General features: G+C 63.9%; 101 protein-coding genes, 4 tRNA genes and 3 pseudogenes. 55 read left to right on the forward strand and 53 right to left on the reverse strand.

The features are described from left to right. Position 1 precedes the first annotated feature (1 nt). The 3 genes from FLM21_RS08500 to FLM21_RS08510 form a co-directional block, all read right to left on the reverse strand. On the reverse strand, positions 2-229 hold the full coding sequence (locus FLM21_RS08500) for a hypothetical protein (RefSeq protein ID WP_148715164.1): 228 nt from the start codon (positions 227-229) through the stop codon (positions 2-4). 10 nt (positions 230-239) lie between these two features. Continuing rightward, positions 240-2,948: a DUF8508 domain-containing protein gene (locus FLM21_RS08505; protein WP_187360148.1), complete on the reverse strand. Its 2,709-nt coding sequence runs from the start codon at positions 2,946-2,948 to the stop codon at positions 240-242. 118 nt (positions 2,949-3,066) lie between these two features. Continuing rightward, a complete protein-coding gene (locus FLM21_RS08510; protein ID WP_148715166.1) occupies positions 3,067-4,008 on the reverse strand; it encodes a DMT family transporter in 942 nt (313 codons plus the stop codon). 185 nt (positions 4,009-4,193) lie between these two features. On the opposite strand from FLM21_RS08510, the gene FLM21_RS08515 reads away from it, so the two are divergent. Beyond that, positions 4,194-4,910, forward strand: a complete 717-nt coding sequence (locus FLM21_RS08515) for a phosphatase PAP2 family protein (RefSeq protein WP_187360149.1) — start codon at positions 4,194-4,196, stop codon at positions 4,908-4,910. Beyond that, positions 4,886-5,602: a transporter substrate-binding domain-containing protein gene (locus FLM21_RS08520; protein ID WP_148715168.1), complete on the forward strand. Its 717-nt coding sequence runs from the start codon at positions 4,886-4,888 to the stop codon at positions 5,600-5,602. The genes FLM21_RS08515 and FLM21_RS08520 overlap by 25 nt, the downstream gene beginning before the upstream one ends. 29 nt (positions 5,603-5,631) lie before the next feature. Here FLM21_RS08520 and FLM21_RS08525 read toward each other — a convergent pair whose 3' ends face one another. The 3 genes from FLM21_RS08525 to FLM21_RS08535 form a co-directional block, all read right to left on the reverse strand. Beyond that, a complete protein-coding gene (locus FLM21_RS08525) occupies positions 5,632-5,955 on the reverse strand; it encodes a hypothetical protein (RefSeq protein WP_148715169.1) in 324 nt (107 codons plus the stop codon). Between the two features lie 11 nt (positions 5,956-5,966). Further along, a complete protein-coding gene (locus FLM21_RS08530) occupies positions 5,967-7,481 on the reverse strand; it encodes a helicase HerA-like domain-containing protein (RefSeq protein ID WP_148715170.1) in 1,515 nt (504 codons plus the stop codon). Positions 7,482-7,553: 72 nt separating this feature from the next. Then, positions 7,554-8,162 (reverse strand): LysE/ArgO family amino acid transporter, encoded by a 609-nt coding sequence (locus FLM21_RS08535; RefSeq protein WP_148715171.1) that lies wholly within the window; start codon positions 8,160-8,162, stop codon positions 7,554-7,556. Positions 8,163-8,264: 102 nt separating this feature from the next. Between FLM21_RS08535 and FLM21_RS08540 the strand changes: the two genes are divergently transcribed. The 3 genes from FLM21_RS08540 (at position 8,265) to FLM21_RS08550 (ending at position 10,520) form a co-directional block, all read left to right on the forward strand. Continuing rightward, on the forward strand, positions 8,265-9,173 hold the full coding sequence (locus tag FLM21_RS08540; RefSeq protein ID WP_148715172.1) for a LysR family transcriptional regulator ArgP: 909 nt from the start codon (positions 8,265-8,267) through the stop codon (positions 9,171-9,173). A gap of 118 nt (positions 9,174-9,291) precedes the next feature. After that, complete coding sequence (locus FLM21_RS08545) at positions 9,292-9,870, forward strand: hypothetical protein (protein ID WP_148715173.1); 579 nt, start codon at positions 9,292-9,294, stop codon at positions 9,868-9,870. Positions 9,871-10,079: 209 nt separating this feature from the next. Beyond that, positions 10,080-10,520, forward strand: a complete 441-nt coding sequence (locus FLM21_RS08550; protein WP_148715174.1) for an Rrf2 family transcriptional regulator — start codon at positions 10,080-10,082, stop codon at positions 10,518-10,520. A gap of 16 nt (positions 10,521-10,536) precedes the next feature. Here FLM21_RS08550 and FLM21_RS08555 read toward each other — a convergent pair whose 3' ends face one another. The 3 genes from FLM21_RS08555 to FLM21_RS08565 form a co-directional block, all read right to left on the reverse strand. Beyond that, positions 10,537-11,430, reverse strand: coding sequence for an NAD(P)/FAD-dependent oxidoreductase (locus tag FLM21_RS08555; protein ID WP_148715175.1), 894 nt, complete (start codon positions 11,428-11,430; stop codon positions 10,537-10,539). A 422-nt stretch (positions 11,431-11,852) separates the two neighbouring features. After that, positions 11,853-12,218, reverse strand: coding sequence for an MAPEG family protein (locus FLM21_RS08560; RefSeq protein ID WP_148717486.1), 366 nt, complete (start codon positions 12,216-12,218; stop codon positions 11,853-11,855). A gap of 159 nt (positions 12,219-12,377) precedes the next feature. Beyond that, the gene (locus tag FLM21_RS08565) at positions 12,378-13,277 is read right to left on the reverse strand and encodes a polysaccharide deacetylase family protein (protein WP_148715176.1); all 900 of its coding nucleotides are present in this window, start codon (positions 13,275-13,277) and stop codon (positions 12,378-12,380) included. A gap of 211 nt (positions 13,278-13,488) precedes the next feature. Between FLM21_RS08565 and FLM21_RS08570 the strand changes: the two genes are divergently transcribed. From FLM21_RS08570 to FLM21_RS08590, 5 genes are all read left to right on the forward strand, one after another. Further along, positions 13,489-14,376 carry a carbohydrate ABC transporter permease gene (locus FLM21_RS08570; protein ID WP_148715177.1) on the forward strand — a complete coding sequence of 296 codons (888 nt, stop codon included), beginning with the start codon at positions 13,489-13,491 and terminating at the stop codon, positions 14,374-14,376. Continuing rightward, positions 14,373-14,825, forward strand: a complete 453-nt coding sequence (locus FLM21_RS08575) for a GNAT family N-acetyltransferase (protein WP_148715178.1) — start codon at positions 14,373-14,375, stop codon at positions 14,823-14,825. The genes FLM21_RS08570 and FLM21_RS08575 overlap by 4 nt, the downstream gene beginning before the upstream one ends. Next, the gene (locus FLM21_RS08580) at positions 14,822-15,649 is read left to right on the forward strand and encodes a carbohydrate ABC transporter permease (protein ID WP_148715179.1); all 828 of its coding nucleotides are present in this window, start codon (positions 14,822-14,824) and stop codon (positions 15,647-15,649) included. The genes FLM21_RS08575 and FLM21_RS08580 overlap by 4 nt, the downstream gene beginning before the upstream one ends. A 76-nt stretch (positions 15,650-15,725) precedes the next feature. Continuing rightward, entirely contained in the window at positions 15,726-15,941 is a 216-nt protein-coding gene (locus FLM21_RS08585) for a hypothetical protein (RefSeq protein ID WP_148715180.1), read from the forward strand. 134 nt (positions 15,942-16,075) lie between these two features. Next, positions 16,076-16,990 (forward strand): Tim44 domain-containing protein, encoded by a 915-nt coding sequence (locus tag FLM21_RS08590; RefSeq protein ID WP_148715181.1) that lies wholly within the window; start codon positions 16,076-16,078, stop codon positions 16,988-16,990. Between the two features lie 67 nt (positions 16,991-17,057). Here FLM21_RS08590 and FLM21_RS08595 read toward each other — a convergent pair whose 3' ends face one another. The 11 genes from FLM21_RS08595 to FLM21_RS08650 all read right to left on the reverse strand — a co-directional run bounded on the left by FLM21_RS08595 (position 17,058) and on the right by FLM21_RS08650 (position 24,834). Further along, positions 17,058-17,747, reverse strand: a complete 690-nt coding sequence (locus FLM21_RS08595; RefSeq protein ID WP_246120851.1) for a peptidoglycan DD-metalloendopeptidase family protein — start codon at positions 17,745-17,747, stop codon at positions 17,058-17,060. A 125-nt stretch (positions 17,748-17,872) separates the two neighbouring features. Further along, positions 17,873-19,489 (reverse strand): carbohydrate-binding protein, encoded by a 1,617-nt coding sequence (locus FLM21_RS08600; protein ID WP_246120852.1) that lies wholly within the window; start codon positions 19,487-19,489, stop codon positions 17,873-17,875. A gap of 213 nt (positions 19,490-19,702) precedes the next feature. Continuing rightward, positions 19,703-20,113 carry a low affinity iron permease family protein gene (locus tag FLM21_RS08610; protein WP_148715182.1) on the reverse strand — a complete coding sequence of 137 codons (411 nt, stop codon included), beginning with the start codon at positions 20,111-20,113 and terminating at the stop codon, positions 19,703-19,705. A 271-nt stretch (positions 20,114-20,384) separates the two neighbouring features. Further along, positions 20,385-20,828: a DUF1801 domain-containing protein gene (locus tag FLM21_RS08615; protein ID WP_148715183.1), complete on the reverse strand. Its 444-nt coding sequence runs from the start codon at positions 20,826-20,828 to the stop codon at positions 20,385-20,387. Between the two features lie 14 nt (positions 20,829-20,842). Beyond that, positions 20,843-21,214, reverse strand: a complete 372-nt coding sequence (locus tag FLM21_RS08620) for a hypothetical protein (protein ID WP_148715184.1) — start codon at positions 21,212-21,214, stop codon at positions 20,843-20,845. A 70-nt stretch (positions 21,215-21,284) separates the two neighbouring features. Then, positions 21,285-21,839 (reverse strand): VOC family protein, encoded by a 555-nt coding sequence (locus FLM21_RS08625; RefSeq protein ID WP_222846799.1) that lies wholly within the window; start codon positions 21,837-21,839, stop codon positions 21,285-21,287. A gap of 28 nt (positions 21,840-21,867) precedes the next feature. Beyond that, positions 21,868-22,080 carry a hypothetical protein gene (locus FLM21_RS08630; RefSeq protein WP_148715185.1) on the reverse strand — a complete coding sequence of 71 codons (213 nt, stop codon included), beginning with the start codon at positions 22,078-22,080 and terminating at the stop codon, positions 21,868-21,870. A 421-nt stretch (positions 22,081-22,501) separates the two neighbouring features. After that, complete coding sequence (locus FLM21_RS08635; protein WP_148715186.1) at positions 22,502-22,759, reverse strand: hypothetical protein; 258 nt, start codon at positions 22,757-22,759, stop codon at positions 22,502-22,504. A gap of 23 nt (positions 22,760-22,782) precedes the next feature. Next, a complete protein-coding gene (locus FLM21_RS08640) occupies positions 22,783-23,010 on the reverse strand; it encodes a hypothetical protein (RefSeq protein ID WP_148715187.1) in 228 nt (75 codons plus the stop codon). A 17-nt stretch (positions 23,011-23,027) separates the two neighbouring features. Then, positions 23,028-23,288 carry a hypothetical protein gene (locus FLM21_RS08645; protein ID WP_148715188.1) on the reverse strand — a complete coding sequence of 87 codons (261 nt, stop codon included), beginning with the start codon at positions 23,286-23,288 and terminating at the stop codon, positions 23,028-23,030. 562 nt (positions 23,289-23,850) lie between these two features. Continuing rightward, the gene (locus tag FLM21_RS08650; protein WP_148715189.1) at positions 23,851-24,834 is read right to left on the reverse strand and encodes an alpha/beta hydrolase; all 984 of its coding nucleotides are present in this window, start codon (positions 24,832-24,834) and stop codon (positions 23,851-23,853) included. A 519-nt stretch (positions 24,835-25,353) separates the two neighbouring features. Between FLM21_RS08650 and FLM21_RS08655 the strand changes: the two genes are divergently transcribed. Together FLM21_RS08655 and pyk are read left to right on the forward strand one after the other, a co-directional pair. Then, positions 25,354-25,428, forward strand: a tRNA-Arg gene (locus FLM21_RS08655). A gap of 166 nt (positions 25,429-25,594) precedes the next feature. Next, the gene (pyk, locus tag FLM21_RS08660) at positions 25,595-27,031 is read left to right on the forward strand and encodes a pyruvate kinase (RefSeq protein WP_148715190.1); all 1,437 of its coding nucleotides are present in this window, start codon (positions 25,595-25,597) and stop codon (positions 27,029-27,031) included. Between the two features lie 25 nt (positions 27,032-27,056). Here the strand turns inward: pyk and FLM21_RS08665 are convergent, their stop codons facing one another. Genes FLM21_RS08665 through FLM21_RS08680 form a run of 4 tightly spaced genes read right to left on the reverse strand, consistent with a single transcriptional unit; the run spans position 27,057 to position 29,935 of the window. Continuing rightward, complete coding sequence (locus FLM21_RS08665) at positions 27,057-28,751, reverse strand: SulP family inorganic anion transporter (RefSeq protein WP_187360150.1); 1,695 nt, start codon at positions 28,749-28,751, stop codon at positions 27,057-27,059. After that, entirely contained in the window at positions 28,744-29,163 is a 420-nt protein-coding gene (locus tag FLM21_RS08670) for a DUF6691 family protein (protein WP_148715192.1), read from the reverse strand. The genes FLM21_RS08665 and FLM21_RS08670 overlap by 8 nt, the downstream gene beginning before the upstream one ends. A gap of 8 nt (positions 29,164-29,171) precedes the next feature. Continuing rightward, complete coding sequence (locus FLM21_RS08675; protein WP_148715193.1) at positions 29,172-29,600, reverse strand: YeeE/YedE family protein; 429 nt, start codon at positions 29,598-29,600, stop codon at positions 29,172-29,174. Beyond that, on the reverse strand, positions 29,597-29,935 hold the full coding sequence (locus tag FLM21_RS08680) for an ArsR/SmtB family transcription factor (protein ID WP_148715194.1): 339 nt from the start codon (positions 29,933-29,935) through the stop codon (positions 29,597-29,599). Before FLM21_RS08680 ends, FLM21_RS08675 begins: the two co-directional genes overlap by 4 nt. Before the next feature lie 91 nt (positions 29,936-30,026). Here FLM21_RS08680 and FLM21_RS08685 point away from each other — a divergent pair, with 91 nt between their 5' ends. The 3 genes from FLM21_RS08685 to FLM21_RS08695 are packed head-to-tail and all read left to right on the forward strand — an operon-like array spanning position 30,027 to position 31,722. Beyond that, positions 30,027-30,908: an MBL fold metallo-hydrolase gene (locus tag FLM21_RS08685; RefSeq protein ID WP_148715195.1), complete on the forward strand. Its 882-nt coding sequence runs from the start codon at positions 30,027-30,029 to the stop codon at positions 30,906-30,908. Further along, on the forward strand, positions 30,905-31,324 hold the full coding sequence (trxC, locus tag FLM21_RS08690; protein WP_148715196.1) for a thioredoxin TrxC: 420 nt from the start codon (positions 30,905-30,907) through the stop codon (positions 31,322-31,324). Before FLM21_RS08685 ends, trxC begins: the two co-directional genes overlap by 4 nt. Next, positions 31,324-31,722, forward strand: coding sequence for a YbaN family protein (locus tag FLM21_RS08695; RefSeq protein WP_148715197.1), 399 nt, complete (start codon positions 31,324-31,326; stop codon positions 31,720-31,722). The genes trxC and FLM21_RS08695 overlap by 1 nt, the downstream gene beginning before the upstream one ends. A gap of 35 nt (positions 31,723-31,757) precedes the next feature. Here FLM21_RS08695 and pbpG read toward each other — a convergent pair whose 3' ends face one another. Continuing rightward, positions 31,758-32,747, reverse strand: coding sequence for a D-alanyl-D-alanine endopeptidase (gene pbpG / locus FLM21_RS08700; protein ID WP_148715198.1), 990 nt, complete (start codon positions 32,745-32,747; stop codon positions 31,758-31,760). A gap of 273 nt (positions 32,748-33,020) precedes the next feature. Between pbpG and FLM21_RS08705 the strand changes: the two genes are divergently transcribed. The 3 genes from FLM21_RS08705 (at position 33,021) to FLM21_RS08715 (ending at position 36,969) form a co-directional block, all read left to right on the forward strand. Next, positions 33,021-34,736, forward strand: coding sequence for a PHA/PHB synthase family protein (locus FLM21_RS08705; protein ID WP_246120853.1), 1,716 nt, complete (start codon positions 33,021-33,023; stop codon positions 34,734-34,736). A gap of 114 nt (positions 34,737-34,850) precedes the next feature. Next, a complete protein-coding gene (locus tag FLM21_RS08710) occupies positions 34,851-36,029 on the forward strand; it encodes an acetyl-CoA C-acetyltransferase (RefSeq protein WP_148715199.1) in 1,179 nt (392 codons plus the stop codon). A gap of 109 nt (positions 36,030-36,138) precedes the next feature. Next, a complete protein-coding gene (locus tag FLM21_RS08715) occupies positions 36,139-36,969 on the forward strand; it encodes a sulfurtransferase (protein WP_148715200.1) in 831 nt (276 codons plus the stop codon). Positions 36,970-37,052: 83 nt separating this feature from the next. Here the strand turns inward: FLM21_RS08715 and FLM21_RS21665 are convergent. The 5 genes and pseudogenes from FLM21_RS21665 to FLM21_RS08740 all read right to left on the reverse strand — a co-directional run. After that, positions 37,053-37,139, reverse strand: a pseudogene (locus FLM21_RS21665) (PEP-CTERM sorting domain-containing protein); the annotation flags it as partial. A gap of 720 nt (positions 37,140-37,859) precedes the next feature. Next, the gene (hrpA, locus tag FLM21_RS08725; protein ID WP_148715202.1) at positions 37,860-41,750 is read right to left on the reverse strand and encodes an ATP-dependent RNA helicase HrpA; all 3,891 of its coding nucleotides are present in this window, start codon (positions 41,748-41,750) and stop codon (positions 37,860-37,862) included. 68 nt (positions 41,751-41,818) lie between these two features. Continuing rightward, a complete protein-coding gene (locus FLM21_RS08730; protein WP_148715203.1) occupies positions 41,819-43,081 on the reverse strand; it encodes a PAS domain-containing protein in 1,263 nt (420 codons plus the stop codon). 218 nt (positions 43,082-43,299) lie between these two features. Continuing rightward, positions 43,300-43,376 (reverse strand) — tRNA-Asp (locus tag FLM21_RS08735). Between the two features lie 37 nt (positions 43,377-43,413). Then, positions 43,414-43,489 (reverse strand) — tRNA-Val (locus FLM21_RS08740). A 170-nt stretch (positions 43,490-43,659) separates the two neighbouring features. Between FLM21_RS08740 and FLM21_RS08745 the strand changes: the two genes are divergently transcribed. The 4 genes from FLM21_RS08745 to FLM21_RS08760 all read left to right on the forward strand — a co-directional run bounded on the left by FLM21_RS08745 (position 43,660) and on the right by FLM21_RS08760 (position 48,548). Further along, positions 43,660-44,544, forward strand: coding sequence for a type II secretion system protein N (locus FLM21_RS08745; protein WP_187360151.1), 885 nt, complete (start codon positions 43,660-43,662; stop codon positions 44,542-44,544). Positions 44,545-44,555: 11 nt separating this feature from the next. Beyond that, positions 44,556-46,694: a type II secretion system secretin GspD gene (gene gspD / locus FLM21_RS08750; protein ID WP_148715205.1), complete on the forward strand. Its 2,139-nt coding sequence runs from the start codon at positions 44,556-44,558 to the stop codon at positions 46,692-46,694. Continuing rightward, positions 46,691-48,151 carry a type II secretion system ATPase GspE gene (gene gspE / locus FLM21_RS08755; RefSeq protein ID WP_148715206.1) on the forward strand — a complete coding sequence of 487 codons (1,461 nt, stop codon included), beginning with the start codon at positions 46,691-46,693 and terminating at the stop codon, positions 48,149-48,151. The genes gspD and gspE overlap by 4 nt, the downstream gene beginning before the upstream one ends. Positions 48,152-48,248: 97 nt before the next feature. Then, the gene (locus tag FLM21_RS08760) at positions 48,249-48,548 is read left to right on the forward strand and encodes a PilZ domain-containing protein (RefSeq protein ID WP_148715207.1); all 300 of its coding nucleotides are present in this window, start codon (positions 48,249-48,251) and stop codon (positions 48,546-48,548) included. A 54-nt stretch (positions 48,549-48,602) separates the two neighbouring features. Here FLM21_RS08760 and FLM21_RS08765 read toward each other — a convergent pair whose 3' ends face one another. The 6 genes from FLM21_RS08765 to FLM21_RS21505 form a co-directional block, all read right to left on the reverse strand. After that, complete coding sequence (locus tag FLM21_RS08765; RefSeq protein ID WP_148715208.1) at positions 48,603-49,544, reverse strand: SPFH domain-containing protein; 942 nt, start codon at positions 49,542-49,544, stop codon at positions 48,603-48,605. A gap of 24 nt (positions 49,545-49,568) precedes the next feature. After that, positions 49,569-49,994, reverse strand: a complete 426-nt coding sequence (locus tag FLM21_RS08770) for an NfeD family protein (RefSeq protein WP_148715209.1) — start codon at positions 49,992-49,994, stop codon at positions 49,569-49,571. Positions 49,995-50,094: 100 nt separating this feature from the next. Then, on the reverse strand, positions 50,095-51,381 hold the full coding sequence (gene serS, locus FLM21_RS08775) for a serine--tRNA ligase (protein WP_148715210.1): 1,287 nt from the start codon (positions 51,379-51,381) through the stop codon (positions 50,095-50,097). Positions 51,382-51,452: 71 nt separating this feature from the next. Further along, positions 51,453-52,784, reverse strand: a complete 1,332-nt coding sequence (locus FLM21_RS08780; RefSeq protein ID WP_148715211.1) for a replication-associated recombination protein A — start codon at positions 52,782-52,784, stop codon at positions 51,453-51,455. Beyond that, positions 52,768-53,385 (reverse strand): outer membrane lipoprotein periplasmic chaperone LolA, encoded by a 618-nt coding sequence (gene lolA / locus FLM21_RS08785; RefSeq protein ID WP_148715212.1) that lies wholly within the window; start codon positions 53,383-53,385, stop codon positions 52,768-52,770. Before lolA ends, FLM21_RS08780 begins: the two co-directional genes overlap by 17 nt. A 110-nt stretch (positions 53,386-53,495) precedes the next feature. Then, positions 53,496-54,194 (reverse strand): OmpA family protein, encoded by a 699-nt coding sequence (locus tag FLM21_RS21505; protein ID WP_148715213.1) that lies wholly within the window; start codon positions 54,192-54,194, stop codon positions 53,496-53,498. A 326-nt stretch (positions 54,195-54,520) separates the two neighbouring features. Between FLM21_RS21505 and gyrA the strand changes: the two genes are divergently transcribed. From gyrA to FLM21_RS08850, 12 genes are all read left to right on the forward strand, one after another. Continuing rightward, on the forward strand, positions 54,521-57,226 hold the full coding sequence (gyrA, locus tag FLM21_RS08795; RefSeq protein WP_148715214.1) for a DNA gyrase subunit A: 2,706 nt from the start codon (positions 54,521-54,523) through the stop codon (positions 57,224-57,226). A gap of 10 nt (positions 57,227-57,236) precedes the next feature. Next, positions 57,237-57,671, forward strand: a complete 435-nt coding sequence (locus FLM21_RS08800) for a PaaI family thioesterase (RefSeq protein WP_148715215.1) — start codon at positions 57,237-57,239, stop codon at positions 57,669-57,671. Beyond that, positions 57,668-58,108 carry a PaaI family thioesterase gene (locus tag FLM21_RS08805; protein ID WP_148715216.1) on the forward strand — a complete coding sequence of 147 codons (441 nt, stop codon included), beginning with the start codon at positions 57,668-57,670 and terminating at the stop codon, positions 58,106-58,108. Before FLM21_RS08800 ends, FLM21_RS08805 begins: the two co-directional genes overlap by 4 nt. Before the next feature lie 15 nt (positions 58,109-58,123). Beyond that, positions 58,124-58,675, forward strand: a complete 552-nt coding sequence (locus FLM21_RS08810) for a DUF2059 domain-containing protein (RefSeq protein ID WP_187360152.1) — start codon at positions 58,124-58,126, stop codon at positions 58,673-58,675. Between the two features lie 23 nt (positions 58,676-58,698). Continuing rightward, positions 58,699-59,781 (forward strand): 3-phosphoserine/phosphohydroxythreonine transaminase, encoded by a 1,083-nt coding sequence (gene serC / locus FLM21_RS08815; protein WP_148715218.1) that lies wholly within the window; start codon positions 58,699-58,701, stop codon positions 59,779-59,781. 8 nt (positions 59,782-59,789) lie between these two features. Further along, complete coding sequence (locus FLM21_RS08820; RefSeq protein ID WP_148715219.1) at positions 59,790-59,999, forward strand: DUF6677 family protein; 210 nt, start codon at positions 59,790-59,792, stop codon at positions 59,997-59,999. 35 nt (positions 60,000-60,034) lie between these two features. Next, positions 60,035-61,105 (forward strand): prephenate dehydratase, encoded by a 1,071-nt coding sequence (gene pheA, locus FLM21_RS08825; protein WP_148715220.1) that lies wholly within the window; start codon positions 60,035-60,037, stop codon positions 61,103-61,105. A 70-nt stretch (positions 61,106-61,175) separates the two neighbouring features. Further along, a complete protein-coding gene (locus tag FLM21_RS08830) occupies positions 61,176-61,763 on the forward strand; it encodes an LOG family protein (protein ID WP_148715221.1) in 588 nt (195 codons plus the stop codon). Positions 61,764-61,841: 78 nt separating this feature from the next. Continuing rightward, positions 61,842-62,942, forward strand: coding sequence for a histidinol-phosphate transaminase (gene hisC, locus FLM21_RS08835; protein WP_148715222.1), 1,101 nt, complete (start codon positions 61,842-61,844; stop codon positions 62,940-62,942). Between the two features lie 85 nt (positions 62,943-63,027). Next, positions 63,028-64,764 (forward strand): autotransporter assembly complex protein TamA, encoded by a 1,737-nt coding sequence (locus FLM21_RS08840; protein ID WP_187360153.1) that lies wholly within the window; start codon positions 63,028-63,030, stop codon positions 64,762-64,764. Then, positions 64,761-68,603 (forward strand): translocation/assembly module TamB domain-containing protein, encoded by a 3,843-nt coding sequence (locus tag FLM21_RS08845; protein ID WP_187360154.1) that lies wholly within the window; start codon positions 64,761-64,763, stop codon positions 68,601-68,603. Before FLM21_RS08840 ends, FLM21_RS08845 begins: the two co-directional genes overlap by 4 nt. A gap of 142 nt (positions 68,604-68,745) precedes the next feature. Then, positions 68,746-69,849, forward strand: coding sequence for an SGNH/GDSL hydrolase family protein (locus FLM21_RS08850; protein ID WP_187360155.1), 1,104 nt, complete (start codon positions 68,746-68,748; stop codon positions 69,847-69,849). A gap of 62 nt (positions 69,850-69,911) precedes the next feature. Here FLM21_RS08850 and FLM21_RS08855 read toward each other — a convergent pair whose 3' ends face one another. Continuing rightward, positions 69,912-70,655: a substrate-binding periplasmic protein gene (locus tag FLM21_RS08855; RefSeq protein WP_187360156.1), complete on the reverse strand. Its 744-nt coding sequence runs from the start codon at positions 70,653-70,655 to the stop codon at positions 69,912-69,914. Continuing rightward, complete coding sequence (locus FLM21_RS08860) at positions 70,652-71,350, reverse strand: ComFC family protein (RefSeq protein ID WP_187360157.1); 699 nt, start codon at positions 71,348-71,350, stop codon at positions 70,652-70,654. The genes FLM21_RS08855 and FLM21_RS08860 overlap by 4 nt, the downstream gene beginning before the upstream one ends. A gap of 64 nt (positions 71,351-71,414) precedes the next feature. Between FLM21_RS08860 and bioB the strand changes: the two genes are divergently transcribed. Both bioB and FLM21_RS08870 read left to right on the forward strand, forming a co-directional pair. Continuing rightward, positions 71,415-72,404 carry a biotin synthase BioB gene (bioB, locus tag FLM21_RS08865; RefSeq protein ID WP_148715228.1) on the forward strand — a complete coding sequence of 330 codons (990 nt, stop codon included), beginning with the start codon at positions 71,415-71,417 and terminating at the stop codon, positions 72,402-72,404. A 46-nt stretch (positions 72,405-72,450) separates the two neighbouring features. Then, positions 72,451-72,524 (forward strand) — tRNA-Gly (locus FLM21_RS08870). A gap of 154 nt (positions 72,525-72,678) precedes the next feature. Here FLM21_RS08870 and FLM21_RS08875 read toward each other — a convergent pair. Continuing rightward, positions 72,679-73,434 carry a nucleoside/nucleotide kinase family protein gene (locus FLM21_RS08875; RefSeq protein ID WP_148715229.1) on the reverse strand — a complete coding sequence of 252 codons (756 nt, stop codon included), beginning with the start codon at positions 73,432-73,434 and terminating at the stop codon, positions 72,679-72,681. A gap of 303 nt (positions 73,435-73,737) precedes the next feature. Here FLM21_RS08875 and FLM21_RS21760 point away from each other — a divergent pair. Both FLM21_RS21760 and FLM21_RS08885 read left to right on the forward strand, forming a co-directional pair. Further along, a pseudogene (locus FLM21_RS21760) lies at positions 73,738-74,087 on the forward strand (DUF3147 family protein). Between the two features lie 230 nt (positions 74,088-74,317). Beyond that, positions 74,318-74,836, forward strand: a complete 519-nt coding sequence (locus FLM21_RS08885; protein WP_148715230.1) for a hypothetical protein — start codon at positions 74,318-74,320, stop codon at positions 74,834-74,836. Between the two features lie 86 nt (positions 74,837-74,922). Here the strand turns inward: FLM21_RS08885 and FLM21_RS08890 are convergent, their stop codons facing one another. Continuing rightward, positions 74,923-75,162, reverse strand: coding sequence for a hypothetical protein (locus FLM21_RS08890; RefSeq protein ID WP_148715231.1), 240 nt, complete (start codon positions 75,160-75,162; stop codon positions 74,923-74,925). A gap of 536 nt (positions 75,163-75,698) precedes the next feature. On the opposite strand from FLM21_RS08890, the gene FLM21_RS08895 reads away from it, so the two are divergent. Then, complete coding sequence (locus FLM21_RS08895) at positions 75,699-77,774, forward strand: S8 family serine peptidase (RefSeq protein ID WP_148715232.1); 2,076 nt, start codon at positions 75,699-75,701, stop codon at positions 77,772-77,774. A gap of 202 nt (positions 77,775-77,976) precedes the next feature. Further along, positions 77,977-79,635: a hypothetical protein gene (locus FLM21_RS08900; RefSeq protein ID WP_148715233.1), complete on the forward strand. Its 1,659-nt coding sequence runs from the start codon at positions 77,977-77,979 to the stop codon at positions 79,633-79,635. A 696-nt stretch (positions 79,636-80,331) separates the two neighbouring features. On the opposite strand, the gene FLM21_RS08905 is transcribed toward FLM21_RS08900, so the two are convergent. From FLM21_RS08905 to FLM21_RS08915, 4 genes and pseudogenes are all read right to left on the reverse strand, one after another. Then, complete coding sequence (locus FLM21_RS08905; protein ID WP_246120704.1) at positions 80,332-81,363, reverse strand: IS3 family transposase; 1,032 nt, start codon at positions 81,361-81,363, stop codon at positions 80,332-80,334. Then, positions 81,291-81,440 (reverse strand): annotated as a pseudogene (locus FLM21_RS21285) (transposase); the annotation flags it as partial. The pseudogene FLM21_RS21285 and the gene FLM21_RS08905, both read right to left, overlap by 73 nt. Positions 81,441-81,747: 307 nt before the next feature. Beyond that, positions 81,748-83,337, reverse strand: coding sequence for a serine/threonine-protein kinase (locus FLM21_RS08910; protein WP_187360158.1), 1,590 nt, complete (start codon positions 83,335-83,337; stop codon positions 81,748-81,750). A gap of 111 nt (positions 83,338-83,448) precedes the next feature. After that, positions 83,449-84,036 (reverse strand): LexA family protein, encoded by a 588-nt coding sequence (locus tag FLM21_RS08915; protein ID WP_148715235.1) that lies wholly within the window; start codon positions 84,034-84,036, stop codon positions 83,449-83,451. 114 nt (positions 84,037-84,150) lie between these two features. Between FLM21_RS08915 and FLM21_RS08920 the strand changes: the two genes are divergently transcribed. Next, positions 84,151-85,101, forward strand: a complete 951-nt coding sequence (locus tag FLM21_RS08920; protein WP_246120855.1) for a tRNA dihydrouridine synthase — start codon at positions 84,151-84,153, stop codon at positions 85,099-85,101. Positions 85,102-85,158: 57 nt separating this feature from the next. On the opposite strand, the gene FLM21_RS08925 is transcribed toward FLM21_RS08920, so the two are convergent. Next, on the reverse strand, positions 85,159-87,045 hold the full coding sequence (locus tag FLM21_RS08925; RefSeq protein WP_148715236.1) for a methyl-accepting chemotaxis protein: 1,887 nt from the start codon (positions 87,043-87,045) through the stop codon (positions 85,159-85,161). Positions 87,046-87,184: 139 nt separating this feature from the next. Beyond that, a complete protein-coding gene (locus tag FLM21_RS08930) occupies positions 87,185-89,386 on the reverse strand; it encodes a RelA/SpoT family protein (protein WP_148715237.1) in 2,202 nt (733 codons plus the stop codon). A 154-nt stretch (positions 89,387-89,540) separates the two neighbouring features. Between FLM21_RS08930 and FLM21_RS08935 the strand changes: the two genes are divergently transcribed. After that, entirely contained in the window at positions 89,541-90,095 is a 555-nt protein-coding gene (locus FLM21_RS08935; RefSeq protein ID WP_148715238.1) for a DUF2062 domain-containing protein, read from the forward strand. Here the strand turns inward: FLM21_RS08935 and FLM21_RS08940 are convergent, their stop codons facing one another. Continuing rightward, positions 90,096-90,998: a LysR family transcriptional regulator gene (locus FLM21_RS08940; protein WP_148715239.1), complete on the reverse strand. Its 903-nt coding sequence runs from the start codon at positions 90,996-90,998 to the stop codon at positions 90,096-90,098. A 255-nt stretch (positions 90,999-91,253) separates the two neighbouring features. Between FLM21_RS08940 and FLM21_RS08945 the strand changes: the two genes are divergently transcribed. Beyond that, a complete protein-coding gene (locus tag FLM21_RS08945; RefSeq protein ID WP_148715240.1) occupies positions 91,254-92,180 on the forward strand; it encodes a DMT family transporter in 927 nt (308 codons plus the stop codon). Here FLM21_RS08945 and rsgA read toward each other — a convergent pair. The 4 genes from rsgA to FLM21_RS08965 all read right to left on the reverse strand — a co-directional run bounded on the left by rsgA (position 92,174) and on the right by FLM21_RS08965 (position 95,764). Then, positions 92,174-93,052 (reverse strand): ribosome small subunit-dependent GTPase A, encoded by an 879-nt coding sequence (rsgA, locus tag FLM21_RS08950; protein WP_187360159.1) that lies wholly within the window; start codon positions 93,050-93,052, stop codon positions 92,174-92,176. The two genes, FLM21_RS08945 and rsgA, sit on opposite strands and share 7 nt — an antisense overlap. Positions 93,053-93,059: 7 nt before the next feature. Then, on the reverse strand, positions 93,060-93,374 hold the full coding sequence (locus tag FLM21_RS08955) for a 4a-hydroxytetrahydrobiopterin dehydratase (protein ID WP_148715241.1): 315 nt from the start codon (positions 93,372-93,374) through the stop codon (positions 93,060-93,062). A gap of 30 nt (positions 93,375-93,404) precedes the next feature. Next, a complete protein-coding gene (locus FLM21_RS08960) occupies positions 93,405-94,652 on the reverse strand; it encodes a M48 family metallopeptidase (protein ID WP_148715242.1) in 1,248 nt (415 codons plus the stop codon). Between the two features lie 68 nt (positions 94,653-94,720). Then, positions 94,721-95,764: a hypothetical protein gene (locus FLM21_RS08965; RefSeq protein ID WP_148715243.1), complete on the reverse strand. Its 1,044-nt coding sequence runs from the start codon at positions 95,762-95,764 to the stop codon at positions 94,721-94,723. A gap of 191 nt (positions 95,765-95,955) precedes the next feature. On the opposite strand from FLM21_RS08965, the gene orn reads away from it, so the two are divergent. From orn to FLM21_RS08995, 6 genes are all read left to right on the forward strand, one after another. Continuing rightward, positions 95,956-96,525: an oligoribonuclease gene (gene orn / locus FLM21_RS08970; protein ID WP_148715244.1), complete on the forward strand. Its 570-nt coding sequence runs from the start codon at positions 95,956-95,958 to the stop codon at positions 96,523-96,525. Next, positions 96,525-97,013: a CinA family protein gene (locus FLM21_RS08975; protein WP_148715245.1), complete on the forward strand. Its 489-nt coding sequence runs from the start codon at positions 96,525-96,527 to the stop codon at positions 97,011-97,013. Before orn ends, FLM21_RS08975 begins: the two co-directional genes overlap by 1 nt. Continuing rightward, positions 97,010-97,591: an Ntn hydrolase family protein gene (locus tag FLM21_RS08980; RefSeq protein WP_148715246.1), complete on the forward strand. Its 582-nt coding sequence runs from the start codon at positions 97,010-97,012 to the stop codon at positions 97,589-97,591. Before FLM21_RS08975 ends, FLM21_RS08980 begins: the two co-directional genes overlap by 4 nt. Continuing rightward, positions 97,588-98,070 (forward strand): NanQ anomerase/TabA/YiaL family protein, encoded by a 483-nt coding sequence (locus FLM21_RS08985; protein WP_148715247.1) that lies wholly within the window; start codon positions 97,588-97,590, stop codon positions 98,068-98,070. The genes FLM21_RS08980 and FLM21_RS08985 overlap by 4 nt, the downstream gene beginning before the upstream one ends. Positions 98,071-98,083: 13 nt before the next feature. Then, positions 98,084-98,941 carry an Hsp33 family molecular chaperone HslO gene (gene hslO, locus FLM21_RS08990; RefSeq protein ID WP_308418780.1) on the forward strand — a complete coding sequence of 286 codons (858 nt, stop codon included), beginning with the start codon at positions 98,084-98,086 and terminating at the stop codon, positions 98,939-98,941. 180 nt (positions 98,942-99,121) lie between these two features. Continuing rightward, positions 99,122-100,318 carry an MFS transporter gene (locus FLM21_RS08995; protein WP_148715249.1) on the forward strand — a complete coding sequence of 399 codons (1,197 nt, stop codon included), beginning with the start codon at positions 99,122-99,124 and terminating at the stop codon, positions 100,316-100,318. A gap of 35 nt (positions 100,319-100,353) precedes the next feature. Here the strand turns inward: FLM21_RS08995 and FLM21_RS09000 are convergent, their stop codons facing one another. Beyond that, a complete protein-coding gene (locus tag FLM21_RS09000) occupies positions 100,354-101,919 on the reverse strand; it encodes a carbohydrate-binding protein (RefSeq protein ID WP_148715250.1) in 1,566 nt (521 codons plus the stop codon). Between the two features lie 28 nt (positions 101,920-101,947). Here FLM21_RS09000 and FLM21_RS09005 point away from each other — a divergent pair, with 28 nt between their 5' ends. Both FLM21_RS09005 and FLM21_RS09010 read left to right on the forward strand, forming a co-directional pair. Further along, positions 101,948-102,184 carry a hypothetical protein gene (locus FLM21_RS09005; RefSeq protein ID WP_148715251.1) on the forward strand — a complete coding sequence of 79 codons (237 nt, stop codon included), beginning with the start codon at positions 101,948-101,950 and terminating at the stop codon, positions 102,182-102,184. 60 nt (positions 102,185-102,244) lie between these two features. After that, positions 102,245-103,939 (forward strand): flagellinolysin, encoded by a 1,695-nt coding sequence (locus tag FLM21_RS09010; RefSeq protein WP_148715252.1) that lies wholly within the window; start codon positions 102,245-102,247, stop codon positions 103,937-103,939. Positions 103,940-103,971: 32 nt separating this feature from the next. Here the strand turns inward: FLM21_RS09010 and FLM21_RS09015 are convergent, their stop codons facing one another. After that, on the reverse strand, positions 103,972-104,928 hold the full coding sequence (locus FLM21_RS09015; protein WP_148715253.1) for an META domain-containing protein: 957 nt from the start codon (positions 104,926-104,928) through the stop codon (positions 103,972-103,974). A 214-nt stretch (positions 104,929-105,142) separates the two neighbouring features. Here FLM21_RS09015 and FLM21_RS09020 point away from each other — a divergent pair, with 214 nt between their 5' ends. The 4 genes from FLM21_RS09020 (at position 105,143) to FLM21_RS09035 (ending at position 114,551) form a co-directional block, all read left to right on the forward strand. Continuing rightward, positions 105,143-105,361 carry a hypothetical protein gene (locus tag FLM21_RS09020; RefSeq protein WP_148715254.1) on the forward strand — a complete coding sequence of 73 codons (219 nt, stop codon included), beginning with the start codon at positions 105,143-105,145 and terminating at the stop codon, positions 105,359-105,361. A 113-nt stretch (positions 105,362-105,474) separates the two neighbouring features. Then, entirely contained in the window at positions 105,475-110,604 is a 5,130-nt protein-coding gene (locus tag FLM21_RS09025; protein WP_187360160.1) for an alpha-2-macroglobulin family protein, read from the forward strand. Between the two features lie 63 nt (positions 110,605-110,667). Beyond that, on the forward strand, positions 110,668-111,651 hold the full coding sequence (locus FLM21_RS09030) for a TraB/GumN family protein (protein WP_187360161.1): 984 nt from the start codon (positions 110,668-110,670) through the stop codon (positions 111,649-111,651). Positions 111,652-111,761: 110 nt separating this feature from the next. Beyond that, a complete protein-coding gene (locus FLM21_RS09035) occupies positions 111,762-114,551 on the forward strand; it encodes an EAL domain-containing protein (protein WP_246120856.1) in 2,790 nt (929 codons plus the stop codon). Positions 114,552-114,579 lie beyond the last annotated feature (28 nt).

Raw genomic sequence — 114,579 nt, forward strand, 5'->3', positions numbered from 1 at the left:
CTTAGCGCAAGTGATGATTGCCGTGCATGGCCGAACAGGTGGTCACCCGGGCGACGCCAGCAGTCTTGTGAATCGGAAACTGCGCATGATATGGGGCTTTGCCGGGGTAAATAAAGCCTTCTTCCGGCAAAAAAGCCTGTGTAGTCAGATATTTTTTGCTACATGCGTTGTCACGTGCGGCGGTGCGGCAAAAAGCCGGCTGTCGGGCCGGCTTTTTGCTGCGGTGCAAGGTGAATTGCTTATTCCGCGCGCCATAGCGCGATGCTGACATCCGGTCGCCACGCCGGCTGCGACGTGTGTGCCACCGTGCACAGCCAGGTGCGTCCGGCAAAGCTGACCCGATCGCCCAGTGCATAGCTGCCATCGGCTCGCCACGGCGTGATGGTGGGCGAGGGCCGGACTTCCGGCACGGCATCGGCGTTCACCACATGGCTGCAGGCACCCAGCGCCCGCCAAGCGTCCCACTCGCCGGAGCGGGTGGGGTTTTCGCCCTGTGTCCACCACTTGGCCTCGAAGTTGGTGCTGGCGACGCTCACGCGCTGGCCGGCAGTGTAGGCCGTGCCGGTGCTCCAGGCCGCGTAGCAGCCGGGCACCGTGGGGCCGATGGCGAAGCGTGCCACTTCCGGATCGTGATCGCTGGTCTGTTCGTGGAATTCGGCGTTGACGTGCACCACGTCGTATTCCGCGCGTGCTGCAAGGTTGGCGCTGGCCAGGATGTGGTCGAGCGCCTGGCTGTTGCCGTCGTACACATAGGTGTAGCGCTCGTTCTCCGGCAGCAGCTCCACCAGGTCGACGAGACCGGCCGCCTTCAGCGCACCCACCGGGTTCGAGAACGGGAAGTCATTCAGGTCGCCCAGCACGATGACCTTGGCGTTCGCATCGCGGGTGGTGAGTTCGCGCACGAAGCCGGCAACCAGCCCGGCCTGCTGCTGCCGTTGGGTTTCCGAGACCAGCAGTGGCGGCTGGTTGCGGCCAAACAGCGGCTCATCGCCGCCCTTGGAATTCCAGTGGTTGGCGATCACGAACAGCGTTTCGCCGGCGAAGCGGAACTCGGCCACCAGCGGCTTGCGGCTATTGGCGAAGGCCGCATCGTTCGGTGCGATACGCCCAGGGCTGTGCGTGAGGCAGACGCGATTGCCGCAATCGGTGACGCCGACGGCGATGCTGGCGCCGCCGCCCGGTTTGTCGCCGAATTCGATGCGGTTCGGGTTGTAGAGGAAGGCGACGCGGATATTGCCGCCGGGCTGGCCGCCATCGGCATCATCCACCGGGTCGATCGCCCGCCAGGCGTAGGCCGGGCCGCCCGCCGCGCCGATGGCGGCGACGAGGCGATTCAGCGTTTCGCTCGCCGAGACCACGGCGTCGTTGTCCGGGCCGTTGTTGTCCTGCACTTCCATCAGGCCGATCAGATCCGGCGCCTGCAGATGGGTGACGATCTGCACCGCAAGGCGCTGGAACTTGGCGGCGTCGTCGCGGGGCGAGAGGTTCTCGACGTTGAACGAGGCGACCGACAGCTCGCCCAGCCGGACGGGGCGCGTGGTTTCGGGCAGAAGGCCGCCGCTGATGACGGTGCCGAGCTCGGTGGCGAGCAGCTTGTAGTTGCCGAAGCTGTAGTCGAGCACGCCGATCGCGCGGCTGAGGCTGTCGCCGACATTGAGCTTGGGCGGCGTGACGCTGCCGGCGTCGAGAATCACCCGCTCGGGATTGAAGTCACCGGCGCGCACGATGATGCCGCCGCGCGGCGTGCGCAGACCGGCGCCCTGGCCGGCGTTTGCCAGCAGCGAGACCTCGTCGTAGCTGTTGGTCGGGCCGGTGGCGACGGCGTTGTCCAGCTGGATGCGCATGCCTTCCAGCGCTTCAAAGTAATCGATGCCATTGGCCAGATCGAGCACCGCACTGGTTTCGATGTCGCCGGGCGGGCCTTGCCAGATGCGCTCGGCCGGCAGGTTGGCGAGCACGGCCGGTGTGGGCAGCGGCTGGCTGCTGGCGAGCTTGGCAACTTGCGGGCTGGTGAGCTCGGTGATGGTCAGGTTGGTGCTGCCGCCGCTGCCGCCCGGGCGGAATTCGGTGACGCGGCCGGAAACCAGCACGCTGTCGCCAACCGCCACGGTCGGCGCACTGCTGGTGAATACGAACAGGCCTTCGGACGTGCGCGGATCGGCATCGGGCTGCGGATCCTGGAAATAGAAACCGTTGGCGACCACCAGCGTGACGATGCCGGGCACGCCGGACACGGCCTGGCCGGTGAGGGGAGAGCGATGCGCCGTGCCCTGGATATCACGGATGCGGGTGTCACCAGGCGTTGGGGTCGGGCCTGGCGTGGGGGTCGGCGTCGGTGTGGGCGTGTTGCTGCAGGGCGGGGTGATGGTGGCGCCGTTGCGCGGCTGCGGGGCGCCGACATCGAAATCCGCGGCGTTGTTGCCGCTGTCGCTGCAACCACCGGCACGGCGCAGTGCAGCGCTGGTGTTGTTGAGTGCGGCGGTCGGCGCTGCCTCGGCATCATTGGCGCCGCCGAAGCCGACAAAATCGGCCACGTTGGCATCCTGCGCGCAGGTGGCACTGCAGGCCAGCGTGGTGGTGGACTTCACCAGCGCCACCTTGCCGGCGCTGCTGCTCATGGGAATGGTCCCGACGGCATCGGGCGTGGGCAGTGGCGTCGCGCCGGTATTGGCGCCGGCTGCCTGCTGCACCAGATAGTACTGGCCCGGCTGCACGGTGCCAGCCAGAGCGGTGCGCTGCCAGCTGGTACCCGAGCTGCTTGCGTATTGCACGCTCCAGCCATCAAGCACCGCCACTTCGCTGCCGGCATTGTGGAGCTCGACGAAATCGTGGGTATACGGTGCGCCGCTGTTGCCACCGCCGCCGTAGACTTGGCTGATCACGACCCCGGCGTGGCCGGGCAGCGAGAGCGCCAGCGCGCAGGCCAGCACGATCGGTTTCACAGTCATGGCATCCATCCTTGCGTTGTCGATGGGCCGCAAGGCTAGAGGCTGCGCGTGACGACAGCGGGAAGGATTTGTTGCGACGAGGTCACCGTCTCGTGACACGCTGATGCGCGCGCGGCGGCTAATGCACTGGCTCGGTTTGCGCGTGGGCACGACCGAAGGCGCGGATGCCGAGCATCACGCCGGCCACAAAGAGGCTGATGGCGGCGAGCTCCAGTGCGCTGGGCCAGCGCCAGCCCAGCACGAAGCCATAAATCAGCGCGAACACCGTTTCGGCCACGATGAGCTGGCCGACAAGGCCGACCGGCAGGCGCTGGCTGGCGTAGTTCCATAACCAGCTGCCCACCCAGGAACTGGCGATACCCAGCAGCAGGCTCCAGCCGATCAGCCCTGCGGTGAGCGTGAATGGCACGCCGCCCACGAAACCGGCGAACGGCAGCAGTGGCAGAAAGCCCAGTGCCGAGCCGATGCCGAGCAGATTGGTCCAGTTGCTGTTGCCCAAGCCCGCCGGCAGGCTGCGTACCACGCGGGCATTGAACACCGCGAAGGCGGTCCAGCTGGCGGCGGCCACCACCGCCAGCAACACGCCGACGAGGAAGCCGTGCGGTGCCCGCAGCTGGCTGAGGCCGGCCCAGTTGATCAGCACCAGACCGGTGGCGACCAGCGACAAGGGCAACAGCAGCGCCAGCATCAATGCGCGGCGCTGGCTGGTGGTGCGTGGGGTGTGGGCCAGATCGATCAGCGCCAGCCACAGCGGGATGGTGCCGATGATCAGGCTAACCACGGCGCTGTTGGCGTAGCGCACCGCCAGCGTCAGTAGGCAGTAGTAGAAGGCGTTGCCGACGAGGCCGAGCGCGATGGCATCGCGCAGCAGGCGGCCGCTCAGCAGCGGGCGCACGCGGCGCCATTCGCGTGCCAGCAGCAACACGCACAACAGGGCGTACACCAGGTAGCGGCCGATGGCGACGGCCAGCGGCGACTGGTCGGGCAGGGCAACGGGCGCGACGAAGGCGAAGCCCCAGCAGGCGCCGGCGGCCAGGCCGGCTGCAATTCCGCTCCACATGATGTCTCTCCTTTCGGGGCGCCATTGTCGCGTGCGGCCGGGGTGGGCTGGATACGGGTTTTCCCATGTGACTATGGCAGGATGCCGTTCACGGTCCGGACATGAACCTTGCGCAAGCTCGCGGGTCTGCGCTGGGCGGGCCGGGATGGCGCGCTGTTTCTATCAATTGTGCTGGAGAGCTTTGCATGTCCCCTTGGGTTGCGGTGTCGCTGTCGGGCCACGCCTTGTTGATGTTGCCGCTGGCGGCGGCGCTTGGCGCTGCCATGTGGTTTGGTGGCGCGCGGCGCGAGGCCGGATGGTGGTTCGGATTGCTGGCGGCGGCGCTCGGCGTCACCGTCGTCACCAAGGTGGCGTTCTTCGGCTGGGGTATCGGCGTGGCCGCGCTCGATTTTGCCGGCTTCAGCGGCCATGCCACCAATGCGGCGGCCATCTACCCGGTACTGGCCGCAATCCTGCAGCAGCGCCGGCCGGCCTGGGCACGCCGGGCGGCGATCGTGGCGGCGGTGGGCTGGTCGATGATGGTGGCCATGTCGCGACTGCGGCTGGAACAGCACACGGTGTCCGAGGTGGTGGCCGGTCTGGTGCTGGGCTGGCTGGTCTCCTCCGCCTTTTTGCATCTCGCGCGCCGGCCACTGCCGCTGTCCTGGCGCCAGCCCGCGTGGATTGCCGCCAGCTGCGCCGGCCTGCTGCTGGCTGCCAAGCTTGCCGGGCTACCGCTGCGCCCGCACTACCTCGTGATCGATACGGCATTGGCGTTGTCCGGCAATGCACGTCCGTACAGCCGCGAACGCGCTTGGCGCGAATGCCTGCCTGCCGCGCATACGCCGGCCTCAGCGCCTATAGTGCGTGAGCGTGCACGGGACGACGGGGCAGGGGGATGCGGGTCTGGCTGGGGCTGTTGACGTGGTGGTGGGTAGGCGCAGCGGCAGCGGTTCCATTCGTGTGCGGCATTGCCGACGGTTATCCGCCTTACCAGTATCGCGATGGGCGGGGCCAACCGGCAGGGTTGGACGTGGAAGTGGCGCGGCTGGTGCTGGAGCAGGCCGGGCGCGCGGCCCAGTTCGCACAGGGGAATTTCGACGAGCTGCTCAGCCGCATGGCCTTCGGCGTGGGCCAGCTCGATGGCCTGTGCGGCGCCGAGCTCAGCGTGGAGCGGGCACGGCGCTTTGCCTTGACCCAGCCTTATTTCGCCCGCCGCAGCGTGATCTTCGTGCCCGATCGCGCCTCCATGCATACGCTGGCCGACCTTGCCGGCAAGGTGGTGACGGGGGATAGGCAATCGTTCGCCGAAGAGGCGATCAAGTCGCAACGCCTGCCGGTGCGCATCATGCAGACGGCGAGCAAGGCGGCATCGTTCGATCTGCTGGCCGCCGGCAAGGTGGCCGCGGTGATCGCGCCGGAGGAGGTGGGTAGCTATCTCGCGCGGCAGCGCGGTCTGGCGGTGCGCATCATCGATGCCGGCGATCCGGGCACCCCCGTGAGCATCCTGCTGCATCGGGGCGACGCAGCTACCTTGCGGCTGCTGAACCAGGCGATCAAGATCCTGGGCCAGGAAGGCCGCATCGGCGAGGTGATCCTGCGCTACCAGCGCTGAAGAAGCTGGGCGGACTGATTAGATTCGGTTCAATCCGGCAGCGCCTGCCACGCGCCTTCAGGCTGGTCGCGCTGCCAACTGGGCCAGCCGTGCCGGTATGCGTGCTGGAGATAGGGGCCGCGCAGCACCCGCGCTTCCCGATCGCTGCCGGTGTCGATGCCAAGCTGGTAGATCGCCTGGGCCCATCCTGCAACATGCACGTTGCCCAGCCGGGCCAGCACCGGGTCCGCCAGCGTAGCAGCCTGCTCGGGCGTAGCGGCCCGCACCAGCAGGCAGGTGTCGTCGCCATTGGGGCCGCCGCGATAAGGGTCGCAGCCGTCATTGCCCCAGCGGATCACCTCGTAGAGATTCATCCGGGCTCCGGCTAGCGCTTGCGCCCGCCCGAGATCGAGCCGAGCACGCCGCGCAGGATCTGCCGGCCCAGCTCGTTGCCGACCTGGCGGGCCATGCTCTTGGCGGCCGACTGCACCATGCCATCGGTCTTGCCGCCGCGTGGCCCGGTCTTGCCGAACAGCACTTCCCCGATCATGCCGAATAAGCCGCCACCCGCTTCCTCTTGCTGTTGCGGTGCTGGCGTGCCGACCGGGGCGGGCACATCGCCCTGGATTTCCACCTTCACCCGCAGTCGCTCGTAGGCCGATTCGCGATCGACCGCCTTTTCGTAATGGCCGTACAGTGTGGAGCCCTGGATGCTGGCAATGCGCTCGGCGTCGGTGAGCGGCCCGATGCGGCAACCGGGGGCAATGACGAAGGCGCGCTCGACGATGCCGGGCGTACCCTTGGCATCCAGCAGCGAGATCAGCGCTTCGCCCACGCCCAGCTCGGTGATGGCCGCTTCCACATCGAGCTTGGGATTGGCGCGCATGGTCTCGGCGGCGGTCTTCACCGCTTTCTGGTCACGCGGGGTGAAGGCGCGCAGCGCGTGCTGCATGCGGTTGCCGAGCTGGCCCAGCACCGTTTCCGGCACGTCGAGTGGGTTCTGCGTGACGAAATACACGCCCACGCCCTTGGAGCGGATCAGCCGCACCACCTGCTCCACCTTCTCGACCAGCGCCTTGGGCGCGTCGCTGAACAGCAGATGGGCCTCGTCGAAGAAGAACACCAGCTTCGGCTTGTCGAGATCGCCCACCTCGGGCAACTGCTCGAACAGCTCGGCCAGCAGCCACAGCAGGAATGTCGAGTAGAGCTGCGGCGACTGGTAGAGCTTGCTCGCTGCCAGCACATTGATCACGCCGTGGCCGTTGTCGGTCTGCATCAGGTCGGCGATGTCGAGCATCGGCTCGCCGAAGAAACGGTCGCCCCCCTGCGCTTCCAGCGCCAACAGGCCGCGCTGGATGGCGCCGATGGAGGCCGCCGAGACATTGCCGTATTCGGTGGTGAACTGCTTGGCGTTGTCGCCCACGTGCTGGACCATGGCGCGCAGATCCTTCAGATCCAGCAGCAGCAGGCCCTGGTCATCGGCGATCTTGAACACCAGCTGCAGCACGCCCTGCTGGGTGTCGTTGAGATTGAGCAGGCGCGCCAGCAGCAGGGGGCCCATGTCGCTGACCGTGGCGCGCACCGGGTGGCCCTGTTCGCCGAACACATCCCAGAACACGGTAGGGCAGGCGGCGTAGGCCAGCGTCACGCCGAGTTCGTCGAGCCGTGCCTTGAGCTTGGGCGATTCGGCACCCGCCGCGCCGACGCCGGAGAGATCGCCCTTCACGTCGGCCAGGAACACCGGCACGCCGATGCGGGAAAACGATTCGGCGAGCTTTTGCAGCGTCACCGTCTTGCCGGTGCCGGTGGCGCCGGCAATCAGGCCGTGGCGGTTGGCAAGGGCGGGCAGCAGGGCGAGTTCCAGGTCGCCATGCTTGGCGATCACGAGCGGTTCGGCCATCGGGCACTCCAGCGTGGGCAGCAATGCCACGCAGTGTAGCCATGGATGGCGACCGGCGGCCAGTCGCCGCGGCTAGGGCGCGGGCAGCACTAGCTTGCCGGCGAGCAGCAGCATGATCGCGGCAGTGGCGAGATCGACCGCCTGCCACACCCAGCGTCGCTGCAGCCACGGCGACAGCGCATGTGCCGACAGCGCCAGCGAGAAGAACCACGCCAACGATGCGGTGATGGCGCCGGCGCCGAACCACCAGCGTGCGGTGCCCGCATGCTGTGCGCCAACGCTGCCGAGCAGCAGCACCGTATCGAGATAGACATGCGGATTGAGCAGGCTGAAGCCGAGTGCCGCGAGCAGTGCCTGGCGCGCATCGAGCGTGGTATGCCCCTGCGCCGCCAGCGTGCCGGGCTGCAGCGCGGCGCGCAGTGCCCGCCAGGCGAACCAGACGAGATAGGCGGCGCCGCCCCAGCGCGCCACCGCCATCAGTGCCGGGCTATGCGCGAACAGTGCTCCCAGCCCCAAGAGACCGGCTGCGATCAAGAATGCATCGCACAACGCGCAGACGCTGGCGGTGAGCAGCGCATGCTGGCGCGCCAGCCCCATGCGCAACACGTGCGCGTTCTGCGCGCCGATGGCCACGATCAGCCCCGCGCTCAACACCAGTCCCTGCCAGTACGCCGCCTGCATGGCCTTCCATCCCTTGGTTCGATGGCATGAAGCTTGAGGGGCATGGCAGCCTGTGGCGATTTTTATTAATCTATTTCAAGTTACATAAGTTTTGTGAATGCAATGTTCGATGCCCGGGCCGTTGTGGCCTTTGTCACCGTGGCGCGTGAAGGCAGCTTCGAGCGTGCTGCCAGCGTGCTGGCGCTCACCCAATCCGCGGTGTCGCAGCGGGTGCGCGCGCTGGAAACCCAACTCGGCCAGACCTTGCTGACCCGCGGTCGGCCCTGCGTGGCCACTGCGGCCGGGCAGACGCTGCTGCGCTACCTGGAGCGCATCCGCCTGCTGGAAGAGGAAGCGCAGCGCGCGCTGGCGGGCGAGGCATCCGGCCCGTCGCGGCTGCCGATCGCGGTGAATGCCGACAGCCTGCACAGCTGGGTGCCGCCGGTGCTGGCACAGGCTGTGGCCGGCACCCCGTTCCTGATCGACATGCAGGTGGACAACGAGGACTACACGCACGAAATGCTGGCGCGTGGCGAGGTGCTGGCGTGCGTATCCGCCCGCGCCAGCGCCATGCGCGGCTGCATGGCCGAGCCGCTGGGGCTGCTGCGCTACCTGTGCGTGGCCACGCCACGATTTCGCGATCGCCATTTCGCCACAGGCGTCACCCGCGAAGCGATGCTGGATGCGCCGGCGCTGCTGTACAACCGCAAGGACGCGATGTCCGGCGATTACCTGCGGCTGCACTTCGGCATCCAGGAAGGCCACTTCCCCTGCCACCTGATGCCGTCGTCGCAAGCCTTCGTCGATTTCGCGCTGCTCGATTTCGGCTACGTGCTGGTGCCGGAGCTTGCGGTGCTGGGGCAGATGGCGCGCGGCGAGCTGATCGACCTGCTGCCCGGTCGGCCGCACGATGTGCCGCTCTACTGGCACGCCTGGCAGATCCAGCCGCCGCAAGTGGATGCGTTGTTCAGGCGGATCGTGGCAGGGGCGAGGGGAGTGTTGCCGGGGATGGGGGCGGTTGAGCTGGATTAGTAGGCCGAACGTGCTGCACGTGGCTGGCTGAGCGTTCCGACCGCTAAGTTGAGCCCGTGAACAGCGCTATGTGCATGCTAGAGTGGTGCGCTCAAGCCATCCTGTTCCTGTTCGTCCCATGTCACGACTTTCTGCGCTTGCCCTGATTGCGCTTGCTTTCATGTCCAATGCGCAGGCGGTCAATCCCGATGCCGATCTGAATGCCACACCCGAGGCGTTGGGCTTTGCCATCGTGCAAAAAGGCAAGCCGATTCGTCCCAGCCTCGCGGACGGTTACTGGACTTATCAGCTCAAGAGCGCGCCTTTCGTGATGGCCAGCCGGCACGCTGAAATGGTGACGTGCACCGCTGAAGCTGATCATGGCTTCGTTCGCGGTGACGCGGAAATACCGGTGCCATGCGTGAGTGGCTCGCACACTGGTGCGACCGGTCGCGACTCGTCGTGGCTGTTTGTTGCCGATGCCACCGAACGCGATGGCTCGAACAACCTGCTTGCTTCCGAGACAGGGGCGAAGGTCGATAAAAACGGTCTGCGCTACACGGTGAACACCTTGCTGATGCAGCGCAGCGGTTGGGACATTCCGCTCTCGCAGTATCGCGGCACGCTTTACGTCTATTTCTGGATTGACCTCGACGGCAGCAGGAGTGCAGACGACAGCGAGATTGGCGAGGTCGTGCTGCAGATCGGCAAGAACTGATTGCGCCACCCCGAAAATCGAAGGTAAGCAATAAGCGCGTGGGTGCGGCGGAACGTGTATCAAGCACTGCGCCGCAGGCGCAAAGTAAATGCCGCACTGGTGCAGTAACGACGCGGCGGCGGTCATCAAAACACGTGTGGCTGCCGTGCTAACATCGGCCATCCCCAAATTCGCCGCACCGCAACGCATGAACCGACCAGGACGCCGCCGTGCGCACCGATAGCCGCCTGTCGCGCATGCTGCATGTGCTGCTGCATATGGCGCGGCACGATCAGCCTTTCACTTCTGATCAGATCGCCAAGATGCTTGGCACCAATCCCGTGGTCGTCCGCCGTACCATGGCGGGCCTGCGCCAAGCCGGCTACGTGAGTGCTGGCAAAGGCGTGGGTGGTGGCTGGCGCATTGTTTGCGATCTGCAGCGCGTCACGTTGCTCGACATTCATCGCGCCGTGGGCGGGCCCAAGCTGTTTGCCATCGGCATCGAGCGCGATCACCCCGATTGCCTGGTGGAGCAGGTGGTGAATGCGGCGATGCAGGATGCGCTGCAGCAGGCGGAAGCCATCCTGCTGCAGCGGCTGGCCAGCGTGACGCTGGGCGATCTTGCCGCTGAATTCGATGCCAACTATCCCGCCGACGCTCACCTGGATTGAATCGGCGGCGATTCCGTCATAGCGTTTCGAACATCAGCGAGCGATGTGCCGCGGTGCCGGCGATGGCGCCGTCGCCGACCGCCAATGGCACCGATCCGGCACCACGTGCGGCATCACCGCAGGCGAAGACGCCGGGCGCGCTGGTCTGTTGCATGGCATCCACCTTGAGGAAGGCGCCGAGCGGCCCCTGTTCGAGCACGCATCCGAGCTGCGCCGGCAGTGGGCTGGCAATGCGGGTACGGCTCTGGATGAACAATCCCGCGAGCGCATGGCGGCGGCCATCCGCCAATTGCACCTCGGCCCGTTCGCCGCCAATGGCCGCAATCTGCCCCTCGATTACGGTCACACCGCGCCGCTGCAACGCTTGCCGTTGCTGCGCATCGGGCGTGAACACGTCGTTGAGGAACAGCGTGGTCGGCCCCCAGTCCGGCAACATCAGCGCCTGATGCATGGCGAGCTCGGACGTGGCGAGCACGCCGACCGGCTGCTGGTTGAGTTCGTAGCCGTGGCAGTAGGGGCAGTGGAATACCTGCCGGCCCCAGCGCTCGGCAAGGCCGGGCACGGCTGGTAGCTCGTCGACCACGCCCAGCGCCAGGATCAGGCGGCTGGCGGTGACGTCTTCGCCGGCCGATGTGCTGAGCCGGAAACCTTCCGCTACACGCGTCACCGCCGTGGCCTCGGCCTGCAGCCAGGTCACTGTGGGGTAGTTCAGCAGTTCGGCTTTGCCTTGGGCCGCGATGTCGCCAGGGGCCTTGCCGTCATTGGTCAACAAGCCGTGCGAAGCCTCGGCATAGCGGTTGCGCCGCTCGCCGGCATCCACGACCAGTACCCGCCGGCGGGCCCTGGCCAGTGGCAGGCCAGCCGATAGGCCGGCATAGCTCCCACCGATGATGATCACGTCGTACTGCATTGCTGTGCTCCTGCTGTGGTCAACTTATTTGTAACTTTATAAGTTACCAATTGATGCAGTCAACGTTGAATCCCCGGTCAAGCGACGACGGAATTTCATTGGCGGGGAGAAACTGGGGGGGCTGAATGACCACGGGCGGTGCATCACCCAGCAAATACCGGCGCGTGGTTTTCCTTCCCTTTGCCAGGCGCCGAGGGAGCGAGACTTTAGGCTCGCGACCGACGGAGGGAAGCCGGGAAGGCCGTAAGGCAGGGGCCGCCTGCTTATTGGATACCGTTCTTGGCGAAGCAAGAGAAGCATCCCGTTCGCCGGGCGGAACCGGCATTCAATCACTGCGCCGCAGGCGCCAGCTGCTCCTTCTCCTGCCGCGATCACGCCCAGCGGAAATGACAGGCCACCGCGCTGTGCGTTGCCAGCCTGCGCTAGCGCATAAAAAACATCGCAATGCAGCAGCCCATGCCTGCCAGCCACAACAACGATCGCAATGCAGCCTTGTCGGTGAGATAGGCCGTGATATAGCCAAGCCGGGTGGCGATGAAGGCGATGGCGAGCCCATCGATGGTGGCTTGCGCATGCAGCGCCCGCTCGGCCACCAGCACGCCGGCAATGAAAATGGGCAGCACTTCAAAACTGTTCAGCTGTGCTGCATGGGCGCGTGCCTGCCATCCAGAAAGCCCCGCCTGCCATTGCCGCGGGTTGTGGTTGTCAAAACCCCTGGATTTGGCGATCCAGGCGCAGGCGATCGGCAGCAGGCAGGCAACGAGGATGCAGTATTCGGCAACAGTCAGCACGGGAACTCCGGTTCGTGGGAACGATGGATTTGCGAGTCAAGCAGCGGGCACGGGCGTTTTTAGCACAGCTTTGTTGGGGCATCACCCAGCCGCAGCACGAATCTCCAGCCAGCCCGCGCTGGAGGCAAGCCCCGTGCCGGACCGCCGCTTAGTCAATCAGCCCGCAAATTCATCGACCGGCAGCACCGGCAACGGCCGCGGCTGGGCCGATCCGGTGAACGGCCGGGTATCGATCAGCTGGTCGATGGTGGCGAACTCGTAGCCTGCGGCGCGCAGCCAGGGGATCAGCCGATCAACTGCGGCCACGGTGTCTTCGCGCGGGCCGCCGCCGTCGTGCATCAGCACGATAGCCTCGGGGTGGATGTAATCCTGCACATCGCGCTCGATCAAATGACTGCCGAAGGCCATGCGCGCGCGGTTCCAGTCCTGTGGATCGACCGACCACTGGATCACCCGTAGGCCCTGCCGGCGCATGAAGTCCACTTGCCAGTCGGCGATGCGGCCGTAGGGTGGGCGCATCAGGTGCGGCGTGGTGCCGAGGATCTGCTTGAACACCGCCTGCGTCATGCCAACCTGTTCCTCCCACAGCGTCGTCTCATCGAGCCCGCTGATGTCCGGGTGATCCCAGGTGTGGTTGCCCAGCAGGTGGCCCTCGCGCGCGGCGCGGCGCACGGCATCCGGAAAACGCTGCATCTCCCGGCCCAGCCAGAAGAAAGTGGCCTTCACCTTGTGCCGTGCCAGCACATCCAACAGGCGCGGCGTGTTGTAGGTGGGGCCATCGTCGAAAGTGAGGGCGATCAGCTTGCGATGGGTCGGCCCTTCCAGCCACAACTGGCCGGGGAAGCGCTTGGCCTGGCGCTCGAATTCAGCGAGCGGTACCTGGTCCCAATGCGGAGTGAACGGGGTACGCACATATTGCCGCGGCTTGGGTGTGTGCTCGGGCACGCTGGAAGGCGTGGGCGACGCCGGCACGTAGCCATAGCGCCACCACCCGGCTGCGGCGAGCGCCAGCACGAGGAAGGTCACGAGGGTGATCACTGCGGTTTGCCAGCGCATGGCGCCTCCGTGTTTTCGCTGCAGTATGCCGAGTCTGCGATTCCAACACGTGCAATCCCGGTACGCGCGCCAGGCATGGCATCAACACAATTCTGGCAAAAACCGGGCGAGCACTTCGCGCTATCGTTGGCGCCATGGCAGGGGAAAACATGATGAATCGCGCCGGCAGGGCTGGCCATGCGCACCCGACGATGCAGCGGAGGGGCAGCTGATGGCCAAGCCCGGCGTGCGTCCACTCACCGGTTGGCTGTTCGTTGCGCCGTGCGCGCTGGTGTTCGCCGTGTTCACGTTGTGGCCCATGCTGTTCAACGGCTGGCTGGCCTTCCAGGATTATTTCATCGCCGAGCGCGTGGCGGCCTGGAACGATTTCGCCAATTTCGTCACGCTGTACAAGTCCGCCACCTTCCGGCTCTCCATCACCAATTCGCTGCTGATGCTGCTGACGGTGCCCATCATTCAGGCCGGTGCGCTGGGCTTGGCGCTGTTGGTGCACCGCAAGCTGCCCGGCATTGCCTTTTTCCGGGCCACCTTCTATCTGCCCGTGGTGATCACGGTTTCCATCGCCGCCATCGTCTGGCGCTATGTGTTCCACTACGACGGCATGCTCAACTGGCTGCTCACCGCCATCGGCGTGTTCGAGCCGGGCCACGGCCCGCAATGGCTGGACCAGCACGTGCCGGCGCTGATCGCGGTGATGCTGTTCGCATTCTGGAAGAACGTCGGCTACTACATGGTGCTTTATCTGGTGGGCCTTGCCGCCATCCCGCGCGAGCTGACCGAGGCCGCAGTGCTCGATGGGGCCGGCCCACGCGCGCGCTTCATCCATATCACGCTGCCGATGCTGGCACCGGTGATTGTGCTGTGCACGTTGCTGTCGACCATTGCCGCGCTCAAGACCTTCCAGGAAGTGCTGACGTTGACGGGGGGCTCGGGCGAGACCGTGACTGCGCTCTATTTCGTCTACAACATGGCGTTTTCCGGTTTCAACTTCGGCGCGGCCGGTGCTGCAGCCCTGCTGTTCACCTTGGTCTGCCTTGCCGTGGCACTGGTGCAAGTGCGGGTGATGGGGCGCCACAACCCGTTCCGGAGGCCGGCATGAGTGCGGTGACCCTGCAGCCGGTAACGCGCGGCAACTGGCAGGGCTGCGCGGCGTTGCAGGTCAGCGCCGAGCAGCGGCGGCTGTTTCCGTTCTCGGTGCTGGAATGGATCGCCGAGTCGCGGTTCGAGCCCAGCTTCGAGCTGTGGGCCATCGAGGTGGATGCCATCCCGGTGGGCTTTGCCGTGCTGGGCGAGGATGAGGAAACGGCTGAGCACTGGGTCATCGCGCTGATGATCGATGCGCGCTTCCAGCGCCTTGGCTACGGCCGCGCGGCGATGCAGCTGCTGATCGCCAAACTGGCGGCCCGCCCTGGTTGCCGCCGGGTGTTGCTGGGGCATAGGCCGAACAACGCCGCGGCCGCGGCGCTGTACACGGCGCTTGGTTTTGTCGAGATAGACCGGGACGATCACGAGATCGTGCGGGCACTGGCGCTGGCGGAGGCGACATGAGACGACAGATCGCAGCCTGGGCCGGCCGCTACGGCGCGATGAGCCTGTTCGCGCTGTTCACGTTGTTTCCCTTTCTCTGGGCCTTGTCGGTCGGGCTATCGACCGATCCATCTGGCATCTGGCATTTCCCGGCGTCGTTCGTGCCGCATGAGCCCGGCACTGCATGGTTCCGCCGCGTGTTCGCGGAGATGCCGTTCTTCACCTATGTGCTCAATTCCTTCCTGCTGTCCGCCGCCACCGTGGCTGGCGTGCTGGCGCTGACCATCCCCTGTGGCTACGCGCTGGCGCAGCTGGATTTCCTCGGCCGGCGCGCGCTGTTCGCGGTGATGCTGCTGACGCTGACGCTGCCGTCCGAAGTGGCCATCGTGCCGAACTTCGTCACCATCTCGCGGCTGGGGCTGGTCGATAGCTATCTCGGCGCCATCCTGCCCAATCTCGCCAGCGCCTTCGGCGTATTCCTGATGAAGCAGAGCTTCGAGCAACTGCCCGAGGAAGTGATCGATGCGGCGCGGGTCGACGGCGCCAGCGAATGGCGGCTGCTGTGGCGCGTGGCGGTGCCGCTCAACCTGCCTGCCATTGGCACGCTGGCCATCTTCACGCTGGTCACCGCGTGGAACGACTACCTGTGGCCGGCGGTGGTGCTGTACACGCGTGCCAAGCTGCCAATCTCGGTAGGGGTGTTCAACGACCTGACCGGGCCGTTTGCGGTGTCGACCAGCCTGGTGATGGCCGCGGTGGTGATGGCGGTGGTGCCGGTGATCGTACTGTTCGCGGCCACGCAACGGCTGTTCCTTCAGCCGCAGGCGTTGCCGCTGCGGGGCTGACCCCTCGTCGGTTTGCGCTGAACGTAGCTCGCCGCGGCGCGGTCCCACGGAGGTTGGCCCCTTGGAGGATCGTGTCATGAGCCTGGCTACCGCACTCCGGCATCCGGAAACCTTCCGCGGCGTATTTCCGCAACACGCCGACCTGCACCCACATCCATCGCCACGTGGTGTGATCAGCGAATTGCCTGCCGCCTTGCCCGGGGTGCATCGTGTTGACGTGACGCTGCAAAAACCGTTCGATCACGATACCGGCACGCTGTACGACCCGGACAACCATCGCCGCGCCGACTGAGCCGTGCGGTTGAAATTAGTGGCTTGGCATCCATCTGAATGATTGCTGCGTGAAACTATTTCCGCACGCGCCGGTCTGCCCAGCGCGCGCTGGGAAAAAACCGCGCCGCAACTCATAAACACTCGGGGGTATTGATGAAACGTTTCCTGGTTGCCGTCTTCGCCGTATTCATCGGCTTTGGCGTGATGGCCAACGATGCCGAGGCCAAGCGCTTCGGCGGCGGCAAGTCATCCGGCATGCAGCGCTCGGTGGATCGTAACGCCGCGCCGCAGCGCAGCGTCGATCAGGCGCCGGCCAAGCAGCAGCCGATGCAGGGTGCCGCGCCGCGCAAGAACAGCTGGCTTGGCCCCATCGCCGGCCTGGCTGCCGGTCTTGGTCTGGCCGCGTTGTTCTCGCATCTGGGCATGGGCGAGGGCATGGCCAATTTCGTGATGATCGCGCTGCTGGCCCTGGTCGCTTTCATTGCCATCCGCTTCATCATGAACCGCATGCGACCCAAAGCACCTGCCACGGCCTATGCCGGTGCAGGGCATGGCACGCCATCGTGGCAACAGCAGCCGGCGCCGCAACCGCAATCGTTCGAGCCGGTCGCCCGCGCCAACGAGCCGGTGACGCCGGGCGCTGCGCGTGATTCGGTGTGGCAGTCGGCTGCGCAGCCGGTGACTGTAGCCAGCCTGCCGCCGGGCTTCGACAAGGCCGGTTTCGAGCGCGAAGCCAAGCTCAACTTCATCCGCCTGCAAGCGGCGTTCGATGCCGGCAATCTCGATGATCTGCGCGAGTTCACCTCGCCAGAGATGTATGCCGAGGTGAAGCTGCAACTGGCTGAGCGTGGCAGCGTTGCGCAAACCACCGAGGTGGTCAGCATCGATGCCCAAGTGCTCGATGCATCGCAGGAAGCCAGCCGCTACGTGACCAGCGTGCGCTTCACCGGCTTGGTGCGCGAGGAAGCAGGCGCGGCGCCGGTCGCAGTCGACGAGACCTGGCACCTGACCAAGCCGCTTGATGGCCGCACTGGCTGGGTGGTGGCAGGGATCCAGCAGAACGGCTGATCATCGCGATCACAGCATCTGCAAAAACCGGGAGGCACAGGGCCTCCCGGTTTTTTTATGTCTGCGTTCAGGGCAGGTAGGGGCGAGGGTCGATGGCTCGGCCCTGGTAGCGCAGCTCGAAATGCAATTGCACCCGGCTGGCCCCGGTATCGCCCATCGTGGCGATCTGTTGGCCCTGGCGCACCACGGCATCCTCGCCGACCAGCAGGTTGGCGTTATGGGCGTAGGCGGTGAGGTAGTCATTGTCGTGCTTGATGATCAGCAGCTTGCCATAGCTGCGTATGCCCTCGCCGGCATACACCACCCGGCCGGCCGCAGCGGCGACGATGGCGCTGCCGCGCTTACCGGCGATCTGGATGCCCTTGCTGCGCTGGCCGTCGAAGCTGCCGGCAAGCTCGCCCTGTGCCGGCATCACCAACCGGATGCTGGCGGCAGGCCGGGGCATGGGGGTGGGATTGGCCGGTGCGCCGGGACGAGGTGTCGGCTTGACGCCGGCGGGGCGGCTGCCAGTGGGCGGGGCGACGCGCAGGACTTGCCCCACCCGGATGTCGGTGGGGTCGGCCAGACCGTTCCAGCGCGCCAGTTCTGCAACGCTGCGACCATGGGTTTTAGCGATCCGGTAGAGCGTATCGCCTGCTTTCACGCGGTAAGTGGCGGCGCCGGTGCTGATCGGCGCGGGCGGCGCGCTGCCGCAGCCGGCCAGCCAGAGCATGGCGGCCAGCAGCAGGCAGAGCGAGGGGCGAAGGCGGCGGGTCACCGGCCGATTCTAGCCGTTGATGGGGAAAAACCGGCCGTTAATCTTGCGACTGCTTGCTCGCGTGGCGACAAAAAACGGACCTCGCAAGGCGAGGTCCGTTCAAGGTTGCCAGAGGCAACGGGATGTCAGGGGTTGACCAGCGGTGGCATGCGCGTGGCGTAGGGCCAGCCCTGGGTTTCATCGGTGCCGATCTGCCAATTGAAGGTACCGCGGATCGCCGGATGGCTGGCCTTGATCTGGTTCCACGCGGTGGTGGCCTGGTCGATACTCATGTAGTTGGTCTGGTTCCACACACCGAAACCGACCACCACGTGCTCTGCGCCCAGCAAGGCGACCCACTCGTTGACGTTGTTCACCACGTAGCTGACTTCGGCCAGATTGGGGCCGTCGTAGTACTGCGGCGCGCAGTAGTCGAGCACACCGGCCACCAGCATGTCGCGGCAGAAGGTCTTGTCGCGGGCGTTCCACGGTGCGGGCGGCGCCGAGATCAGGAAGCCCGGATAGCGTGCCTTCAACTGCTGGCTGATCCACACCATCTCCGAGGTGTCCGGCGTCTGGTCGGCCTCGAAGGTGTTCCAGTCGAGGCCATCGAAACCGCCGAGCTGGTTGTAGATGCCGATCACGCTGTCGACGAAGGCCTGCGACTTGGCGCGGTTCGGGAAGCTCATGCCGTTGCCGGCACCGCCGACGGACAGGATGATCTTGCGGCCTTGCGTACTACGGGCGTACTGGATGTCCGCCTTCAAGTTGGTCGCGGCGCCGCGGCCGTCACCCGGTGCATTCCACTGCACGGCACCAGTGGTGCCCGGTGCACCGCCAACCGGCGTGGCCGAGAACAGATAGATCAGGTTATAGCCGGTAGGTACATCGCGGATGCGGATCTGCGAGGTCGGCCAGTACGGCCAGTAGCCGCCGACGATCTTCCTGGCGGTGCCCGGGGTCGGCGTCGGGCCTGCCGGTGTCGGGGTCGGCGTGGCTGTGCCGGAGCAGGTGGTCGGCTCCCAGTAATAGGTGCTGATGGTCGGGATGGTGGCGTCGCTGCCATTGGCGCCAACCGCCTTCACCCGGTAGTAGCTGCCCTGGTACTGCACCACGGTGCCGAGCGGGTAGTTCACGCCGCTTTGCCAGACGACATAGCTGCATTGGCCAACCGGGGTCGGCGTGGCCGGACGCGGCGTTGGCGTAGCTGTGGGCAATGGGGTTGCGGTCGGGCGTGGCGTCGGGGTGGCAGTGCCGGAGCAGGTGGTCGGCTCCCAGTACCAGGTGCTGATGGTCGGCGTAGTGGCGTCGCTGCCGTTGGTACCGACCGCCTTCAACCGATAGTAGTTACCTTGGTACAGCACCACGGTGCCTAGCGTGTAGTTCACGCCGGCTTGCCACACCACGTAGCTGCACTGGCCGACTGGTGTTGGCGTGGCGGGGCGTGGGGTGGCGGTCGGTAGCGGCGTGGCGGTGGGCCGTGGCGTCGGGGTTGCCACCGGTGTGGGTTGCGGCGTCGGGTTGCCGCTCGATGGCCCCAGATCGCGCCACAGCGTGTTGGTCACGGCGGGGTTCCAGCCGGCGCCGACGTAGGCGGTGTGGGTGATCAGGGCCTGGTAATCACGACCGTTGTAGCTGACGTAGGTGCCAGCCACATAGGTATTGCCCTCGGCCCAGGCCGGGTAGGCGGCGTGGGCCCAGGCTGATGCGGTCATCATGATGGCCGCGTGCAGTGCAAGCGCGCCGATGCGTCTGTTTGTCATTGTGCTCATCCTCTTGTCGTTCTCGGTGTCAGCCCTGGAATGTCTCCGCGCATGCCAAGGGACTGAGCCGACAGCGTAATCAAGAGCCCGGGCATGCTCCAATGTTCGAATCGGATGCCGGGTTTTGTCCGAATCGCGCTTTGCAGCAAAAGCGTGCTTGCCGTGCTTGCTGGGGTGCTGATCGGTGGGTTTGGCCGGTTGGTTGGTTGTCTTTCAGGCTTCCGGTATGCCGGTATCGAGATCGCCTTGTTGCCTTTGCGCACGGGCCAGTTTGGCCAGCGCTTCATAGCGAGCGTGAAAGGCGTCCAGATCGGCTTCCTGCAGCTCTTCCAGATCGAGCAGGGCATTGTGTGCGCCCCGCGTCACCCGGATCAGTTCGTCGAGCTTGATCTGGATCGCTTCGGTATCACGGTTCTGGGTGTTCTGGATCAGGAACACCATCAGGAAGGTGACGATGGTGGTGGAGGTGTTGATCACCAGCTGCCAAGTATCGCTGTAATCGAACAACGGACCAGTGACGACCCACAGCACGATCATCGCCGCAGCCAGCGCAAACACCCAAGGCCGGCCACTGATGCGTGCGGCGGCCTTGGCAAAGCGGGTGTACCAGTTCGGATCTTGCATGGCGCGCTCCTCGGGAAGGGATGCTGTCGTTCTAGCGCGTGGCAGGCCATGCCAGGAAGCGGCTTTGTACCAAGGCACGAAGAAGCCTCGTACTTGTAATACGTTTGAAATCAAGTGCGCGCTAATATACGAGCCAGACTATTGGTCTCCTCTGATCGTCTCGACTCCAGCCCTGCATTGCGCGGGGCTTTTTTTTCTTCAAGATTCGGGGTACGCCGGCTGACGCAGTGCGAGCCTTGGTTTCAGCTGTGGATGAAGGTGGATTGGCCGTTCAGAAGCAGCGCTCGCCCGGCTGCGATGCGGCCTGCCTGATCCAGCTGGTGAGCAATGCTTCGTCGAGCTGGTCACCCTCGTGGATATGGCAGTAGCGGGTGGCTTCATGCTTGGAGGCGACGGGAGGCATGGGCTGCAGCGATGTGCCATTCAAGAACGCGACTTTCACGTATTTGCTGAGACAGTGGTAGGCCAGAAACCAGCCCTCACCGGCGATGCCGTAGAACGGCGTGTTCCAGCGTACCGCTTTTTGCACATCCGGCACCGTGCGTTCGATCAGCGCGTCGAGTAGGCGGCCGACATCGTGCTTCCAGCCCGGCATTGCGGCAATGTAGGCCTGTACCGGCGCATTCCCATCGGCCTTGGCGATTTGCGGATTGCCGCCCGATAGCAGGACGGGGCTACCGGATGTACTTGCGGGTGCGGGCGATTTGCCGGCCATGGTGTTGCTCCTGGTTATCGCGGAGATGGGCGATGGGTGCGCAGGTGGCACCACCCCCAGGCGATGACTGCGCCGATCGGACCGATCAGCAAAAGGTTCCAGAGCGGCATCACCAGCAATCCAATTGCGGCAGTGGAGGACTGGGGTCGGATGAATACCGAGTAATGCATATACAGATCGCCTGCCAACGCCGCCATGGCATAGCCAATGCCGATTGTGAAAGGCAAGCGCAGCTTGGGCAGCAAGGCGGCAACCGCATAGGGCAGGCAGGACCATGCCAATAGTGCTGCGAGAAACAGGTTCGGGCCGCCTGAGGCGAGAAACAGCAAGGAATAAAAGTGCAGCAGCACGCCGCTGAGCACCGGCAGAAGCAACGATACAGGCATTGCGGCATTCCCGAACGCGGATGATGAAAGCCAGCCTAGCAGCCGGAATGCGCGGCTTGCCTGTGGAGGATTACCCGATTCGCGTGGCAATCCACCACGTGGTGCCGCCTATGTCCTTCACCCCGCCGCGCTTGTCTTCATCGGCCTTCTGCACCGGTTCCTGGACTGAAGCTGCGCCCGCCGCCAAGGCACGCTGGTAGCTGGCATCCACGTCCGGCACGTAGATGTGGACATGGGCCAGCACTGCTGGCCAATCCGGATGCGCATCCGCCAGCATGATCACGGTGTCGTCGAGCCGCACTTCGGCATGCATGATCCGCCCGGCTTCGCCCGGATACTGGCGCAGCAACGCGCCATCGAACGCCTGCTGCAAGAATTGGATCGTCGCTGCAGTGTCGGAGACGATCAGGTAGGGCGAAACGCTGTTGTACTGCTCGGGCTTGAAAGCGGGCATGGCGAGGCATCCAGAATCAAAAGGAATGAAGCCAGTATCGGATAGAAAACCGGAAACGCACGTGACAGCCAACACGGCCTGAGCCAGTGGAAAGCCGAGCCGCATGATGACCATGCCGCGGCCTGTCGTTTCGGCTGCTCGCGGAATTTGAATGTGAAGCGACGCCAGCATCCAGGCGCCGCTCCAAGCGAACTCTTGGTCAGTCGCCACGCGTCCGGTTGGTCCGATCCGGCTCGCTGGCGGTGCGGGCATCCGGGGTGGGGGTGACGCTGCGGGTCCAGCCGCTGTTGGTGTCGACGGCGCTACCCGATCCGGTATCACCGGCCGAGCCGCTGCTGGCGGCGGAGAGGCTGAGGGAGGCGGCTAGTGCCGAAGCGCCGAATAGCGCGGTGATATGGCGAACGCTGATCATGATGCTTTCTCCTTGGTTGCAAGACACGCAGGCAGTCGTGGGCCTGCAACAGGAGTGGGGCAAGCGGTATGCCCGATCAGTAATTTGCAGCCGCGCTTTTCAATGGAAGAGCTGGGGATTGCATTGCGTTGTCAAATCTCGGCTTAGGTGGAGCGGGGAGGCGACGCTGTCGACGCTCTTCCTGCGGCGGCCGCGTCGACTGCGGCAACGGCGGCGCTTTTTTTCGCGGCGGAAACGGGCGATCTAAGCCAATACGCGGATATTCAGGCGGGGGCCGTCCACATCGGCCCAAGGAAAACCGAGCGGGACCTTGCGGTTACCCGTTGCCCCCAGGCGCAGCTCCAGCAAACGGCGTGCCGGGTAGGCGGTGCGCTCGAAGCCCGAGCTGGTCGTGAAGACTGTCGTATTGGGGCTCAACCTGTCAGAACCGGCCCAGCTTGATCTTGGCCTGGGCAAAGCGCAGCGCGGATTCGATGCCGTCATCCCAGTTACGGTTGATCGCGACGAGGCCGCGGTAATGGTGCTTGGCGGAGGCCTGGAAGCCTGCACTGATTTCCCACAGGCCGTCGCGGCGTTCGTCCCCCTGGATGCGGATGAGGATCAGCTGCTTCGGATTGCGCGGCGAAGGATGCTCCGCCATGTGGACTTCGGTGCGGCCGGTGAACGGGGAAGGGGGCATCGGGTGGATTCTCTTGGTGGCGGTCAGCGGGTCGTGGTGTCGATGGCGTCGTGCACTGATTCGATACCGGTGGCGATGGCTTCGCTGGGGTTGGCAAGGCGGGCATCCCGGTCCGACAGGTGCACCCGCTCGCTGCCGTCGTCCTGGATCAGCGTCCAGGTGTAGATCCAGCCATCGCCATCCTGCAATGCCTGTACTTCGTAGGTTTGATGCTTGTAGTTGCCGGAATAGCTGAGTTCGTTTTCTGCCATGGGATGCTCCCGCCGGTTTATCGGCCTAGGTCGATTTCATATCTGGCAAAGCGCAGCGCGGCGGCCTTGCCTTGCTCCCAGCCCTGGAATACGCCGACCACGCTGTCGAAAAAGGCGTTGTCCGATGTGGGAAAGCTCGCCGAGATCTGCCAAGTGCCGTCCTCGCGTTCCGCACCCTGCACGCAGATTTGCAGCATGCGCCCGGGCAGGCGCGGCGAGGCGTAGACATTGGCATAACGTTCGGTCTGGCCGGTCAGGCGGGCCTCCGCGCGGATCATGGGCAGCTCCTCGATGACTTCAACGTGCATAGTTGATGGTGTTTTGTAGAACATTCGTTCTATTTTCAAGGCATGCATTCCAGCTTGTCCAGCGCCGTGTGTCCCACGTGTGCGGCGCGCTATAGCGCCACGGTCGAGTGATCGTCCAGCAAGCCGCATGCCATTGTTGCCGTGGTAGCGCACGGTTCGACTGTGAAAAATATGCATCGCGCCGCAGGCCGAAACACATGATTCGTAATCACCAAGATGTAAAGCCGGTAGGCCCTATGGATATGGAGCCGTCGGCGCGTTGGTGGGACTTTGAGAATGCGGGGGAAAAGCGCTGAATTCGCAGCAAAGCTGTAGCAGGAGCTTGGGCTTAAGCCGCCAGCGGTGAAGTATTGCTAGGTATTGCAAGATCGATTGAGCAGGGAGTCCGAACGCGCTGCTTGGCACGCTGCTGAAAGCGGACGGGTTGCCTCGGTGATCAGACGAGTCTGGATCGCGTGGCGAGCGGCGGCCGGTTCAATCATCGGCCGCCTTGACCAAGTACCTGAAAACCCCGGTGCGCCGAATACCGGTCTCAGCTGAACGCTTCCTCGTGGAGGATGCTCAACCGGCGATCCGGATTTTCTATCGGCACCCGGCCGGATTGCAGGCACTGGAAGATGTGCTCGAACACCTTGCCCGGCTGCATTGCATCGTTTTTGGCGCGGAAGTAGGAATGGCCCTTGGGTGGGTCGTAGTCGTTGTTCACGTCGTCGCAATCCACGCAATATACATTCTGTGGCGTCAGCTCGAAATTTTCCGGGCCGGTATGGCCCAGCCGCCGCGATGCGATCTTGTTTTTCAGATTCGCGGCCTTGCTGGCCCGCAGGGCCAGATCGTCCGCCGCGAAGTAGACAACGACATTGCGCGATGCATCCGAAATCAGTTTGCCTTTCTGATCCCGGTGGATGGATTCGTTCTCGATATCCGCAGCCACCAGGAAGGCGTTGCGGAACATCAGTGGCACGCCGCTTGTGAGGTCGTACCGATCCCAGGCGCAGAGCGTTTCCCGCAGCACCCGGTTTCCCATCGAGTGGGCCAGTACGTTGATCCGCTTGAGGCAGGGATCGCTCGGGTCGTTCTTGCTCGATTCGCGCCACTCCAGGAAGCGGCACAGTGCGCGGGCGAGGGAGGGGGCGCTGAAATCCGCGGATTTCTGGTCGTCCCAGTAGTCCTGAACGATGCCCAGGTCGTTGTCGCAGGGCCAGATGACGGGCACCACCACCACTTCCTTGTCATCCTTCTGATCGCACAGCAACTGGAATTCACTGGCTGCTGCAAATACGGTTTCAGGCAGATTGGAAAAACCGTGGATATAGAGCAGCACCTGTCGGACTGGACAGCCCTTCAGCTTGGTCAGGAAATTCATGCCGCCCAGCTCGACCATGCTGCCATCCGCATTTCGCTCGCAAAAGAAGATGGAATTGCTCGGTGCGTTGTTTTTGAGATCGAACGCAAAGGGCCTGCCCACTCGGCTTTGAATGGAGCCTTTGGGAAAACGATTTGTGATGAACAGCATGGCGAGTCTCCTGATCGTGCACGGATTCCCTGAATTTATTTGTCATTTTTATGTTATTTGGGTGTAGGTCGTGTGAGGTGGCGAAACAAGCGGCATGATCATCGAAGGTAGGCACGCTTGTCGGAAAGCGATGTACTCGCTCTGCAACGATTCGTGCCCATTGCTGCATCGGTGGGATGGAAGCGATTTAGGGGGCAGGAGTGCCGTTGGCGCTGCAATGCAGTTCCTGCCTGCGGCGATATCCGGCGGAGACTGCGTCGCGATCTGCTCAAGATCAGTTTTCCTGCTCTTTCACCCGCACGGCCGCCCGCCAGCGGCCGTTGATCGGTATAATGCGGGCCTTATTCGGTGCTGCTGGTACTGCTGCGACGAGATCGAGTCGCATGCTGGCCGTGCTGAATGACCACAACGGCGTCAAACCCGTGCCAACCGAAGGATGCAACCTACGCGGTGCATCTTTGGGTGATGCCGGCAAGTCGTTGAAGATCAAACAAATCAAGCCGCGTGGCTTGGGTTGTGGCCCCTGTAGTTAAATGGATATAACGAGCCCCTCCTAAGGGCTAGTTACAGGTTCGATTCCTGTCGGGGGTGCCAAACCGGCGCACGCGCCAACTCATGACGACATACACCGGATCTATCCGCCGTGTTCTCTCTCGCACCGTGTCTGCCACGGTGTGTCCCCTGCGCACCCCGGGCGGTGTGTCTCGTCTCTGCCGTATAAAAACATAACCAACAGCATTCCAAGACAGGAGCAGTCCCTATGTTACGCAGCACCAAGATCGTCGCCACGCTGGGCCCCGCATCCAGCGATGCCGCTACGCTGGAGCGCCTGCTCGCCGCCGGCGTGAACATGGTCCGTCTCAATTTCTCGCATGGCACGGCACAGGATCACATCGATCGCGCCGCACTGGTACGTGAGTTGGCGGCCAAGGCCTCGCGCCCGCTGGCGGTGCTGGTCGACCTGCAAGGCCCCAAGATCCGCGTCGGCAAGTTCGAAAAGAACAAGATCGAACTGAAGAATGGCGACAAGTTCATCCTTGATGCCAACTGCACACTGGGCAACCAGGAGCGCGTCGGCCTCGACTACAAGGAGCTGCCGAACGATGTCGACCAGGGCGCGATCCTGCTGCTGGACGATGGCCGCCTGGTGTTCGAAGTGACCGAAGTGCTGGGTAGCGAAATCCACGTGGTGGTGAAGGTGGGTGGCATCCTGTCCAACAACAAGGGCATCAATCGCCAGGGGGGCGGCCTGACCGCACCGGCGCTGACCGCCAAGGACATGGAAGACATCAAGACGGCGGCCAAGCTGCATGCCGACTATGTTGCCGTCTCGTTCCCCAAGTCCGGTGCCGACATGTACATGGCCCGTACGCTGCTGCGTGCCGCCGGCAGCAAGGCGCTGCTGATCGCCAAGATCGAGCGTACCGAGGCCGTGGCCAACCTCGACGAAATCCTTGATGCCTCCGATGGCATCATGGTCGCCCGTGGCGACCTCGCTGTTGAAGTGGGTGATGCCGCGGTGCCAGCGTTGCAAAAGAAGATGATCAAGGCGGCCCGCCGCAAGAACAAGCTCACCATCACGGCCACGCAGATGATGGAGTCAATGATCACGAGCCCGGTGCCAACCCGCGCCGAAGTGTCCGACGTGGCCAACGCCGTGCTCGACGGCACCGACGCGGTGATGCTGTCGGCCGAATCGGCCAGCGGCAAGTTCCCGATCGAAACGGTCGAGGCCATGGTGCGCGTCTGCATCGAAGCCGAGAAGTCGATCGAAAGCAAGGTGAGCGACGAAGTGCTGGCGCAGGGCGATTTCCATCGCATCGACCAGAGCATCTCGATGGCCGCGCTGTTCGCTGCCACCCATCTCAAGGTGCGCGCCATCGCCGCGCTTACCCAGTCAGGCTCGTCCGCGCTGTGGATCAGCCGCTTCGTCTCCGGCGTGCCGGTCTATGCGCTGACTCCGGAAGCCGACACCTACAATCGCTTGGCGCTGTTCCGCGATGTGTACCCGGTGATCCTGCCGCATGAGAACACCGACCGCGAAAACCTGCTGGTGCGCGCTGAAGTCGAGATGCTGCGTCTGGGCATCGTGCAGAACGGCGACGTGGTGATCTTCACCTTTGGCGACGTGGTCGGCATGGGGGGCGGTACCAACAGTCTGAAGATCGTCAAGATCGGCGATCGCAAGGCACGCTGAGCATTGATCTGACAAAAAACCCGGCTTAGGCCGGGTTTTTTGTTGATGGCTCCGCCGACAACAGCGCGATGACGGCTTGATGGGCGTTGAGAAAGCTCCGGTCCCTGAGCGCGCCGAGCAGCTGGTTCGCGGCAAGGCGCTGCTGCAGCGGTACCTTGAGCTCGGCAAGATGTAGCGCAATGCCTCGTGCGGCGAGGGTGGTATCAAGCTTGTCCAGCATGCCTGCTGCGCTGTAGTCGATGCTGGCAACGCCCGAGAGCACCAGCACCACGTCGCGGGTGTCGGCGTCCAGCCGGGCGAGCACGCCGTCCTCGACGGCGCGGGCGTTGCCGAAGTAGAGGTTCTCGTCGAGCCGCAACAGTGTGAGTTGCGGCCAGGTCTCGGTGTCGAAGCGCTCGACGTTACGGAAATGCTCGGTACCCGGCAGGCGGCCGAGCACCACGATCTGCGGCTGGCTGGTGCGGTGGATGTAGAGCGCCAGCGACAGCAGCACGCCGCTGGCGATGCCCGGCATGGCGCCGAATAGCAGCGTGACGGCGAGCGTGGCGATCAATGCGGCGCCATCGCGGCGGTCGTAGCGCCAGCTGGCGCGCAGCTGGTGCAGGTCGATCAGCTTGAACGCGGCGAGCACGATGGTGGCGGCCAGTGCCGCCTTGGGCAGCAAGGCCAGCAGGTCGCCCAGCGTGGCGGCGGCCAGCACGATCCAGCCGGCTGTGAAGACACCGGCCATCGGAGTGCGGGCACCGGCGCCGGCATTCACTGCTGTGCGCGAGAAGCCGCCGCTCACCGGCAGGCCGCCGACGCTGCCGGCCGCAAGGTTGGCGGCGCCGAGCGCCAGCAGCTCCTGGTCCGGATCGACCGTTTCGCCGCGTTGCTGCGCCAGCGTCTGGGCGATGGTCAGGCTTTGCAGGTAGCCCACGAGGCCAATCAGCAGCGCGGGCAGCCATAGCTCGGCGATGCCATCCAGCGTTGCCGTGGGCCACGAGAGCGTGAGCTCGGCCGATGGCAGTGGTCCCACCTTGGCGAGCTGAGGGTGGGTATGGGCGTATCTGGTCAGGAGGACGAGCACCACGATCGGCAACAGCCTGGAAAACAGTGCGCGCTGTTGCAGCAGCCGGGGCAGCGCTTCGCCCACCAGCCAGAACAGGCCGAGCGCCACCAAGCCGAAGCCCAGGGGGGCTGGTTGCAGCTGCATGGCGGCCTGCAGCCAGTGGGCCAGTTGTTCCGGCAATTGCTCGCCGGTGATGCGGATACCCAGCAGCGGGCCGAGCTGACCCAGCCCGATCAGGATGGCCGTGCCGCTGGTGAAGCCGCTGACGACCGGCAGCGACAACAGGCGGGTGATTCGCCCCAGGCGCAGCAAGCCGAACGCGATCAGCATTGCTCCGCACAGCAGGGCCAGCACCGTCGCGGCCGCGAGCGGATCCTGGCCGGTGGCGATGATCGGCGCCAGCGCGCTGGCCGTCATCAATGACGTCAGTGCCATTGGGCCGACCGACTGGGTCATGCCATGGCCGAACAGCGCGTAGGCCAGCAACGGCAAGGTACTGGCGTAGAGCCCCGTGACAGGAGGCAGGCCGGCCAGCATGGCGTAGGCCATGCTCTGCGGGATCAGCAATACGGCAACGACGATGCTGGCGCCCAGGTCGCCCAGCAGGTCGGCCCTGCGGTAGCGGGGCAGCCAGCGGGCGATCGGTAGCCAATCCGGTGCATTAGCCACGCCGGCGCTCCCACCGGCCAAACAGCCAGAAGCCTGCCAGCATGGCGAGCATGAACGGGGCAAAGCCCAGTGGATCGAATATCAGGCCCACCAGCGCGGGCCCAGGGCAGATGCCAGCCAATCCCCAGCCGGCACCGAACAGGACACTGCCCAGCAGCAGCCGGCGGTCGATCGTGCGGCTGGCTGGCAACTGCATCGGCTCGGCGGTCAGTAGGGTGGTCGAGCGCCGTTGTGCCCAGGCGAACAGCCCGCTGGCGCTGGCAATGGCGCCGCCTATCACGAGCGCCAGGCTCGGATCCCATGCGCCGGCAAGATCGAGAAAACCCAGTACCTTGGTTGGGTTCGCCATGCCGGACACGATTAGCCCGGCGCCAAAGATCAGGCCGGCAGCGAAGGAAATCAACGGCAGCACGGCGGGCCTCACAGCAGGTGACGAAGGACGAACACGGTGGCGAATCCGGTGCCCATGAACACCAGCACCGCCACCAGCGAGCGCACCGATAGCCGCGATAGCCCGCACACGCCGTGGCCGCTGGTGCAGCCATTGGCATAACGGGTACCGATGCCCACCAGCAATCCGGCAATGACCATCCAGAATGGGCTGGCTTGCAGCTGGATGGTGGGCGCTGCCTGGAAGGCGAGCCAGCCCAGCGGCGCGGCCAAGAGGCCGGCGACAAACGCCCAGCGCCATCCAGAGCGGGCCCCATCCTGCTGCAACAGTGCACCGACAATGCCACTGACGCCGGCGATGCGCCCGGCAAGCAGGGCCAGCATGCCGGCGGCAAGGCCGATCAGCACGCCACCGGCGAGCGCGCTCCACGGCGTGAAGTGTTGCCAGTCCAGCATCATGGCTTGGGTTCCCTTGTGGCTGTTGCCGGGGCAGGGCAATAGAGCTCATGCAGCAGTTGCAGCACGCGCAGCACATCCGGGTTGGCCAGACTGTAGTAGATGCGCTTGCCATCGCGGCGGGTGTTGACCAGGCCCTCGTTGCGCAACACACCGAGCTGCTGCGACAGCGTCGGCTGGCTGATGCCGGTGCGCTCGGTGAAATCCGATACGCACAGCTCGCCGTTGACCAGCTGGCAAAGCAGCAGCAGGCGATCTTCGTTGGCCAGCGCCTTCATCAGGCCGGTGGCCCGACCGGCTGCGCCGCGCAACTGCGCCAGCGCTTGGGAATCCAGCATGGGTGCTCCCGGCGAATGCTTGAAAATATTATATATAAAAATATAATGTATTCAAGACCGGGCCGGTGCTTGCCAGCCCACAGGAGTCACCATGCCGAGACCGCATGTCATTTCGTTCTTCGATCCGCAGACCGCCACCTTCAGTTACCTCGTGTACGACCACCCGGGCGGCGCCGCCGCGCTGGTTGATCCCGTGCTCGATTTCGATCCACGCTCCGGCCATACCGCCAGCACGTCGGCCCAGCGCCTGGTCGACCAGGCGCAGGCGCTGGGACTCACCGTGCAATGGATCCTCGAAACGCACGCACACGCCGATCATCTATCCGCCGCGGCCTGGCTCAGGGAGCGGGTGGGCGGTCGTATTGCCATTGGCCGTCGCATCACCGAAGTGCAACGGGTATTCAAGCTGCTGTATGGGCTGGAGTGCGAATTCATGCCGGATGGCCGCCAGTTCGACGTGCTGTTCGACGACGACGCGTGTTTCGAGATTGGCAGTCTGCAGGCGAGGGCGTTGTTTGTGCCCGGCCATACGCCTGCCGACATGGCGTATCTGGTGGAAGACGCCTTGTTTGCTGGTGATACCTTGTTTCCGCCCGATGTGGGCACCGCGCGCTGCGATTTCCCCGGTGGCGATGCCGGGCGGCTGTTCGATTCGGTGCAGCGCCTCTACCGCTTGCCGGACAGCACCCGTTTCTACGCCTGCCACGACTATCCGCCTGCGGGCCGCACGGCAGTCGCCGGTGCCAGTACCATCGCCGAGCAGAAAGCCCGTAACATCCATATCAACAGCGCCACCCGGCGGGACGATTTCATTGCCATGCGGACCGCGCGCGATGCAGGCCTGGCCATGCCACAACTGATCCTGCCAGCGCTGCAGGTCAATATTCGCGCTGGTCTGCTGCCGGAGCCCGAGCCCAACGGCACGCGCTACCTGAAGATTCCACTCAACCAGCTGGGAAAGCCATTGCCATGATCGTTGCCTGTCCACACTGCCACGCGGGCAACCGCCTCGACGCCACCCGCCTGGGTGATGCACCCAACTGCGGTGCCTGCCATGCACCGCTGCTGAATGCGCCGCTGACCGGTACCGCGGACAACCTGCCGGAGCTGCTGCGCCACAGCCAGGTGCCCGTCGTCGTTGATTTCTGGGCCACCTGGTGCGGCCCGTGCCAGTCGTTCGCGCCGGCTTTTGCCGCTGCGGCGGAGGCCTTTGTCGGCAAGGCGCTGTTCGTCAAGGTCGATACCGATGCCGAGCAGGCATTGGCCGCCCAGTACAAGGTCCGCAGTATCCCGACCATCGCGGTGTTCGATGGTGGCAACGAGCTGGAGCGGCTCGCCGGGGCGCTGCCTTCCGGTCAGTTCAAGGCCTGGTTGATGCAGTTCGTTTGATGAGCGGACTGCGACGCTCGCTCTGGCTGGGCGGTGGCCTGGTGTCGCTGCTGCTGGGCGCGGCCGGCGTTGCGCTGCCCCTGTTGCCGACCACGCCGTTCGTGTTGCTGGCTGCCGCCTGCTTTGCCCGTTCCTCGCCGCGACTCGAGCGCCGCCTGCTGGATCACCCGCGGTTTGGCCCGGCCATCCGGCTTTGGCGGGAACATCGTGCACTGCCGCGGCGGGGCAAGCGTTGGGCCCTGCTGCTGATGAGCGCCAGCTTTGCCTGGTCGGCGTGGATGCTGCGGGGATATGGCTGGCCGGTGTTGATTGTGGTCGCGCTGTGGTTGCCGTTGTTCTGCTGGATGGCGCGGCTGCCGGTGCGCGATTACAGCGCGGAAAACAACAACGGCGCCTGAGGCGCCGTTGTTGGTATCGCGTGAAGTGAAGCCGCTCAGTAGGTGCCGGCATGCAGTTGCGCATACGGGCTGGTTTCCAGCCATTTGCGCACGCGATTGGCGTCACCGATGCGGGTGAACTTGCCATCCGAATCGAGCAGCACCATCACCACCGGCGAGCCGTTGATGGTGGCCTGCATCACCAGGCAGCGCCCGGCCTCGTTGGTGTAGCCGGTCTTGGACAGGCCGATGGTCCAGTCACTCTCGCGCACCAGCGGGTTGGTATTGCGGAACTGTAGTTCCCGGCCGGTGAGGTTGGAGATGAAGGCGTACTCGCTCGACGTGCTGAAGTGATGGATCTCCGCATAGCGATGCGCTGCAGTGACGAGCTTGGCCAGCTCGCGCGCGGTGGAGACATTGTTCGGCGTGAGGCCGGTGGCATCGAAGAAGCGGGTGTGCGGCAGGCCCAGCTCGCGGGCCTTGTCGTTCATCCGGCGCAGGAAGGCCGGCTGACCACCGGGGTAGTGGCGCGACAGCGAGGAAGCCGCGCGGTTTTCCGACGACATCAGCGCCAGCAGCAGCATCTCGGCGCGGGTGAGCTGGGTGCCCACGCCCAGGCGCGAGCTGGTGTTCTTCAGCGTGTCGACGTCTTCCGGCCCGATGCTCAGGAGTTCATTCATCGGCAGCTGGGCATCGAGCACCACCATCGCGGTCATCAGCTTGGTGATCGACGCGATCGGTGCCACGGCATCGGCATTCTTCTCGTAGACGACTTCGCCGCTGCGCTCGCTCATGATCAGCACGCCGGCTGATTGCACGCCGGGATGCTCGGAAACGACAGGCGCCGCCACGGCGCGCGCGACGCTCACGTTCCGTCGCGCATTGGCCGTGGCCACGCGGGACAGATTGCTCTTGCGCTGGGCCGTCTTCTTGCCTTGCTTGGCGCTGGCCTGCTTGCTTTCCGTCGTCTTGGCGACGGCAAGCGAGGGCGCGCTCACGCAGGCGGCGACGAGCACGAAGCCTAGGGCGTTGATCCAATTGCGCATTGTTGTGTCTCCCGCCTGTTGAACGCTTGGCGCGGTTGGGGTGTATCAGTTGCTGCTGATTTTAATGCAAGACTATGAAAAAAGTCATGTTTAATCAATAAGAACCGACCGATTGTGCATGCTGTTTCTTCAATGATTTCTGCTGGCTTGCGCCAAAACTGGGATTTTTGTATGCTGCGTCGCACAATTTAAGTGCTTCTCCCAATTGCGGCGTGTTGGTTTTGTGTATGCACTGTCCAAGCATTTGCCGCGCTTGTCCACCTGGAGTGTGCTGTGCTGAACCCGCCGTCTCTCGATGCCTTGCTGCAACATCTGAACGATGCCAACCGCCAATGGTGGCAGCAATGGGCAACCCAGGGAGCTGCGTCCGGCTCCGCCAGCGAACCGGCGAGCGGCCTGGCCGGCTGGTTCGAATCGCAGCCGCAATGGCTGGAAAAGCAGGCCGCGTTCTACCAGCAGCAACTGGACCTGTGGTTGGGCTTCGTTGGCGCAAAGCCGCCACAGAAGCTGATCGAGCCGGAGAAGGGCGATCGCCGCTTCAACGCGCCCGAGTGGGAGGAACCACCGTATTCCTTCATCAAGCAAAGCTATCTGCTCACCGCGCGCTGGCTGCTCGATTCGGTGGAAACGGCGCCAGGTGATGATGCCGCCCGTGAACGGGCGTCGTTCTTCACGCGCCAGTACCTTGATGCCATCAGCCCGGCCAATTTCGCGTTGACCAATCCTGAGGTGATGAAGCTCGCCAACGAGACCCAGGGCGCCAGCCTGCACGAAGGCGTGAAGAAGCTGCTGGCTGACGTGCAGAAGGGCAGCATCACCCAGACTGACGAGAGCCAGTTCACTGTGGGCGAGAATCTTGCGGTGACGCCGGGTGCGGTGGTGTTCGAGAACGAGCTGTTCCAGCTGCTGCAATACACGCCGAGTACCGCCAAGGTGTTCGAGGTGCCGCTGCTGATCGTGCCGCCGTGCGTGAACAAGTACTACATCATGGATCTGCAGCCCGAGAACTCCATGGTGCGGTGGATCGTCGAGCAGGGTTACACCGCCTTCCTGGTGTCGTGGAAATCGATCACGCCGGAACTTGGCAAGCTGAACTGGGATGACTACGTCGAGCAGGGCGTGATCAAGGCTGGCGAGGTGGTGCGTGCCATCACCAAAAAGCCGCAGATGAACGTGCTGTCATTCTGCATCGGCGGCGAACTGGTGTCGACGGCGCTGCCGGTGATGCAGGATCGTGAGCTCGACTGGTTCAAGTCGGTGACGCTGATGACGGTGATGCTCGACCACACCGAGCCGGGCGACATCAAGCATTTCATCGACTGGAACGTGATCCGTTCGCGCGAGCCGCAGATGGAGACCGGCGGCGTGATCTCCGGCAAGGAACTGGCGCGCACCTTCGCCGCGCTGCGGGCCAACGACCTGATCTGGAATTACGTCGTCAACAACTACCTCAAGGGCAAGACACCGCCGCCGTTCGACCTGCTGTACTGGAACAACGATTCGGCCAATCTGGCGCTGCCCATGCATACGTTCTTCCTCGAGAACATGTATTTGAAGAACAACCTGGTGAAGCCGAACAGCTTCGCGCTGTGCGGTGTCGATATCGACCTCACCACCATTGAAGTGCCGACCTATGTCTTCGCTGCGCGCGAGGACCATATCGTGCCCTGGCAGTCGGCCTACGGCACCACGCATCTGTTCCGCGGCCCGCTGCGCTTCGTGCTCGGCGCCTCCGGCCATATCGCCGGCACCATCAATCCGGTGACCACCAACAAGCGCAATTATTGGGTGAACGAGGCGCTGCCGCCGGAGGCCGATGCGTGGTTTGCCGGCGCCGAAGCCCGACCAGGCAGCTGGTGGCAGGACTGGCATGCCTGGCTTGCGCCGCAATCGGGCAAGCAGGTGGCAGCGAAGAAGACATTGGGCGCGGCAGGTTTCCCGGCGATCGAGCCGGCACCGGGGCGCTATGTGAAGGAACGCCTCGCCTGACGCCCGTTCGGCGGCCGGATGGACCGTCCGTGCCGCCGAGAAAACTAAGATAAGACCGTGCCGCCAAGGCGCGGTACACCACTGGGCAAAAGCCCGATTTCGGAGAGAAAGGCAATGACTGATGTGGTAATCGTCGCCGCGCAGCGCACGGCAATCGGCAACTTCGGCGGCGCGCTCGCCAAGGTTTCGGCCCCGGAACTCGGCGCCATCGTGATCAAGGCCCTCCTCGACAAGACTGGCGTTGCCGGTGAAGCGGTCAGCGAAGTGATCCTTGGCAACGTGCTCACCGCCGGCCTTGGCCAGAACCCGGCCCGCCAGGCGCTGCGTCGCGCCGGCCTGCCCGATGCCGTGCCGGGCCTCACCATCAACCAAGTATGCGGCTCCGGCCTCAAGGCGGTGGCGCTTGGCGTGCAGTCCATCCTGTCCGGCGACAACGAGATCGTGATCGCCGGCGGTCAGGAAAACATGAGCGCCACGCCGCACCTCTTGAATGGCAGCCGTGATGGTTTCCGCATGGGCAATGCGCAGCTGATCGATTCCATGGTCTACGACGGCCTGACCGACGCCTACAACCAGTACCACATGGGTGTCACCGCCGAGAACATCGCCAAGAAGTACAACATCAGCCGTACCGAGCAGGATGAGCTGGCACTGGCTTCGCAGCAGAAGGCTGCAGCTGCCCAAGCTGCCGGTCGTTTTGCCGACGAGATCGTGCCGGTGACCATTCCGCAGAAGAAGGGCGACCCGCTGGTGTTCGCCGCGGACGAGTTCATCAAGACCAATGCCTCGATGGATGGTCTCGCCAAGCTGCGCCCGGCCTTCGACAAGGAAGGCAGCGTCACCGCCGGCAATGCATCGGGCATCAATGATGGCGCCGCCGCTGTGCTGCTGATGAGCGCCGACAAGGCGCGCGCGCTGGGGCTGACCCCGCTCGCCACCATCCGTGCCGCCGCTTCCGCCGGCGTCGACCCGACCATCATGGGCATGGGCCCGGTTCCGGCTACCCAGCGCGCACTGGCGCGTGCCGGCTGGACGCTGGACCAGCTTGACCTGATCGAAGCCAACGAAGCCTTCGCTGCGCAGGCCCTGGGCGTGGCACGCGAGCTGCAATGGGATTGGAACCGCGTCAACGTCAACGGTGGTGCCATCGCGCTGGGCCACCCGATCGGTGCATCCGGCGCCCGCGTGCTGGTGACGCTGTTGCACGAGCTGCAGCGTCGCGACGCCAAGCGTGGCCTCGCCACGCTGTGCATCGGCGGTGGCATGGGCGTGGCGCTGGCCATCGAGCGCTGAGCCGTCTGCCCTGATTTGAACGCCCTCCGACGGAGGGCGTTTTGTTGTGCGCGGCCGGCCCGGGCGGCCTCATGCCGCCGCACCTGCCCCTCTTTGCCCGGAGTTGCCCATGTCTCCCCTTATCAACGCCGCCGAGGCGCTGCTCATCGCGGACCAACTGATCTTCATCGACTGCCGCCACAACCTGGCCGAACCCGATGCCGGGGCACGTGCCTATGCCCAAGGTCATTTGCCGGGCGCGGTATTCGCCCACCTCGATGTCGTGCTGTCCGGCCCCAAGAGCGGGCACAACGGCCGCCATCCCTTGCCGGATCCGCAGCGGTTGGCGGCCTGGCTCGGTGAACAGGGCATCGATGCGGACAGCCGTGTTGTTGCCTATGACGACGCGGGCGGGATGTTCGCCGCACGTTGCTGGTGGCTGTTGCGCTGGCTGGGCCACCGCGGGCCGGTGCAGGTGCTCGATGGCGGGATCGTCGCCTGGCAAGCCGCGGGTGGTGATCTGACGCCACAGCCGCCGCAGCGGGCTGCACATGATTACACGCTGGCCTTGCGGGCAGAGCGGCACGTCGATGCCGCCGCGGTACTCGCCAATCTGGATACCCTCGATTTCACGCTGATCGATGCGCGCAGCGCCGAGCGCTATGCCGGTATCGGCGAGACGCTGGACCCGGTTGGCGGGCATATCCCAGGGGCGCTCAACCGCTTTTTCCAGCTCAATCTGGCGGAGGGCCGCTTCAAGCCGGCGGAGGAGTTGCGTGCCGAATGGCTGGCGCTGCTGGCAGGGCGCGAGCCAGGCGAGGTAGTGCACCAATGCGGCTCGGGCGTGACCGCTTGCCACAACCTGCTGGCGCTGGCCGTGGCCGGGCTCGACGGTGGCAGGCTGTATCCGGGGTCGTGGAGCGAATGGTGCAGCGATCCGGATCGCTCGGTGGCGCGCTAGATTCCGGCTGCGCTGTTCAGGCTGGATCGCGACAATGAAAAACCGCGCCCAAGGGCGCGGTTTTCCGTTGCAGCGGCGGCGAATTACTTCTTGCCAGCCTTGCGACGGCGAGCGATCAGGGCGGCGAGACCGAGACCCATCAGTGCGTAGGTTTCGGGTTCCGGAACCGGGTTGGTCAGCGTGTAGCTGAAGTCACCGGTGTACTTCTTGCCGAAGCCCAAGAGGCCGAAGGTGTAGCTGTGGCCGTTGGTGACGGTCAGGTCATCAAAGCTGTACGAGAACCCGGTCTTGCGGTTGCCGTCCTTGGTGAACCCTTCGTTGCCAGCGAACGCATCGAACACCAGCCAATCGTTGGTGTTGTGATCGAACAGACCGAACAGCAGGCTGTTCAGGTTGCCCTTGGTGGTCGGGGTGAACAGCACGTCGAGCACGGCGTTGCTGCTGGAAACGGACGACGTGAAGGTGTCGCCGTAGATCAGCAGGTTGTCCTTGTCGAAGCTCTGCGAGCCGGAGGCGATCAGCGCAGCTTGCGCGCTACCCGCTGCCAGCACCGCACCGATCACCAGACCGAGCAGAGTAGATTTAAAACGCATGGGACACTCCTTGTATTATGAATTTCTAATTAATTGAACATTAAAGACACAGAAAGTCACTCTGTGCCAGCCGGATGCTAACGCGTCTTTGATGACGAGACAATTTCAAAGGAAGAGAAAACGACGATCGCGCTAAATCGCTGATAAATAGCGGTTTCGTGGTGAAAACGCAGCAGATGCTGCAGCGCGCAATGTGAATATTCAGCGCTCGGCCCTACAGACGCTGAAAGTAAGGAAAAGCCGAATAAACGGCGGGGCCATGTGTTAGCCGACCGGCTGGCGGCCGGGCCGGCATGCTCAGCGGCGAGTGAGCTCCGCCCAAGCCTTGTCGAGGCGCTTGAGCGAGATGGGATAGGGAGTGCGCAGCTCCTGTGCAAACAGCGAAATGCGCAGCTCCTCGATCATCCAGCGGAACGGCAGCAGGGGCGCGGTGTCACGTCCTTCGCGCTGCCAGCGCGCCAGCTCGTCCTGCCAGCGCTGCCACAATGCGGCGACTTCGCCGCCGCGCTGAGTATCACGCGCCGGATTCTGCACCCGCTTGTCCAGTCGTACCCGCATCGCCTTCAGGTAGACCGGCAGCCGTGGCAGTTGCTCCCAATCGGTGGCGGCAAGGAAACCATTCATTACCAGCTGGGACAGCTGGGCCTTGAGCTCGTGCTGCAAGGGGCCGGGCTTGGCCAGGAGTTGGGTGATCGGCGTGTATTCGGCCACGACTTCGGAGAGTGCACGGACCACGGCGTCGCGCACGCTCGGCAATCGTACCTTGGCGCGGCTCTTCTGTTCGTCGAACGCCTTCTTCTTGCGCGGCAGCTCATCGTCGCCGATGAAAGCACGGTTGCAGATGGCAGTGACGATATCGTCCATCAGCATGTCGGCGTTGCCGAGCGTCCGTAGCTGGATCGCCAATTGCTGGAAGTTCGGCACCGACTTTTCCAGCTGCTTCACGTGATCCTTGAGCTCGATGCGCAGTAGCCGCACCACGCCGGCCCGATGCGCCTCGTTCGCCGCATGCGCGGTATCGAACAGGCGGATCGCGCAGGCCTCGCCTTCGTCGACCAGGGCCGGATAGCCGGTGAGCTTGCGGCCCTGACGCTTGATGGTCAGCTGCTCCGGCAGGTCGCCGAAATCCCAGGCGGTGATGCCATCGCGCTCGATGCCGCCATCGTCGGCCTCGTCACGGAAGGTCAACTGGGCTGCTTCACCCAATTGGGCACGGATGGCGATCAGGTCACGCCCGCTGGCAAGCTCCTGGCCACCATCATCGATCACGCGGTAGTTCATCTTCAGGTGCAGCGGCAGCTCGCTGTCGTCGAGCTCGTCGGCACTTACCGGCTGGCCGACGCCACGGGTGATGGCTTGCGCCAGTTGTGGCAGTAGCGGGGCCTCGCGGTCGGCGCGTTCCAGCTCGGTCAGCATGCGGGTGGCGAACTCGGGCACCGGCACGCACAGGCGGCGGATCGCCTTGGGCAATGCTTTGACCAGCAGCGTGATCTTTTCGCGCAGCATGCCGGGCACCAGCCAGTCGAACACCGCGTGGTTCACCCGATTGAGCTGATGCAGCGGCAGCGTGATGGTCACGCCGTCGAGCGGATGGCCGGGTTCGAAGCGATAGGCCAGCGGCAATTTCGCCTCGGCCAGCCGGAAGAACGGCGGAAACTGCTCCTCGGTGACGCGACTGCCCGAATGGCTCATCACATAGTCGCGCGACAGGAACAGCAACTGTGGCTGCGCCTGCTCGGCCTTCTTGCGCCAGGCCTCGAAGCCGGCACCATTCACCACGTCGGCTGGAATCAGCGCGTCGAAGAAGGCGAAGAGTGCTTCTTCGTCGACCACGATGTCCTGGCGTCGTGCCTTGTGTTCCAGCTCCTCGATTTCCAGCAGCAATTCGAGGTTGTGATCGAAGAACTTGGCGCTGCTCTTGTAGTTGAACTTGACCAGCGCCTCGCGGATGAAGAGCGCGCGCGCCTCGGTCGGATTGATCTTGCCGTAGTGCACGCGTCGCCGGTTAACGATGGGCAGCCCGTATAGCGTGACGCGCTCGCTCGCTACCACCTGTGCGCTGTCCTTCTCCCAGTGCGGATCGAAATACTGTTTCTTCACCAAGTGCTCGGCTAGCCGCTCGACCCATTCGGGCTCGATCGCGGCGACCACGCGGCCGTAGAGCTTGCTGGTCTCGACGATTTCGCCCGCGACGATCCACTTCGGCCGTGCCTTCTTCAGGCCCGAGCCGGGGAAGATGTTGAACTTGATGGCCCGTGCGCCGAGGTATTCGTCGTTCTCCGGCTGCTTCATCCCCAAGTTGCCCAACAGGCCGGTGAGCAGCGCCTTGTGGATTTGCTCGTAGGTGCCAGCCGCGCTACCGGGCTTCCACTCCAGATCGTCGACGATATCGGTGAGCTGGCGATGCAGGTCGCGCCATTCACGCAGCCGCAGGTAAGAGAGGAAGTGCTCGTGGCACAGGTTCACCAGCTGGCGGTTGGAGCTGTTGCCGGCGAGCGCCTCCTCAAAGAAGGCCCATAGGTGCAGGTAGGAAAGGAAATCCGATTTTTCATCGGTGAAGCGCGCATGCGCCCGGCTGGCGGCGTCGCGCGCCTCGAACGGGCGTTCACGCGGGTCCTGCACCGACAGGCCAGCGGCGATGATGAGGATCTCCTTGAGGCAGCCATTGTCGTGCCCGGCCAGCAGCATGCGGCCCAGGCGCGGATCGACCGGCAATCGCGCCAGTTGCGAGCCGGTGCGGGTGAGTTCGTCGTTGTCGTCGACGGCACCGAGTTCGCGCAACTGGGCGTAGCCATCGGCGATCAGCCGGCTCGATGGTGCCTCGATGAAGGGAAAGGCGTCGACCCGGCCGAGCTTGAGCGCGGCCATCCGCAGGATGACGGCGGCGAGGCTGGAGCGGATGATCTCGGGGTCGGTGAAGGCCGGGCGGTTGTTGAAATCGTCCTCGTCGTACAGCCGCACGCACACGCCGGCGGACACCCGGCCACAGCGGCCGGCCCTCTGGCGGGCGCTCGCCTGGCTGATCTTCTCCACCAGCAACTGCTCGACCTTGGCGCGCGGACTGTAGCGATTGATACGCGCTTGGCCGCCGTCGATCACGTAGCGGATGCCTGGCACGGTAAGCGAGGTTTCGGCGACGTTGGTGGCGAGCACCACGCGACGGCCATTGCTCTGGCGGAAAATGCGCTGCTGGTCCTCGTTTGATAGCCGCGCAAACAGCGGGATCACCTCGGCATCCCGCAGCTTGGCCTTGCGAAATTCCTCGGCGGTTTCGCGGATCTCGCGCTCGCCGGGCAGGAACACCAGCACGTCACCGGGGCCATCGTGGCGCCACAGGTGCTCGGTTTCGCGCACGATCGCTTCTTCCATCTCGATCTCGGCATCATCCTCGTCGCCACTGCGGATCGGCGCATAGCGTACTTCCACCGGATAGGTGCGCCCGGAGACTTCCAGTACGGGTGCGCCGTCGAAGTGTTTGGAGAAGCGTTCGGCATCGATGGTGGCCGAGGTGACGATCACCTTGAGGTCTGGCCGGCGTGGCAGCAGCTGCTTCAGGTAGCCCAGCAGGAAATCGATGTTCAGGCTGCGCTCGTGTGCCTCGTCGACGATGATGGTGTCGTAATTGGCGAGATAGCGGTCCGATAGCGTCTCGGCGAGTAGGATGCCGTCCGTCATCAGCTTGATGTAGCTGTCGCCGCTGGATTTTTCGGTGAAGCGCACCTTGTAGCCAACCAGCTGGCCAAGCTCGCTCTTCAGCTCCTGTGCAATGCGGCTGGCCACTGAACGGGCTGCCAGGCGCCGTGGCTGGGTGTGGCCGATCAGGCCGGTTACGCCCCGGCCGAGTTCGAGGCAGATCTTGGGTAGCTGCGTGGTCTTGCCGGAGCCGGTCTCGCCACAAATGATCACCACCTGATTGGCCGCAATGGCGGCGGCGATTTCGTCGCGCTTCTGGTTGACCGGCAGGGTGTCGTCGAATTCAGGGCGGGGCAGCCGTTCGCGGCGGCGGGCGATGCTGGCGACGGCTGCATCGAGTTCTGTTTGTAGTTCGTTCGCCATGCGATCCGAGGGCTTGCCTTGTACCAGCCGTTCGGCCAGCGTGCGCAGCTTGCGTTCCAGTGCCCAGCGTTGGCGGGCGGGCGCGAGGTCGAGCTGTTGTTGCAGATAGGCGAGCGTGGGAGTCTGGGTCATCGAGCTGTGCAGAATGGAAAACGGCCGCGAGGCGGCCGGATTCTAACATGGCGGGGAGGCGGGCTTGCTCAGGCGTCCTGCGTCTCGCGCGAGGTGTCGAAGATGATGAGCTGCGCATCGCCCGCGCCTTGGCGCACACGCCGTGCCCAGCAAGGATGGCTCTCGCCACGCTGCCGCTCGAACGGATGCGCTTCGAAGTCGCTGCACGCAAGCAGCGCTTCGGCATTGCCGGCGAAGGCCGACAGCGGTCGGCCGAGCACGCCGGACGGCGGTGTGTTCAACAGCAGGCAAGCGGCGAGATTGGCGAATTCGATATTGCCGTCGCGTACCAGCATGAAGGGCTGTGGCAGCGCATCGGCCACCTCGCCGGAGAGCGGATCGTTGCCGGCAAGTGCGGCCTCGGCGGCCTTCACGTGCGAGATATCCATCGCGATCGACAGGATGTAGACCTCGCCATCGCGGATCAGCGGTTGCTTGATGATGTCGAACCAGTGGGTGCGGCCGTTGGCCAGCGTGTAGTGGTCGACGATGCGTACCGTCTCGCCTTTGTCCAGCACATCGGCATCACCGCTGGTGAAGGGCAGTTGCTGCTCGGCAAAGCCGGTATGCGACTGCACCAGCAAATCGTGGCCCAGCGCGCTCTGCGTGGCTCGGTTCACCAGCAGGAAGCGGCCGTGCTTGTCGCGTACGAAGATCAGGCTGGGGCTGGAATCGATGATCTGGTGCACAAACAGTTGCTGGTTGAACAGCGCTTCCTCGGTGGCCTTCATGTCCGAGACATCGCGGATCAGCGCGAGGCAATCCTTGCCCGACAGCGGCAACAGCCTTGCCTCGAAGGCGCGCTGCTCGTCTTGCTCACCAGCCGCCAGGCGGTATTCGAACTGCTGCGGCGCCTGGGTGCTTTGCACGGTGATCAGTGCTTCGAGGTACTGGCGCGAGACCCGTGCCGGCAGCAGGGCAGATAGCTTGGCACTGGTTTCTTCTGCACGCGGATGGCCGGGCACGTCGTTGGCGTTGAGCGCGGTGACGGCGCGCGTGGCGTAGTCGATGCGCCAGACGATGTCCGGAAGGCAGCGGGCGACGGTGTCGTCATTGGATGGGGCGAGGGCGGCGGCCTGCGCGGGGGCATGTTCCGGCTGCGGCGCGCGGCGCAAGGCAAGATGGATCAGGCCGAGTACAGCGAGGGCAATCCAGCCGTGCACCAGCCAGATACCATTGCCGATCCGGTCGGCAGCCCACCACTGCAGCACGACGGCAGCCATCACGCAGGTTAGCAGCGCGAGGCCGAGCAGGGCGGTATCGAGGCGCGAGGGCGAGTTTTTGGGCACCATGCCTGTTCAGGTCTTGTTTACGGCAATGAGTGGGACCAGTTTAGCCCGCTCGCTGCGACTTGGCGATGCATGTGTGATATTTGATCCGCAAGCGATCCCCCGCCAAGCGTCGCTGTAAGCCGTGGGTACGGCAGAGCAGCGCGGCACAAGTCAGCAACCCGTTCGGACGGTGGCTGCAGACTAATCTAAACAAAGTATTGGGAAATCGAGAGGAGTGCTGGCGGAGCGGACGGGACTCGAACCCGCGACCCCCGGCGTGACAGGCCGGTATTCTAACCAACTGAACTACCGCTCCGCAGCGGACTTTCAACGCACTCAGCAACGGGCGTTGCTGGTGGGTGGTGACGGGATCGAACCGCCGACATTCTGCGTGTAAGGCAGACGCTCTACCAACTGAGCTAACCACCCGCCGTCGAAAGAGGGCGCATTAAATCATGCGTTCCGAAGGGTGTCAACGAGTTACTGCAACATTTTTCCGTGAGCATTGCTGCGACCCGCGCCATGCACCTACGGTAGTCAATGCGCGGGGCCTTGAGGTATAAATGCCCCTTTCTCGTACCTGAATTCGGCCCGTTCACGTGAACGTTCCCGCCTTTCTGCGCCTTCGTAATCGCACGCTAGTTACTGCGGCCGAACTGATTCTGGTGGTGGCCCTGTCCTGGCTACTGGCCGGTCTGTTCTGGCGCATTGCCGCGCCTTCTTCGCCCGATCTCAGGCTGTCGCAGCCGGCCGAGGCGCCGGTAGCCCGTTCCGGTGGCTGGATGAATGCGCCGGGCTGGTTTGGTCAGGCGCAAACCCAGCAGACGGCGGTCGCCAGCACCTTATCGATCAAGCTGGTGGCGGTGATTGCCGGTGGCGAAGGCTTCAGTGCTGCCATCTTCACTGGGGTCGGCCCTACCGCGCTGGCAGCCCGGCCCGGCGACGAGCTGCAACCGGGCGTCAAGTTGCTTGCGGTCGAGCGTGACCGGGCTCGCGTGGACAACGGCGGGCGCAGCGAGGACATCATGCTGGAAGGTCGTGAGCAAGCGGCGGCCATTCCTGCGGCAGGAAATACCATGCCCGCGCCATCCGGCGATACGCCGGCAGATGTGATCGCCAATGCCGAGGCCGCCGCCGTGGCCGCGCAGATGTCGCCACAGAGCGCAGCCACCGGTCCGCAGCTCAAGGTGACGCGCGGCGTGATGGCAGAGGCGATGCAGGGACTCAATATCGCCGACTGGAACAAGGGCCTGGCTCCAGCACAGGGCGGTGGCATCCGTATCACCAACGCATCGACCCAGCCTTTTGCCAGCCTGCTACAGCTGCAGAATGGCGATGTGCTCAAGCAGGCCAACGGCCGTGCGCTCGGCGATGTCTCCGACATGTCGCTCGTCTACAGTCAGTTCAGCCAGCTGAACCAGGTGACGCTGCAGGTGCTGCGCAACGGCAGCCTCGTCAACCTGCAATATCAAATTCAACCGTAAACGGTAAACCGATGACCCGATTGCGCCCTCTCGTGCTTGCCCTGGCCCTGCTGGCCGCTACGCCCGCGTTCGCGGCCGACGACGAGGTCACGCTCAATTTCGTCAATGCGGATCTGGAGTCCACCATCAAGGCGGTCGGGCTGATTTCCGGCAAGAACTTCGTGCTCGATCCGCGGGTGAAGGGCACGGTGAACATCGTGTCGACCCAGCCGGTGAAGAAGAGTCAAGTATTCCCCATCCTGCTGTCGGCACTGCGTCAGCAAGGGTTTGCCGTGGTGGAGTCGGGCGGCACCGTCAAGGTGGTACCCGAGGCCGATGCCAAGCAGAACTACAGCGTGACGACCAAGCCGGGCAGCCGGGTCAGCGGCGATCGCATCATCACCCAGGTGTATCCGCTCAAGTACGAATCGGCCACGCAGCTGGTGCCGATCCTGCGACCGCTGATCACGCCAAACAACGCAATTTCCGCGTATCCGGCCGGCAATACGCTGGTGATCACCGATTATGCCGACAACATCCAGCGGCTCAACCGCATCGTCGACAGCATCGACGTGCCGCCGAGCTCGGATGTGTTTCCGATCCGGCTGCAGTATGCGTCGGCGGTGGACGTGGCGCAGACGGTTGGGCGGCTGATGCCCGAGGTCAATGTCTCCGGTGTGAACGCCGGTGCGCCGGCGCCCGAAGGCGTGCGCCGCAGCGCGGTGGTGCCGGACGTGCGCAGCAACAGCCTGCTGATCCGCAGCGAGACGGCGGTGCATGCGCAGCAGATCCGTCGCTTGGTCGAGACGTTGGACCAGCCCGGGGCGAGCGGCGGCAACATCAATGTGGTCTACCTGAAGAATGCCGAGGCGACCAAGCTCGCCGCCACGCTGAAGGGCATCCTCACCGGGCAGGACAGCGGTGTGGCGCAAAGCGCCGGGCTATCGCCGAATACCCCGAACACATCGGCGGGCGGCGCCAGCGGCAATGCGCAGGCCGCCACCACGTCGACCAATGCCAGCAGTGCACCGACTTCGACCGGCGCCAGCGTGCAGATCGGCGGCACCACCGTGCTGATCCAGGCCGACCCGATGACCAATTCGCTGATCATCACTGCGCCGGACAACATCTACAACAATCTGCGTTCTGTAATCGACAAGCTCGATGTGCGCCGCGCGCAGGTCTATGTGGAGGCGATGATCGCCGAGGTCAACGTCGGCAAGGTCGGTGAATTCGGCATCCAATGGATTCTGGCGGGGGGCACCGACATTGTCGGTGTCGGGCTCTCGGCGCTGGCGCCGACCTCGGCGGCCAACAACCTTGCCAACATCGCCAACTCCATCCTGTCGGGCAGCCCCTCGGTGCCGAGCGGCTTCAACGTCGGCGTGCTCAATGCCAATCCACTCAAGGGCGAGACGCCGTCGCTGGGCGTGCTGGCCTCCGCGCTGCAGCGCACCGGCAACGCCAACATCCTCTCGACGCCCAACCTGATCACGCTGGACAACGAGGAAGCCAAGATCATGGTGGGGCAGAACATCCCCATCATCACCGGCACACAATCGTCGACCGGCAGCAACCCCAACCCGTTCACCACCGTGGACCGTGAAGACATCGGCATCACGCTCAAAGTGCGTCCGCAGGTATCGGAGGGGGGCACCATCACGATGAACGTGTATCAGGAGGTGTCGAGCATCGACGAATCGGTGAACACCTCCGGCTCCGGCATCGCCACCAAGAAACGCACCATCGAATCCAAGGTGCTGGTCGACGATGGTCAGGTGCTGGTGTTGGGCGGCCTGATCGAGGACAAGCTTGCCAACAGCCAGGGCAAGGTGCCGGGGCTGGGCGACGTGCCATTGTTCGGCAATCTGTTCCGCTATGAATCGCGCGATTGGCAAAAGACCAACCTGATGATCTTCCTGCGCCCCTACATCCTGCGTGATGGCAAGGCCAGCGAGGCGTTGTCGAACTCGCGCTACCAGTACCTGAAGGCGCAGCAGGAAGGCTTCCAGATCCCGCAACACCTGTTCCTGCCCGATCTGCCTGCCGTGCAGCTGCCGGACAAGCTACCGGCCGCTGGCACCTTCCCGGCCAAGCCGCCGGAACTGCATCCGGCGCCCGCACCGCAGCCGCCGGCTGACGCGGCTACGCCGGCGCCGGCCCAGCCATGAGTCGGCTGGTTCCCTACCACTACGCGCGCGATCGCGGGGTGGTCGATCTGGCGCAGGGCGAGGCCGATGTCGACGTACTGATGAAGCGCGGTGCCGATCTTGGCGCACTGGCCGAGCTGCGCCGCGTTGCCGGCAAACCGCTCAACGTCGCAGTGGTCGACGCTGCCGAGTACGACGCTCGGGTGTCCGCACTGTTCAGCGACGGCGAGCGTGCCAGCGCTACCGTGGTGGGCGACATCGAGGGCGATATCGATCTTTCCCGTTTGGCGCAGGACATTCCCGAGGTCGAGGACTTGATGGAGACGGCAGATGACGCCCCCATCATCCGCTTGATCAACGCCTTGTTGACCGAGGCACTACGCGAGAACGCCTCCGACCTGCACATTGAGCCGTTCGAGACACGCTCGGTGGTGCGTTTCCGCGTCGACGGCCAGTTGCGCGACGTGATCGAACCCAAGCGCGCGCTGCATGCCGCGCTGGTGTCGCGGATCAAGGTGATGGCGGGGCTCGACATCGCCGAGAAGCGCTTGCCACAGGATGGCCGCATCACCTTGCGCGTGGCTGGCCGGCCGGTCGACGTGCGGGTATCTACGCTGCCCACCGGCCACGGCGAGCGCGCCGTGCTGCGCTTGCTGGACAAATCTGCAGGTCGGCTCAATCTGGAAAAGCTCGGCATGATCGGTGACACGCTGTTGCGGCTGGAGGCGCTGCTGGCGCAGCCGCACGGCATCATTCTCGTCACCGGGCCGACCGGCTCGGGCAAGACCACTACGCTCTATGCGGCACTGTCACGCATGGACGCGACCAGCAGCAACATCATGACGGTGGAAGACCCGATCGAGTACGACCTCGATGGCGTGGGTCAAACCCAGGTCAACCCACGCATCGACATGAGCTTTTCCCGTGCACTGCGCGCCATCCTGCGCCAGGATCCGGACGTGATCATGATCGGTGAGATCCGCGACCTGGAAACGGCGCAGATCGCCGTGCAGGCGTCGCTCACCGGTCACTTGGTGCTGGCGACGCTGCACACCAATGATGCTGCGAGTGCGGTAACGCGCCTGACCGACATGGGGATCGAGCCGTTCCTGCTGGCGTCTTCCCTGCTGGGCGTGCTGGCGCAGCGGCTGGCGCGCCGGGTCTGTGCGGACTGCCGCGAGGCCTACGCGCCCGATGCTGGCGAGCAGGCCGAGCTTGGTGCGGCTGGCCCGGTCTACCGTGCCGTCGGCTGCCCGCAGTGCAATGGCAACGGCTATCGTGGCCGTACCGGTATTTACGAGCTCTTCACTGTCGACGAGACCTTGCGCACGATGATTCACAACCAGGCGCCAGAACAGGAGCTCAAGCAGTATGCGTTGGGCCACGGCATGCGTAGCCTGCGTCAGGATGGTGTACGGCGGGTATTGGCCGGGGAAACCACGCTGGAAGAGGTGTGGCGAGTAACCCGCGACGCGTGAGCCTTGCGGCTGGCGGTGGGCCGACGGCTGTCCGTGCAGGACGGCGCCGAAACGGGTATGGTAGGCGTCGATACATAAGAGAACGCTAACGCACATCATGCCGCTGCCGAAGCAAGAACAGCGCAGTGCACTGCGCATCCCGATCGACTGCAAGGTCAAGATCCGTACGCTCGACTACGGGCCGCCGCACTACGGCGTGTGCACGGACTTGTCCGTGACGGGTATGACCATCCGCACGCTGTTCGTGCCGCGGCCGGATGAGGAATTCGAGGTCTACGTGATGTCGCCGGCTGGTCAGTCGCCGCTGTCGGCACGGGTCAAGGTCAAGCGCTGCCACGAGATCGAGCGGGGCAAACTCTACGAACTGGGGCTCGCGATCGTCGAGATCCTTGGCTGAGCACCAAACAAAAACCCGGCAGCATGGCCGGGTTTTTTATCGCCGTTGCAACGGTTACCGGGGTTGCTGGCGGATCACCGAGGTAGCGGTGGCGACAAGGCCGGCGATGTCGGCGGCGTTGGTCGGCAGCAGCATGGTGTTGTTGGTCTTGGCGAGGTTGGCAAAGGCCGAGACGTACTGTTCGGCCACCTTCAGGTTCACCGCCTCGATGCCATTCTGATGGGCGATGGCCGAGGCCACGGCGGCAATCGCCTCGGCGTTGGCATGAGCCACCAAGCGCAGCGCTTCCGCCTCGCCGGTAGCACGGTTGATCGCAGCCTGCTTCTCGCCTTCGGATTCGTTGATGGCGGCCTGCATCTCGCCCTGCGAGCGCTGGATCGCGGCCTCACGCTCGCCGGTGGCGAGGTTGATCTGTTCCTGACGCAAACCCTCGGACTGGGCAATCCGGGCGCGCTTCTCGCGCTCTGCGGTGATCTGTGCCTGCATCGAGCGCAGGATTTCCGCTGGCGGCGTCAGATCCTTGATCTCGTAACGCAGCACCTTCACGCCCCAACTGGCGGCGGCCTCGTCGAGCGCGGAGACGACAGCACGATTGATCTCATCGCGCTCCTCGAAGGTCTTGTCCAGCTCCAGCTTGCCGATCACCGAGCGCAGCGTGGTCTGCGCCAGCTGGGTGATGGCCATCACGTAGTCGCTGGCGCCGTAGGAGGCGAGCTTGGGATCGACCACCTGGAAGTACAGGATGCCGTCCACCTGCAGCTGCGTGTTATCCCGTGTGATGCAGACCTGGCTTGGCACATCCATCGGGATTTCCTTCAGGCTGTGCTTGTAAGCGATGCGATCGACAAAAGGAATGACGATGCGCAGGCCCGGTTCCAGCACATCGTGGAAGCGGCCGAGCCGCTCACGTATCCAGGCATTTTGTTGCGGGATGATCTTCAGCGTCTTGGCAACGAAGATGACGACGATGACGAGCAGCGTGATGGCAAAGGTCATGGCAGGTTTCCGTGTTGTCGTCGTTTAGTGGGCGGGCGGGATGGGGGAGAGCTGCAGCGTGGTGCCGCGCAGCGCCACGATATAGAGCACGGCCGGGCGCGGCTCGGCGGTGGCGGCAAGCTCGCCGTCCCAGTGCGAACCGCGATAGCGCACGCGCACGTGCGTATCGTCCTTCCAGGTTTCGACTTCGACACGCTGTCCCACATCGTAGGCCGGCTCGGTACGGGTGAGATGGGGCTGCCGGCGTTTCCAGCGGCGCAGCAGTGCGACGGCGGCGAGGGCGCAGAGCGCAGCGAGCACGATCTGGCCGGCCAGCGGTACCTTCAGCCACGCCGCGAATGCCCCGGCGAGGAAGCCGCCGGCGATGGCCAGCAGATAGAACGTACCGGACACCAGTTCCAGCCCGACCAGCACGAGGGCGAGCACCAGCCAAGCGCTCAGTTCAGTCATCGTTGCATTCCATACGAGAGTTAGGATGGCAGCATAGCCGATCAGGCACGAAAATAAAAAAGCGCGCCGGGTGGCGCGCCTTTCTGTTTCATCGGCTGGATCAAGCCTGCAGGATGGTCTGGCCACCAAGATAGGATTGCAGCACCGTGGGCACGTTGATGCTGCCGTCGGCGTTCTGGTAGTTCTCCAGCACAGCCACCAGCGTGCGACCAACGGCAAGGCCGGAACCGTTGAGCGTATGCACCAGCTCGTTCTTGCCGTTTTCGTTCTTGAAGCGTGCCTGCATGCGGCGGGCCTGGAACGCACCCATGTTCGAGCAGCTGGAAATCTCGCGGTAAGTGTTCTGCGCCGGCAGCCACACTTCCAGGTCGTAGGTCTTGGTACTGCCAAAGCCCATGTCGCCGGTGCACAGCAATACCTTGCGATATGGCAGCTCCAAAAGCTGCAGGATACGTTCGGCGTGGCCGGTAAGCTGCTCCAGTGCGTCGAACGAGTGCTCGGGATGAACGATCTGCACCATCTCGACCTTGTCGAACTGGTGCTGGCGGATCATGCCGCGCACGTCGCGGCCGTAGGAGCCTGCTTCGGAACGGAAGCACGGCGAATGCGCGGTCAGCTTGATCGGCAACTGCTCGGTTTTCAGGATGTCACCGGCCACCGTATTGGTCAGCGTGATTTCCGAGGTGGAGATCAAATACTGATCGACTGCGCTTTCCTCGCCGCCACGCGTGACCTTGAACATGTCGGCAGCAAACTTGGGCAACTGGCCGGTGCCGTACAGCGCGGTATCGTTGACGATGTAGGGCGTGTAGATTTCCTCGTAGCCATGCTCGGTGGTGTGCGTATTGAGCATGAATTGCGCTAGTGCGCGATGCAGCCGGGCTACGCCACCGCGCAGCACAGTGAAGCGTGCGCCCGAAAGCTTGGCGCCGGTCTCGAAATCGAGGCCCAGCGGCGCACCGAGGTCGACATGGTCCTTGATTTCGAAATCGAACTGGCGCGGCGTACCCCAGCGCAGGATTTCCTGGTTCTCGGTTTCATCCTTGCCCACTGGCACCGACTCGTGCGGCACATTGGGAATGCCGGCGAGCAGTGTATCGAGCTTGCCTTGCAGCTCGGTCAGCGCCGCTTCCTTGGCCGTCAGTTCGCCCTTGAGGTTCTCGACCTCGGCAAGAATCGGCGCGACATCCTCGCCGCGCGCCTTGGCCTGCCCGACCGACTTGGACACCGCGTTGCGCTTGGCTTGTAGCTCCTGGGTCGCGGTCTGCAGCGTCTTGCGTTCCGCTTCAAGGGCGGCGAAGGCAGCGGTATCGAGGTCGAACTTGCGGGTCTTGAGGCGGGCGGCAACGCCATCGAGGTCATTGCGCAGCAGGTTGATGTCGAGCATGGAGGTGATCCGTATGCGGGCAGATTCTGGGAAATGGCGGCCATTTTAACCGAAAGGCGCCGCCAAGCTGCCTATTTGCTGCCGTGCTCGGCGTGCCAAGCGGCGTCGAGCTCGGCGAGGTGGCGCAGCTTTTCAGCGATCTTGCTTTCCAGTCCGCGTGGCGTCGGGTGATAGAAGCGGGTGCCAGCGAGGCCATCCGGCAGATAGGTTTCCCCGGCGGCGTAGGCTTCCGGTTCGTCGTGGGCGTAGCGGTAATCGTGGCCGTAACCCAACTCTTTCATCAGCTTGGTCGGCGCATTGCGCAGATGCACCGGTACCTCGCGGCTCTTGTCGCGGGCAACCAGTGCACGGGCGTTGTTATAGGCCATGTAGCCGGCGTTGGATTTAGGCGCGATGGCCAGATAGATCACGGCTTGCGCCAGCGCGAGTTCCCCTTCCGGGCTGCCGAGCCGCTCATAGGTGGCGGCCGCTTCGTTGCAAAGCTGCATGGCACGCGGATCGGCCAAGCCGATGTCCTCCCAGGCCATGCGCACGATGCGGCGAGAGAGGTAACGCGGATCGGCACCGCCGTCGAGCATGCGGGTGAACCAGTACAATGCACCATCCGGGCTGGAGCCACGCACTGACTTGTGCAATGCGGAGATCTGGTCGTAGAAGGCATCGCCACCCTTGTCGAAACGGCGGGTGTTGAGCGTCAGCGCGGATTCGAGAAAGCCGGCATCGAGCTCGTTGCGGCCAGCGGCCTGCGCAGCATTTGCCGCCTGCTCTACCAAATTGAGCAGGCGGCGGGCATCGCCGTCGGCATAGCCGGTCAGCACCTCGATTGCGTCGTCTGCAAACTCGATCGCCGGATAACAGCGTGCTCTGGCCCGATCGACCAGTTGCTTGAGCTCGTCCACAGTCAGTGGCTTGAGTACGTAGACTTGGGCGCGAGACAGCAGTGCGGCGTTCACCTCGAACGAGGGATTTTCCGTCGTAGCGCCAATGAAGGTGACAAGGCCTGATTCCACGAAGGGCAGGAAGGCGTCCTGCTGTGCCTTGTTGAAGCGATGGACCTCGTCGACGAACAGCATGGTGCGGCGCCCGCGCATGGCATGGTGTTCGGCCTGTTCCATCGCCGCGCGGATGTCCTTTACCCCGGAGAACACTGCGGAAAGCGCGATGAACTCGCATTCGAAGGCACGGGTCAGCAGGCGGGCCAGCGTTGTCTTGCCTACGCCGGGCGGCCCCCAGAACAGCATTGAATGCGGCTGCTGCGCTGCAATGGCGAGCGTCAGCGGTTTGCCGGGCCCAAGCAGGTGCTGTTGACCGACGACTTCATCAATGGTGGTCGGGCGCAGCTTTTCCGCTAGCGGTTCATGCGCCGGGGGGGCTGGCGCGAACAGGTCATTCGCGGACGACATCGACGCCCTTGGGAGGAGTGAAGCGGAATAGCGCGGGATCGATCTTGCCGTTGCGCTTGAGGTTGTCGAAGCGCAGTCTCGTAAGCTGATCGAAGCGATCGACCAACTCCATCTCGACGATGTCACGGCCTTTGAGGCCGAGGCGAACGCTGGCAAAGCCGGATTCTTCGCTTTTGGGGATGGCTTCCAGCCAGTTGAGGCCATTGCGGGCAGGCAGCAGCTTGACGCTGTAGTTCCTTTCCAATGCATTGTCGCCTGCCAGCAAGGCAGCAGGACTGGATTCCAATGCGGCGCCCATGCTTTTCACCGTGGCCTGGCGTAGGTCCGGGTCGTACAGCCAGACGCTACTGCCATCACCGACGATCAATTGCTCGTAAGGTGCGCTGTACGACCAGCGAAACTTGCCGGGGCGCTCGATGGCCAGTTCACCACGGCTCTGCTGCGGCTTGCCGTTCTTCTGGCTCACCGTCTGGCTGAAGCTGCCCTGCAAGGTCCGGGTCTCGGCGAGCACCGATTTCAGCGTGGCCAACGCATCATCAGCGTGGACGGGGGCTGCGACGAGAAGCGCGCCGAACAATGAGGAGGAGAGAAAACGAATCATGCGGGATATTCTGACCGAGTTGTGGATGTCTGCCCATGGTAAACGCGGGCAAGCCTGCGCCGAATGTAAAAAGCCCCGCCGAGGCGGGGCTTTTTAGGACAGAAACCGGATTACTTGGTTTCGGTCACTTCGCGCGAACCGCGAACTTCGATTTCAACGCGACGATCCGGAGCCAGGCACTCGATCAGCTTGGCGCGCGACTTGATGCTGTTGCAAGTGTCGCCGGTAACCGGCTCGCCCTTGCCGCGCGATTCAGCGGTGATCTTGTCAGCCGGGGCGCCCTTGGAGATCAGGTAGTCCTGAACAGCCTTGGCGCGACGGTAGCCGAGTTCGAAGTTGTACTTTTCCGAACCGAGGCGGTCGGTATGACCCACCACAACAGCGGCGCCATCCTTCGGATCGAGGTTCACCACTTCGTTGTACAGTTGGTCAAGTGCATCCTTGCCCGACGGCTTCAGAGCCGACTTGTTGAAGTCGAACAGCACTTCGGCTTGCAGGGTGAACTTCTTGGTCGACACGGCCGGAGCCGGAGCAGGTACCGGAGCCGGAGCGGCCGGGGTCGGAGCAGGCGCTGCAGCGACAGGCTCTACATAGCCTGGGCAACCCTTGATGGTCTTGGCCTTTTCTGCGGACCAGGAGCCGGTCTGCCAGCATTCGCCGATGCTGTTCTTTACCACGCCTTCCGGATTGGCGTTATTAACGTTGGTGCCGTTGGTTACGTAGGCATCAGTAGCCGCGAAGGCGGTAGCGGACACGCCCAGAGCGCCGGCAACTGCAAACTGGATCAGGGATTTCTTGAGCGACTGCATAGTTTTATTTCTCCTAGGTAATGATTGCAAAGCCCTGGACACGCAGAACATCGTTCTAGACGGACACTTCTATTCTGATGTTGGCACAAAAATAAGTAAGGTCCAATAGCCCATCAGTAACGGTACATATTCTAGTGTCTTAACTTTCGCGTATGCAAATGAAGCCGCCGTGAATTTTTCGATCGCCCGCCACAAAATTGGAGTGATAGGGGCCGCGTGATAAACTCCTCCTTGGTTTCTTAGCAGATCATCGCCCTTGTTGCATCCGCCGCAGCAAGGCTCTCCTGCTCCAGCGTTAGTCTGGAGCCCTCAACGGTCCCAGGAAGATGTCCGAACAAAACAGCTTCGCCAAAGAAACGATTCCAGTCAGTCTCGAAGAGGAAATGCGCCGCTCCTATCTCGATTACGCAATGAGCGTGATCGTGGGGCGGGCGTTGCCAGACGCGCGCGACGGCCTCAAGCCGGTGCATCGCCGCATTCTCTTTGCGATGCATGAGAGCAACAATGTATGGAACCGCGCTTATGTGAAATGCGCGCGCGTGATCGGCGATGTGCTTGGTAAGTACCACCCGCACGGCGACGGCGCCGCCTATGAGGCGCTGGTGCGGATGGCGCAAGATTTCTCGTTGCGCTACATGCTGATCGATGGCCAGGGTAACTTCGGCTCCATCGACGGTGATCCGGCTGCAGCTTATCGTTACACCGAATGTCGTTTGGCCCGAGTGTCGAGCGAGCTGCTCGCCGACATCGACAAGGAAACGGTCGACTTCACGCCGAACTACGACGAGAAGGAACTCGAGCCGACTGTCCTGCCGACCCGTATCCCCAATCTGCTGGTCAATGGCAGCTCGGGTATTGCCGTTGGCATGGCGACCAATATTCCCCCGCACAACCTGTCGGAAGTGATTGATGGCGCGCTGGCGCTGCTGGCCAATCCGGAGCTATCGGTCGATGAGCTGATCGATTTCATCCCGGCACCTGATTTCCCCACTGCGGGCATCATCTACGGCATCAACGGTGTGCGGGAAGGCTACCGCACTGGGCGTGGCCGAGTGGTGATGCGCGCGCGCTGCCACTTCGAAGATGTCAGCAAGAACAGCGATCGTCAGCAGATCGTGGTCGACGAACTGCCCTACCAGGTGAACAAAGCCAAGTTACTGGAGCGCATCGGTGAGCTGGTGCGCGAGAAGACCGTCGAAGGCATTTCGGAAATCCGCGACGAATCGGACAAGTCCGGCATGCGGGTGGTGATCGAGCTCAAGCGCGGCGAGATGCCGGACGTGGTGCTCAACAACCTCTACAAGCACACCCAGCTGCAGGACAGCTTCGGCATCAACATGGTGGCGCTGGTCGATGGCCAGCCGCGCTTGCTGAATCTGAAGCAGGTGCTCGAGTGCTTCTTGCGGCATCGTCGCGAAGTGGTCAACCGCCGCACCGTGTTCGAGCTGCGCAAGGCCCGCGAACGTGGCCATATCCTCGAAGGCTTGGCGGTGGCCTTGTCGAATGTCGACGAGATCATTGCGCTGATCAAGGCCGCGGCGACGCCGCCCGAGGCCAAGATTGCGTTGATGGGCCGCACCTGGCGCTCGCAACTGGTCGAGGACATGCTGTCGCGCACCGATCTGTCGGCATCGCGCCCGGATGGCTTGGCTGCCGAATTCGGCATGGGGGCAAACGGCTATCGCCTGTCCGACGTGCAGGCGCAGGCGATTCTCGACATGCGCCTGCAGCGGCTGACCGGCCTTGAGCAGGACAAGATCGTTGGCGAATACCGCGAGGTGATGGACAAGATCCTCGACCTGCTGGACATCCTCGCCAAGCCGGAGCGCGTGCGCCAGATCGTGGCCGACGAAATGGCCCAGGTGAAGGAGCAGTACGGCGACGTACGCCGTTCCGAGATCGTTGCCCACGGTGAAGACCTGTGCATCGAAGACCTGATCACGCCGCAGGACATGGTGGTGACGCTGACCCACGGCGGCTACATGAAGGCGACGCCAGTCGACGAATACAGCGCCCAGCGCCGCGGTGGCCGCGGCAAGCAGGCAGCGGCGACCAAGGACGACGATTTCATCGATCAATTGTTCGTCGCCAACACGCACGATTACATCCTCTGCTTCTCCAGCTTCGGCCGCGTCTACTGGCTCAAGGTCTACGAGCTGCCGCAAGGTGGCCGTACCAGTCGCGGCAAGCCCATCGTCAACCTGCTGCCGTTGCAGGATGGCGAGAAGATCAGCGCGGTGCTGCCGGTGAAGGAGTTCCGCGACGACCAGTACGTGTTCATGGCGACAGCCGATGGCACGGTGAAGAAGACACCGCTGACCGCGTTCTCGCGCCCGATGAAGCGCGGCATCATCGCCATCCATCTCGACGACGGCAACGATCTCGTCGGCGTGGCGCTGACCCGTGGTGCGGCGAGCGCCGTGCTCGACGAGGAAGGTGGCAGCGACGACGAAGCCGTGCTCGACGACGAGCACCTCGAGGATGGCGAGCAGGCGGCAGGCGAGGGGGATCAGGTCATGCTGTTCTCCGATGCCGGCAAGTCGGTGCGCTTCAGCCAGGACAAGGTACGCCCGATGGGTCGCAATTCCCGTGGTGTGCGCGGCATGAAGCTGGCGGAAGGCCAGAAGCTGATCGCGCTGCTGGTGGCCGAATCGGCCGAACAGCAGGTGCTGACCGCCACCGAGAACGGCTACGGCAAGCGCACGCCGCTGGCCGATTATCGTCAGACCAGCCGTGGTACCCAAGGCGTGATCGCGATCGATACCGGCGAGCGCAACGGCAAGCTGGTGGCTGCGACACTGGTCGAGGAAAGCGATCACCTGATGCTGATCACCACCGGTGGCGTGCTGATCCGTACCCGCGTTGCCGAGATACGTGAAACCGGCCGTGCCGCGCAGGGCGTGCGCCTGATCAACCTCGACGAAGGCGAGAAGCTCTCCGGCCTGGAAAAGGTGGCCGAAGCCGAGGACGACGAGGCTCTTGGCGAAGTCGTCGCCGATGAGGGCGCCGGCGAGCCGGGCAGCGAAGCCTGAGGCCACGCCGATGTCGGTCCGTAACGCCGTCTTCTTTGAGCAGCTGCAGCGCTGGTTCATGACGCTGCCGCACTGCCAGGTGCTCGGCCTCGAGTATGTCGAGGCCGACGCGGGCTCGGTGGTGCTGCGCCTGCCGTATTCGGAAGCCATCGTCGGCAACCCGGAGACGGGTGTGGTGCACGGCGGAGCAGTGACCACGCTGATCGACACCGCCAGCGGCACTTGCATCTACACGCTGTTCGACGCGCCTGAAAGCGTGGCGACGCTGGATCTGCGCATCGATTACCTGCGTCCGGCTTCGGTGGGCGAAGCGATCCTGTGTCGTGCCGAATGCTATCGGCTGACCAGCCAGATTGCCTTTACCCGCGCCATCGCCTACCAGGGCGAGCGCGAGATTGCGCATGGCGTCGGCACTTTCATGCGCACGCAAGTGGGGGCGGCATGACCCAGAGCGAAATGAAACATTGCTGGCTGCAGGCACGCGAAAGCGGCGACTACAGCGCCGTGATCGCAGCGATTCCTTATGCACGCACCATCGGCATGCAGATGCATGTCGACGCGGGCGAGCCACGCTTCGTGCTGCCGTTCGCTCAGTCCAACATCGGCAATGTGCTGCTGCCCGCGCTGCATGGCGGCGTGATCGGCGGCTTCCTGGAAACGGCTGCCATCCTCACATTGCTTACCGCCACCGAGACCGCTGGGATTCCCAAGGTGGTCGATTTCTCGATCGATTACCTGCGCAGTGGCCGACCGGTCGATCTGTATGCACGCTGCGAGATCGTGCGCCAGGGCAAACGGGTTGCCAACGTGCTGATGAGTGCATGGCAGGAGGATCCGCAAAAACCGGTGGCCTCTGCCCGTGCGCATTTTTTGTTGTCCTGATTGCGAGGAATGAAGATGCGCCGAATCTGTACCATCCTGGCCGTGCTGGCCGCCACCTACGCCACGCCGGCCTGGTCCGATGATGCGTCGACCGCCGCGGTGCATCAGCTCCTCAGCGAGATGAACTATCCGCAGCTGTATCAGGAAACCCTGACCGCTGCCACATCCCAGTTGCCGACCATGCTCACCACGCAGCTGCGGCAGCAGTTCGAATCGACAGGTTTGAACGCCGCACAACGCAAGCTGCTCGATGACGAGCTGCCCGTCATCGTGCAACGCTTGGTGGATCGCATCATGCAGATGATGCAGCAGGCCGTGCCGTATTCGGAGATGGAAACAGTTCTGGTTGGCGCAATGAGCCGGACCTTCACCGCCGAGGAAATCCAGGACCTGATTGCCTTCTATCGCACTCCCACCGGCAAGAAGATGCTGGCAAAGACGCCCAGCATCACGCAGGACGCGATGCAGGCACTGATGCCCAAACTGCAGAGCGCATTGCAGGGTGGCGTGCCAGGGATCGACAAGGAATTCGAAGCATTGACGGCCAAGCTGAAGGCCGCCAAGTAAACCCGCTGTCCGAGGAGAACACGATGACCCAGGTGTACAACTTCAGCTCCGGCCCCGCCGTCCTGCCGCGCGAGGTGATGCTCGCCGCCCAGTCCGAGCTCGTCGATTGGCATGGCAGCGGCATGAGCGTGATGGAGATGAGCCATCGCGGTCGCGAGTTCACCCAGATCATCACCGAGGCCGAAGCGGACCTGCGCAAGCTTCTGGCTGTGCCGGCGAGCCATCGCATCCTGTTCCTGCCGGGTGGTGCCCATTTCCAGTTCGCGATGGTGCCGCTCAACCTTGCCGCCGAGGGGGACACAGTCGATTACGTCAACACCGGCCACTGGTCCAAGATTGCGATCAAGGAAGCGCGCCGCTATGCCAAGGTGAACATCGCCGCCAGCGGCGAGGAAGGGCACTTCACCGCCATTCCCGACGAGGCGGATTGGCAGCGCAGCGACAACGCCGCCTACCTGCACTACTGCTCGAACGAGACCATCGGCGGCGTCGAATTCCCGTATATCCCGAAGTCGGATGCCACGCTGGTGTGTGACATGTCGTCCAATATCCTGTCGCGTCCGATCGATGTCTCGCAGTTCGGCCTGATCTACGCTGGCGCACAGAAGAACATCGGTCCGTCCGGCCTCACCATCGCCATCGTGCGTGAAGATCTGCTGGGCCGTGCCCGGCCCGGCACGCCGACCATGCTGGACTACAGCGTGCATGCCGAGGCCGATTCGCTGTACAACACCCCGCCCACCTTTGGCATTTACATGGCGGGCCTGGTGTTCAAGTGGCTGCTGGAGCAAGGCGGCGTGGCCGGCGCGGAAGCGCGCAATATCGAAAAAGCGGCGCTGCTGTACGAAACCGTCGATACCTCGGCCGGCTTCTACAGCTGCCCGATCGAGAAACCGTTCCGTTCGCGCATGAACGTGCCGTTCCGCCTGGCCGACGAGTCGCTTGACGATGCCTTCCTTGAGGGCGCCAAGGCCCGTGGCCTGGTCCAGCTCAAGGGGCATCGTTCAGTCGGCGGCATGCGCGCATCGATCTACAACGCGATGCCGCTTGAGGGCGTGAAGGCCTTGTGCGACTACATGCGCGATTTCACGCGCAGCCATGGTTGAGGGCGGAGATGGCCGGACAAGGTAGCGGCGGCAACGTACTCGCAGCGCTGGCGAGCTTCTTCATTCCCGGACTCGGGCAACTGGTGCAGGGCAGAGTCCTGAAGGCGGCACTGATGTTCGTGCTTGCCGCGGTGCTGTGGATCGTCTTGATGGGCTGGATCGTGCATCTGTGGTCCATTGTCGATGCTGCGCTGTTCGACCCGAGCAAGCAAAAATAAGGGCGGCCCAGCCGCCATCGCAGGACAGGGAGAGTATGGACGACAAGCTCAAGCAGCACCGTGACGCCATCGACGCCATCGATGCGCAGGTGTTGCAACTTCTGAACCAGCGCGCCGAGCATGCGCGCACCATCGGCGAGATCAAGGGCGGCGGTGTGGTCTACCGCCCGGAGCGTGAAGCGCAGGTGCTGACCCGCATCAAGTCGCTGAACCAGGGCCCGCTGTCGGGCGAGGCGGCGGCCAAGCTGTTCCGCGAGATCATGTCGGCCTGCCTGGCGCTGGAGCGGCCGCTGACCATCGCTTTCCTCGGCCCGGTCGGCACCTTCAGCCAGGCTGCTGCGATCAAGCATTTCGGCCATGCCGCAGCCACGCAGGCCTGTGGCTCCATCGACGAGGCGTTTCGCGCCGTCGAGTCGGGCTCGGCCGACTACGTGGTGGCGCCGGTAGAGAACTCCACCGAAGGCGCGGTAGGCCGTACGCTGGATCTGATGGTCAATACGCCGCTGAAGATCTGCGGTGAGGTGGTGCTGCGCATCCATCATCACCTGCTGCGCAAGATCGAAGGAAAGGACGGTATCGCCCGCGTCTATTCGCATGCGCAGAGCCTGGCCCAGTGCCACGAATGGTTGAACAAGAACCTGCCCGCCAGCGTCGAGCGGGTCTCTGTCGCGAGCAATGCCCAAGCCGCCAAGCTGGCCAGCGAGGATCCAAGCTCGGCGGCAATTGCTGGCGATGCCGCGGCGGAAAACTTCAATCTGCTGCAACTGGCGCAGAACATCGAGGATGAGCCGAACAACACCACGCGCTTCCTGGTGCTGGGCCAGCAGGACACCACGGCCAGCGGTCGTGACAAAACGTCCCTGCTGATCTCCGCGGCGAACCGCCCAGGGGCACTGCATGCCTTGGTCGAGCCGCTGGCACGGCACGGCGTGTCGATGAGCAAGTTCGAATCGCGCCCCAGCCGTACCGGTTTGTGGGAGTACCTGTTCTTTGTCGACGTCGAAGGCCACGTCAACGACGCGCCAGTGGCCGCGGCGATTGCCGAATTGAAAAGCGTGGCTGCCTTCGTCAAGGTGATTGGCAGCTATCCGCAAGCGGTGATCTGAAGCGACGATCGATGCAGTGCAATCAACAATGGGCAGCCTGAGCGCTGCCCATTTGCTTCCGGAGGATCCCATGCAACACGTAGTCGTCTTTTGCGGTGCCCGGCATGGCACTGATCCTGTCCATACCGAGGCGGCACGCCGTTTGGGTACTGCGCTAGCCGCGAGCGGGCGCACGCTGGTGTACGGCGGCGGGCATGTCGGGTTGATGGGGGAGGTGGCTGATGGTGCGCTGGCCGCGGGTGGCAGGGTGGTCGGCGTGATCCCGCACTTCATGGTCGAGCGCGAACTGGCGCATGGCGAGCTGTCGGAGCTGGTGGTCGTCGATTCCATGCATACGCGCAAGGCCAAGATGGCCGAGCTTGCCGATGCCTTTATCGCGATGCCGGGCGGTTTCGGCACGCTGGACGAGCTGTTCGAAATCCTCACCTGGGCGCAGATCGGGCTGCATGGCAAGCCGGTGGCACTGCTCAATACCCACGGCTATTTCGACGGCCTGCTCGCCTTCATGCGTACCGCCGCGCAAGAAGGCTTCGTGCGAATGGACGAGGTGGAGCGGCTGGTGGTCGATGCCGATGTGGCGCTGCTGCTGCAGCGGCTGGCTGCGATTCCGGTCAGCGATGCCGGCTGGCGCCGGCATGACGTGCGCACGCACGGTTGAAATCGTTTTCCCGGCGGCTGCCCGGCATGCCGCTGCCGCGTTACACTGCGGGTTTTGTGTCTTGCCGGAGTCCCTTCAATGTCGTTGTTCGAGCTTGCCCCCGATTACGTCCGCGCCATCGCCCCGTATCAGCCGGGCAAGCCGATTTCCGAGCTGGCCCGCGAAATGGGGCTGGATCCGGCCGGCATCGTCAAGCTCGCCTCCAACGAGAACCCGCTCGGCATGAGCCCGCTGGCACGCACCGCGCTGGAGCAGGAAATCGCCGAGCTCGCCCGCTACCCGGATGGCAACGGTTTTGAACTCAAGGCCAAGATTGCCAGCAAGTTCAACGTCGGGCTCGATCGCATCGTGCTCGGCAATGGCTCCAACGACATCCTGGAGCTGATCGCGCGCGCCTTCCTCACCCCGGGCGACAGCGCCGTCTATTCGCAATACGCGTTCGCGGTGTACCCGCTGGCCATCCAGGCTTGCGGCGCCACTGGCATCCAGGTACGTGCCGTCGACTACGGCCACGACCTGGAGGCGATGCGCGCCGCCATTCAGCCGAATACCAAGATCGTTTGGATCGCCAACCCCAACAACCCCACTGGCACGCTGGCGCGCCCGGGTGACCTGATCGAGTTCCTCGAGTTGTGCCCCGAGCATGTGCTGGTGGTGCTCGACGAGGCTTATACCGAGTACCTGCCGCGCGAGAAGCGCAGCGATTCAATCGCCTGGCTCGCGCAGTTCCCCAACCTGATCGTGGTACGCACCTTCTCCAAGGCCTATGGCCTCGCTGGCCTGCGCGTCGGCTTCGGCCTTGCCAGCCCGGAAGTCGCCGACGTACTCAACCGGGTGCGCCAGCCATTCAACGTCAATAGCCTGGCGCAAGCGGCGGCCAGCGCCGCGCTCGATGACGTCGACTTCCTGCGCGAGTCGGTCCGTGTGAACAATGAGGGCATGGTGCAGCTGACCGCTGCGTTCCAGCGCCTGGGCCTGTCGTTCATCCAGAGCTGGGGCAACTTTGTCACCTTCCATTGCGGTGATGCAGCTGCACTCAACCGCTATCTCTTGGAGCGCGGCGTGATCGTGCGCCCGCTCGCCGGCTACAACATGCCGAATTCGCTGCGGGTGTCGATTGGCCTCGCTGAGGAAAACGCCCGCTTTATCGCGGTGCTGGAACAGGCGATGGCAGACTGAGTGCCATCGGGCCAGCCGGGATGATGCTGATGGCGGCACACCGCCGCAGTGCTTACCGTGCGGCATGTCCGTCTGTCGATACACGATGCGCCTGAATCGCTCCGCCCTTGTCCTGACGCTGCTGCTGGCCAGTGCGCCGCTGCGAGCATTGGCCTATGGCGTGGAGTTCGAAGGCCCGGATGAGGCCGTCGAGCTGCTGGAGAAGCACCTCGACCTCTACAAGTGGCGCTCGCGCGAGATCGAGCCCGAGGAGCTGCGTGCACTGGTCGAGCGCACGCCGACCGACGCCGAGGCGCTGCTCAATACCGCCGGCTACTTCAAGCCGCGCATCAGCGCCAATCAGCAAGGCGAAGGCGCGAGCGCGCGCGTGAAGGTCGTGGTCGACCCGGGGCAGCTCGCCATGGTGCGCGACGTGGCCTTGCGGCTGGAAGGCCAGATCAACGAGGACCCGGCCTACCAGGAGCGGATCGAGGCGCTGCTGGGCCGCGATCCGCCGCTGGCGCGCGGCTTGCCGTTTACCCAGTCGGGGTGGTCGGCCTACAAGCGGCGCGCGCTCAATGCGCTGCAGTTTCGCCGCTATGCCGGCGCGCGCATCACCCAGAGCGAAGCGCGGGTTTTGCCGGACGAAGCGGCGGTCGATCTGTCGTTGACGCTCGACAGCGGCCCCTACTACCGTTACGGCGAGGTGATGATCGAGGGCTTGTCGCGCTACCCCGAGCGTATCGTGCGCGACCAGATCCATCTCGACCAAGGTGGCGAGTTCCGCCGGCGCGATCTGCAGGAGCTGCAGAGCGACCTGCAGGACATGCCGCAGTTCGCTACCGTCATCGTCGAGCCCATGCTTGGCGGCGACGCGCCGTACCATGCGCCGGTCAAGGTCAGCCTGCAGGAAGCGCCGATGCAGAAGGTGACGGCGGCCGTTGGCTACAACACCAACACCGGCTTTCGTACCGAGCTGACACACCGCTACAACAACGTGGCCGACCGCGGCTGGGTGCTGGACAGCAAGCTACGCGTGGAACAGCTGGAACAGGAGCTGGGCGTGGCGCTGTCGTTTCCACGCCATCGCAGCGGCTACGACCATCGTGTCTACTTCAATGTCGAGAACTCCGAGGTCAGCGGGCTCGACAGCACCACCTTCAAGACCGGCGTGGCCCGCTCGACCAAGGGCGACAAGATCGACCGTACCATCACATTGGAATACCTGACCGAGCGCCGCGAGATCACCAGTGGCGAAGTCGAGCGCCCGCAGACGCTGTCGCTCAACTACCAGTGGATCCGGCGCGAGCTCGACAGCCAGCGCAACCCACGCGATGGCTCGGTGCTGCAGCTGGAAGCCGGCGGCGGCATCAAGGGAGTATTGTCCGATACCAACTTCCTGCGGCTGTATGGCCGCACCACCTACTACTGGCCAATGGCGCAGAAGGACGTGCTGATCACGCGGCTGGAGCTTGGCAATACATTGACGCACGACCCCGGTGCCGTGCCGACCGATTTCCTGTTCCGGGCCGGTGGCAGCAACAGCGTGCGCGGCTACGACTACGAAAGCCTCGGCATCCAGACCGGAGACGGTGTACAGCCGGCGCGCGCGCTGGCCACGGCCACGCTGGAATACCAGCACGCCATCTACAAGGACTGGCGCGCTGCGGCGTTCGTCGATTACGGCGATGCCGCCGATCGCTGGAAGGATTATTCCGGCAAGACCGGTGTCGGTGTCGGTGCGCGCTGGGTGAGCCCGGTCGGCGTGCTGGGCGCCGATCTGGCCTACGGTGTCGACGAGCAGCAATGGCGGTTGTATTTCGCGCTGGGAGTGGCGTTTTGAGCGAAATCGAGCACGATCCGGCCACGCCACCGGTACCGGAGCCACTCGCCAAGCTGGCCCGCCTACGGCGGCGTTGGCCCTGGCTGGTGTTGCTGGCAATCCTGTTGCTGCTGGCAGGGGGCACCTATGGTGCACTGCGCTGGCTGGATAGCCCGTCTGGCCATGGCTGGCTGGTCGATCGGGTCAACGGCACCGGCGTGATCAAGCTGGGTGCCGTATCAGGCAGCCTGTGGCAGGACCTCGTCGTCAGCGATCTGATCGTCGACACCGAATCCGTTCATGTGGCGATCAATCGCATTCGCCTGGTCTGGAACCCGCAGGCGCTGTGGCGCGGCCGCATCGCGGTATCGCTGCTCGACGTCGGTGCCGTCGATCTCACCAGCAAGCCGCAGCCACCGGACAAGCCCAAGACGCCGCCGCCCGAGCAGCTGACGTTGCCATTGGGCGTACGCGTCAACGAATTCCGACTGGCGCGGTTGCGTGTGGCCGGCACGCCGGTCGATCTCAAGGCGCTGCGCGCCAGCCTCGATAGCGACGGCAACGTACACAAGCTGGAACTGGCGCAACTGCTGACACCCCGTGGCCGTGCCCAGGCGAGCCTGCAGCTCGATGGCCGTGCACCGTTCGCCACTGCAGGACGGCTGCGCTTCGCCGGCAAGATCGACGACTACGTGGTCGATACCGATTTCGCGCTGACGGGTCAGCTGCGCAATCTCGGTGTTGCCGGGCATGTCGGTGGCGACAAGCTCAAAGCTGACGTCAAGCTCAGGCTCGATGCCTTCGCGCCCTATGCCTACGCCATCCTGCTCGAAGCCGATCTCGCTGCCGAGCACGTCGATCCCGCAGCGCTGCAACCGGGGCTGCCACGTGCCGACCTGGCGGTACGGCTCACGCTCGACCCCACCAGCAAGGGCGCGGCCGGCACCCTGGCCGTGACCAATGCCGCGCCGGGGCGGCTCGACGAAAGCCGCTTGCCTTTCAGTAGGCTTGATGGCGAGTTTGCCGCCGGCGAGGACTGGCTCACCCTCAACCGCTTGCAACTCGCGTTGCCGGGGCGGGCGACGCTAGCGGCTCGCGGCCAGTTCACCCGTGACAAGTTGCAGGCGCAGTTGACACTGGCTGGCGTCGATCTGCAGGCGTTGCAGCAAGGCCTGATCCCGACCGAGCTCGGTGGTACCGTCACGCTGAACGGCGGCTATCGCGCGCCGGACATCGTGCTGGCATTGACCGAAGCACGGCTCAAGACCGCGGCCAAGGCCCGGCTCGGCTGGATCAATCCAGAACACGAGCGGCGCATCGCCGTGCAATCGCTTGAACTCGCGCGCGGCAACAGCCGGCTACAGGCGCACGGGGAATTCGGCTTCGAGCGGCAGGATTTCAAGATCGAAGCGCTGGCCCAGCGCTGGAACCCCGCCGACTACGCAGCAGTGGCCCGCGGCGACATCAGTGGCAAGCTGGCGCTGGAGGGCGCGGCCAAGCCGGCGCTCGCCGTCAAGCTCGACTACACGCTGCAGCCCAGCAGCTTCAACGGTTACCCATTGGCTGGAGCCGGCAAGCTGGCGCTGACCGGCGAGCAACTGCATGGTGCCGATTTCTGGCTGAGCCTGGGCGACAACCGGGTCGCGGCCAAAGGCGCTCTGGGCCGACCCAACGATACCTTGACCGTGGAGCTCGCAATCAAGGAGCTGCAACAGGCTGGCCGGGGTTATCACGGCCGGGTGCTGGGCAAGGTGCTGGCGCGCGGCGATTGGCGCAAGCCGCGACTACAGGCAGACCTGGATGCCGACGACCTGCAGACGCCGTTCGGGCTGGAGGTGGGGCAGGCCCAGGTCGATGCCGACCTGTATCCCGATCTGAACAGCCCATTCAAGTTGCAGGCGCGGGTGCGTGATGCGAAAGGCTTTGGCGGGCGGATCGCAACGCTGTCGGCCGAGCTCAACGGCACGCGCGCCCGGCACCAGTTTGCCTTCGACGCGCAGGGTGGCTACGGCGAACAGCCGCTGGCGCTTGCGTTGCAAGCGGATGGCGGTTTTGACGCGAGCTGGCTGTGGAGTGGCCGGGTCAACCGCTTGCAAGGCGAAGGCCCGCTGCCGGTGCGCTTGCTCGAGCCGGTGCAGGCCCGCTTGGGCGCGCACAAGGTGGAGCTCGGCAGTACAGCGCTATCCGTGGGGCGCAGCCAGCTGCGGCTCGGCAAGCTGGTCTGGCGCGATGGCTCTCTGCAGACGCGCGGCAACGCTTCCACACTCGATCTTGCCGAATGGCTGGCGCTGACCAAGCCACAGGCAGGTGTCAGCACCGATCTGGTGATGTCAGCGCAATGGGATGTGACGCTGGACCGCCTGCTCAACGGGCGCGTTGCGCTGCAGCGCGTGTCCGGCGATGTGCGCCGTCAGGTGGGGCGCGGCACGCAGTCGCTGGAGCTCGACCAGTTGCAGGCGGTGCTGACCGCACGGGATTCCGGCGTTTCGATCGACGCGCAAGTGGCGAGCAAACGATTTGGCCACCTGTCGCTGAACGGGGCCAGCCGGCTCGATGCAGCCAACTGGCGGCTGGCGCCGGGTGCCGATCTGGATGTACGGGTGAATGGCGAGCTGCCGGACCTGGCTCGCATCGCGCCGCTGTTGTCCGACAGCCTGGCGTTGCAGGGGGGGCTGAAGCTCGATGTTCGGCGGCGCGGGCCACTGGCGGCCCCCAGCTTCACCGGCACGCTGAGCGGTACGGCGCTGGGCGTGCACGACAAGGCGACAGGTATCCGGCTACGCGACGGCGAGCTCAATATTGCGCTCAGCGAGCGCAAGGTGCTGCTGCAGACGTTCCGCTTCAAGGGTGGCAGCGGCACGCTCACCGCCAGTGGTGCGGTCGATCTCAGTCGCGATGAGACCGCAGCGGAGGCCACCGTGAATGCGGACCATTTGTTGCTGGTGAATCGCCCGGATCTCGCGCTGGTAGTCAGTGGCAAGGGCGATATCCGCTACGGCGTGGCGGGTTTGTCGGTCACCGGCAATCTGCGTGCCGACCGCGGGCGCATCGAATACCGCGGCAACGATGTGCCGACGCTGTCGGACGACGTAGTGGTGGTGGGGCGCGAACGCGAGAGCGCTGGCGGCAAGCTCAAGGTGGCGGACGTCAGCTTCGACGTGGACTTGGGCGAGGACTTCACTTTCCGTGGCTACGGGCTGGAGGCGCTGCTCACCGGCAAGTTGCGGTTCCGCGCCAGCCCGGAGGCGGCGTTGTCGGCGCGCGGCGTGGTACAGGTGGACGAAGGCACTTATCGCGCCTACGGCCAGAAGCTCGATATCGAACGCGGTATCCTGTCTTTTGCCGGCCCCATCGACAATCCGGCGCTCGACATCCTCGCTGTGCGCCGCGGCGGCGCGGTGGAGGCGGGCGTACAGGTCAAGGGCAACGCGATGTCGCCGCAGGTCACGCTGTATTCGGATCCAGTGGTTTCGGACAACGAGAAGCTGGCCTGGCTGCTGTTCGGCCACGGCGGCGACAACATGGACAAGGGCGATGCGGCGGTGATGGTGCAGGCGCTCAATGCGATCCTGACCGAAGGCAATCCGGGCGAAGGCTTCACCGACCAGATCTTCGAATCACTGGGCATCGACGAGGTCGGCTTCTCGTCGGCCGAGCGCACCGACGGCACCACGTCACAGGTGGTGACGGTCAGCAAGCGGGTGGGTCGCTGGCTGCGGGTGGGCCTGGAAAAGAGCTTCGACGGTCTGTCCGACGCGGTATCGATGACGGTGCTGCTGTCGCGGCGCTGGTCGTTCGTCACCCGTTTCGGCACCGACGAGAGCGAGGCGGACGTGCTCTATTCGATCAGTTTTGATTGAAATTGGTGCGCGCACGCTGCGATGCGCACCGTTTCAAACATCGGGCTTGCCGAAACCGCTTATTGTTTCAAGAATGAGCTCAGCGATATTTCAGCAGATGGATGGCCCGGAAAGGGCTGCCTACAACAACCAGGAGACCTTCGTGAGCTACACGATGCGCGTACGCCGGCCGCTGGCCGCCTTGATGACCACCCTGTTGCTCGTTGCCTGTGGCGGCGGTGGCGGCAGTACCGAGAATGTTGTCCCGACCACGCCGGGGCAAGCTGCCGGCTATACGCAGATCGTTGCCTTCGGTGACAGCCTGACCGACAGTGGCACCTACAACCCGACCACCGCCGATGCCGACCCGAGCAACGATGTACCGGTCGGTCTGATGTTCACCACCAAGCCGGGTGGCACCTGGGCGAGCTATATAGCCGTGGCGCTGGGGCTGCCGTTGACACCCAACCAGCAGGTAAACTTCGGGGTGGTCGGTCACGGTGGCCAAGTATTCCAGCTCGGTGGGCTCAACTACGCCGAAGGCGGTGCAATGCTGCTCGTTGATGCCGCCAATGGTGGTGTAAACCCACAGCCGGTCCCTGGCCTGGGCACGGTGCCTGTCCAGACACAAACGGCCCGCGCAGTTGCGACGCAGATCAGCGACTATCTGGCAGAGCACGGCAATGCCTTCAATGCCAATCAGCTGGTGCTGATCCAGGGCGGCGCCAACGATCTCTTCGCCTTCCTGCGCCAAGTTGCCGGCAACCCATCGCTGGCTGCCAATGCCCCGACAGTGATCAGCAATACGGTCACTGCCATGGTCACGCAGATCCAGCGCCTGAAAGCGGCGGGAGCAACCCATATCGTCTACGCCAACTTGCCGGATCTCGGCGCCACGCCGCAATTCCGCGGCACGGCGCTCGCTGGCCTCGCGACCACCCTCTCCACCAACTACAACGCCGCAGTGAAATCGACGCTGACCAGCAGCAACAGTGGCGTGGTGATCTTCGATACCCAGGCGTTGATCTCGCAGGCCATTGCCTCGCCAGCCAGCTTCGGTTTCGTCAACGTCACCACACCGGCCTGCACCAGCTACACCACGCCGGGTGATGCCACCACGGTGAGTGCGCTGATCTGCTCGGCCAACACGCTGGTTGCCGCAGGTGCAGACCAGAGCTATCTGTTTGCCGACGGCGTGCACCCGACCGCGCGTGGCCACCAGATCTGGGCGGCCAAGGCAGTAGAGCTGATTCTTAGCGGCAGCTGAACGAGCGCTCGATCAAAAACGGGCCCGTCGGGGCCCGTTTTTGTTTGGGTACGGGGCTGAACCTAGTCCTCTGGTGCGTGGCGCTGGCCGGCGAGGATGGCTGTGTAACGGCCGCTGGCGCGTAGCGCGCGCAGGCCAGCATTGAAGTCATCGCGCCGCTGCGGGTCGCGGAATGCCGCAAGATAGTCGCGTTCGGGAAAGATGGTGTGCAGGTTGACAGCCTGGTCAGTGTCGACCCGGGCGCCAGGATGCTCGCGGAAATACCCGAAGATGCGTTCGTCCAGCACGATGAATTCCGTGCGATCGGCAAACAGCATCAGCACTTGACGCCGCTGATCGCTCATCTCGTTGTAGCGAGGGTTGTGCTCGGCCATCAGCGCGAACTCATCGCCAAGCAACTGCCGTGCGTTGCCGAATGCCAGTACATGGTATGACGCGAGCTCGGCGATGCGTTGCGGGCGGAGCTGGCGCTGCGCCAGCGAGACGGCCACGTTGCGATAGGTGATGTAGGGATGGGAAAAGTAGATGGTTCCCCCGACCGCTCCAGGCTGCATCGTCAGCGCCACATCGATCTGCCCATCGCGCAGCGCGGCCGGTAGGCGCGGCTGGGGTAGATAGACAGGATGTACGGTGTGGCCACGGTAGCCGAGGATGGCCCGTGCCAGATCCAGCTCGATACCCCCATCCTGCTGCTGAATCACATAAGGCGGCTTGTCGAGCCCGACACCGACGCGCAGCTCTGCCGTATGCGCAGTGGTCAGTGTCAGCGCGAGCAGGCATGGCAGCCAGTGGTTCAGTCGCGTCATGCCAGGGTTCTCGCCAGCACGCAGCATTCCACCCGGCTTGCGCCGGCGCGCAGCAGTGCCTTGGCGCAGGCCTGCAGTGTGGCACCGGTGGTCATCACGTCGTCCACCAGTAGAACGACCTCGCCGCGCAACGGCTCCGCCTTGAAACTGCTGCGCAAATTGCGCAGCCGTGCGCTGCGGGACAGACGAGCCTGGTGTTCGCCATCGCGCGTACGGTGCAATACCCGGCCTGCCAGGGGCGCTTTCCAACGGCGCGCCAGCACGGCGGCAATTTCCGAGGCCTGGTTGTAGCCACGCTCGGCTAGCCGCTGTGCGCTGAGCGGCACTGGGATCACCAGATCGGCCTGCACCGGTGCCAATTCCGCGAGCATGGCGTCGGTCAGCACGGGCAGCGCATACCAGCGCTGACCGAACTTGGCGGCCTGTATCAGCTGCGCTAGCCAGCCGTCGTATCGGAAGCAGGCGTGGGTCAGTGTAAAGGCCGGTGGCGCGGCCAGGCAGCGCCCGCACGGGCCTGCCAGCGGCGTGGCTTGGGCGCAGATCGGGCAGCGCGGCGTTGGCAGGCGCGGCAACGCTAGCGAGCATGCCGGGCAAAGGCCAGCGGCGGCTGGCGTGGTGCAGAACAGACAATCGGCAGGCGAGGCGGGAAGCCAGCGTTGGGCCACTTCAAGCGATTTGTTCAGAATATGCAGCATCGAAATTTGACAATGCGGGGAAGGGCTGCCGACAATTCGACAGGACCACTGTAGACCACCCGCCATGAACGCACCGCACACGCAGCCCATCGAGATCAAGCGCAATACCCCGCACCCGCAGACCAGCAACTGGTCGGCCGAAGCAGTGCAGGCCTTGTTCGATCTTCCATTCAACGACCTGTTATTCCGTGCCCAGCAAGTGCACCGTGAACATTTCGATGCCAATCGCGTGCAGCTGTCCACCTTGCTGTCGGTCAAGACCGGCGGCTGTAGCGAGGATTGCGGCTATTGCCCCCAATCGGCCCGCTACCATACTGGCGTGGAGAACCAGAAACTGCTGTGTGCCGACGAGGTGATTGAAACCGCACGCATTGCCAAGGAAAACGGCGCCAGTCGCTTCTGCATGGGCGGCGCCTGGCGCGGACCCAAGCAGCGGGATCTGGACGAGCTGAAGAAGATGATCGCCGGTGTGAAGGCGCTGGGGATGGAAACCTGCGGTACCTTCGGCATGCTCAAGGACGGTATGGCCGAACAGCTCAAGGAATCCGGGCTTGACTACTACAATCACAACCTTGATACCGCGCCGGAAAAATACGGCGACATCATTTCCACGCGCGAGTATGACGACCGGATGGATACGCTGGGCAAGGTGCGCAAGGCCGGCCTCAATGTGTGCGCCGGCGGCATCGTCGGCATGGGCGAAACGCGCGAGGAGCGCGCCGGCTTGATCGCGCAACTGGCCAACCTCGATCCGCAGCCCGAATCAGTACCGATCAACAACCTTGTGCCGGTGCCTGGCACGCCGCTTGCCAACGCCGAGCCGCTCGACTGGACCGAGTTCGTGCGCACCATCGCCGTGGCACGAATCACGCTGCCTGGTTCGTTCGTCCGTCTTTCCGCCGGCCGCCGTGAGATGCCTGAGGCGATGCAGGCGCTGTGCTTCATGGCCGGCGCCAACTCGATTTTCTACGGCGATAAATTGCTGACCACGGGCAATCCGGATGTCGAGGGAGACAGGCAGCTCTTCACCAAACTCGATCTTGCACCCTTGTGACCGCGGCCTAGCCAAGGGCTGCAAACCCGCATAGAATGCGGGCTGCGCGGGCGTCGTATAATGGTAATACCCTAGCTTCCCAAGCTAGAGCCGTGGGTTCGATTCCCATCGCCCGCTCCAAATGCAAGCCACGATTAGCCACGGAGATCCGTGGCTTTTTGTTTTGATTCACAGGATGGTGAGGCAGGTTTTTGCATCGCCTTTGGGCAAATCTGCGCTCCACCTTGTTTGCCTCAGGTCCGCCTAGCCCAATCGGAGATCAAAAAACCGGGGTTCAGACCCCGGTTTCCGTTTCCATCTGCGCTTGCTGCGCCTTCGCCAGCAGTGATTCCACTCGCTGCTGCAACGCTGCCACGGTGCTCGCGTTCTCGATCACCTGATCCACTTGGCAAACCGGAATCGGCACTTCGGTCACGTGCCCATCGGTGTTGCCGGCTTCGCTGATCGTACCTGGCCGGCGAATTTGCCAGAGATGGCCGCCCAGGTGCTGAATGAAGTCCACTTCGATCAACTGGTGCGGCGCAGGGTTGGTGCGCACATCGGTGATGACAAGGCGAGTGCCAGGCAGGGCGGCGATTTGCACCTGCATCTGAGCGATCCAGTATTCCGGATCCTGGCTGCGGCGCCAGTCGCCCCAGCGCTGGGTGATCCAGCGCGGGCTGCGCGGCATGGTGAGTTGGTCCGCGCTGAAGGTGCCCATGGCACGCTCGGCATAGGCCTCGGTGGTTTCCAGCCACCATTCCAGAAAGTTGCTCTCGGTTGTGTTGGCCAAGGCAAGGCCTGGCAGTGGTGCTTCCTTCAATTGTCGATCCAGCAGTACCGTTTTGGAAACGCCGCAGGTGAGGGAAATTTCCGTGCGCAAGGCGTCGGCAAAGGCCAGCTTGGCATAGCCGTGGCGGTCCACCAGATAGTCGGCCACGGTGTCTTTGCCTGCGCCCTTGGCGCCAGAGAGGGCGATGATGTTGGTCATGGTGTTCTCTGCAGTGGGTGACGCGCGTTGCACGCTGACAGCCAGGCGATGCGGCAGCATCGTTGGCGCTGATTCATAGCTGGAGGCGAGGACCAGTCCGTAGCCACTCAATGGGCTGCGTGGCGGCAGTGCTTGCCATTGCGCGGATCGCCAAGCGCAATGATCGGGTGGAGCGTTGGGCGCTTCCTTGCTCTAGGTCATGCTGCTGCCCCTGTTTTAACCGCAATCTGGGCTGTGCCCTGCCAGTAAAATTGCCAATCGCATACGGTGTACTTTCTGCTATGTGCGTTGTGCCGGACTTGCAGGTGTAGCGCTGCGGCGGCATCGTTGCCGCTGGTTTGCAGCCGGCGAGGAGGGCCAGCAATGCTATATGTAGCCACCAAATACCTGGTGACGGCGGCTTTGGTTGTTGCCATTTCGGAGGTCGCCAAGCGCAGCGACCGGCTGGGCGCGTTGATCGCCTCTTGCCCTTGGTTACGTTGTTGACCTTGTTCTGGCTGTATTTCGAAAAGCAGCCCGCCGAGAAGGTCACGAACCATGCGTACTACACCTTCTGGTACGTGCTCCCTACCTTGCCGATGTTCCTGGTGTTCCCATTCCTGATGCAGCGGCTGGGTTTTTGGGGCGCTTTGTTAGTGAGTGTGCTGGTCACGGTGGTGTGCTTCGTGTTGTTTGCACTGCTGGTGCGGCGCTTTGGTGTGGAACTGATGTAAACACTGTTCCGCCTATCTGCCTTTGCCATCCTCAGCCAAGGGGGTGATGTTGCGTTCCATGGTGATCCTCGCATTGGATGTCAGCTGGCTTGGGGCAGTCCTGCACGGCTTTGCGCTGTGCGCCTACATGCGCGGATGGAGGTAAGGCGTAGCCTTCGTTCAGGCCCATCCAGGCCAATCTCAAACGAAGGCGCCGCTGGCCGGGGCCTGATGCGATAGGAGTGTTTCCAATGGCACACGACGACTACGACAAGCGTGAAACACGCGATGCAAACCGCGACCCGATCACGGATGAGCCGGGAGCCCATCCAGTAGGCACCGGCGTTGGCGCTGCGGTGGGCGGTGCTGCCGGCATTGGTGCAGCGGCTGCGGCCGGCGCTGCGGCGGGGTCGGCAGTCGGCCCGGTGGGCACCGCTGTGGGCGCGGCAATTGGTGCGGTGGCTGGTGGCTTGATCGGTTCTGCCGCCGGCGAGGCGGTGAACCCGACGGAAGAGGACGAATACTGGCGCAACAACTTCCAGAACGAGCCGTATGTGGAACAGGGCAGCGATTTCGAACGCTATGCACCGGCCTACCGCACGGGCTATCTGGGCCGCACCCGCTATCCGGACCGCAGCTTTGAAGCTTCAGTCACCGAGCTGCGTGACGACTATTATGCCAACCGGGGTGATTCCACATTGGAGTGGGACGACGCGCGCGAAGCTGCCCGTGCTTCTTGGTCGCGGATCGACCAGCGTTCCAAGCTTTAAGCCTGCCCGGCGGGGCGATGCCCCCGCCAATTGTAAGGGAGCACCTCGGTGCTCCCTTTTTGCATTAGGAACAGCGGTGTAGCGGGTTATTCCACAGTTGCTGGCACAGGTGCGATGCGGCCAACCCTGATGATGTCGTAGGCGCATAGACCGATAGCCCAAATCCCAAGCAAGGTGATCACGCCCAGCGCGACCGAGAAGGCGTTGGCATCCCGCGGGGACATGGCGAAGAAAGCCCAACGAGTGCCAAGCAGCGTGATCAAGATGCTGACCATAGCCGCAAACGTGAGCCCGGCAACTTGGAGCGGATAACGATATTTGCCCATGGTTTCACTCCCTGAAAGAAGCGAATAAAACCAGCAAGCGGTATGCCCATCGGGTGACGTTGCTCCCCGTTTTATGTGCCGTTTGTCGCGGTATTCCGCGTTCCACCAGAAGAGGCGCTTTCAGATCGTCATCGCAATGGTTGCGATCGCTGGGCTAGTGCCGTGCGGACGTTCGCCATGGCGGCTTTACGCTCTGCGTGCTCTAGCTAGCTGTTGCTCCACTGCGATTTTTGAGCTGATGGCGAGGTGGTGTGATGCGAAAAAGTCAAACCTGCATGGCGCTGACCGGCACACAACGAAGTCACTTCGCACGCTAGCTCGTTGTCTTGGCGAATCGACGGAGCTATCAGCGAAGTGGTCCGCCTACACCTGTGAACGCCTGCGGCTGGTGCACCAAAAAGCAATTTGTGAAAAATTGTTAATTTTTGGAAAGGTTTTTGAAAGAATGTTGACCTAAATGGATTGCCCCTTTAGAATCCGCACGCCATCAGTATTTAGTAAGTCTGGCATCAGAAAAACAATCCTAGAGGTGAGAAATGCAGCGTTCGCATACGAGCAAAATTGCTCGCATTGCTGGCTTGGTCACGTCTGTAGCGCTGGGGGCTGCCCACGCTTTGACACCCCCGGATCCGGGCTTTTCCTATCAAAATCTTTATCTTGGCCCGCAAGTTGGTGGCATCAACGCCTACGTGGGCTGGGACTATCACTTCAAGGGAACCCCGGTTACCGTCGCGGTGATCGACTCGGGCTATCTACCGCATCCAGAATTCGAAAATCGTGTGTTGCCTGGCTACGATCTCGTTAATCAAGGGACATTTGCGAATGAGCAGGTAATTGGGCCTGACGGCAAGGCTTACGGTGTGTACGTCATGAATGGGGCAAGTCCGATCGCCGGTGGTCTAGACGCCGATTTGCAGACGAGTTTTAACTCGGAAGACAGGGCTTGGCACGGTACCAAGGTTGCTGGGCTTATTTTGGCAGCCAGTAACCAAGTAGGTGTGACTGGCCTGAACCCTACTGCACGGTTGCTACCTATCCGCGTGGCACGCGCTGGCGACTTTGCGCCGGGTGCGGCTGCTCAAGCCATCCGTTGGGCCGTCGGCTTGTCGGCGACCGTCAATGGCGTGGCATTGCCGATCAACCCTAACCCCGCCAAAGTGCTTAATCTGAGCTTGGGCGGCGATACTGCTGTGCCCAATCGGGCCGGCAGCATTGGTTGCAGCGATGAATACCAGGATGCGATTGATGCCGCAGTTCAAACCGGTGCGGTAGTTGTTGTGGCTGCTGGCAACTATTACGAAGAAGATGTCAAGAAGTACATGCCAGCCAACTGCAAGAACGTGGTGGTGGTTGGGGGCAGTAATCCTTATACCGGTGATCGGGCTATTGATATTTCCAGCTTTGGTGCGGGTGTGACCATCAGCGCACCAGCTGCTGGGATGCATACCACTACCGCATATAAAGCCAATGGCACAACGCAATACCTGACAACCTATGAATCGGTGGCTGGTCCACGTGAGCGCAACGGTTTGCAGGGCACCAGTTTTGCCGCGCCGCTGGTGTCTGGCACCTTGGCATTGATGTTTTCGTATCGCCCCCAGCTCAGCGCGACGGAGGCTGTGGCGATCCTGAAGTCCACTGCACGGCCATTTCCGGCTGGCAGCTCGTGCTATACGCAAGGGTGTGGTACTGGCGTGCTGAATGTCGGTGCTGCGATGGCAGAGCTGACCAGCCGCTATCCTAGTGCGCCGACTTGCAGCCTCTCTGCTTCGAACCTCAGTGTTCCTGTCGGCGTTTCAACCACGTACACCATCTCCGGTACCAACCTGCCAGCAGGTGCTCGCGGATATTGGTACGGCACCAAAAACAACGTTCAAGACGTGAGCGGTCAGGAATCCATCCCTGCACCGGGTAGCAATGCCTATGTCAATTCTGCAGGCATGCAAGGCACGTATGTGCGCTATGCCGTGATCAAGAATACCCAAGGCGCAACGGTGTGCACGACAAATAGCGTTTCCGTTACCTACGACGCGCCGGTTGTAACCTGCAGCCTCTCGGCCTCGTCCACCAACGTGCCATCCGGCTCCAGCACCACCTACACCATCACCGGCAACAACCTGCCGGCTGGTGCGCGTGGCTATTGGTTTGGTACCAAGAATGGTGTACAGGATGCGAGCGGCCAGGAATCCATTCCTGCACCGGGCAGCAACGTCTATATGAACAACGCTGGCATGCAGGGCACCTATATGCGATTTGCCCAGATCCGCGATGCCCAAGGCAACACGGTATGCACAACCAACAGCAGCACGGTGACATACCAAGCTCAACCGGCGCCGACTTGCTCGTTGAGCGGCCCGAGCGTGGTGGCGCGTAATGCCAGCTACACCTACACCGTGAGCGGCAGCAATCTGCCGGCGGGTTCCGTGGGCTACTGGTCCGGCACCAAGAACGGCGTGACCGATGCAATCAATCAATATGCCGGTGGCGTGCCTTCCAGCTTCAGCTTTGTAAATGGCGGCTGGGTGGGCAACTACGTGCGGTCAATGAGTATCGTCTCGCCGTCGGGCACGGTGGTGTGCGTGACCAACTCTGTTTCTACCACGCTCCAATAATCCGTGAACAGCCAGGGTGTTTTGTTTCTATTTAGATAGCACAGCACCCTGGATGCCGATCCACCAATGCGTGGACACGATACGCGAAAAATTTCACGCCGATCCGGTCGCTGATTTGCACAACGGTAGATGCAGGCCAACACGTGTAGTCTTTTTGAATATTGCGTGAAAATTAACTGAAGTTAGAGCTCAAGGAGTGGGTATGAAAAAATTAATACAGTTCCTTATATTTTTATCTGCTAGTGCCCTCAGTTTTGCGTTCTCAGACGTGAAGACGTGGTGTCCGCAAACTGCGGTGCCCGACGGCTATGCCGTCATTTCAAATAATACATCTAGCTCGGTATGTACGCCGGGGAGTTATACCAACCTTTATACAATTGCGAAGCCAGATGAAGATGGGACTTCGCAGGCCATATGTTTGGAATTGAATACTAAAATTCCTCCGGGTTTTATCATCACTCATCATCCGTCTGCATCAATTGGCTCCCCGTGCAAAACCCAATCTGGTGGGCAGGGTACTACCATTACCATTCGAAAGATACAACCTTCGGATGATCTGGTGTATGCCTGCGAATATGCGTTTACCCGTTATAATTTCCATGAAATTTCCGGGTTCGTAGTGACAGATTTTGTTACCAGGTCCGATTGCAATGGCAATTCCTACAAGGCATATCAACTTAGCCGAGTGCCGACTTATCCGACACCTATTTGGGCATGCCGAGGTGAGTACAATCCGAGCGAATATACCGTTCTTCAGGTGTCTGATAACTCGTATTCAGCCTGCCTTCGTCAGAATTCTTCGGTGGGATACCGCGATCAAATCCGCTCGAAGGTGATTCCTACGCCGACGCCGGTGCCCACCGCTGTCCCGACCCCGATACCGACCAACGTGCCTACACCGGTACCGACGAAAGTACCTACCCCGGTATCACCGACGCCGACGGCTGTTCCTACTCCCACCGCTGTACCGACTCCTTCGCCGACGCCCACGCCGGTGGTGACCTGCACAACGGAGACATCGGCGACGTCGGTGGTGTCTGGTGGCAGCCATACCTTCACCGTGTCCGGGAATAACATCCCGCCGGGCGCCCGTGCATACTGGCTTGGCACCAAGAACGGGGTTCAGGACGCAACAGGCTCTGATTCAATCGCAGCACCGGGTAGCACCGTGTATACCAACGGTGCTGGCATGAACGGCACGTACCGGCGTTATGCACAAATTCGCAGTTCACAAGGCGTTGTGCTGTGCACGACGACTCCAGTGGAGGTGGTTTACCTTGCCCCACCGTGCAGTTTGAGCAGCTCGTCGTATAACGTGGCCACTGGTTCAAGCCATACGTACACTATTGCTGCAGGTGGCGCTGGTCTTCCGAGTGGTGCAAGAGCCTACTGGTATGGCACAAAGAATGGCATTCAAGATGCCAACGGGTCGGAGTCAATGGCTGCGCCTGGCTCAGCCAGTTATACGAACTCTTCCGGCTTGGAGGGCAATTACACCCGCTATGCGCAGATCCGCAATGCGCAAGGTTATGCAATCTGCAATACCAACCAAGTGAGTGTTACATATCAAGCCCCGGTTGTTAGTTGCAGTCTGAGTGGCCCGAGCTATGTGCCGCTCGGTTCAAGCTGGACGTATACGATCAACGGCAATAATTTGCCGCAAGGTGCGCAGGGTCGCTGGAATGGCACCAAGAATGGCGTAACTGATGTCTCGGGCACTTACGCCGGAGCGGTCCCGGGTAGTTTCAGTTTCACCAACAGTGGTGGCGCTACTGGCAATTACACACGTTCGGTGGCCATTTACAATACCAGCGGCAGCTTGGTGTGCACCACCAATTCGGTGAGTACCACATTGCAATAATGTGTGTGACAGCGTAATCGTGTGCAAACAAAGCCGCCTTTGGGCGGCTTTGTTATTCAGTTGTGCTGCAGGTGCGCGGCTATACATCTATTCGCCAATTTTTGGGAACATTGCAGTTTTCCCGGATGACACTATTTTTTGAGCGGCCACGCTGGGGGTAAACCACTTCGTAGTGGTAGCCCTTTGAGGGGTTGTGAGCCATATAGCCCGGACCCAGACTCACGGGTGGGTGAGTACACCTGGCATTCCTTTCCTATGCTCGTGTGTTGGGAGAACGATGCTTCAGGGGTTGGGAAGTGCACGGTCCTTGAATGGTCAACTAGCGAAAAGTGTGTCGTTGAGGACGGCAAATCTTGCGCATAGGTGTTTTTATTGGTCCAGCTTGTTTGGAGACGCTGATAGTGGGCGGAGGAAGCATTTTCAATACTCCCTCAATGCTTCTGCACCATCCGCTTCATCGGTTCAAATATGGCTTTACGGAGTACGCCGGTAGTTGCAGTCATGGAACCTCCATACGTGGTTGAACGGGTAGCTTAGTCTGACTTAGATGAAAGTAAACATGCCAATGGCAAGGCCGCCCTAGGCAGTATTGTCCTGAACAAGCTGCATCAAAGGCGCAGCTATGCCGCGTTGTCGTGACAGCTTCCAGCCAATGGGTATGTGTCGACGTCACCCCCTCATGAATAGCATTTCGCTTTAGAGTCCGGCCCCCGATATTACCGGTTTCTTCCTCGCTAGCTGCCGGGCATAGGCCGATGGCGTCAGCCCGCCCAACGCCTTCTTCGGCCGCTCCTCGTTGTATTCCCGTCGCCAGGCTTCGATCACCACCCGCGCATGCGCCAAGCTGGTGAACCAGTGCTCGTTCAGACATTCGTCCCGCAGCCGGCCATTGAATGATTCGATGTAAGCGTTCTGGTTCGGTTTGCCCGGTTCAATCTGCCGCAGCGTGATGCCGCGCCGGTACGCCCAGTGCAGCATCGCTCGACCGCAGAACTCCTTGCCGTTGTCAGTGCGAATCACCTGCGGCAAGCCGCGTGAGACCGCTAATCGATCCAGTTGCCGCGTCAGAATTTCGCCACTGATGGCTCGCTCCGGGATCACCGCAATGGCTTCATGCGTGGCATCGTCGACAACGGTCAGGCATTTGATCACTCGTCCTTCGGCCGTGCGATCAAACACGAAGTCCATCGACCAGACCGCATTGGCGACCTGCGGCCGGATCAGCGGCTGCCGCTCCGATGGCGGCACCTTCTTGCGCTTGCGTCGCCGCACTTGCAGCCCGGCCAGTGCATATAGCCGTTCTACCCGCTTGTGGTTCACTGCCCAGCCGCTCTGGCGCAGCTTCAGATAGATCATCCCTGCACCGTAGCGACGATGGCGCTGCGCCAGTTCGACGATCCGCTGCCGTAACATGCCGTTCCGATCCGGCTTGGGCCGGTAGCGCAAGGCGCTCGGACTCATTCGGGCGATGCGCAACGCCCAGCGCTCACTCAGACCCCGTCCGGCGAGGAACCGCACCAGCTCGCGTCGCGTTGGTGCGGTCACCACTTTTTTTGCAGTGCTTCCTTGATGACCTCGTTTTCGAGCATCGAATTGGCCAGCATGCGCTTGAGCCGAGCATTCTCGGCCTCGAGTTCCTTGAGCCGCTTGGCGTCGGAGACGCTCATGCCACCGAACTTGCTGCGCCAGAGATAGTAACTGGCTTCGGAGAAACCGTGCCGGCGGCACAGTTCCTTGATGGGCAAGCCCGCTTCGGCCTCGCGCAGGAAGCCGATGATTTGTTCTTCGGAAAAGCGTTTCTTCACGTCCAGTCTCCTTGATGGAAGGGATTGGACTCTAAAGCTGCGTGCTACTCAAACTTGGGGGGACGTCGGTGTGTTTTGCACATTTGCAGACACGATGCCGGGCCATGGCTGAGTAGCGATGGCTGGCTCTGTTTTTTTAACCAACCGTGCGGCCTCAAGTGCAGTAAATGCGAGTTGAGTTGTTGAAGGCACGGGTTTAAACAAACGGGTTCGATGCCCCTCGCTCGCAGCCCTCAATCAAAGCACCGACTTTATTATCTGGGCTTTGATTTGTTGCTTCCTTAGCCGCGCTCGCGAGGCGCAGATACTACGGGCCGCGTCGTTGTTCGCGTGGATCATTGCTCGCGTTGGGTTCCGGGCAGGCTGCCCGGCCGCGCAGGCAGTCCCACGCGCTACCCACGGCTTGGGAGAAGCCGCGACCGGCTTGCTTCAGCTCCTGGCCAATGCCGGTGGTAGTGCCGCCGGCATGTTCAGGTTCGCTTTCCATCGGCGGGGCGATGGTTTCGGCGGTGGCTTGGGCATCGTCGGGCTCGGCTGTCTCGTACTGAGGGGGAGGGCGCTGGACTTCGACGACGGCGGGTGCAGTGTCAGGCGGGACGCCCTCGGTTGCTGGTGAGAGTTTCACTTCGGGCAGGGGCGCAGGAGGGGCGACAGCTACGGCTTCGGCAGCGGTTTGCGTAGCTTTGGGTGGGCTGCTTAGCAGTAGGGCGCCGATCAGCGCGCTGCCCAGCAAGGCCACCGCGGCGCCAATCAACTGTTGCCGGGGTTGCAGGCTTCGATAGCGGGCCCAGCCTCGTTGCCCCTGCTGTAGCGCGAAACGGCTACCGTGTTGGGCATGGGGCCACGCCCAGACGGCTGCTTGCTTCAAGGATGCACCAAGGCGCGGTAGCTGGATGCGCAACCAGTTCGACGCACTACGCAGATAGGGCCATAGCGCACGGGCGGTGCGTTGTGCCAGTCGGCTGGCATCCTTGGAGATTTCGACGAACTCGATGGCAGCTGGTTGGAAGGCTGCGCTTGGTGTGGCAACTGGGGCATTCGGCGTTGCAACGGGCTCGGACTCGGTGATGGCTTGGCCGTGGCCACGTTGCAGGCGCAACAGGTCGGCGAGCGCGGTCCGGGCGTCGCGATAGCGTGCATCCGGGCGTTTGGCGAGGCAGCGCAGGATCAATGCCGACAATGCTTCCGGTGTATCCGGCCGCACTTCGCGCGGCGGCACAGGCTGGGCGTGCAGGATCTGATAGGCGATGGCGATCGGTTGCTCGCCATCGAACGGGAGCTGGCCGGTCAGCGCCTGGTAGAGCACGACGCCGGCGGAGAACAAATCGGCACGGCCATCGAGCTTGGTACCGCCGAGCTGCTCCGGCGCCATATAGCGCGGCGAGCCGAGCAGCGTGCCGGTACGGGTCAGGTCGCTGGCTGGCAGCTGGGCAATGCCGAAATCCATGATCTTGAGCCGGCCATTTGCGGTCAGCATCAGGTTGGCCGGCTTGATGTCGCGGTGGACCACGCCTTGCTCGTGCGCATGGGCCAGTGCGTCGAACACTTGTTTGGCGAGCCCGGCCACCTGCTTGATGGTCAGCGGGCCGCGTTCTTCCAGCAGCGTCTTCAGTGTCTGACCGCTGACCAGCTCCATGGCCATATAGGGTTGGCCTTGCCACTCGCCGCAGTCGTAGACGGTGATGATGCCCGGGTGGTTCAGTCGGGCTGCAGAGCGCGCCTCCTGCAACAGCCGGGCGGCATACTCGCCATCGGCCTGTTCGGCGGGTGAGAGCTGCAGCAGCTTGAGCGCCACATCACGTTGCAGCCGGGTATCGCGTGCACGATAGACCACGCCCATCGCCCCTTGGCCGAGGCGGCTGAGCAACTGGTAGTGGGCGATGTGCTGATCGGTCATGGGCGGACGGGCGAAGACAGTCGAGCGCATTGTCCCAGATCGGGGCGGTTCCGATCTACCCGTCCGTTCCGCCGTGAGCCGCAGGTGTGATGTGGCAAACAACCCGCTGCCTTAGCGGTACTTGCGGATCAGCCCGACCATGATGCCAAAGATTTCCAGGCCTTCCTGTGGGCGGATCGGCTCGTAGTCCGCGTTCTTTGGCAGCAGCAGGTAGCCTTGCTTGTCGCGGCCCAGCTCCTTGAGCGTGTATTCGCCGTCGACGATGGCGACCACCACGTCCCCGACATTGGCGGCATGGCGCTTCTCGACCACCGCGATGTCACCATCGTGGATGCCACCTTCGATCATCGAATCGCCACGCACCTTGACCAGCACGGTGGTAGAGGGGCGTGGGATCAGGTATTCGTCGATGGTCAGTGATTCGCTGAGCGCATCGTTGGCTGCGGCGGGCAAGCCAGCTGGCACGTTGAAGTCGGCCAGGTCGCGGGCAAAGAACTGCTTGGTCGGTGCCAGCCGCCGATCCGGTGTCACTTCGAGAAAGCCGGCCAGTGTCAGCCGCTTCACCAACGCGGACACTGCCGATTTCGAGGCCATGCCGAGCAATTCGCCGATCACGGCGTAGGAGGGCAGATTGCGGTAGTCGGCGTAGTAGTCCTGCAGCTTGCCTAGGTATTCCTGGTCGCGATTCGGGTTGCCCATGGCGCATCCAAAGAGAACATTCGTTCGATTAGCTTAGCCGAACGCTCGTTCCATTGTCAACGCGCGATGCGGCGCTTCCGGTACAATGCCGGTTTTGCCTTTGGTTTCATTGTCTTGCGAATTTATCTTGCCCCGATGGAGGGGCTGCTGGACCACATCCTGCGCGACATGCTGACCCGGCTGGGGGGCGTGGATATCGCGGTGACCGAGTTTGTACGTGTGTCCGGCACGCTGCTGCCCAATCGTTTCTTCCAGCGCATTGCGCCCGAGCTGCTCACCGGCAGCAAGACGCCATCCGGCGTGCCGGTGCGGGTGCAATTGCTGGGGTCCGACCCAGTTTGCCTCGCTGAAAACGCCGCCAAGCTGGCGACGATGAACCCGGCAGGCATCGACCTCAACTTCGGTTGTCCAGCCAAAACGGTGAACCGCCATCGCGGGGGCGCGGTGCTGCTGACCGAGCCGGAATTGCTGTACCAGATCGTCTCCAAGGTGCGTGCCGCCGTACCGGCCAACATTCCAGTCACGGCGAAGATGCGGCTGGGCTACGAGGACAAGAGTCGCAAGCTCGATTGTGCGCAGGCGCTTGCTGTGGGGGGCGCGGCGGAACTGGTGGTGCACGCGCGGACCAAGGTCGAGGGCTATCGGCCGCCGGCGTACTGGGAGGAGATCCCGGCGATCCGCGAAGCGCTGGCGATCCCGGTGATTGCCAACGGCGAGATCTGGACGGTCGACGACTTCCAGCGCTGCAGGTCGATATCGGGTTGCGAGCACGTGATGCTGGGGCGCGGCATCGTCGCCGATCCGGGCCTCGCGCGGCGGGTGCGCGGCGAGGCGGGAGCGGGCTGGGACGAGATCGCGCCGTTGCTGCTGCCGTTCTGGGACAAGGTGAAGTTGTCGTGCATGCCCAAGCATCAGGCGGGGCGGCTCAAGCAGTGGTTGGCCTACCTGCGGCGCATCCATCCGGAGGCGGAGGCCTTGTTCCTGCATATCCGCACGGTGACGGCGCCGGAGGACGTGGAGCAGACGTTGAAGCGGGCCTTGGATCGGCAGGCCGTTCCGGCGTGATGCTTACAGCAAAACACCCCGCATTGCGGGGTGTTTTGCTTGCAGCAGGGCGCGCGGCTAGAGCTTGAACTTGCCGAACAGCTGCTGCAGGAAGTTGGCCAGCTGGTTGAGCTGGTTGACAGCGCCGGTGGCCTGGCGCAGCGCGGCATCCGATTCGTGCATCTGGTTGGTGATGTTCTCCGCGCTTTGCGCCATCGCCGTGGTGGCGTTTTGCTGCTCGCGCGTGGCGTGGGCGATCTCGCCCATCTTGCGCACCACGTTGTCCATGTTTTCGCGGATATGGGTGATCTTCTCGGCCGCGGCATTGGATAGAGCAACGCCGCTTTGCACCGCATCATGCGTCTTCTGCATGTTGTTGACGGCGGCCTCGCTCTCACGCCTCACGCCGTCGATCATGCCGGTGATCTCGACCGTGGCTTGGCTGGTGCGCTCGGCAAGCTTGCGCACCTCGTCCGCGACCACCGCGAAGCCGCGACCCTGCTCGCCGGCCCGTGCGGCTTCGATCGCCGCGTTCAGTGCCAGCAAATTGGTCTGGTCGGCGATCTCCTTGATCACCTGGATGATGCCGCTGATGTCCTGCGAGCGCCGCGACAGGCCGTCGAGCAGGCCGGCCAGCTCCTCGACCTCGTGCGCGGACTTGCCCACCTCGTTGGCCACTTCGCGCACTGTCGACGCCGATTGCCCCGACAACGCACCGGTCTCGTTCACCAAGCCGCTGGCATCGTTCGCGTTCTCGGCGATGTGGCTGATGCTGACGGTGATCTGCTCGATGGTCGCGGCGTTGGAGGCGGCAAGGTCCGATAGCCGCTCGGCGTCACCGGAAAGTTGGCCGACCACTTGGTTGATGCCGTGCACGCCCTCGGTCAGCTTGGAGGTTTCGCGCTGGATGTCTTGGAACATCTGGCGCAGTTGTTCGATGAAGCGGTTGAAGGCGGTGGCGGCTTCGGCGATCTCGTCCTCGCCGCTGATGGTCAGCTTGCGGGTGAGGTCGCCGCCACCCTGGGCGATTTCCTGCAGCGCGTTCTTCAGCCGCGACAGTCCCGCCAGCATCTGGTTGACGAGGGCGGCGGCCAGCGGCACCACGATCACCAGCACCACGATCATGGCGCCGATGCACAGCCATAGTAGCTGGGTAAGCGGGGCAAGCGCCTTGGCTTTGTCGATGACAAGACCGAGCTGCAGGCCGGTGCCGTCGATGGGTTGCAGGTAGAAGAACTTGTCGACGCCGTCGATGGTGATCTCATCGAGCTGGCCATTGCCGGCCAATGTCTTCAGTTGGTCGGCGGTGAGCTGCGGTGCCAGCTCGTTTGCCGGCTTCAGCACATACTTGCTGTCGCCGTGTGCCAGCACTTGGCCGTCCGCGCCCAGCAGGAAGGCGTAGCCGTCGCCGGTCAGCTTGATGCCGAGCACATCCTTCACCACATCATCAAGGAACACATCGGTGGCGGTCACGCCCTTGAGCGTGCCGTCGGCGGCCTTGACCGGCGCGGCAAAGGAGAAGATCAGCCGCTTGCTGGAGGCGTCGACATAGGGGGCGGTCAGGATGGTCTTGTTCTCGGCCAGCGCCTGTTGGTACCAGGGGCGGCTGGTCGGATCGTAATCGGCTGGCAGTTCCAGCGGCCGGCTGGTGATCATCTTCTTGTCGGGCGTGCCGAGATAGGCGCTGTCGAATTTGGCGCTGTTGGCGGCGAGCTGCAGCGCTGGCGTGGGCTCGGACGCTGCGCCGAGCGACTGGGCCAGCGCGGTGACGGTTTGCTGCCGATCACCGACCCAGGTGCGGACCATGGCGTCGTAGCCCTGGCCCACGCCGCGGATCTCGTTGGTCAAGCCGTGATCGATGATTTCGACCCGCATGCGGCTGTAGGCGGCGAGGGTAAGCACCGCGGTCACCGCGATGGTGAGAACGGCAACGAATGCCGTCAGCTTGGACCTGAGCGTTTTCATGGTTTTCCCGTTGCGAGGCAGTTTTTGTTGTTGTGGCAAGCTTAGGCAGACAGCGCATGACAAAGCAATACGGGCTAGTGCGGGGTGTGTCGTGCCGCGGTGCCGTCCAGCTAGTTTTCAGACGAGGAAAGCAAACGACTCAGGCGCGTTGGGCAAACACCACGCCACCGACTTCGCCAAGCTTGGCAAACAGCCGGGAAAGCTCGCTGCCGCTCTTGATCTCGACGGTGAAACGCATCCGCGCCCGTGCATCTTTCGACAGCGTATTCATCGCGGTGACGTTGATCTTTTCGCGGCCCATCACGTCGGTGAGATCGCGTAGCAGGCCTGGCCGATCATGCGCCTCGACCATGATGTCGACGGCGAATACATGGCCGCGCTGCTCGCCCCAGTCGGCCTTGATCAGCCGTTCCGGCGCACCAGCGGCGAGGCGCTTCAGCGTGGCGCAGTCGCAGCGGTGGATGGTGATGCCGCGGCCCTTGGTGACAAAGCCCATCACCGGATCGGGTGGCACCGGCTTGCAGCACTTGGCGAGCAGCGTCATCAGCTTGTCGACACCTTCGATCAAGATGCCTTCGCCCTGCTGATCGGCCTTGGCGGCGCGCACCACGTCGTCTGGCAAGGCCGGGGCTTCCGCTTCCGGCTTCTGCTCGTGGGTCAGCGCATCGTCGAGCGCGCGCAACGTCATCTCGCCCTGGCCGAGGGCGGCGCACAGCTCGTCGAAATTCTTCATGCCGAGCCGCTGCGCTACTGTCTCCTGATTGACGCGGGTGCGGCCGACGCGGGCCGCTTCCTTGTCATAGATGTTGCGGCCGGCCTCAATCGCAATGTCGAGGTTCTGCTGGCGTATCCAGTAGCGGATCTTCTGCGCGGCGCGGTGGCTCTTGATATAGCCCTGGTGCAGCCAGTCGAGGCTGGGACCACCTTCCTTGGCCGCGAGGATCTCGACGCGTTGTCCGGTTTCCAGCGCGGTGGACAGCGGCACGATGGCACCGTTGACCTTGGCACCGCGGCAGCGGTGGCCCAGATCGGTGTGCAGGTGGTAGGCGAAATCGACGGGCGTGCTGCCCTTGGGCAGGGCGACCACACGGCCGGCTGGCGTCAGCACGTAGATGCTGTCGTCGAACAGCTCGGCCTTGAAGGCGTCGGCCAGCTGGGTTTCCTGCGCCATGTCCTCGCGCCAGTCCAGCAACTGGCGCAGCCAGGCGATCTTTTCCTCGTAGCGGCTGTCGCCCCGGCCGCCTTCCTTGTAGCGCCAGTGCGCCGCCACGCCGTACTCGGCGTGCTCATGCATCTCGAAGGTGCGGATCTGCACCTCGACCGCCTTGTCGTGCGGGCCGATCACGGCGGTGTGCAGGCTGCGATAGAAATTGCCCTTGGGGTGGGCGATGTAGTCGTCGAACTCGCCGGGGATCGGTTGCCACAGGTTGTGGACGATGCCCAGCGTGGTGTAGCAGTCCTTCAGGTCGCCGACCAGCACGCGCACCGCGCGGATGTCGTAAAGCTCGGAGAAATCGAGCTTCTTTTTCTGCATCTTCTTCCAGATGCTGTAGATGTGCTTGGGCCGGCCCATCAGGTCGGCCTTGATGTCGGCTTTCTTCAGCTCGCCACGCAGGGTGTCGAGCACTTCGCCGATGAAGCGCTCGCGATCGACGCGGCGCTCGTCCAGAAGCTTGGCGATCTTCTTGTAGGTCTCGGGTTCGAGGTAGCGAAAGCCGAGGTCCTCGAGCTCCCACTTGATCTGCCATACGCCGAGCCGGTTGGCGAGCGGGGCGAACAGGTCCAGCGTTTCACGGGCGCGTAGCCGGCGCACGTCGTCCGGCGCGCCGACGAGCTCGTGCATGGTCTGGGTGCGCCAGGCGAGCACGATCAGCACCACGCGCATGTCCTCGACCATGGCGAGCAGCATCTTGCGCAGTGCCTCGATCTGCGCCTCGGCTTCCTGCGCCTTGCCGTGGTTGGCATGCGCCAGCCGATCCAGCCGCTTCACTCGGCCGACGCCTTCGACCAGGCGTGCCACCTGTTCGCCGAAGCGCTCGCGCAGCGCATCGATGCCACCCGCCAGACGCTCGGGCACGGCGAAGGTCAGTGTAGCGATGATGGCGTCGGTATCGAGGTTGAGATCCGCGACGATGGAGGCGCTGGCCACCGCGTGATGGAACAGCTCGCCGCTGCTTTCCTCGAGTCGCGACGTACCATAGAGTTCGGCGACCCATTCGGTGGCAGCGCGCACGCGGGCCATGTCGTCCGCCTTGTAGCGCGGCGCCAGCTGGGCCAGCCATGCTTCCGGGTCGGCGGCCTGGGCGATCGAGAGGGCGAGCGGGCGGGTAACGGCGACCATGGTGTCCTGTGGGCTGCGCTATCGGGCGGGCGGCCTACACTGCGGTGTGGGCCGGCGCGGTTGCGCGGGTTGCAATGCACGGATGGAATTTTGCCTGTTTCCCCCGGTCTCTTGAAGCCGGACTTCACCCTAACCCTGAACAAGAACGCTCTACATGCCCCGCAAGTTACTGCGCAACATCCTGCCCAACCGCGATCGCCTGGAAGAAAACGCCTTTCTGAGACGCTATGCCCACTGGTTCGTCCATCCCAACCTGTGGCACCTGAACCGGCATTCGGTGGCCGGCGGCGTCGCAGCCGGCGCCGTAGGTGGCATGATCCCCGGTCCACTGCAGATCATCACGGCGAGTCTTCTGGCGCTGGGTTTTCGGGTGAACCTGCCGGTGGCGGTGTTGACCACGTTCTACACCAATCCACTGACCATCGGGCCGCTCTACTGGCTGGCCGTGCAGATCGGCGGCCTGCTCACCGGCCGTCGTGGTACCGCCGCGATGCCGCACATGCCGTCGTTCAGCGATCATGCCTTTGGCGACTGGTTGCTGGCGCTGTGGCACTGGACGCTGTCGCTGGGCGTGCCGCTGCTGGTGGGGTTGCCGGTGTTGACTGCGCTGCTGGCTGTCGGCGGCTGGTTCGCGGTCAAGGTGCTGTGGCGCCTGCATGTATGGTGGGAACTGCGTCGCCGTGCCCGGCGACGCCGCGTCATCGCCTGATCAGGGCTGAGCGAAGCCTGCCTCGACGGCCAATTGCTGGATGAAATCACGCATCGCCCGTACCCGCTGGCTGGCCTTCAAATCGCGATGGTAGACCAGCCAGAGCTCGCGTTGCCCTGGCAGCTCGGCCTCGGTGAGCAGTGTCAGCGCGGGGTCGGCGTCGCCGAGAAAGCGGGGCAGCAGTGCCGCGCCCACCCCGGTGCGGGTGGCGGCGTATTGCGCTTCCAGGCTGTTGCTGCGCAGCAGCGGCGGGCGGCCGGCGAAGGTCTGGCGCAACCAGCTCGCCAGCGCCTGCGAGGCCCAGGATTCGTCCCAGCTCACATAAGCCAGGTCCTGCCAGCCGCCGTTCGCGCCGGCCAGCGCCGTTGGCGTGGCATAGACGCCGAAACGCACGTTGCCCGCGCGCTGTGCGATGTAGTCGGCGCCGTGCTCGTGGGTTTCCGGGTTGATCAGCCGCACCGCCAGATCCGCTTCGCGCCGGGCGAGATCCGCCAGATTGCGGCTGACGATGAGCTCGACCCGTGCCTGCGGGTAGCGGGCGAAGAAGCGTGGCAGTGCAGGCACGATCAGATGGTGGCCGATGGTCTCGCTCGCTGCCAGCTTGATGGGGCCAGTGACCTCGGCGCTGACGATCACCTCGCCGGTGCGCTCGACCGCCTGCATCGCAGCCTCGACATCGACGATGTGCTGTAGCAGCGCGCTGCCCTGGTCGGTGAGCAGGTAGCCGCGCTGCTGGCGCAGGAACAGCCGCACGCCCAGATGCGCTTCCAGCGCGTCGACATGGCGCGATACCGTCGATGCACTGCCGCCCAGCACCTGTGCCGCGGCCGAGAGCCCGCCGGCACGCGCCACGGCCAGGAAGTACTTCAGGTCGTTCCAGTCGAGCCCGTGTAGTCTTTCCATATCCGGAAAATGATATGCGGAATTCGCAAAATATAGCTGCAAATTCGGAATTTATACTGCGAGCTCCCTAAGAGTGGCTAACAAAACCCAACGTAGTGGTTCTGGCAAGAAGCGAAACGTCCTGGGAGGCGATAGGTCGGACTTCCTTCGGTCGTAGACAGTACACGGCGTACGGCAAGCGAGTGCGACGTAGCCAGAAGGGTTTATTCGCCGCGTTAATTTTGAGGCCGGCGTCGCGCCGGCAAGGAGCGCAGCATGTCCCCCACTGCCACCTGGTCCAGACTCGCCGGCGCCGCGCTGTTCTGGGCGGCCATGTTCCACCTTGGCAAGTACGCGGTGAGCGCGATGTCGCCGCTGGCCATCGGCGCCTGGCGCTTCCTGATTGCCGGCGCCATCCTGCTGCCGATGCTGCAATGGCGTGAAGGGCTGGACTGGCGCGGCGTGCGGTCCAATCGTTGGCCGCTGCTGGCGATGGCCGTGCTGGGCATCTGTGGCTTCAACGTGGCGCTGTTCTACGGGCTCAAGCACACCTCGCCGGTGAACGGCGCGCTGATCGTGGCGCTGAATCCTGCCATCACCACGGTGCTGTCGGCGCTGCTGCACCGCGAGCCCATCCGCGCCCGCCAATGGGCCGGACTGCTGCTGGGCATTGCCGGTGTCGTGGTGGTGGTCAGCCATGGCTCGCTTGCCGCGCTGCGTGCGCTGTCGTTCAGCATGGGCGATGTGTTGGTGCTGCTGGCGGCCACTGGCTGGGCCATCTATTCGGTGGTGCCGCGCCGTTTTGTCCAAGGGCTGGCGCCGTTGCAGATCACCACCTCGACCATCGTGCTGGGCGGGCTGGTATTGGCTGGCACTGCGGGTGTGGCAGGCGCGGATCTGCTCGCCGTGCCGCCCACTGGGGTGATCCTGGCGGTGCTGGTGATGAGCGTGTTCGGCTCGGCGCTGGCCTATGTGTGGTGGAACGACGCGGTCAGCCGGATCGGTGCGGCCAAGGCGGTGTTGTTCATGAACCTGGTGCCGGTGTTCGCGACGCTGATCGGCGTGGCACTTGGCCAGCCGGTAAGTGGGGCGCAGTGGGTGGGGGCGGCGCTGGTGATCTCGGGCGTGCTCTATGCCACCCGGCAGCCGGCTGCGCGCCCCGGTGCCGCCGTGGCACTGCCACTGGTGCGGCAGGCTCAATAGGACTGCGCGGCGGCGAGCTCATCCTGTAGCCGGTGCAGCAGTGCCAGCCGGTCCGGCCGCACCTCTCCGGCATCGACCGCGGCGCGGATGGCGCAGCCCGGTTCGGCGCGGTGGCGGCAATTGTGGAAACGGCAGTGCCCGAGCAGTGGTCGTAGCTCGGGCATGGCGTGTGGCAAGGCATCGGCGCCGACATGGGCGAGGCCAAACGATTGCAGGCCGGGGGAATCGATCAGTGCGCTGCCGGCATCGAGCCGGTAGAGCGTGGCGTGGGTCGTGGTGTGCTTGCCCGAGTCGAGCGCAATCGAGATCTCGTTCACCCGCGCGTTGGCCGCGGGCACGAGGGCATTGGTCAGTGTCGACTTGCCCATGCCCGATTGGCCGACCAGCACGCTGGTGTGGCCGGCGAGGGCCGCGCGCAAAGGGGCCACATCCTGCTTGGCGGACAGCTCCAGCACCGGGTAGCCGAGCTCGCGCCAGAAGGTAAGCTTCTCGCGCGCCTCGCCGGCCTCGGGCAGGTCGTTCTTGTTGAGCACGATCAGCGGTGCGATGTCGCCGGCCTCGGCGGCGATCAGGCAGCGGCCGATCAGCTCCTCGGAAAAGCTCGGCACCGGCGCGATGACGACGGCGATCTGGCTCACGTTCGCGGCAATCAGCTTCTCGCGCCACTGGTCCGAGCGATAGAGCAGCGAGCGGCGGGGCGTCAGCGTCTCGATCACCGCCTGCTCGCCGTTCAGCACCTTGATGCCGACCTCGTCGCCGCAGGCGTAATCGGTCTTCTTGCCGCGGGTGGTGGCGGACAACCGGCGGCCGTCTGCCATCTCGACGATATAGGCGCGGCCGTGGCTGGTGACGATGGTGGCGGTGTCGCTCAATGGGGTCCTAGGCAGCCAGCGCGTCGACGCGCGCGGCGCAGATGAAGTCGTTGCGGGTGAGGCTACCGGCCGAGTGCGTGCTCCAGCTGACCTTGCAGTGGCCGTAGCTCACCGCGAGATCGGGATGGTGATCCTGGCGCTGGGCAATCCACGCCACGGCATTGACGAAGGCGACGGTGTCCTGGAACTGCTTGAAGCGGAAGGTCTTTTCCAGCTTGCCGCCACTGAGCAGCCAGTCGTTGAGTTCGGTGAGCAGCATCTCGGCCTCGACGGCCGAGAGAGCAGCGGCGTTGGCAGTACAGCTTTCCTGGTTCAGCGACATGGCGGCAGTTCCTCGGGGAAATACCCCGTTCTAGGCGTGCCGCTTCAAGGCCGCAATGCGCAGGCTGGCTGGCGGGTGACTGTCGTAGAACAGGCTGTGCAGCGGATCGGGCGTCAGCGTGGCGGCATTGTCGCGGTAGAGCTTCACCAGCGCCGCAATCAGGTCGTCGGCGCGGGTCTGGCCGGCGGCGAATTCGTCGGCCTCGTACTCGTGCTTGCGCGACATGAACGAACCCAGCGGCCCGAACAGGAAGGTGAACACCGGCAGCACCAGGAAGAACAGCGTGAGCGCGGTGGCGGTGTTGGCGGTGGTCACACCCAGGCCCTGGTAGAACCACGGCTGGGTCATCAGCTGCGCCAGCAGCCACAGCAGGCCCAGCATCAGCGCGAAGGTCCACACCAGGCGCTTGACGATATGGCGACGCTTGAAGTGGCCCAGCTCGTGCGCCAGCACCGCTTCGATCTCGTCGCCGTTCAGTTGCTTGAGCAGCGTATCGAAGAACACGATGCGCTTGGTCTTGCCGAAGCCGGTGAAGTAGGCGTTGCCGTGGCTGGAGCGCTTGGAGCCGTCCATCATGAAGATGCCCGAAGCGGTGAAGCCGCAGCGCGCCAGCAGCGCCTCGATGCGCGCACGCAGGCCCTCGTCCGGCAGTGGTTCGAACTTGTTGAAGAGCGGCGCGATCCAGGTGGGGAAGATCCACATGATGGCGAACGAGAACGCCATCCACGCCAGCCACACCCACAGCCACCACAGCGTGCCCATCGCCCCCATCAGCCACAGCACGCCGGCCACCAGCGGCAGGCCGATCACCGTGGCGACGAGCGCGGTCTTGACGAGGTCGCTGATGAAGAGTTTCGGCGTGCTCTGATTGAAGCCAAAGCGGGCCTCGATGCCGAAGGTGGCATGCCAGGAGAACGGCAGCGTGATCACGGTATGAATGATGGCGAGCAGCGCGATCATCGTCACGCCGGCGATGATGCCGTCGCCGAACCAGGCGGTGGTATGGGCGATCAGCCATTCGATGCCACCGCCCAGCGTGAAGCCTGCCAGGATGACGGCTTCGACCATGGTCACCACCATGCCGAAACGGGCCTTGGTGGCCGTGTAATCGGCGGCGCGCTGATGGCTTTCCAATGTGATGGTGCCGCTGAATTCAGCAGGCACGGCATGGCGATGGCGACGCACGTGGTTGATGTGGCGTTGCGCCAGCCAGAGCTGCAGCAGCACGCTGGCGAAGAGGGCAACGGCGAACAGGGCGGAGAACTGCGAAGCGGTCATGCGTGGATCCGGTGACGATGCCGAACGGCGGCATCTCGCCGATTATCGCAGAGCGCGCCGGGCCGCGGCTACTTGCCGGCCTTGGGTTCCACCTTCATGGCGCCCAGCCGGTCGATGATGTCGGGTACCAGCTTCTCGCCAAAGCCGGCGATGAAGCTCCAGATCGCCAGCTTGGCGACGTTGCGCAGATCGCCGACTAACTGGTGATGCGTGTTGAAGTCCGGAAAGAATGAGCCATTGAGCAAGCCGGAGACGCACAGCGGATAGATCAGAAAGCCGAACACGCTGCCGATCACCAACGCGGAGAACAGCGACCAATGGCCGAAATCAAGCGAGGCCAGCAGGCGGGCGGAACCTGGCTGCGGCACGCCACGGTCGGTATCGGGCTGGATGGCGTTGAAGCGTCGCATCATGCTGGTAAAGGCACCGAGCAGGCCGAAGCCGAGGGCGGTCTGCAATGCCAGCGGCTCCCAGGCGGGGTTGGTCCAAGGCCATTGCATTGCGGCGGCGGGCAAGCCGATCCAGAGTGCCATCAGGATCACGCTGACCATGATGATGAAGAGCCGGGTGCGGCCGACACTGGCTTCGCGCTCGACCAGCTTGCGGTATTCCCATTGCATCTGTGCCGTCATGTTGAGCAGATGGGCGCGCAGCATCTCCTCGCGTGGGTCGGGTAGCCCCTTGGGTGGTGGCGATGCCGGTGGCGTGCCATCGAGCAGCGCTTGCCAGTAGTCGTGCAACCGGGCGGCTTCTTCGGTGCTGACCACCTCGCCGCCACGCGAGCGGTTGAGCTCGCAGGCAAGCGGATACTTGGTCAGCAGTTCGGTACGCGGCAGCGTGACGATGAGCAGCAGCTCGAGCTCGAACAGCTCGCGCCAGTTCGGCGCAGCGATGCGGTGCAACTGGGCGATGCGATCGGTCAGCGCCTTGTCGCGTGGCGTGGGCGGATGTGCGCTGCTTTCCAGCTCCAACCAGCGTGAGGCATCGCTGTAGACTTGGTCGCGATAGACGCCGGCCACGCGCTGGATGTGGATGCGCTCGCGGTGATCGTGCCGGGTGCTGGCGCGCCTGAGCTTCCAGTGGCACCAGTCCTTGAAGGTATAGGGCCGCATTGCCTGCTCCTCGCCGCCTCTCCCGGGCGGGCAATTGCTCCCTTTTTTTCTTTCTAAGTTTTTCATCAGACTGATCGATGCTGTTTGCATTCCGGCACGACAGGCGGATGGGGCGGGCACCGGTGGGGTAACGCGCGGGTGTAACCGCGGGCAATGCTAAAATGCGGCTTTTACCGGACACAGAGACCGCCATGGCGCAGGATGCGAACCACCTGATCTGGCTCGATATGGAAATGACCGGGCTCGACCCGCAGAACGACCGCATCATCGAGCTGGCGATCATCGTCACCGACTCCGACCTCAACGTCGTCGCCGAAGGCCCCGTGTGGGTGGTGCACCAGCCCGACAGCGTGCTCGATGGCATGGACGACTGGAACAAGAACACTCACGGCCGCTCCGGCCTGATCGCCAAGGTGAAAGCCTCCACGCTGTCCGAGGATGACGTGGCTGCCCAGGCGCAGGCCTTCCTCGAGCCCTATGTGCCAAGCGGGAGCTCACCCATGTGTGGCAACTCGATCGGCCAGGATCGCCGCTTCATGGCGCGCTGGATGCCGCAGCTGGAAACCTATTTCCACTACCGCAACCTCGATGTCTCCACGCTGAAGGAGCTGTGCAAGCGCTGGCGGCCGGATGTCTACAAGCAATTCAAGAAGCAGGGTGCCCACACCGCGCTCGCCGACATCCGCGAATCGATCGACGAACTCAAGTTCTACCGCGAGCATTTTCTCAAGGTGCCCGCCGCCGAGCTGCCGAGCGACTGATGGTCGAGACCTTTGCCCAGGCCGCCTTGCTTGGCGAGCTGTTGCAGCGGCGCGGTGCCACGGTCACCACGGCCGAATCGTGCACCGGTGGGCTGATCGCCGGTGCCATCACCGATGTGCCGGGCAGCTCGGCCTGGTTCGAGCGCGGCTTCGTTACCTACGCCAATGTGGCCAAGATCGAGATGCTGGATGTGCCTCCCGCCTTCATCGATGGCCTTGGCGCGGTCAGCGAGCCTGTCGTCGCTGCCATGGTGCAGGGCGCTTGCGAGCGCGCGGGCGCGGCCTATGGCATCGCCGTCTCCGGTATTGCCGGGCCCGATGGCGGTTCTGCCGAAAAGCCGGTCGGCACGGTCTGGTTCGCCTGGGCCACCCCCGCCGGCATCATCACCGACCAGCAGTGCTTTGCCGGTGACCGGGCCAGCGTGCGCGCGGCCACCGTGCGTCATGCACTGATGCGGCTCAATGCCCTGATCGAGGAAACCCGATGACTACCGTCGTCGTCGTCAAGAAAAACAACGAGGTGGCAATCGCCGCCGACAGCCAGTCCACCTTCGGCGACACCCGCCTTGCCGCGCCGCTCGACGCGAAGTGGAACAAGATCTTCGAGGCGCATGGCGGCTACTTCTCGATCGCCGGCAGTGCCGCGCACGATCTGGTGCTGCAGTCGTTGCTGAAGAAGACCAAGTCGCTCGACTTCGGCGGGCGTCAGGCCATCTTCGAGAGCTTTCGCAAGCTGCATCCCAAGCTGAAGGAGGATTTCTTCCTCAAGACCGACGAGGAAGAGGACGATCCGTACGAATCGAGCCAGATGACGGTGCTGCTCGCCAACGCTGCCGGCATCTTCGGCGTTTACAGCCTGCGTGAGGTCTACGAGTTCGAGCGCTTCTGGGCGATCGGTACCGGGCGCGACTACGCGATCGGGGCCATGCATACGGTATATGAGCGCGACGACCTCTCTGCCGCCGACATTGCCCGGATCGGCATCGAGGCCGGCTGCGCGTTCGACATCAGCTCCAGCCTGCCGATGACGCTGTATACGCTGCCGCTCGCCAGCGAGGCCGCATGATCCACGGTCGCCTTGCCGATGCACTGGCGCAGCCGGGGCAATACCCGGCGGTGATCAGCCGCGCGCTGGCGCTACTTGCCACACTCGACCTCGCCGCCTTGCCGGCTGGCCGCCATCCATTGGAGGGCGACGTCATGTTCCTGCTGATCCAGGAGCCGCTGACCGGCGAGTTTGAATCCAAGCGCCCGGAGGCGCATGTGCAGCACGCCGACATCCAGCTGCTGCTGGCGGGTGAGGAGGTCTACGGCGTGGCGCTGGCCGAGCCCGGATTGCAGGTACTGGAAGATTTGCGGGATCGCCACGATATCGCCTTCTTCGGGGTGCCGCAGCGCGAAGCGCGCATCACCTTGCGGCCTGGCGAGTTCCTGGTGTTCTGGCCGGGTGAATTGCACCGGCCGTGTTGCGCCGCCGGCAGCCCGGCCCCCATCCGCAAGGCTGTGGTGAAGATCCACCGCAGCCTGTTCGAGACCCATAGGTAAGCCCATGCAAGATATGTTGGAAAGATTCCTGTTCGAAGGCGCCGCAGTGCGCGGTGAACTGGTGCAGCTCGATGCCGCCTACCAGGAGGTGCTGGCGCGCCACGCTTATCCGCCGGTGTTGCAGGCCATGATCGGCGAATTGATGGCTGCCGCTGCGCTGCTGTCGGCCACGCTCAAGTTCGATGGCACGCTGATCATGCAGCTGCACGGCACCGGCTGCGTCAAGCTGATCGTGGTCGAGTGCACCAGCGAGAACACGCTGCGCGCCACCGCGCGCTGGGAAGGCGAGGTGCCGGACGTTTCGCTGGCCGAACTGCTGGGCCACGGCCGCTTCGTCATCACGCTGGAGCCCAAGGAAGGCGAAACCTACCAGGGCATCGTCGGCTTCGAGCCTGGCCAGCGCGTGGCCGAGATCATCGAGCATTACATGGCGAGCTCAGAACAGCTTGCCACCCGGCTGTGGCTCGCGGTGGGCGAGGGCAAGGCGGCGGGGCTGCTGGTGCAGAAGCTGCCGGCCGGTCACGGCGATCCCGATGCCTGGGATAGGGTGCAGCTCCTGGCGGGCACCGTCACGCCCGAAGAGCTGCTGGGACTGCCGGCGCATGACATCCTGCACCGACTGTTCCATGAGGAGACGGTGCGCGTGTTCGATCCGCATCCGCTGCGCTTTGCCTGCACCTGTTCGCGCGAGCGCGTTGGCAGCATGCTGAAGATGGTGGGGCGTGACGAGATCGACGGCGTGCTCGCCGAACGCGGCGAAGTCGACATCACCTGCGAGTTCTGCGGCAAGGGCTACCAGTTCGACGCAGTGGACGTCGCCCAGCTGTTCTCCGGGCATGGCACGGAGCCGGCGGGCGGTGAGGTGCACTGACGCTTCCCATTCGTGTCCTGCTAAACAAAGGCGCATTGGGCGCCTTTGTTTTTTGCCACGCGTGCACGCCGTTACCTAGCCTGACTACAGGGTGCTGTAACGTGGCAGCAAATATTGCCGGCGCAGGCGGACCTAAGGAGCGGCTCCGAAGCCGACAACACGCCCCTGGAGTTTCCCCCAATGACTGTCCATGTACCATCTCCAGTCGTTTCCGCTGGCAAGGCCGAGCTTGCCATGGCGCTGGGCGGCTTTGCCATCGGCACCAGCGAGTTCGTCATCATGGGCTTGCTGCCCGAAGTGGCGAACCAGTTTGCAGTGACGGTGCCACAGGCGGGCTATGTGATCAGTGCCTATGCGCTGGGGGTGGTGGTCGGGGCGCCGGTGATTGCGGCGTTGGCGGCGCGCTGGCCGCGCCATTTGCTGTTGATGGCCTTGATTGCCATGTTTGCGATCGGCAACTTCGCCAGCGCGCTGGCGCCCAGCCATGGAGCGCTGACCGTGATCCGTTTCCTCGCCGGCTTGCCGCACGGCGCCTACTTTGGTGTGGCCTCACTGGTTGCCGCTTCACTGGTGGCGCCACACCAGCGGGCGCAGGCCGTGGCGCGAATGATGCTGGGCCTGACCGGTGCGACGCTGATCGGGGTGCCGCTCGCGGCTTGGCTCGGGCAAGCACTGGGCTGGCGTGCCGCATTTGCGCTGGTGGCAGTGATCGCGGTGCTGTCCTGCCTGCTGATCTGGCGCTGGGTGCCGCGCCGACCCGGCGATGCGACCGCCAGCCCGGTACGTGAGCTGGGTGCGCTGACACGGCCGCAGGTGCTGCTGACGCTGGCAGTGGGGTCTGTGGGATTTGGCGGGGTGTTCTGCGTGTTCAGCTATGTGTCACCAACCATGACTCAAGTGGCGGGCTTGCCGCTGGCCTGGTTGCCGGCCGTACTGGCGCTGTTTGGCACCGGCATGATCGTCGGCAACATGGTCGGCGCCTGGCTGGCCGATCGCGCTTTGCTGCCGACCATAGGCGGCATCCTGCTCTGGAACCTTGTGGTGACGGCCCTGTTTGCCTGGACGGCGCAGCATCTGTGGCTGGCGATGTTCAATATCCTGCTGATCGGCACGGGAGCGGCGCTGGGCCCGGCCTTGCAGATCCGCCTGATGGACGTGGCGGAGGATGCACAGACCTTGGCAGCAGCGCTCAATCATTCTGCATTCAATATCTCCAATGCGCTGGGTGCGTGGCTGGGGGGCATGGCAATCAGTGCGGGCCTTGGCTGGACAGCCACTGGCTGGGTCGGTGCCTTGCTGCCGGCTGCGGGTTTTGCCGTGTACCTGGCGTCGTTGGGGCAGATGCGGCGGGCAGGGCCGGCCGCGGCCGGCGCCTGAAGAAAAACGGCCCGGACGAACCGGGCCGTTTCGCATTACTGCAGGTTGAGGCTGCCTGCAGTCGGTAGCACGGTCACCCGGTAGCGGCCGCTGCCGAGATCGATCACCTGCAGCGCCGTGGTGCCCTGGCGCGGGGTGATCGGGCCGGTGGCGGTGAGCTCCAGCGTGATCGGCGTCGCATATTTCTGGCACTGCGCGTTGCCGCTCGGGAAGCTCAGCGACTTGCCGTCGGTGGCCAGCGTCGGGGCGCAGGCCTCGCGGGCGTAGCGGTAGCGAATCACGTCCGATGGCGTGGCTACCCACAGCAATCCGGCGTCGACCTTGCCCTTCACATAGTCGAGATGGGCAAGATAGCGTGCCACCGGCACCGGCTCATAGCCGACGGTGCCTACGCCGTGCATGGTCCGCGTGGCCCAGCCACGCTGGTTGATCGCGGCGTCAACGTGCAGGTTCAGCAGCTCACCCGACGGGTAGAGCGACCATTGGTTGTTGGCGGTGAACAGATCCCACTGCACCATGAACGGGTCGTTGAATTGGGCGCTGTTCACGCCAGCGGCGAGGCCGTACTGGATATTGCCCCCGCCGAAATCGCGATTGGTGGCGCGAGCACCGAGGTAGCCGCTGGTGTTGCGCAGTGCCGTGAGCGCGGTCTCGGTCGCGGTATCGAAGGGCCAGACCAGGTAGCTCGGCTGGTAGCCGTTCAGGTGGCTCGAGATATCCTGGGTCGACTGGGCGATCTCCACGCTGGCTTGCCAGGCGGCATCGCTGCTCGCGACGTGGGTACGGGTATGGTTGGCGAGTTCGTGGCCATGAGCGATGAAGGTCTGCGCGGCGGTCCAGTGGGTTGGCTGGCACGCACTGGTGACGACGCCGAAGGCGGCGACCAGGCCGCGCTGGTACAGCGCCGGTTCGGCCACGTTGATATGGCTGTCGCTGACTTCGTAGCAGAAATCGTCATGCACCATCGAGTAGGCGCCCGTTGCGCCGTTGCGCCAGGTTTCCACCTTGACTGCGGTGATGCGGGCTGTACCCGGGGTCGGCGTGACTGGCGTGGGCGTGATCGGTGTCGGGGTCAGCGTCGGGGTAACCGGGCCGACCGGGCAGGTTCCGATCTTGCGCCATGGTCCCCAAGGATTGTTGACGTCAGGGCGCTCGCCCTGCACCCACCAGATCGCTTCGTACAGGATGCCGTCGAGGCACACGCGCTGGCCACCGGTATAGGCCACGCTGGCTTGCCAGGTCGGCGCGGTGCCGGTCGGTGTCGGCGTTACGGTGGGCGTGACCGGGGTCGGGCTCGGGGTGATTGCAGTGGGCGTGACCGTCGGCGTGGGGGTGAGAGTCGGCGTCGGCGTCAGCGGTGTAGGTGTTGCGGTTGGTGTGACCGGGGTGGGCGTGACGTTGGCCAGCAATTCCCACGGTCCCCACTGTGCGGCACCCGGCACATCGCCCTGGGTCCACCACTTCGCCTTCCAATCCTGCCCGTTGTAGCTGACCACCATGCCAGCGGTGTAGACCTGGCCGGCATCCCAGGCCGGGGCGGCGTGGGCCACTGCGGCAACCAGCACGGCCGGTACCGCCATCATCCATCGATTGACCTGCATTGCGTGTCTCCATCCTGTTTGTCGTCACGTGCTGTTCAAAGCGGCCAAGGTTGGCCTGTTATGCACGTGGCATCGACTATGCGCGATGCGGGCTGGCGAAGAAAGCAGCAAGCCGGGCAAATTCACCGGTAGCCGGAATGGCGAACGAAAACCCTTTTCGGATCAGTCGCTTGCCGTGTTGCGGATTCGCCGCGCCATTCACGAATGGCCGTACTGGTCGATGAAGGCAAGGGCGCAAACGGCGATTTTCATGCCGTTGGCTTAAAGAACTCCGCAGGCATGCCGAAAAGCTCGATACGACCGAACGGGCTTGTAAACCACGTCCATGCAGATCCAGACCAATGTGCCGTCGCTGTTTACCCAGCGACAGCTTGCCGACCACCAGCAGGGGCTGAGCACCGCGCTGCAACGGCTGTCGTCCGGATTGCGCATCAATTCGGCGCGTGACGATGCGGCGGGGCTGGCCATCAGCGAGCGGATGACCGCGCAGATCCGCGGTAATACCCAGGCGTGGCGCAACGCCAATGACGGTGTTTCGCTGGTGCAGACCGCCGAGGGCGCGCTCGGTACGGTGGCCGACATGCTGCAACGGGTCCGCGAGCTGGCGGTGCAGGCGGAAAACGGCAGCAATTCGGTGGCGGACCGGCAGGCGCTGCAAAGCGAAGTCACCGAGCTGCTGCAGGGCATCGACCAGATCGGGCGCATTACCCAGTTCAACGGCCAGCAGTTGTTCTCGCAATCGCGTGCCAGCATCGGCGGGGATGCCAACAAGCGCGCCGTGCTCGATGGATTGCAGCTGGGCTGGCTGGAGGCGTCCGAGTACCGCATCAAGCAGTACTACGGCATCGTCGCGGATGGGGCGACGCTCACCGTGGACCTCGATACCACCGATGGCGCGGGCGGCGTGCTGGCCTCGGTTTCCGGCAGCGGCGGTCCGGGTGGCAAGGTGGTGGACCAGTACCTCAACATCGACATGGCCGATTTCACCCCGCCCAATCTGCCCAACGGCGGCAGTGACCCGTTCTACAACGACCGCATCATCGCGCACGAGATGGTGCATGCGGTGATGGGGCGGTCGATGAATTTCACCGCACTGCCCACCTGGTTTGCCGAAGGCGCGGCCGAGTTCATCCATGGCGCGGACGAGCGCGTGGTCGGTGACATCGCCGCCAGCGGGCTGACCGCGGTGGTGAACCAAGTGGCCGGCGCCTGGGGCAGCGACAGCATCGACTATTCATCGGCCTACATCGCCACCCGCTACCTGCACGAGGAGCTGAAAGGGCATGGCAATGCCGGCGGTCTGAAAGCGGTGATGGCCTACCTGAACGAAAACCAGAACGACACGCTGGATGATGCCATCGCCGCGCTCACCGATGGCGAATACGCCGATGCGGCGAGCTTCATTGCCTCGTTCACCGGGGCCAATGTCGCGGTCGGCGAGGATTTCGTCACCAACCGCATGGACCTCGACAACGACGACACCGGCGCCATCGGTGGCTTCGATGCCGATGGCGGCGCAGTGCTCGATGCCGAGAACGTGATCGGCGAGCTGGGGCTGAGCCGGTCGGGCGAGGATGTGCTCGACGGCTTCATCCTCGACTTTCCCGATATCGGCGGCGGCAGCGGCCTCAACCAGTTCGCGATGCAGGTCGGCGCCAACCCCCATGAGCAGATCAATGCGTTCATCGGTGCCATCAACAGCGATGCGCTGGGCCTCGCCGATACCGATCTGCAGAAGCTGGCCAAGTTCGCGATCTACCGGGTCGACCGGGCGCTCGAATACCTCGGCGAACAGCGTGCCACGCTGGGGGCGATGCAAAATCGGCTGGAAGCAACCATGCAGGGGCTGTCGGTCAGCGTGGAAACCGCCAGCGCCTCGCGCTCGCGCATCCGCGATGCCGATTTCGCCGAGGAAACCGCCGCGCTGACACGGCAGCAGATCCTGCAGCAGGCCAGCTCCGCGATGCTGGGCCAGGCCAACAACCAGCCACAGCTGGCGCTGGCCCTGCTGAACGCGTGATGCGATCGGCCATGTAGCTGGCGACGCGTGGGTCAGTCGTGCCGTGCCGTCAGGCTGCGGCCGTCGTCGGTTTCCAGCACCAGCGCGCCATCGGGCAGGAAGCGGTAGCGCTTGGCGGCGCCAAGCGTGGCGAGGAAGCGCTGCTCCTGGTTCATCAGCGCCTCGGCGCAGGCCATCAGCGTGCTGCCCGGATGGCTGATGCTGAGCGTACTGCCCTTGGCCTCGTAGCCGGCGAAATAGCCGTTGCACGAAGCGCGACCACCGAGGCGCCCTTCCTCATCGAAGATCATGGTGATGCGCGAGTCGTCGATGATGCCGCCGCCATCCACGTCCTCAACCACCCATTCCACGCTGGTGAGCTTGCCTTCGGTGACCAGCGTGCATTGCGGGTAGGTCTTGCCATGCCGCTCCAGCCTGCCTTCATTGCCCTTCAGCCACAGCGTGGTGCCGGGCTCCTCGGCGGCCTGGTATTTCACACCGGAAGCTGCCTCCACCTGGCGCAGCGTCAGCAGCTTGCCGGCAATCTGCAGTCGGGCGCCCTCCGTGAAATCGGCGGCTGCAGTCAGCTCGCCGCATTGCAGCGTACTGGTGAAACCGTTGCCTGTAGCGCGCTGCAACTGCAGCACGCCCACGTCGACCTGAGTACCGTCGAGCTTCAGCGCGATTGGCTTGCTCACCCAGGCGGGTTCATCGGCAAGCACGATGCGGCCCTGCAGCGTATAGCCCTTCGCCTTGCCCAGCCGCTGGCGCTCGACCGGCAGGCTGAAACGCACCGGCACCTGCTTGCCCGCGAGCGCGATGCGCTGCTCGACCAGCACGGCATCGCTGTCGGCGGCGCGCAGTGCGATCACTGCTTCGGCGGCATCGGGCAGGGCGATGCGCTCGCGAAAGGTCAACTCGCCATTGATGATTGCCGGGCCAGTCTGGCTTGGTGGGGCGGCGCAGGCGGCAAGCAGCAGACTGCAGGCGAGAACAAGCAGAAAACGCATGGGAGTACTCCTTTGAAACCAGGGACGGTTTTATCGCAGCGCAGCCAGCCTGACCACGGAAATCTCACCTTGACGGGGCATGGTGGTGACCCGGCGCACCGGCAACGCGCATAGACGGTCGACGATATCGTGCCGATCCGGCGTGATACGGCGCTGGCACGGCTGGCACGTTCCCTGCTCGGCACTCGCTGTGTTGTACTCAGGAGCACGGGTCATGCTGAAGCGATGGTGGTCGACGATATGGGCGCGCCTTGCCGGCGGCGGTGAAACCGGTACGGCTACCTGGCACGATCGCCGGACCGCGCCATGGTGGGTGTCGCAGGCTTGGCAGGACGAGCTGCCCGCTGCACGCTGCGCGGTTCGGGCCACAGCGCGTGAGCGCCGGAGCTGGCGGGACTGGACGGTGGTGGACGAGCCCGAACGCTGGTCCTGATCACCCCGTTGCACACCTGTAGAGTCAGGCTTTCTGCGGGTTTACAAAATGACGGCCATCGTTGATGCTCCTGCAGTCCGGCCCGGTTCAGGGTCGGCCGGGGAGAACATAATATGGCAGTGGCGGACTGGCTGCGCGCGAATGCGCGCAAGGTGGGCTTGAGCGCGGCAGCGGTGGCCGTGGTTGCGGCGGCCGTCGGTGGCGGCTGGTGGTGGGGGCAGCGTGGCGCTTCACCTGACGCGAGCGGCGCGGCCGCAGTGGCCGAGCCCACCGAATTCGGCGTGCTCGAGTGCAAGGCCGGCTACTACGACGACGAGCCGGCACTGACCGTGGCGTTTACCCACCCGATCAAGCGCAAGCAGGATCTGGCCAAGAAGTTTAAGGTCACCGACCTGGGCGTACTGCCCGAGGGCAAGTCCAGCCAGACGAATGAAACCAAGGCGGCGGAGGAGAAGGTCGTCGACGGGCGCTGGGAGATCGACGACGACAATGCCCAGCTGGCGCATTTCGTCACCACCGCCAAGCATCGCTATGCTGTCGATATCTCGTCGGGCGTGCTGGCCGACGACGATCGCGCGTTGATTGGCCACAAGCGCTGCGAGATCGCGCTCGATGCCATGCCACCCGCCTATTACTTCGCCAGTCGCGGCGTGGTGCTGCCGGCCAGCCAGAACGGCGGCCTGCCGGTGGTCACGGTGAATGTGCCCGAGGTCGATGTCGAATTCCTGCGGGTTTCGCCGCGCCATATCCCGCGCTTTCTGGAAAAGGTGGTGGCGCAACGGCGTGTCGAACCGGCCGATGGCGAGGAGGAGGGCGGCGAGGACGAAGGTTACTACGACAGCGGCCGGCTCACGCTGTCGGGCGCCGTCTACAGCTGGACCTTGTCCAACCTGCGTAAGCTAACCGAGAGCGTGTACCTGGGCCGCTTCGAGACCGATGCGCGCAAGAACCGCCGCAATGTGAGCTTCCTGCCGGTCGAGGGCATCAAGGAACTGCAGGAGCCAGGCATCTACGTGGCGGTGATGCGCCAGCCCGGCCGTTATTCCGATGCCTATCAGGTCACCTATTTCTACGTGACCGACGTCGGCCTGCACGTGCACCGTGGCCAGAACCAGATCGATGCCTTTGCCACCTCGCTCAAGACCGGCAAGGCGCTATCGGGCGTGTCGTTCGAGCTGCTCGACGAATACGGCAAGTCGCTGGCGAATGCCGACGGTGACGGTGAAGGCCATGCGGTACTCGACAAGGTGCCGCTCACCGCGCGGGCGCTGGTTGCCAAGAAGGACAACCAGCTCTCGGTATTGGCGCTGTTCGAGCCGGGGCTCGATCTCTCCGAATACGACATCGGCGGTCATCTGCCGCGCAATACCAAGCTGTTTGCCTACAGTGGCCGCGACCTGTACCGGCCGGGTGAGAAGCTGTTCGTCTCGGTGATTGCGCGCGATACCGATGGCCGGCCGCTGCCGCGCCTGCCGCTGACCGCAACGTTGAAGCGCCCCGATGGCCAGACCGTGCAATCGGCCACCTGGCAGCCTGATGGCAAGCTGCCCGGCTATTACCAGCGCCAGCTGGCGCTGCCGCCGGATGCCGCCACCGGCACCTGGTTGCTGGAACTGCGCGCCGATCCGGCTGCCGACGAGCCCGATACCGTGTTGCGGCTGCAGGTGGAGGAATTCCTGCCCGAGCGCATGAAGCTGGAGCTCGATAGCGATCCACCGGCGCTGTCCGCTGGCCAGGCGTTCCAGGTTGGCGTAAAGGGCAGTTATCTCTATGGTGCACCGGCTTCTGGCAATCGCCTGCTGGGGAGCGTGGCCGTAGAGCGTGATCGCTATACGCTGGCCAAGCAGTGGCCGGGCTTCTTGTTCGGTGATTTCGCCGACGACGACAAGCGCTCGCGCCAGGAGATCGAGGAAACCGAGCTCGGTGCCAGTGGTGACGCCACCGTGACGGTGCCGCTCGATCTCGGTGGTGCCAAGTCGCCGATGAAGGCACGTGCCACTTTCAGCCTGCTCGAATCGGGTGGCCGTCCGGTGGTGCGCTCGATTGAACGCACCGTGTGGCCGGCGCCCAAGCTGATTGCCATCCGCCCGCTGTTCGATCGCGACGTGGCGCGCGAAAACGACAAGGCGGCATTCGAGGTGGTGCGGGTGAATACCACCGGCGCACTGGCGCCGCTGGTCAATGCCAAAGTGAAGCTGACACGCGAGGATCGCGACTTCTACTGGCGCTACGACGACCAGCGTGGCTGGCACTCCGGCTACACCGAGAATGACGCGCCGGTATACAGCGGCGATCTGGCGCTGAACAACCGCGCTTCGCTGGCGGTGCCGGTGGAGTGGGGCCGCTATCGGCTGGAGATCGAGGACCCGGAAACCCGGCAGGTGGCGCGTTACCGTTTCTACGCCGGCTGGGGCGCGCAGGATGCCGAGGCCATGGGCAACAGGCCCGATCGCGTGAACCTCAAGCTCGCCGGAGTGCCGGCCAAGCCGGGCAACGACGTGACGCTGACCATCACGCCGCCGCATGATGGCGAGGCGCTGGTGCTGGTCGAAGGCGACAAGGTGCTGTGGCAGAAGCGCGTGCGCGTCTCCGCCTCGGGCACCGAAATCGACATTCCTGTCAGCGAGGACTGGAAGCGCCACGATCTCTATATCTCGGTGGTGGCGTTCCGCCCCGGCAGCGATGGCGATCGCGTCACGCCGGCGCGTGCACTGGGTCTGGTCTACCTGCCGCTCGCCAGCGAGGATCGCAAGTTCAAGGTGGCGCTGACCGCACCGTCGAAGGCGCGACCGGAAACGCGCGTGCCGGTGAAGATCAAGGTCGATGGAGCCGCGAGTGGCAGTGCCTTCGTCACGCTGTCGGCGGTCGACGTCGGCATCCTCAACATCACCAAGTTCAAGTCGCCCGATCCGTTCGACTTCCTGTTCGGCAAGCATCGCTATAGCCAGGATCTGGCCGACATCTACGGCAAGCTGATCGAGAAAATGGAAGGGAACACCGGCAAGCTCAAGTGGGGCGGCGACTCGGGCATGCGCGACAGCCAGGACAGGCCGGAGAAGGTGAAGCTGGTCGACCTCTTCAGCGGCCCGGTGCTGCTCGATGCCAAGGGCGAGGCGACCATCCCGCTGAACATCCCCGACTTCAACGGCACCTTGCGGTTGATGGCGGTGGCGGCGAGCGATGCGCGCTACGGCAATGCCGAGCAGGAGATGACGGTGGCGGCACCGGTGGTGGCGGAACTCGCCACGCCGCGCTTCATCGCCCCGGGCGACACCGCGACGCTGGCGCTCGACGTGACCAACCTCACCGGCAGCGCGCAGACCTTCGCAGTGAAGTTCACCGCCGGCAAGCCGGTGAAGATCGCCGGCGGCGAAGCCACGGTGACGCTGAAGGACAAGGAGAAGAAAACGCTGCGCTACACCGCCGAGGCGACCGATGCCTACGGCCTTGCGCGGCTGGACTTCGAGGTGGCGGGCAAGCTCGCTGGCAAGCCGCTCACCATCAAGCGGACTGCCGCGCTGCAGGTGCAGCCGCCGGTGGCACTCGATCGCAACGTCACCCGGATCAAGCTCGAGCCGGGCGCCGAGCAGGCACTGCTCCCTGAGCTGATCGCGCGTTACTACGCCGATTCGGCCCATGTGTCGGTCACCGTCTCCAACAAGCCGCCGCTCAACGTGCGCTCCCTGGTGCAGGGCTTGCTGACGTATCCCTATGGTTGCCTGGAACAGACCACCAGCACCGCCTATCCGCACGTGTTGATCGATGCCGAGGTCGCCAAGCTCTACGGCCTCAAGCAGTACAGCCGCGAGGAGCGCACCCGCATGCTGAGCGAGGCGATCGGCCGGCTGGCGGGCATGCAGAAGGCCGACGGCGGTTACACGCTGTGGGGCAGTGGGCCCTACGAGCTGTGGCTGTCGGCCTATGTCGGCGGCTTCTACCAGGATGCGCGCGCTGCCGGCTTCACCGTGCCGGACAAGCTCTATGCCGATACCCAGGGCTGGCTGCTGAAGCAACTGCAGCGTGCACCGGCCGATTTCCCCAGCTACGGCAAATCGCTGGCCGACAAGCTGGGCGCCGATGGCACCCTTCGCGACAAGCTCGTTGGCAACGAGTACGAGCAGCTGCGCATCGACCATCAGCGTCTCGCCGCCGCCGCGCATCAGGGCTATATCCTGGCGCGTGACCAGAAGGCCCCACTGGCCACGTTGCGCGTGCTGTACGACAAGTACGCCAACCGCGCCCGCTCGCCACTGCCGCTGGTGCACCTGGGCCTCGCGCTCAAGCTGATGGGTGACGAGAAGCGCGCTGCCGCCGCTTTCGACGCGGCGATGAAGCGTGGCTACGGCATCACGCCCAACACTGATTGGTACTGGGGCGAATGGCTGGGCGACTACGGCAGCGCCGTGCGCGACCGCGCCATGGCCTATGCACTGCTGGTCCGCCACAAGATCGCCCATCCGGGGCGCGAAAACCTGGTGTTCGAGCTGGCGGACAGCCTGAAGAACCGCCGCTACGCCTATTACTCCACACAGGAGCGGATGGCGCTGCTGCTGGCTTCGCAGGCCGGCGGTGGCCCGGGCGCCTCGGGCAGTGAGTGGAATGCCGTGCTGACCGTCGGCGGCAGCACCCGTGGCCTTGCCTCCAAGGCTCAGGAAACGGTAAGCCTGCCGGCGGCCGAGATCGCCAAGGGTGCCAAGCTGGCCAATAGCGCTGGTGCAGCCTTGTTCGTCGAGATCGAGGCCAGCGGCTATCCCAAGGAGGCGCCCAAGCCGCAGCCGGGCGATCAGATCAAGCTCGCGCGCGACTGGTTCTTTGCCGACGGCAAGCCGTACACCGGCCGGGCGCTCAATGTCGGCGAGACGCTGATCGTGCGGGTGACTGCCTCGGCCAGCCAGCGCATCGAGGATGGCCTCGTGGTCGATCGCATCCCGGCCGGCCTCGAGATCGAGAACCTCAACCTGTCCGATGGCGAGCGCATCGACGCGCTCAAGGTCGACGGCCAATCGATCCGCGAGGCGCTGGACGACAGTCGCATCAAGCACCGCGAGTATCGCGACGACCGCTTCGTTGCCGCTGGCCAGCTCGACGGCAACGCGTTGCGCCTTTACTACCTGGTGCGTGTGGTCACGCCGGGCCGCTTCGTGGTGCCCGCCACGGTGGCGGAGGACATGTACCGGCCGCAGATCACCGGCGTGGGCCAGGCCAGCCCGGTGCTGACGGTGGTCGACGCGAAGGCCAAGTAAGCTTCAGTGCGCCGGGTCGGCTGGCTCGGCGCACAGTCTCATTCATCCACTCGAGTTGTGTTCGTGATCAAGCCAATACTGCGTGCTTGTCTGCCGGCATTGCTGGCCGGCCTGCTGTTCTCTCCCACCCTGCGTGCCGAAACCGCACCGGATTGCCCGGCACCACTGGGTCCATTGCCAGACTGGACGGCGGCACAAACCGCTGATCTGGTGAAGTCGGCCAAGGACAAGGGTTTTCTCTGGCGCATCAGCAAGGGCGGGCATGATTCCTACCTCTACGGCACCCTGCACATGGGCAAGGTGGAGTGGATGGTGCCAGGACCGCTGCTCGTTCTCGCCATGAAGGCCAGCAACAAACTCGCGCTCGAGGTGGATCCGACCAAGCCCGATGCCGCGGCCTACATGGCCGATCCGGCGTCCTGGGGAGTACGGTACGACCAGCTCAGTGCCGGCACGCAACAGCAGCTGCGGCAGATGCTGCGACAAGGCTGCCTGCCCGACACGCTGACCCAGCAGATGTCGGCCGCAATGCTGGTGACTTCGCTATCCATGCTCGACTACCTGCGCGAAGGCCTGGATTTCCGCCTGAGTTCGGAGGTGGTGCTGGCCGGCCTGGCCCGCGGGCGCAAGATGCCGGTGGTGGAGCTGGAAAGCGCCAAGGCACAGCTGGACCTGTTCGAATCGCTGTCGCTGGCCGAAGTGGAGACGTATGCCCAGGCCGCAGCCGAACTGCAGCAGTCTGGCCAGGGCCGCGTCGTGGCCAGGCGACTGATCGACGCATGGCGCGAAGGGCGCCTCGACGAGATGAGCCGCTTCGAGGAATGGTGCGATTGCGTGAAGACCGACGCAGACCGCGACTTCATGTTCAAGCTGAACGATGCCCGCAATGGGCCGATGGCGGACAAGGTGGCGCGGATGCACGAGGCGGGCGACAAGCTGCTCGTTGCCGTGGGCGGCCTGCACATGACGGGTGAACAAGGGCTGCCGACCCTGCTCGCCAAGCGGGGTTTCAAGGTCAAGCAGCTGGTGCCCGAACCAGCACACTGAGCATCACAGCCCGGCGGCGGTGAGTTGCCGGTATGCCGATCGCAAGCCCGGCTATAACGAACACAGTTGTCCTTTCGCATCGGCCTTCAAATGCTGACTGAGGAGTGACTGTGATCGCCGAGAACCGGCATTCCCTGCTGCGCGTGATCTGGCCTTTCCTGCTCGCGGTGCTGCTGCTGCTGCTGATCGGCAGCTTCAGCATCGAGGTGCTGTCGGCTGCGCGTTCCTATGTCGGCGGCGAGAGCCGCTGGTCCAAGGGGCAGAAGGAGGCGATCTACGCGCTCGCAAGTTATCTGGAAACGCACGACGCCGAGGATTTCGCGCGCTACCGGGCTGCGATCGCGGTGCCGCTCGGCGACCATGCGGCGCGCTTGGCGCTGCAGGCCAGGCCGCCGGACTACGCAGCGGCAAGGCAAGGGCTGGAGGCGGGCGGCAACCATCCGGATGACGTCGGCGGCATGATCTGGTTGTTCGACCATTTTCAGCACCTCGGTTATCTCAAGCGCGCCATCGCGATCTGGACCGAGGGCGATGGCTATCTGTTGCAGCTCGATGCGCTGGCGCAGGCACTGCATCGGCGCATCGGCGAGGGCACGCTGACGCACGAAGAGGCGCTTGAGGCCAGGCGGCGGATCAGCCGCCTGAACGACCGGCTCACCCCGCTGGAGATCGCGTTCTCAGCCACGCTGGGCGAAGCGGCACGCACCATCCGTGATGCACTGCTCTACGGCAATGTGCTGGCGGCGCTGGCACTGATCCTGGTGGCCGCGTGGCGCACCCAGGTCTATCTGGCAGTACGGGCCAAGCTGGAGGCCGCGCTCAAGATCAGCGAGGAGCGGTTGTCGCTGGCGGTGAACGGCAGCCACAGCGGCATTTGGGACTGGAACATCGCCGATGGCTCGCTGTATTTTTCGCGCCAGTACAAGCGGCTGTTCGGCTACCCGGACGACGACGAACCGGTGCCGTTCGATCACCTGGTCGGGCTGATCCACGACGACGATCGGCCGCTGGTGATCGCCGCGCTGGAGCGGCACTTGGCGCAGGGCGAGCGCTACGAGGCCGAGTTCCGTCTGCGCATCACCAATGGTGCGTACCGCTGGTTCCACGGCGCCGGGCAGGCCATGCGCAATGGCGATGTACGACCGCAGCGCATGGCCGGCACCTTCGAGGACATCACCGAGCGCAAGCGCATGGAAGCCGCGCTGCAGGCCGAACAGGAGCGGGCACTGGTCACGCTGGCCGCGATCGGCGATGCGGTGCTCACCACCAATGTGGCGGGTCGCATCAGCTACGTGAACCCTGCGGCGCAGGCACTGCTCGGCATACGCCATGCAGTGGGGCAGACGCTGGCGGGCCTGTGCCGCGTCTATGACGAGGCCAGCCCAGGGCGCGAGCTCGATCCGGTCGGCCAGGTGCTGGGTGGGACCAGTGCCGATACCGACGACCGCAACCTGTTGCTGCTGCGCCCCGACGGCAAGGAGATCCCGGTGCGGCTGGTGGCGGCGCCGATGCGGAACGAAGCGGGGCAGATCGCCGGGGTGGCGCTGGCCTTTCACGACATGACGCGCGAGCGCCAGTTCGTTGCCAACCTCTCGTGGCAGGCCAGCCACGACGAGCTGACCGGGCTGGTGAACCGGCGGGAGTTCGAGCGGCGGTTGTCGCAGCTGATCACTGAGCTGCCGAGCAGCGGCCTGCCGCACGCCGTGCTCTACCTGGATCTGGACCAGTTCAAGGTGGTGAACGACACCTGTGGCCACGCCGCCGGCGATGAGCTGCTGCGTCAGGTGTGCGGCACGTTGCAGCGCCAGCTGCGGCAGGACGATACGCTGGCGCGCCTTGGTGGTGACGAATTCGGCGTGATCCTGCAAGGCTGCCCGGTGGAGCCGGCGGAGCGCATCGCCGAGAACCTGCGCTATGCCGTCGAGCGCTTGCGCTTCGCCTGGGAGGAGCGGCCATTCGCCATCGGCGTCAGCATCGGCCTCGTCGCGCTCAGCGACAGCCTGCCCACGCTGGAAGACTGTCTGCGCGCGGCCGATGTCGCCTGCTATATGGCCAAGGAAAAGGGGCGTAACCGGGTGCAGCGCTACTTGCCCGGTGATGCCGAACTGGCGGTGCGCTACGGCGAGATGGAATGGGTGAACCGTCTGCACCGTGCGCTCGATGAGAACCGGCTATGCCTTTATGCCCAGACCATCCAGCCCTTGCAGCGGCAGACCGGACGCCGGGTGGAGCTGTTGCTGCGGCTGCGCGACGAATCGGGCGAACTGGTACCGCCGATCGCCTTCATCCCGGCGGCCGAGCGCTACAACCTGATGCCGCTGATCGACCGCTGGGTGATCCGCACGGCGCTGGGCGCGATGGCACACGAGGATGCGTCGCTGCACTGCGCGATCAACCTGTCCGGCGCGTCGCTTGGCGACGAAAGCCTGCTCGACTACGTGCGCGAACAGCTGGCGCTGCACCGCGTTGCGCCGCGGCGGGTCTGTTTCGAGATCACCGAGACCAGCGCCATTGCCAACCTCAACCGCGCCACTGCACTGATGCATGCGCTGCATCAGGATGGCTGCCGGTTCGCGCTCGACGATTTCGGCTCGGGCATGTCGTCGTTCGCCTATCTCAAGCACCTGCCGGTGGACGATCTGAAGATCGATGGCGCTTTCGTGCGCGGCATGTTGGGCGATGCATCCGATCGCGCGATGGTCGAGGCCATCCACCATATCGGTCATGTGATGGGCAAGACCACCATCGCCGAATTCGTCGAGAGCGAGGCGCTGCTCGCGGTGGTGCGCGAGATCGGCATCGACTATGCGCAAGGCTATGCCGTTGGCCGGCCGCAGCCATTCTGCATGCCGACCATTGCCGAGCCGATCACCGGCAATGCGATCAAGCTGTCCAACTAAACACAATGGCTTTATTGATTTTTCGATC

The organism is Chitinolyticbacter meiyuanensis (genome assembly GCF_008033135.1).
GTDB lineage: Bacteria > Pseudomonadota > Gammaproteobacteria > Burkholderiales > Chitinibacteraceae > Chitinolyticbacter > Chitinolyticbacter meiyuanensis.

Coding starts and splice junctions, on each gene's coding strand:
- FLM21_RS08505 (WP_187360148.1), bottom strand. CDS start 2,948: ATGACTGTGAAACCGATCGTGCTGGCCTGCGCGCTGGCGCTCTCGCTG.
- FLM21_RS08510 (WP_148715166.1), bottom strand. CDS start 4,008: ATGTGGAGCGGAATTGCAGCCGGCCTGGCCGCCGGCGCCTGCTGGGGC.
- FLM21_RS08515 (WP_187360149.1), top strand. CDS start 4,194: ATGTCCCCTTGGGTTGCGGTGTCGCTGTCGGGCCACGCCTTGTTGATG.
- FLM21_RS08520 (WP_148715168.1), top strand. CDS start 4,886: ATGCGGGTCTGGCTGGGGCTGTTGACGTGGTGGTGGGTAGGCGCAGCG.
- FLM21_RS08525 (WP_148715169.1), bottom strand. CDS start 5,955: ATGAATCTCTACGAGGTGATCCGCTGGGGCAATGACGGCTGCGACCCT.
- FLM21_RS08530 (WP_148715170.1), bottom strand. CDS start 7,481: ATGGCCGAACCGCTCGTGATCGCCAAGCATGGCGACCTGGAACTCGCC.
- FLM21_RS08535 (WP_148715171.1), bottom strand. CDS start 8,162: ATGCAGGCGGCGTACTGGCAGGGACTGGTGTTGAGCGCGGGGCTGATC.
- FLM21_RS08540 (WP_148715172.1), top strand. CDS start 8,265: ATGTTCGATGCCCGGGCCGTTGTGGCCTTTGTCACCGTGGCGCGTGAA.
- FLM21_RS08545 (WP_148715173.1), top strand. CDS start 9,292: ATGTCACGACTTTCTGCGCTTGCCCTGATTGCGCTTGCTTTCATGTCC.
- FLM21_RS08555 (WP_148715175.1), bottom strand. CDS start 11,430: ATGCAGTACGACGTGATCATCATCGGTGGGAGCTATGCCGGCCTATCG.
- FLM21_RS08565 (WP_148715176.1), bottom strand. CDS start 13,277: ATGCGCTGGCAAACCGCAGTGATCACCCTCGTGACCTTCCTCGTGCTG.
- FLM21_RS08570 (WP_148715177.1), top strand. CDS start 13,489: ATGGCCAAGCCCGGCGTGCGTCCACTCACCGGTTGGCTGTTCGTTGCG.
- FLM21_RS08575 (WP_148715178.1), top strand. CDS start 14,373: ATGAGTGCGGTGACCCTGCAGCCGGTAACGCGCGGCAACTGGCAGGGC.
- FLM21_RS08580 (WP_148715179.1), top strand. CDS start 14,822: ATGAGACGACAGATCGCAGCCTGGGCCGGCCGCTACGGCGCGATGAGC.
- FLM21_RS08585 (WP_148715180.1), top strand. CDS start 15,726: ATGAGCCTGGCTACCGCACTCCGGCATCCGGAAACCTTCCGCGGCGTA.
- FLM21_RS08590 (WP_148715181.1), top strand. CDS start 16,076: ATGAAACGTTTCCTGGTTGCCGTCTTCGCCGTATTCATCGGCTTTGGC.
- FLM21_RS08600 (WP_246120852.1), bottom strand. CDS start 19,489: ATGACAAACAGACGCATCGGCGCGCTTGCACTGCACGCGGCCATCATG.
- FLM21_RS08610 (WP_148715182.1), bottom strand. CDS start 20,113: ATGCAAGATCCGAACTGGTACACCCGCTTTGCCAAGGCCGCCGCACGC.
- FLM21_RS08615 (WP_148715183.1), bottom strand. CDS start 20,828: ATGGCCGGCAAATCGCCCGCACCCGCAAGTACATCCGGTAGCCCCGTC.
- FLM21_RS08620 (WP_148715184.1), bottom strand. CDS start 21,214: ATGCCTGTATCGTTGCTTCTGCCGGTGCTCAGCGGCGTGCTGCTGCAC.
- FLM21_RS08625 (WP_222846799.1), bottom strand. CDS start 21,839: ATGCTGGCGTCGCTTCACATTCAAATTCCGCGAGCAGCCGAAACGACA.
- FLM21_RS08630 (WP_148715185.1), bottom strand. CDS start 22,080: ATGATCAGCGTTCGCCATATCACCGCGCTATTCGGCGCTTCGGCACTA.
- FLM21_RS08635 (WP_148715186.1), bottom strand. CDS start 22,759: ATGCCCCCTTCCCCGTTCACCGGCCGCACCGAAGTCCACATGGCGGAG.
- FLM21_RS08640 (WP_148715187.1), bottom strand. CDS start 23,010: ATGGCAGAAAACGAACTCAGCTATTCCGGCAACTACAAGCATCAAACC.
- FLM21_RS08645 (WP_148715188.1), bottom strand. CDS start 23,288: ATGATCCGCGCGGAGGCCCGCCTGACCGGCCAGACCGAACGTTATGCC.
- FLM21_RS08650 (WP_148715189.1), bottom strand. CDS start 24,834: ATGCTGTTCATCACAAATCGTTTTCCCAAAGGCTCCATTCAAAGCCGA.
- pyk (WP_148715190.1), top strand. CDS start 25,595: ATGTTACGCAGCACCAAGATCGTCGCCACGCTGGGCCCCGCATCCAGC.
- FLM21_RS08675 (WP_148715193.1), bottom strand. CDS start 29,600: ATGATGCTGGACTGGCAACACTTCACGCCGTGGAGCGCGCTCGCCGGT.
- FLM21_RS08680 (WP_148715194.1), bottom strand. CDS start 29,935: ATGCTGGATTCCCAAGCGCTGGCGCAGTTGCGCGGCGCAGCCGGTCGG.
- FLM21_RS08685 (WP_148715195.1), top strand. CDS start 30,027: ATGCCGAGACCGCATGTCATTTCGTTCTTCGATCCGCAGACCGCCACC.
- trxC (WP_148715196.1), top strand. CDS start 30,905: ATGATCGTTGCCTGTCCACACTGCCACGCGGGCAACCGCCTCGACGCC.
- FLM21_RS08695 (WP_148715197.1), top strand. CDS start 31,324: ATGAGCGGACTGCGACGCTCGCTCTGGCTGGGCGGTGGCCTGGTGTCG.
- pbpG (WP_148715198.1), bottom strand. CDS start 32,747: ATGCGCAATTGGATCAACGCCCTAGGCTTCGTGCTCGTCGCCGCCTGC.
- FLM21_RS08710 (WP_148715199.1), top strand. CDS start 34,851: ATGACTGATGTGGTAATCGTCGCCGCGCAGCGCACGGCAATCGGCAAC.
- FLM21_RS08715 (WP_148715200.1), top strand. CDS start 36,139: ATGTCTCCCCTTATCAACGCCGCCGAGGCGCTGCTCATCGCGGACCAA.
- hrpA (WP_148715202.1), bottom strand. CDS start 41,750: ATGACCCAGACTCCCACGCTCGCCTATCTGCAACAACAGCTCGACCTC.
- FLM21_RS08730 (WP_148715203.1), bottom strand. CDS start 43,081: ATGGTGCCCAAAAACTCGCCCTCGCGCCTCGATACCGCCCTGCTCGGC.
- gspD (WP_148715205.1), top strand. CDS start 44,556: ATGACCCGATTGCGCCCTCTCGTGCTTGCCCTGGCCCTGCTGGCCGCT.
- gspE (WP_148715206.1), top strand. CDS start 46,691: ATGAGTCGGCTGGTTCCCTACCACTACGCGCGCGATCGCGGGGTGGTC.
- FLM21_RS08760 (WP_148715207.1), top strand. CDS start 48,249: ATGCCGCTGCCGAAGCAAGAACAGCGCAGTGCACTGCGCATCCCGATC.
- FLM21_RS08765 (WP_148715208.1), bottom strand. CDS start 49,544: ATGACCTTTGCCATCACGCTGCTCGTCATCGTCGTCATCTTCGTTGCC.
- FLM21_RS08770 (WP_148715209.1), bottom strand. CDS start 49,994: ATGACTGAACTGAGCGCTTGGCTGGTGCTCGCCCTCGTGCTGGTCGGG.
- serS (WP_148715210.1), bottom strand. CDS start 51,381: ATGCTCGACATCAACCTGCTGCGCAATGACCTCGATGGCGTTGCCGCC.
- FLM21_RS08780 (WP_148715211.1), bottom strand. CDS start 52,784: ATGTCGTCCGCGAATGACCTGTTCGCGCCAGCCCCCCCGGCGCATGAA.
- lolA (WP_148715212.1), bottom strand. CDS start 53,385: ATGATTCGTTTTCTCTCCTCCTCATTGTTCGGCGCGCTTCTCGTCGCA.
- FLM21_RS21505 (WP_148715213.1), bottom strand. CDS start 54,194: ATGCAGTCGCTCAAGAAATCCCTGATCCAGTTTGCAGTTGCCGGCGCT.
- gyrA (WP_148715214.1), top strand. CDS start 54,521: ATGTCCGAACAAAACAGCTTCGCCAAAGAAACGATTCCAGTCAGTCTC.
- FLM21_RS08800 (WP_148715215.1), top strand. CDS start 57,237: ATGTCGGTCCGTAACGCCGTCTTCTTTGAGCAGCTGCAGCGCTGGTTC.
- FLM21_RS08805 (WP_148715216.1), top strand. CDS start 57,668: ATGACCCAGAGCGAAATGAAACATTGCTGGCTGCAGGCACGCGAAAGC.
- FLM21_RS08810 (WP_187360152.1), top strand. CDS start 58,124: ATGCGCCGAATCTGTACCATCCTGGCCGTGCTGGCCGCCACCTACGCC.
- serC (WP_148715218.1), top strand. CDS start 58,699: ATGACCCAGGTGTACAACTTCAGCTCCGGCCCCGCCGTCCTGCCGCGC.
- FLM21_RS08820 (WP_148715219.1), top strand. CDS start 59,790: ATGGCCGGACAAGGTAGCGGCGGCAACGTACTCGCAGCGCTGGCGAGC.
- pheA (WP_148715220.1), top strand. CDS start 60,035: ATGGACGACAAGCTCAAGCAGCACCGTGACGCCATCGACGCCATCGAT.
- FLM21_RS08830 (WP_148715221.1), top strand. CDS start 61,176: ATGCAACACGTAGTCGTCTTTTGCGGTGCCCGGCATGGCACTGATCCT.
- hisC (WP_148715222.1), top strand. CDS start 61,842: ATGTCGTTGTTCGAGCTTGCCCCCGATTACGTCCGCGCCATCGCCCCG.
- FLM21_RS08840 (WP_187360153.1), top strand. CDS start 63,028: ATGCGCCTGAATCGCTCCGCCCTTGTCCTGACGCTGCTGCTGGCCAGT.
- FLM21_RS08855 (WP_187360156.1), bottom strand. CDS start 70,655: ATGACGCGACTGAACCACTGGCTGCCATGCCTGCTCGCGCTGACACTG.
- FLM21_RS08860 (WP_187360157.1), bottom strand. CDS start 71,350: ATGCTGCATATTCTGAACAAATCGCTTGAAGTGGCCCAACGCTGGCTT.
- bioB (WP_148715228.1), top strand. CDS start 71,415: ATGAACGCACCGCACACGCAGCCCATCGAGATCAAGCGCAATACCCCG.
- FLM21_RS08875 (WP_148715229.1), bottom strand. CDS start 73,434: ATGCTGCCGCATCGCCTGGCTGTCAGCGTGCAACGCGCGTCACCCACT.
- FLM21_RS08885 (WP_148715230.1), top strand. CDS start 74,318: ATGGCACACGACGACTACGACAAGCGTGAAACACGCGATGCAAACCGC.
- FLM21_RS08890 (WP_148715231.1), bottom strand. CDS start 75,162: ATGGGCAAATATCGTTATCCGCTCCAAGTTGCCGGGCTCACGTTTGCG.
- FLM21_RS08895 (WP_148715232.1), top strand. CDS start 75,699: ATGCAGCGTTCGCATACGAGCAAAATTGCTCGCATTGCTGGCTTGGTC.
- FLM21_RS08900 (WP_148715233.1), top strand. CDS start 77,977: ATGAAAAAATTAATACAGTTCCTTATATTTTTATCTGCTAGTGCCCTC.
- FLM21_RS08910 (WP_187360158.1), bottom strand. CDS start 83,337: ATGACCGATCAGCACATCGCCCACTACCAGTTGCTCAGCCGCCTCGGC.
- FLM21_RS08915 (WP_148715235.1), bottom strand. CDS start 84,036: ATGGGCAACCCGAATCGCGACCAGGAATACCTAGGCAAGCTGCAGGAC.
- FLM21_RS08925 (WP_148715236.1), bottom strand. CDS start 87,045: ATGAAAACGCTCAGGTCCAAGCTGACGGCATTCGTTGCCGTTCTCACC.
- FLM21_RS08930 (WP_148715237.1), bottom strand. CDS start 89,386: ATGGTCGCCGTTACCCGCCCGCTCGCCCTCTCGATCGCCCAGGCCGCC.
- FLM21_RS08935 (WP_148715238.1), top strand. CDS start 89,541: ATGCCCCGCAAGTTACTGCGCAACATCCTGCCCAACCGCGATCGCCTG.
- FLM21_RS08940 (WP_148715239.1), bottom strand. CDS start 90,998: ATGGAAAGACTACACGGGCTCGACTGGAACGACCTGAAGTACTTCCTG.
- FLM21_RS08945 (WP_148715240.1), top strand. CDS start 91,254: ATGTCCCCCACTGCCACCTGGTCCAGACTCGCCGGCGCCGCGCTGTTC.
- FLM21_RS08955 (WP_148715241.1), bottom strand. CDS start 93,374: ATGTCGCTGAACCAGGAAAGCTGTACTGCCAACGCCGCTGCTCTCTCG.
- FLM21_RS08960 (WP_148715242.1), bottom strand. CDS start 94,652: ATGACCGCTTCGCAGTTCTCCGCCCTGTTCGCCGTTGCCCTCTTCGCC.
- FLM21_RS08965 (WP_148715243.1), bottom strand. CDS start 95,764: ATGCGGCCCTATACCTTCAAGGACTGGTGCCACTGGAAGCTCAGGCGC.
- orn (WP_148715244.1), top strand. CDS start 95,956: ATGGCGCAGGATGCGAACCACCTGATCTGGCTCGATATGGAAATGACC.
- FLM21_RS08975 (WP_148715245.1), top strand. CDS start 96,525: ATGGTCGAGACCTTTGCCCAGGCCGCCTTGCTTGGCGAGCTGTTGCAG.
- FLM21_RS08980 (WP_148715246.1), top strand. CDS start 97,010: ATGACTACCGTCGTCGTCGTCAAGAAAAACAACGAGGTGGCAATCGCC.
- FLM21_RS08985 (WP_148715247.1), top strand. CDS start 97,588: ATGATCCACGGTCGCCTTGCCGATGCACTGGCGCAGCCGGGGCAATAC.
- hslO (WP_308418780.1), top strand. CDS start 98,084: ATGTTGGAAAGATTCCTGTTCGAAGGCGCCGCAGTGCGCGGTGAACTG.
- FLM21_RS08995 (WP_148715249.1), top strand. CDS start 99,122: ATGACTGTCCATGTACCATCTCCAGTCGTTTCCGCTGGCAAGGCCGAG.
- FLM21_RS09000 (WP_148715250.1), bottom strand. CDS start 101,919: ATGCAGGTCAATCGATGGATGATGGCGGTACCGGCCGTGCTGGTTGCC.
- FLM21_RS09010 (WP_148715252.1), top strand. CDS start 102,245: ATGCAGATCCAGACCAATGTGCCGTCGCTGTTTACCCAGCGACAGCTT.
- FLM21_RS09015 (WP_148715253.1), bottom strand. CDS start 104,928: ATGCGTTTTCTGCTTGTTCTCGCCTGCAGTCTGCTGCTTGCCGCCTGC.
- FLM21_RS09020 (WP_148715254.1), top strand. CDS start 105,143: ATGCTGAAGCGATGGTGGTCGACGATATGGGCGCGCCTTGCCGGCGGC.
- FLM21_RS09025 (WP_187360160.1), top strand. CDS start 105,475: ATGGCAGTGGCGGACTGGCTGCGCGCGAATGCGCGCAAGGTGGGCTTG.